88 protein-coding genes (2 of these 88 running past the window's edge) are annotated in these 115,343 nt (G+C 72.6%); 44 read left to right on the forward strand and 44 right to left on the reverse strand.

Annotated features, from left to right (window positions below; all coding sequences use genetic code 11):
* Positions 1-1,121 carry the 5' end (the start) of a hypothetical protein gene (locus WMF43_RS31220; RefSeq protein ID WP_437670284.1) on the reverse strand. 3,745 nt of this gene lie to the left of the window's left edge, so the window shows 1,121 of its 4,866 coding nt (coding positions 1-1,121); its start codon is at positions 1,119-1,121; its stop codon lies beyond the left edge, outside the window.
* Between the two features lie 669 nt (positions 1,122-1,790).
* Between WMF43_RS31220 and WMF43_RS31225 the strand changes: the two genes are divergently transcribed.
* Entirely contained in the window at positions 1,791-2,312 is a 522-nt protein-coding gene (locus tag WMF43_RS31225) for a hypothetical protein (RefSeq protein ID WP_437670286.1), read from the forward strand.
* Positions 2,313-2,339: 27 nt separating this feature from the next.
* On the opposite strand, the gene WMF43_RS31230 is transcribed toward WMF43_RS31225, so the two are convergent.
* The 3 genes from WMF43_RS31230 to WMF43_RS31240 all read right to left on the reverse strand — a co-directional run bounded on the left by WMF43_RS31230 (position 2,340) and on the right by WMF43_RS31240 (position 7,854).
* A complete protein-coding gene (locus tag WMF43_RS31230) occupies positions 2,340-3,911 on the reverse strand; it encodes a hypothetical protein (protein WP_437670288.1) in 1,572 nt (523 codons plus the stop codon).
* Between the two features lie 670 nt (positions 3,912-4,581).
* Positions 4,582-6,090, reverse strand: a complete 1,509-nt coding sequence (locus tag WMF43_RS31235) for a hypothetical protein (protein WP_437670290.1) — start codon at positions 6,088-6,090, stop codon at positions 4,582-4,584.
* Positions 6,091-6,456: 366 nt separating this feature from the next.
* Positions 6,457-7,854, reverse strand: a complete 1,398-nt coding sequence (locus tag WMF43_RS31240; protein WP_437670292.1) for a B12-binding domain-containing radical SAM protein — start codon at positions 7,852-7,854, stop codon at positions 6,457-6,459.
* A gap of 196 nt (positions 7,855-8,050) precedes the next feature.
* Between WMF43_RS31240 and WMF43_RS31245 the strand changes: the two genes are divergently transcribed.
* Positions 8,051-9,868, forward strand: a complete 1,818-nt coding sequence (locus WMF43_RS31245; protein WP_437670293.1) for a monovalent cation:proton antiporter-2 (CPA2) family protein — start codon at positions 8,051-8,053, stop codon at positions 9,866-9,868.
* 45 nt (positions 9,869-9,913) lie between these two features.
* Here the strand turns inward: WMF43_RS31245 and WMF43_RS31250 are convergent, their stop codons facing one another.
* Both WMF43_RS31250 and WMF43_RS31255 read right to left on the reverse strand, forming a co-directional pair.
* Positions 9,914-11,302, reverse strand: coding sequence for a sigma 54-interacting transcriptional regulator (locus WMF43_RS31250; protein WP_437670295.1), 1,389 nt, complete (start codon positions 11,300-11,302; stop codon positions 9,914-9,916).
* A gap of 1 nt (position 11,303) precedes the next feature.
* Complete coding sequence (locus WMF43_RS31255) at positions 11,304-12,752, reverse strand: serine/threonine-protein kinase (protein WP_437670297.1); 1,449 nt, start codon at positions 12,750-12,752, stop codon at positions 11,304-11,306.
* 247 nt (positions 12,753-12,999) lie between these two features.
* Between WMF43_RS31255 and WMF43_RS31260 the strand changes: the two genes are divergently transcribed.
* The 7 genes from WMF43_RS31260 to WMF43_RS31290 all read left to right on the forward strand — a co-directional run bounded on the left by WMF43_RS31260 (position 13,000) and on the right by WMF43_RS31290 (position 22,533).
* Positions 13,000-13,389 carry a CesT family type III secretion system chaperone gene (locus tag WMF43_RS31260; RefSeq protein ID WP_437670299.1) on the forward strand — a complete coding sequence of 130 codons (390 nt, stop codon included), beginning with the start codon at positions 13,000-13,002 and terminating at the stop codon, positions 13,387-13,389.
* Positions 13,390-13,443: 54 nt separating this feature from the next.
* Positions 13,444-14,280, forward strand: coding sequence for a PspA/IM30 family protein (locus WMF43_RS31265; protein ID WP_437670300.1), 837 nt, complete (start codon positions 13,444-13,446; stop codon positions 14,278-14,280).
* Positions 14,281-14,293: 13 nt separating this feature from the next.
* Positions 14,294-17,116: a cation-translocating P-type ATPase gene (locus tag WMF43_RS31270; RefSeq protein WP_437670302.1), complete on the forward strand. Its 2,823-nt coding sequence runs from the start codon at positions 14,294-14,296 to the stop codon at positions 17,114-17,116.
* Positions 17,117-17,316: 200 nt separating this feature from the next.
* Positions 17,317-19,263 carry a hypothetical protein gene (locus tag WMF43_RS31275; protein ID WP_437670304.1) on the forward strand — a complete coding sequence of 649 codons (1,947 nt, stop codon included), beginning with the start codon at positions 17,317-17,319 and terminating at the stop codon, positions 19,261-19,263.
* A 372-nt stretch (positions 19,264-19,635) separates the two neighbouring features.
* Complete coding sequence (locus WMF43_RS31280) at positions 19,636-20,538, forward strand: helix-turn-helix domain-containing protein (RefSeq protein ID WP_437670306.1); 903 nt, start codon at positions 19,636-19,638, stop codon at positions 20,536-20,538.
* 48 nt (positions 20,539-20,586) lie between these two features.
* Positions 20,587-21,477, forward strand: a complete 891-nt coding sequence (locus WMF43_RS31285) for an SDR family oxidoreductase (RefSeq protein WP_437670308.1) — start codon at positions 20,587-20,589, stop codon at positions 21,475-21,477.
* Between the two features lie 84 nt (positions 21,478-21,561).
* The gene (locus WMF43_RS31290) at positions 21,562-22,533 is read left to right on the forward strand and encodes a hypothetical protein (RefSeq protein ID WP_437670310.1); all 972 of its coding nucleotides are present in this window, start codon (positions 21,562-21,564) and stop codon (positions 22,531-22,533) included.
* Between the two features lie 19 nt (positions 22,534-22,552).
* On the opposite strand, the gene WMF43_RS31295 is transcribed toward WMF43_RS31290, so the two are convergent.
* The 4 genes from WMF43_RS31295 to WMF43_RS31310 all read right to left on the reverse strand — a co-directional run bounded on the left by WMF43_RS31295 (position 22,553) and on the right by WMF43_RS31310 (position 26,518).
* Complete coding sequence (locus tag WMF43_RS31295) at positions 22,553-22,810, reverse strand: hypothetical protein (protein ID WP_437670312.1); 258 nt, start codon at positions 22,808-22,810, stop codon at positions 22,553-22,555.
* Positions 22,811-23,092: 282 nt separating this feature from the next.
* Positions 23,093-24,205, reverse strand: coding sequence for a hypothetical protein (locus WMF43_RS31300; protein ID WP_437670314.1), 1,113 nt, complete (start codon positions 24,203-24,205; stop codon positions 23,093-23,095).
* 115 nt (positions 24,206-24,320) lie between these two features.
* On the reverse strand, positions 24,321-25,391 hold the full coding sequence (locus WMF43_RS31305; RefSeq protein WP_437670316.1) for a hypothetical protein: 1,071 nt from the start codon (positions 25,389-25,391) through the stop codon (positions 24,321-24,323).
* A gap of 77 nt (positions 25,392-25,468) precedes the next feature.
* Entirely contained in the window at positions 25,469-26,518 is a 1,050-nt protein-coding gene (locus WMF43_RS31310; protein WP_437670318.1) for a hypothetical protein, read from the reverse strand.
* 231 nt (positions 26,519-26,749) lie between these two features.
* Here WMF43_RS31310 and WMF43_RS31315 point away from each other — a divergent pair, with 231 nt between their 5' ends.
* Both WMF43_RS31315 and WMF43_RS31320 read left to right on the forward strand, forming a co-directional pair.
* Positions 26,750-27,964, forward strand: a complete 1,215-nt coding sequence (locus WMF43_RS31315; protein ID WP_437670320.1) for an RNA polymerase sigma factor — start codon at positions 26,750-26,752, stop codon at positions 27,962-27,964.
* A 148-nt stretch (positions 27,965-28,112) separates the two neighbouring features.
* Positions 28,113-28,856, forward strand: a complete 744-nt coding sequence (locus WMF43_RS31320) for a hypothetical protein (protein WP_437670322.1) — start codon at positions 28,113-28,115, stop codon at positions 28,854-28,856.
* A gap of 393 nt (positions 28,857-29,249) precedes the next feature.
* On the opposite strand, the gene WMF43_RS31325 is transcribed toward WMF43_RS31320, so the two are convergent.
* The 4 genes from WMF43_RS31325 to WMF43_RS31340 form a co-directional block, all read right to left on the reverse strand.
* Entirely contained in the window at positions 29,250-30,977 is a 1,728-nt protein-coding gene (locus tag WMF43_RS31325) for an ATP-binding protein (RefSeq protein WP_437670324.1), read from the reverse strand.
* Complete coding sequence (locus WMF43_RS31330; protein ID WP_437670326.1) at positions 30,974-32,242, reverse strand: ATP-binding protein; 1,269 nt, start codon at positions 32,240-32,242, stop codon at positions 30,974-30,976. Before WMF43_RS31330 ends, WMF43_RS31325 begins: the two co-directional genes overlap by 4 nt.
* A gap of 83 nt (positions 32,243-32,325) precedes the next feature.
* On the reverse strand, positions 32,326-33,321 hold the full coding sequence (locus tag WMF43_RS31335; RefSeq protein WP_437670328.1) for a D-2-hydroxyacid dehydrogenase: 996 nt from the start codon (positions 33,319-33,321) through the stop codon (positions 32,326-32,328).
* An 8-nt stretch (positions 33,322-33,329) separates the two neighbouring features.
* Positions 33,330-34,115 carry an aldo/keto reductase gene (locus WMF43_RS31340; RefSeq protein ID WP_437670330.1) on the reverse strand — a complete coding sequence of 262 codons (786 nt, stop codon included), beginning with the start codon at positions 34,113-34,115 and terminating at the stop codon, positions 33,330-33,332.
* A gap of 118 nt (positions 34,116-34,233) precedes the next feature.
* On the opposite strand from WMF43_RS31340, the gene WMF43_RS31345 reads away from it, so the two are divergent.
* The 5 genes from WMF43_RS31345 (at position 34,234) to abc-f (ending at position 43,178) form a co-directional block, all read left to right on the forward strand.
* Positions 34,234-36,015 (forward strand): SUMF1/EgtB/PvdO family nonheme iron enzyme, encoded by a 1,782-nt coding sequence (locus tag WMF43_RS31345; RefSeq protein ID WP_437670331.1) that lies wholly within the window; start codon positions 34,234-34,236, stop codon positions 36,013-36,015.
* Positions 36,016-36,161: 146 nt separating this feature from the next.
* Positions 36,162-37,022: an ABC transporter ATP-binding protein gene (locus WMF43_RS31350; RefSeq protein ID WP_437684131.1), complete on the forward strand. Its 861-nt coding sequence runs from the start codon at positions 36,162-36,164 to the stop codon at positions 37,020-37,022.
* A gap of 166 nt (positions 37,023-37,188) precedes the next feature.
* A complete protein-coding gene (locus WMF43_RS31355) occupies positions 37,189-37,389 on the forward strand; it encodes a hypothetical protein (protein WP_437670333.1) in 201 nt (66 codons plus the stop codon).
* Positions 37,390-37,832: 443 nt separating this feature from the next.
* A complete protein-coding gene (locus WMF43_RS31360) occupies positions 37,833-41,060 on the forward strand; it encodes an FG-GAP-like repeat-containing protein (RefSeq protein ID WP_437670335.1) in 3,228 nt (1,075 codons plus the stop codon).
* Between the two features lie 186 nt (positions 41,061-41,246).
* Positions 41,247-43,178 carry a ribosomal protection-like ABC-F family protein gene (gene abc-f, locus WMF43_RS31365; protein ID WP_437670337.1) on the forward strand — a complete coding sequence of 644 codons (1,932 nt, stop codon included), beginning with the start codon at positions 41,247-41,249 and terminating at the stop codon, positions 43,176-43,178.
* 145 nt (positions 43,179-43,323) lie between these two features.
* Here the strand turns inward: abc-f and WMF43_RS31370 are convergent, their stop codons facing one another.
* The 4 genes from WMF43_RS31370 to WMF43_RS31385 all read right to left on the reverse strand — a co-directional run bounded on the left by WMF43_RS31370 (position 43,324) and on the right by WMF43_RS31385 (position 47,933).
* Positions 43,324-44,424 carry a sugar ABC transporter permease gene (locus WMF43_RS31370; RefSeq protein WP_437670338.1) on the reverse strand — a complete coding sequence of 367 codons (1,101 nt, stop codon included), beginning with the start codon at positions 44,422-44,424 and terminating at the stop codon, positions 43,324-43,326.
* On the reverse strand, positions 44,421-45,944 hold the full coding sequence (locus WMF43_RS31375) for a sugar ABC transporter ATP-binding protein (RefSeq protein ID WP_437670340.1): 1,524 nt from the start codon (positions 45,942-45,944) through the stop codon (positions 44,421-44,423). The genes WMF43_RS31370 and WMF43_RS31375 overlap by 4 nt, the downstream gene beginning before the upstream one ends.
* Before the next feature lie 154 nt (positions 45,945-46,098).
* Positions 46,099-46,902 carry a hypothetical protein gene (locus WMF43_RS31380; protein WP_437670342.1) on the reverse strand — a complete coding sequence of 268 codons (804 nt, stop codon included), beginning with the start codon at positions 46,900-46,902 and terminating at the stop codon, positions 46,099-46,101.
* Between the two features lie 158 nt (positions 46,903-47,060).
* Positions 47,061-47,933, reverse strand: coding sequence for a hypothetical protein (locus tag WMF43_RS31385; RefSeq protein WP_437670344.1), 873 nt, complete (start codon positions 47,931-47,933; stop codon positions 47,061-47,063).
* Between the two features lie 463 nt (positions 47,934-48,396).
* On the opposite strand from WMF43_RS31385, the gene WMF43_RS31390 reads away from it, so the two are divergent.
* Positions 48,397-49,017, forward strand: coding sequence for a hypothetical protein (locus tag WMF43_RS31390; RefSeq protein WP_437670346.1), 621 nt, complete (start codon positions 48,397-48,399; stop codon positions 49,015-49,017).
* 2 nt (positions 49,018-49,019) lie between these two features.
* Positions 49,020-50,189 (forward strand): zinc-dependent alcohol dehydrogenase, encoded by a 1,170-nt coding sequence (locus WMF43_RS31395; protein WP_437670348.1) that lies wholly within the window; start codon positions 49,020-49,022, stop codon positions 50,187-50,189.
* Between the two features lie 125 nt (positions 50,190-50,314).
* On the opposite strand, the gene WMF43_RS31400 is transcribed toward WMF43_RS31395, so the two are convergent.
* Positions 50,315-50,986, reverse strand: coding sequence for a DUF4142 domain-containing protein (locus tag WMF43_RS31400; RefSeq protein ID WP_437670350.1), 672 nt, complete (start codon positions 50,984-50,986; stop codon positions 50,315-50,317).
* 344 nt (positions 50,987-51,330) lie between these two features.
* On the opposite strand from WMF43_RS31400, the gene WMF43_RS31405 reads away from it, so the two are divergent.
* A complete protein-coding gene (locus WMF43_RS31405; protein WP_437670352.1) occupies positions 51,331-53,667 on the forward strand; it encodes a DNA polymerase II in 2,337 nt (778 codons plus the stop codon).
* 153 nt (positions 53,668-53,820) lie between these two features.
* Here the strand turns inward: WMF43_RS31405 and WMF43_RS31410 are convergent, their stop codons facing one another.
* Both WMF43_RS31410 and WMF43_RS31415 read right to left on the reverse strand, forming a co-directional pair.
* Complete coding sequence (locus tag WMF43_RS31410) at positions 53,821-54,513, reverse strand: hypothetical protein (RefSeq protein ID WP_437670353.1); 693 nt, start codon at positions 54,511-54,513, stop codon at positions 53,821-53,823.
* 180 nt (positions 54,514-54,693) lie between these two features.
* Positions 54,694-55,146 (reverse strand): hypothetical protein, encoded by a 453-nt coding sequence (locus WMF43_RS31415; RefSeq protein ID WP_437670355.1) that lies wholly within the window; start codon positions 55,144-55,146, stop codon positions 54,694-54,696.
* A 577-nt stretch (positions 55,147-55,723) separates the two neighbouring features.
* On the opposite strand from WMF43_RS31415, the gene WMF43_RS31420 reads away from it, so the two are divergent.
* The 4 genes from WMF43_RS31420 to WMF43_RS31435 all read left to right on the forward strand — a co-directional run bounded on the left by WMF43_RS31420 (position 55,724) and on the right by WMF43_RS31435 (position 59,352).
* Positions 55,724-56,158, forward strand: a complete 435-nt coding sequence (locus WMF43_RS31420; protein WP_437670357.1) for a GFA family protein — start codon at positions 55,724-55,726, stop codon at positions 56,156-56,158.
* 212 nt (positions 56,159-56,370) lie between these two features.
* Positions 56,371-57,675, forward strand: coding sequence for a monooxygenase (locus tag WMF43_RS31425; protein ID WP_437670359.1), 1,305 nt, complete (start codon positions 56,371-56,373; stop codon positions 57,673-57,675).
* A gap of 346 nt (positions 57,676-58,021) precedes the next feature.
* Positions 58,022-58,456 carry an STAS/SEC14 domain-containing protein gene (locus WMF43_RS31430; RefSeq protein WP_437670361.1) on the forward strand — a complete coding sequence of 145 codons (435 nt, stop codon included), beginning with the start codon at positions 58,022-58,024 and terminating at the stop codon, positions 58,454-58,456.
* Positions 58,457-58,599: 143 nt separating this feature from the next.
* Positions 58,600-59,352: an alpha/beta fold hydrolase gene (locus tag WMF43_RS31435; protein ID WP_437670362.1), complete on the forward strand. Its 753-nt coding sequence runs from the start codon at positions 58,600-58,602 to the stop codon at positions 59,350-59,352.
* A gap of 89 nt (positions 59,353-59,441) precedes the next feature.
* Here the strand turns inward: WMF43_RS31435 and WMF43_RS31440 are convergent, their stop codons facing one another.
* From WMF43_RS31440 to WMF43_RS31475, 8 genes are all read right to left on the reverse strand, one after another.
* Positions 59,442-60,074 carry a PqiC family protein gene (locus WMF43_RS31440; protein ID WP_437670364.1) on the reverse strand — a complete coding sequence of 211 codons (633 nt, stop codon included), beginning with the start codon at positions 60,072-60,074 and terminating at the stop codon, positions 59,442-59,444.
* Positions 60,071-61,045 (reverse strand): MlaD family protein, encoded by a 975-nt coding sequence (locus tag WMF43_RS31445; RefSeq protein ID WP_437670366.1) that lies wholly within the window; start codon positions 61,043-61,045, stop codon positions 60,071-60,073. The genes WMF43_RS31440 and WMF43_RS31445 overlap by 4 nt, the downstream gene beginning before the upstream one ends.
* Positions 61,045-61,782 (reverse strand): ABC transporter ATP-binding protein, encoded by a 738-nt coding sequence (locus WMF43_RS31450; protein WP_437670368.1) that lies wholly within the window; start codon positions 61,780-61,782, stop codon positions 61,045-61,047. Before WMF43_RS31450 ends, WMF43_RS31445 begins: the two co-directional genes overlap by 1 nt.
* A complete protein-coding gene (locus tag WMF43_RS31455) occupies positions 61,779-62,888 on the reverse strand; it encodes an ABC transporter permease (protein WP_437670370.1) in 1,110 nt (369 codons plus the stop codon). Before WMF43_RS31455 ends, WMF43_RS31450 begins: the two co-directional genes overlap by 4 nt.
* A 230-nt stretch (positions 62,889-63,118) precedes the next feature.
* Positions 63,119-64,021, reverse strand: a complete 903-nt coding sequence (locus WMF43_RS31460; RefSeq protein ID WP_437670372.1) for a hypothetical protein — start codon at positions 64,019-64,021, stop codon at positions 63,119-63,121.
* A 197-nt stretch (positions 64,022-64,218) separates the two neighbouring features.
* A complete protein-coding gene (locus WMF43_RS31465) occupies positions 64,219-65,385 on the reverse strand; it encodes an oxygenase MpaB family protein (RefSeq protein WP_437670374.1) in 1,167 nt (388 codons plus the stop codon).
* A 106-nt stretch (positions 65,386-65,491) separates the two neighbouring features.
* Positions 65,492-66,172, reverse strand: a complete 681-nt coding sequence (locus WMF43_RS31470) for an STAS domain-containing protein (RefSeq protein WP_437670375.1) — start codon at positions 66,170-66,172, stop codon at positions 65,492-65,494.
* A gap of 231 nt (positions 66,173-66,403) precedes the next feature.
* Positions 66,404-67,681 carry a patatin-like phospholipase family protein gene (locus tag WMF43_RS31475; RefSeq protein ID WP_437670377.1) on the reverse strand — a complete coding sequence of 426 codons (1,278 nt, stop codon included), beginning with the start codon at positions 67,679-67,681 and terminating at the stop codon, positions 66,404-66,406.
* A 117-nt stretch (positions 67,682-67,798) separates the two neighbouring features.
* Between WMF43_RS31475 and plsY the strand changes: the two genes are divergently transcribed.
* The gene (plsY, locus tag WMF43_RS31480; protein WP_437670379.1) at positions 67,799-68,455 is read left to right on the forward strand and encodes a glycerol-3-phosphate 1-O-acyltransferase PlsY; all 657 of its coding nucleotides are present in this window, start codon (positions 67,799-67,801) and stop codon (positions 68,453-68,455) included.
* A 37-nt stretch (positions 68,456-68,492) separates the two neighbouring features.
* Here plsY and WMF43_RS31485 read toward each other — a convergent pair whose 3' ends face one another.
* A complete protein-coding gene (locus WMF43_RS31485; RefSeq protein WP_437670381.1) occupies positions 68,493-69,737 on the reverse strand; it encodes a metallophosphoesterase in 1,245 nt (414 codons plus the stop codon).
* Between the two features lie 663 nt (positions 69,738-70,400).
* Between WMF43_RS31485 and WMF43_RS31490 the strand changes: the two genes are divergently transcribed.
* The 3 genes from WMF43_RS31490 (at position 70,401) to WMF43_RS31500 (ending at position 72,426) form a co-directional block, all read left to right on the forward strand.
* Positions 70,401-70,865, forward strand: coding sequence for a hypothetical protein (locus tag WMF43_RS31490; RefSeq protein ID WP_437670383.1), 465 nt, complete (start codon positions 70,401-70,403; stop codon positions 70,863-70,865).
* A gap of 76 nt (positions 70,866-70,941) precedes the next feature.
* Positions 70,942-71,733, forward strand: a complete 792-nt coding sequence (locus WMF43_RS31495; protein ID WP_437670384.1) for a class I SAM-dependent methyltransferase — start codon at positions 70,942-70,944, stop codon at positions 71,731-71,733.
* A 213-nt stretch (positions 71,734-71,946) separates the two neighbouring features.
* Positions 71,947-72,426 carry a hypothetical protein gene (locus tag WMF43_RS31500; RefSeq protein WP_437670386.1) on the forward strand — a complete coding sequence of 160 codons (480 nt, stop codon included), beginning with the start codon at positions 71,947-71,949 and terminating at the stop codon, positions 72,424-72,426.
* 58 nt (positions 72,427-72,484) lie between these two features.
* Here the strand turns inward: WMF43_RS31500 and WMF43_RS31505 are convergent, their stop codons facing one another.
* The 4 genes from WMF43_RS31505 to WMF43_RS31520 all read right to left on the reverse strand — a co-directional run bounded on the left by WMF43_RS31505 (position 72,485) and on the right by WMF43_RS31520 (position 76,308).
* On the reverse strand, positions 72,485-73,654 hold the full coding sequence (locus tag WMF43_RS31505; RefSeq protein WP_437670388.1) for a glycosyl hydrolase family 8: 1,170 nt from the start codon (positions 73,652-73,654) through the stop codon (positions 72,485-72,487).
* 103 nt (positions 73,655-73,757) lie between these two features.
* Positions 73,758-74,519 carry a hypothetical protein gene (locus tag WMF43_RS31510; RefSeq protein ID WP_437670390.1) on the reverse strand — a complete coding sequence of 254 codons (762 nt, stop codon included), beginning with the start codon at positions 74,517-74,519 and terminating at the stop codon, positions 73,758-73,760.
* A complete protein-coding gene (locus WMF43_RS31515; RefSeq protein WP_437670391.1) occupies positions 74,519-75,148 on the reverse strand; it encodes an RNA polymerase sigma factor in 630 nt (209 codons plus the stop codon). Before WMF43_RS31515 ends, WMF43_RS31510 begins: the two co-directional genes overlap by 1 nt.
* A 164-nt stretch (positions 75,149-75,312) precedes the next feature.
* A complete protein-coding gene (locus WMF43_RS31520; protein ID WP_437670393.1) occupies positions 75,313-76,308 on the reverse strand; it encodes a hypothetical protein in 996 nt (331 codons plus the stop codon).
* A gap of 733 nt (positions 76,309-77,041) precedes the next feature.
* On the opposite strand from WMF43_RS31520, the gene WMF43_RS31525 reads away from it, so the two are divergent.
* The 5 genes from WMF43_RS31525 (at position 77,042) to WMF43_RS31545 (ending at position 83,499) form a co-directional block, all read left to right on the forward strand.
* Positions 77,042-77,824 (forward strand): ABC transporter permease, encoded by a 783-nt coding sequence (locus WMF43_RS31525; RefSeq protein WP_437670395.1) that lies wholly within the window; start codon positions 77,042-77,044, stop codon positions 77,822-77,824.
* A gap of 119 nt (positions 77,825-77,943) precedes the next feature.
* Positions 77,944-79,518 (forward strand): hypothetical protein, encoded by a 1,575-nt coding sequence (locus tag WMF43_RS31530; RefSeq protein ID WP_437670397.1) that lies wholly within the window; start codon positions 77,944-77,946, stop codon positions 79,516-79,518.
* 103 nt (positions 79,519-79,621) lie between these two features.
* The gene (locus WMF43_RS31535; protein WP_437670398.1) at positions 79,622-80,944 is read left to right on the forward strand and encodes an NAD(P)/FAD-dependent oxidoreductase; all 1,323 of its coding nucleotides are present in this window, start codon (positions 79,622-79,624) and stop codon (positions 80,942-80,944) included.
* Entirely contained in the window at positions 80,941-81,924 is a 984-nt protein-coding gene (gene sigJ / locus WMF43_RS31540; RefSeq protein ID WP_437670400.1) for an RNA polymerase sigma factor SigJ, read from the forward strand. The genes WMF43_RS31535 and sigJ overlap by 4 nt, the downstream gene beginning before the upstream one ends.
* Before the next feature lie 441 nt (positions 81,925-82,365).
* Positions 82,366-83,499 carry an SMP-30/gluconolactonase/LRE family protein gene (locus WMF43_RS31545; protein WP_437670402.1) on the forward strand — a complete coding sequence of 378 codons (1,134 nt, stop codon included), beginning with the start codon at positions 82,366-82,368 and terminating at the stop codon, positions 83,497-83,499.
* 91 nt (positions 83,500-83,590) lie between these two features.
* On the opposite strand, the gene WMF43_RS31550 is transcribed toward WMF43_RS31545, so the two are convergent.
* The 4 genes from WMF43_RS31550 to WMF43_RS31565 form a co-directional block, all read right to left on the reverse strand.
* On the reverse strand, positions 83,591-86,005 hold the full coding sequence (locus tag WMF43_RS31550) for a glutamine amidotransferase (RefSeq protein ID WP_437670404.1): 2,415 nt from the start codon (positions 86,003-86,005) through the stop codon (positions 83,591-83,593).
* 172 nt (positions 86,006-86,177) lie between these two features.
* Positions 86,178-86,600: a hypothetical protein gene (locus tag WMF43_RS31555; protein ID WP_437670406.1), complete on the reverse strand. Its 423-nt coding sequence runs from the start codon at positions 86,598-86,600 to the stop codon at positions 86,178-86,180.
* Positions 86,597-87,373, reverse strand: a complete 777-nt coding sequence (locus tag WMF43_RS31560) for a DUF4159 domain-containing protein (protein WP_437670408.1) — start codon at positions 87,371-87,373, stop codon at positions 86,597-86,599. Before WMF43_RS31560 ends, WMF43_RS31555 begins: the two co-directional genes overlap by 4 nt.
* 89 nt (positions 87,374-87,462) lie before the next feature.
* Positions 87,463-88,104 (reverse strand): hypothetical protein, encoded by a 642-nt coding sequence (locus tag WMF43_RS31565; RefSeq protein WP_437670410.1) that lies wholly within the window; start codon positions 88,102-88,104, stop codon positions 87,463-87,465.
* Positions 88,105-88,250: 146 nt separating this feature from the next.
* Between WMF43_RS31565 and WMF43_RS31570 the strand changes: the two genes are divergently transcribed.
* Positions 88,251-89,726 carry a type I restriction-modification system subunit M gene (locus WMF43_RS31570; protein WP_437670412.1) on the forward strand — a complete coding sequence of 492 codons (1,476 nt, stop codon included), beginning with the start codon at positions 88,251-88,253 and terminating at the stop codon, positions 89,724-89,726.
* Complete coding sequence (locus WMF43_RS31575; RefSeq protein ID WP_437670413.1) at positions 89,723-91,078, forward strand: restriction endonuclease subunit S; 1,356 nt, start codon at positions 89,723-89,725, stop codon at positions 91,076-91,078. The genes WMF43_RS31570 and WMF43_RS31575 overlap by 4 nt, the downstream gene beginning before the upstream one ends.
* A 5-nt stretch (positions 91,079-91,083) precedes the next feature.
* On the opposite strand, the gene WMF43_RS31580 is transcribed toward WMF43_RS31575, so the two are convergent.
* Positions 91,084-93,351 (reverse strand): substrate-binding domain-containing protein, encoded by a 2,268-nt coding sequence (locus WMF43_RS31580; RefSeq protein WP_437684133.1) that lies wholly within the window; start codon positions 93,349-93,351, stop codon positions 91,084-91,086.
* A gap of 131 nt (positions 93,352-93,482) precedes the next feature.
* On the opposite strand from WMF43_RS31580, the gene WMF43_RS31585 reads away from it, so the two are divergent.
* Positions 93,483-96,458: a TonB-dependent receptor domain-containing protein gene (locus WMF43_RS31585; RefSeq protein WP_437670415.1), complete on the forward strand. Its 2,976-nt coding sequence runs from the start codon at positions 93,483-93,485 to the stop codon at positions 96,456-96,458.
* Positions 96,459-96,574: 116 nt separating this feature from the next.
* On the opposite strand, the gene WMF43_RS31590 is transcribed toward WMF43_RS31585, so the two are convergent.
* Positions 96,575-97,261 carry a hypothetical protein gene (locus WMF43_RS31590; RefSeq protein ID WP_437670417.1) on the reverse strand — a complete coding sequence of 229 codons (687 nt, stop codon included), beginning with the start codon at positions 97,259-97,261 and terminating at the stop codon, positions 96,575-96,577.
* A 125-nt stretch (positions 97,262-97,386) separates the two neighbouring features.
* Positions 97,387-99,330, reverse strand: a complete 1,944-nt coding sequence (locus WMF43_RS31595) for a S9 family peptidase (protein WP_437670419.1) — start codon at positions 99,328-99,330, stop codon at positions 97,387-97,389.
* A 336-nt stretch (positions 99,331-99,666) separates the two neighbouring features.
* Here WMF43_RS31595 and WMF43_RS31600 point away from each other — a divergent pair, with 336 nt between their 5' ends.
* The 6 genes from WMF43_RS31600 to WMF43_RS31625 all read left to right on the forward strand — a co-directional run bounded on the left by WMF43_RS31600 (position 99,667) and on the right by WMF43_RS31625 (position 106,963).
* Complete coding sequence (locus WMF43_RS31600; RefSeq protein WP_437670421.1) at positions 99,667-100,572, forward strand: hypothetical protein; 906 nt, start codon at positions 99,667-99,669, stop codon at positions 100,570-100,572.
* A 33-nt stretch (positions 100,573-100,605) separates the two neighbouring features.
* On the forward strand, positions 100,606-100,827 hold the full coding sequence (locus tag WMF43_RS31605) for a hypothetical protein (RefSeq protein WP_437670423.1): 222 nt from the start codon (positions 100,606-100,608) through the stop codon (positions 100,825-100,827).
* Between the two features lie 280 nt (positions 100,828-101,107).
* On the forward strand, positions 101,108-102,655 hold the full coding sequence (locus tag WMF43_RS31610; protein ID WP_437670425.1) for a phospholipase D-like domain-containing protein: 1,548 nt from the start codon (positions 101,108-101,110) through the stop codon (positions 102,653-102,655).
* Positions 102,656-102,833: 178 nt separating this feature from the next.
* Positions 102,834-104,114, forward strand: coding sequence for a diaminopimelate decarboxylase (gene lysA, locus WMF43_RS31615; protein ID WP_437670426.1), 1,281 nt, complete (start codon positions 102,834-102,836; stop codon positions 104,112-104,114).
* 230 nt (positions 104,115-104,344) lie between these two features.
* A complete protein-coding gene (locus WMF43_RS31620) occupies positions 104,345-106,465 on the forward strand; it encodes a substrate-binding domain-containing protein (RefSeq protein WP_437670428.1) in 2,121 nt (706 codons plus the stop codon).
* A gap of 123 nt (positions 106,466-106,588) precedes the next feature.
* Positions 106,589-106,963 carry a VOC family protein gene (locus WMF43_RS31625; RefSeq protein WP_437670429.1) on the forward strand — a complete coding sequence of 125 codons (375 nt, stop codon included), beginning with the start codon at positions 106,589-106,591 and terminating at the stop codon, positions 106,961-106,963.
* A 63-nt stretch (positions 106,964-107,026) separates the two neighbouring features.
* Here WMF43_RS31625 and WMF43_RS31630 read toward each other — a convergent pair whose 3' ends face one another.
* The 3 genes from WMF43_RS31630 to WMF43_RS31640 form a co-directional block, all read right to left on the reverse strand.
* Positions 107,027-108,382: an LLM class flavin-dependent oxidoreductase gene (locus tag WMF43_RS31630; protein WP_437670431.1), complete on the reverse strand. Its 1,356-nt coding sequence runs from the start codon at positions 108,380-108,382 to the stop codon at positions 107,027-107,029.
* A 253-nt stretch (positions 108,383-108,635) separates the two neighbouring features.
* Positions 108,636-109,691 (reverse strand): ABC transporter permease, encoded by a 1,056-nt coding sequence (locus tag WMF43_RS31635; protein ID WP_437670432.1) that lies wholly within the window; start codon positions 109,689-109,691, stop codon positions 108,636-108,638.
* Entirely contained in the window at positions 109,688-110,629 is a 942-nt protein-coding gene (locus tag WMF43_RS31640; RefSeq protein WP_437670434.1) for an ATP-binding cassette domain-containing protein, read from the reverse strand. Before WMF43_RS31640 ends, WMF43_RS31635 begins: the two co-directional genes overlap by 4 nt.
* 316 nt (positions 110,630-110,945) lie before the next feature.
* On the opposite strand from WMF43_RS31640, the gene WMF43_RS31645 reads away from it, so the two are divergent.
* The 3 genes in view from WMF43_RS31645 to WMF43_RS31655 are tightly spaced (at most 5 nt apart) and all read left to right on the forward strand, a layout consistent with a single transcriptional unit that may run on beyond the window.
* Positions 110,946-112,793 carry a serine/threonine-protein kinase gene (locus WMF43_RS31645; protein ID WP_437670436.1) on the forward strand — a complete coding sequence of 616 codons (1,848 nt, stop codon included), beginning with the start codon at positions 110,946-110,948 and terminating at the stop codon, positions 112,791-112,793.
* A gap of 5 nt (positions 112,794-112,798) precedes the next feature.
* A complete protein-coding gene (locus WMF43_RS31650) occupies positions 112,799-113,920 on the forward strand; it encodes a tetratricopeptide repeat protein (protein WP_437670438.1) in 1,122 nt (373 codons plus the stop codon).
* A 1-nt stretch (position 113,921) separates the two neighbouring features.
* On the forward strand, positions 113,922-115,343 hold the 5' portion of the coding sequence (locus WMF43_RS31655) for a hypothetical protein (protein WP_437670440.1). The gene runs 387 nt beyond the window's last position; the window shows 1,422 of its 1,809 coding nt (coding positions 1-1,422); it begins with the start codon at positions 113,922-113,924; the stop codon falls past the right edge of the window.

The following is a 115,343-nucleotide window of genomic DNA, read 5'->3' on the forward strand; positions in this document are numbered from 1 at the left end:
AGGGTCGCCCCGGTGACGGCCTCGCATTCGTCCTCGGTCCCGTTGCCGTCCACATCGCGGTGCGGATCCGCGCCGCTCGGGGTGGTCTCGGGGGTGAAGCACGGGATCTCGCCCGTCATGCCCTCAGGATCCGAGTAATAGTGGCTGCGCTCCCAGAGGTTGTAGCGGCTGATCATGCGGTGCCATTTGGTGTCGCTCATGCCGTAGTTGCGGGCGTACCCGTAGCGCTCCCGGACGAACGCGCCGTAGGCCTGGAAGCGGTAGCCGTCCCACTCGGCCGGCTCGTAATCGCGCTCGACGACGCGGCGGAACGATTGCCGGAGGGTGATCTCGACCGGGTTGCACGAGCCGACCGGCGCGGCGCCGCCCGTGAAGTCGGCGTCGAGCATGCAGGCCGGGAGGCTGTCGATCCCCCAGCCGAGGCGGCTCAGGTCGACGAGCTGGGGCATGGCGAAGGCCTTGTTGGTGACGTCGAGGTAGCCCTGCTCGACGTCGAGGTGGGGCGCGTCGGGGTGGCTCGGGTCGCTCACGTAATAGGCGAGCGGCTCGTAGCGCACGCCGCCGTGGACGCCGAGGAGCGACAGCGTGTCGAAATCATAGGAGTCGACGTTCAGGTTCTTCGACCAGTCGACCCGCATGTACTCGCGCTCGTACCAGGGACGGTCCGTCGTGTTCTCGACGATGACGTTGCTCTCCTCCCCTGTCGTCCGGTTGTACTCGGGCTGGACGTCGAAATGGGAGAGGATCTTGTAGGCGACGGCGACGACGCCATCGTCCGTGGCGGCGCCGGCGCCCTTGCCGTCGGTGTCGTTCACGCGCTCGTAGGTGATGCGGCCGACGAGCAGATCTTCCTGGATCACCCATTTGATCCGCGCGACGTCCGCCTGCGCGTACGACGAGGAGAAGAGCCCGTCCTGCGATGCGCCATAGCCCACGTCGATCACCGTGGTGCGCGCCCAGAACTCCGGATCATCCGCCTTGCTCTGCAGGTCCGCGCCGACGAAGAACGATTTCTTCAGCGCGTTCGCCTGGACTTGATCGATCGCGGGTCGCTCCTCGGCGCAGCCGGCCGTCCACACGACGACGGCCGACAGCAATGCTCGTCTCGCACTCCAACCCATCGCAGAGCCCTCCTCTGGCGCGCTCGACTCCGAGCGTGCATGCCCGCACGAGAACCTCGGCGTCCACGCGCGATTTGCCGCGATCGGCGGCGTGTGCGCGCGACTGACGTGGTGGCTCGTTCAGGGGGACAGCGGCATACGGCGTGCCACGGGGGCGGGGGGCGGGGCGCCGCGGGGGATTTTCCTGCGGCGAGGGCCATTTGCGGGGGGGCGGCGGGCGGGGGGATCGACGGGGCGGCGGGGGGATCGTTAGGCGACTGACGGAGGGGATGACCGGCCGAACGCGCCGTCGGGTGGGGTCGCGCGGCGGGGGCGGGCGGGCGCTGGCCAATCGGCAAGACTGGGACGGGAGAGCTTGCGCAGGGGACACCACCCGGCATGTCTCCCTTCGGGCCTCGCCGGCTGGGACGTTTCGTTGCGCGCCACACGAGGCGCGCCTGCAGCCTCGAGCCACCTGAAGCCTTATGGCGCCTCGGTCGGTGCTCGGCGCGCCCGCCCGCCCCCGCCGCGCGACCCCACCCGACGGCGCTCACGTTGGAGATCTGGGAGAAGGGGGGGATCCGATCGAGGGGGCGGGCGGATCTGCGGGGCGGGGAGATGAAGAGCAGCGGCCGGGGGGGCAGGAATGCGGTATCGAAACCGGCCGCCTGCTCGATCGGGAGGAACACAGTGCCGGAGGGGGACGTCCTGCTCTCGAACGCCGACGGGGCGATCCTGGCCCACGGGGCGGACGTGCTCGTCTGCGACTGCCAGGGGGACGGGCTCGACCTGGCCGTACGACGCGTCGCCACGTTCGCGCTGGTCGCCTCGATCATCATCGCCGGCATCGTCACGGCCCGGGCAGCACCCCTGCCCATCCTCCTCATCGCCGTGACATGGGGCGCCGGCGCCACCGCAGCGCTGCTGGCCGCCCGACGACGACGCCGGCTCCACGGCGTGTTCCGACTCGACTTCGAACGGGCCGAGATCGTCCAGGAAGGCCGCGGGTTCCGGCGGATTTTTCCGATGGGGGCGGTCGTGGGCGTGTCGACGCCGCCGGCCGCGGACGCGGAGGTCGATGAGCCCGGGCTCGCGCCGCGATGGCTGCTCCTTCATCTGGCGAACGGAGAGACGCTGCGCCTGGGGAGGGCGCCGGCCTACGCGCTCGGGCCGGCGCTCGCGTTCCTCAAGCGGGCCGGCGTCGAGGCGTGACGAGGCGCCCCTCGGCGGAGCGCGCGGTCAGGGCGAGGTGAGGCTGGGGTACGGCGGACCGAAGTTCCCCATGATCTCCCGCCGCGACGCGAGGTACGGCGTCTTCGTCGTCGGATCGGCGTAGATGGGGCGGACGATGCAGGTGTTGGTGCCGCACTCCCCCGGGTCGGGGAAGACCACGTCGGCGACCAGCCAGAACATGTCGCCCGAGTCATCCGGGAGGAACGCGACCGGCTGCTCGGGGTCGTAGAAGCCGGCGGGACCGAGGTCGGCGCCGAGCTCGCCGTTGCAGAAGATCTTCACGCGCGGGTGCACGTCCATGCGCGAGCCGCCGCCGAAGTAGTCCACGGCGACCCGCATCCAGCCGGCCTTGGGCGGGAAATCGACGTTGATGTTCTCCGGCGCGCAGAAGCTCGGGTTGTCCGGATCCGTCACGTTGTAATCGCAGTAGATGTTGTCCAGGTCGAGCCGCGGGTTGTGGCAGCCTCTGCCGTAGTCCCGCCACTCCTCCCCGACGCTGCGGGGCGCGTAGAAGCAGGTGTTGTTGGTCTCCTCCGGATCCAGGTACCAGTTCACGGGGTCGGGCGGCGTCGCCGTGTCGCTGAACCAGGTGATGGTCGAGTCGCCCGTGAGGCTGTCGATCGTGCAGTTGGCGTAGCCGCACGCGACGTTCGAGCCGCCGATCGTCCAGGGCTGGGTGTTGTTCGGCTTGTGGAGATAGAGATCGAGGTCGACGCTGGTCGGCTCGTGCTCCCACTCGAGCTCGACGCGGAGGCCGCGCGCCCCGACGAAGAGCGGGTACGCGCACGTCTCGGTCTCGCCGTTCGCGAGGCCCTTCGTGTACGTCACCTTGTACTCGCCCGACTGCAGCGGCTTGAAGTCGTCCTCGTCCGCCCCGCCGACCGAGGGGCACGGGTCCACGCCCGCCGGGCACTCCACCGTCCACACCTCGGAGCCCGCGACCGCATCCCCGCCGAACGTGCCGAGGCCCGTCCTCAGGTCGACGTTCGCGAACGGCGCCGCCTGGATCGCATGGCAACCCCTGAGATCGGTCTCGTAGCAGATCTCGTCCGCGTGCACGCCGCCGACGCACGGGCCCCAGGTGCCCGTCTCGTCGCAGAGCTGCGTGCCGGGGAAGCACCCCTCGTGGCGCAGGTACGACGGGTCGCCGCGGAAGCAGGCGTGCGCCTGGCCCGCGATGCACGCGCACGTCTCGTCGATCACCCCGTTGCAGTTGTCGTCGAGGCCGTCGTGGTCCACGCCGTTCTCGTCGACGCCGCAGAGCTCCACGGGGCCGCACTCGCTCCCGCACGGGTTCACCGTCACGTCCCCCGGATCTTCACCGCCCCCGTCGACGTCGATGTCGCCGCCCAGCCCGCCGATGTCGTCGGGCGCGCCGCCCGTCCCGCCCGTCCCGGCAGCGCCCGAGCCGGCGGCGCCGCCGGCGGCGCCGGCGCCGCCCACGTTCGACGTGCCCGTCGTCGCCTCGCCGAAGTCATGGCGAATGCCTTCGGCGCTGCAGCCGGCCGCAATGCCGGCACCCGCAGCGGCGGCTGTCATCACGACGGGGAGCACGGAGGAGATACGAAAACGAAACATGATGCCTCCACTCGAGGGACACGGCGCGGCGTCGCGGCAGGGCTGGCGCCCGTAAGCGCCGCGACAGGAGGACCGTAGCTTAGCAAAGTGAAGACGCCACGGCGCGTTCACAGGCACGATCGCGCCCAGGTGGACGGGGGATCGTGCGCCACGACCTTCAGCCGGGTGACAAACGGAATGATTTTGCAGGTTCAGGAAGGCACGAGCACGAGCCCACCATGACCCGTCGGCCGGCGCCGGCGCCGGCGACGACGAGCCGCCGCGCGCCGGGTCGCCGATGGACGCGATCAGGAAGATCACTACGCCGCCATTACGCCGCGCCGAGTTCCCCAGGACGACCCGGGGTCCACCTCGCCCCGGCTGCGCCGAGGCGGTCACCGCGCAACGGCAGGACCGGGGCGCGGCGCCCGCCGCCGGCCGGGCGGCGGCTCGCCGATCGCTGTGGGGAGAGTGCTGGGCGTCGGTGCTCCGGGGGGAGCTCTGGCCGCACGCGCTCCGGGGGGAGCTCTGAGCGCCGACGCTCCGGGGGAGCTCTGACCGCACGCGCTCCGGGGGGAGCTCTGAGCGCCGGCGCTCCGGGGGAGCTCTGACCGCACGCGCTCGGGAACTTCGGACGCCGGCGGGGGGAGCTCGGAACGCCGGCGCTCCGGGCGAGTCGGCGCGCCGCCGCTCAGGGGACCGGCGGGTAGTCGGGACCGAAGTTCGACTCCACGTACGCCTCCGTGGTGAGCAGCGGCGTCTTCTGGAGCGCATCCTCGTAGAGCGGCTGGACGACGCAGGTCTCCTGCCCGCACTCGTCGGGCGTCTTGAAGAGCACGTCGGCGACGAGCCAGAAGAGCTCGCTCGAGCCCGCGCGGGCGAACGCGACGGGACGCTCGGGGGAGTAGAACCCCGTGGGCCCGAGATCGGCCCCGAGCGCGCTGTTGCAGAAGATCTTGATCCGCGGGTGGACGTCGCCCTGCACGCCGCTCTGACCGTAGTAATGAACGCCGATACGCATCCATTGGTCCCGCGGCGGAAAATCGATGTTGATGTTCTCGGGCGCGCAGAACTCGTCGTCGTTCGGATCGGTGATCGCGGGATTGCACTTCACGTTGTCGAGATCGAGCCGCGGGTTGTGGCAGCCCCTGCGGTGGTCCCGCCACGCCTCCCCCACCCCGCGGGGGGCGTAGAAGCAGGTGTTGTTGCTCTCCACCGAGTCGAAGAACCAGTTCACCGGGGCAGGGGGCGTCGCGCTGTCGCTGAACCAGCGGATCTGCCTGTTAGACGACAGCTTTTCGATGGTACAGTTGCCCCAGCCGCAGTCGAACGGCGAGCCGGACGTCAACCAGGGCTGCGTGTTGCCCGGCTGGTGCAGGTGCAGATCGAGATCCGCGCTCCCTTGGTCGTGCTCCCACTCGAGCTCGACGCGCAGGCCGCGGGCGCCGACGAAGAGCGGGTACTCGCAGCTCTCGGTCCCGCCGCCCCGGAGGCCCTTCGTGTACGTCACCGTGTACTCGCCCGACTGGAGCGGCTTGAAATCATCCGCCGGATCCGCCCCGCTCACGGCAGGGCACGGGTCGATGCCCGCGGGACAGGTCACCGTCCACACCTCGGTGCCCGGGACGGCATCGTCGCTGAACGGGCCGGTGCCCTCCTTGAGGTCCACGTCGGCGAAGGGCGGCGCCTGGAGCGGGCGGCAGACGGAGACGCTGCCCCCGAAGCAGCCCTCGTCCGCGTGCACGCCGCCGACGCACGCGCCCCACGTGCCCGTCTCGTCGCAGAGCTGGGTGCCGGGGAAGCAGCCCTCGTCGTCCCGGAACGACGGATCGCCGCGGAAACACGAGCTCGCCTGGCCCGGCGTGCAGTGGCACGTCTCGTCGATCTCGCCGTCGCAGTCGTCGTCGAGGCCGATGTTGGCCGCGTTGCACAGCTCGGTCGGGCCACACGCGCTCCCGCACGGGTTCATCGCCACGTCCTCCCCGCCGTTCCCGCCGTCGAGGTCGAGGTTGCCGCCGAGGCCGTCGGGGGCCGTGCCCGCGCCGCCGTCGCCGCCCGTCCCAGCCGTGCTGTCGTCGCCCCCCCCTCCCGCGTTCGCGCCGTGCGTGCCCGTCGCGCTGCAGCTGCCCGCGACGCCGGCGCTGGACGCCACGGCGCCCAGCAAGAAGACGAGTGAGGAGGAGAGACGAAAACGACGCATGAGACCTCCGTTCAAGGAACCCTCGACGTGATGACAAGCGGGTTCACACCCGCCCGCGCCCCCGGCGCTCCAGGAGTTCCATCGAGTGTAGCAAATTGCCATGCAACAGTATCACTGTAGCGTTTCGTCAAAAAGACGTTTCACGCGTGCGCGGGCTCTCAGGGCTCCATGGTCGAGTCGTCTCGACGCGCGCTTGCAGGCGAGTTGACGCGCTTCCGCCGCGGGCGCGCGGCGTCCGTCGCGACGAGGAGCGCCGCGGCAAAGCGCCGCGTCATCGCGGCCGAGCGGCGATGACGGGCGCCGCGCCGGAGGTGGCAGTCCGGCGCCGACGGGGGGAGACGTGGAGTGTGAGGGGGAGTGTTCCCGTCAGCCGATGACCGGCAGCTGCCTGCCGTTCTTCGTCTTGGCCGGCTGCGGCTCCGGCTGCGCCACGGGCGGAGGGGCCGTGTCCTCGATGTGCACGCCGGACCGGAAGCGCTGCTCGCCGCCCGCGATCTTGCGGTGAGCCAGGGAGTTTTGCATGAAGTTGAGCGGCCAGAAGCCGGCCAGCTGGATCCAGCTCGACTGCCGCGTCAGCGTGAACCGGCGCAGCATCGACGAGTAGGAGTAGAACTTCTTCCACGCGGACATCCACCCCTCCCGGAGCCGCTCCCGCGACATCTGCTTGGGGACGAAGTAAGGTGATCCGGCGTCGTGATCGCGGCGCAGCCACCAGCGCTCGTCGGTGAGGCGCCCCTCCGACTTCAGACGACGGTAGAGCTGCGTCGCCGGATAGGGTGTCAGGATCGCGTACAGGGCCATCGTCAGCTTCATGTCGATGCCGAACTCGACGGTGCGATCGAACACCTCGGGGTCGTCCGTGTCGAACCCGAAGACGAAGCTCCCCCAGACCGAGATGCCGTGATCGTGGAGCATCGCCATCGTGTCCTTGTACTGCGAGGGCCGGTTCTGCCGCTTGCCGGTGAACTTGACCGTCTCCTCATCGATGCTCTCGAAGCCGATGAAGAGCGCCTTGCACCCGCTCTCGGCCATGAGCTTCACGTTCTCGAGGCGCTTGACCGCGGCGAGCGAGCACTGGCCGATCCAGTGCTTCTTGAGGGGGATCATCCGGGTGAACAGCTCCTTCGAGTAGGCCCGGTGGATCATCACGTTGTCGTCGGCGAACATGATGAGCTTGCCGAGCGACCGGAGCTCGCTCAGCACCTCGTCGGTGGGGCGGAAGCGCATCGTGGTGCCGTTCGCCGTGGAGACGCTGCAGAACTCGCACGGGTAGGGGCAGCCGCGCATCGTCTGCACGACCTGGAACGGGATGTACTTCTTCGAGGTGAACAGGTCGCGCCGCGGCGGGGGCCTGCCCGCGAGGCTCGGCAGCTCGGGGCGGTAGATCGGCTTGAGCTCGCCGCGCTTCGCGTCCGCGAGCAGGATCGGCCAGGCGTCCTCCGCCTCGCCCACCACGACGGCGTCCGCGTGCTGCATCGCCTCGTCCGGGCAGGCCGTAGGGTGGATGCCGCCGAGCACCACCTTGATGCCCCGCCGGCGGTAGGCGGCGGCGATATCGTAGCTCCGGCGCGCGGTCTTGCTGTCGACGCTGATGCCGACGAGGTCGACGTCCTTGACGTCGCGCTGGAGGTCGAAGGGCGTCACGACGTCATCGGTGTAGATGACCTCGTCCTCCCGCGGCGTGAGCGCCGCGAGGGTGCCGAGGCCCACCCTGGGCAGGTAGGCGGAATCTTCGCTCGCCGTGGCGATGAGCTCGATCTGCATGGCAGATCGTGTGTATCACGGCGCCCCCTGGGCCGGACAGCCGGCGCGCGCGGTCCCGGGGCCCGCCGCCGGCAGGCGACGCCGCGCGCCGCGGCGCGTCGAGGGACTCCCGTTCTGCGCTATCATCGCGCCGTCCCCGGAACCCCTGCTCGTCTCGCGCTCCGTACGTGGAGCTCGAAGGAGAGATCCACGACGCATGAGCCTGCTCTCTGTTGCCGCTGTCTTCCTCGGCGCGGCCGTGATCGCGGTGCCGCTCTTCAAGCGGATCGGCCTCGGCGCGGTGCTCGGCTACCTGGTCGCGGGCGCCCTGCTGGGGCCCTGGGGTTTCAAGATCTTCACCGACGTCGAGAACATCCTCCACTTCTCGGAGCTCGGCGTGGTGCTGCTGCTCTTCCTGATCGGCCTCGAGCTCCAGCCGTCCCGGCTCTGGGTGCTGCGCCGCGCCGTGTTCGGCCTGGGCGGCGCGCAGGTCGCCGTCACGGGGGGGCTGATCGCGCTGCTCGGCGTCGCGCTCGGCCTGCGCGCCGACACGGCGGCCATCGTGGGCGTCGGGCTCTCGCTCTCGTCCACCGCGTTCGTGCTGCAGATCCTGGCCGAGAAGGGCCAGATGCAGTCGCAGCACGGGCGCTCGGCGTTTGCCATCCTGCTGTTCCAGGACCTCGCCGTCATCCCGCTGCTCGCGGTGCTGCCCCTGCTCGGGCCGGGCAGCGGCGAGGCGGCCGAGGGGAGCGCGCTCCTCTCCTCGCTCAAGGCCGTGGCCGTGGTGCTCGGCGTGATCGCCGGCGGGCGCTACCTCGTGCGCCCCGTGTTCCGTGCGATCGCCGCGGCCCACGCCCACGAGATCTTCACCGCGGCGGCGCTCCTGGTCGTGCTCGGCACCGCGCTCCTCATGGTCTTCGTGGGCTTATCCATGTCGCTCGGGGCCTTCATGGCGGGCGTGCTGCTCGCCGACTCGGAGTACCGGCACGAGCTCGAGGCCGACATCGAGCCGTTCAAGGGCCTGCTCATGGGGCTCTTCTTCATCGCCGTCGGCATGTCGGCGAACATCGGGCTCCTCGTCGAGCGGCCGGCGCTCGTGCTCGGGCTCGTCGTCGGCATGATGGCGCTGAAGGCCGCCGTCCTGTTCGGGCTCGGCAAGGCGAGCGGGCACGCCCCGGGCTCGGCGCGCGATCTGGCGCTCGCGCTGCCTCAGGGGGGCGAGTTCGCGTTCGTCCTCTTCGGGCTCGCCGCGGGGCAGGGCCTCATGGACAGGCTCCTGTCCGACCTGCTCGTCGTGGTGGTCACTCTCTCCATGGCGCTCACGCCGCTCGTCATCGCGCTCGGCGACGCGATCCTCAAGCGGCTGCGGAAGTCCGGGCCCGAGCGGGAGTTCGACGCGATCGAGGACGACGACCCCAAGGTCATCATCGCGGGGTTCGGGCGGTTCGGGCAGATCGTGTCCCGCGTCCTCCGCACGAGGAAGATCCCCTTCACGGCGCTCGAGGCGAGCGCGACGCAGGTCGACTTCGTGCGCAAGTTCGGGAACAAGATCTACTACGGGGACGCCTCCCGGCTCGACCTGCTCCGCGCGGCGCGGGCGGACAAGGCCGCGGTGTTCGTGCTGGCGATCGACGACGTCGAGGCCTCGGTGAAGACGGCGGAGGTCGTGAAGCGGCACTTCCCGGGCCTCGAGATCTACGCGCGCGCGAGGAACCGGCAGCACGCGTACCAGCTCATGGATGTCGGCGTGAAGGTGCTCGAGCGGGAGACGTTCCTGTCGTCGCTCGAGGTGGCGGCGCGCGTGCTCGAGGGGCTCGGCATGCGGGAGGTCGACGCGCGGGCGACGATCGACAAGTTCAGGGCGCACGACGAGCGGGCGCTCGTCCGAGGGCACGCGGTGCACAACGACGAGGCCAAGCTCGTCGAGGCGGTGAAGCAGACGGCCCGGGAGCTGGAGAGCCTGTTCGAGGCCGACGAGAGCGCGCCCTCCTCCGCGGGCGGGGCCGGGGAGGAGGCGAAGGCGGCGGCGGTGTGACGCGGGGGGAGCTGGCACCGGCCGCCGCCGCGCGCCGCGGCGGGCTCACTCCTGCTCTTGCTTCGACCCGATGCCGTGCCGGCGCAGGTACGCGCGCACGTGCGCCCGCTCCATGCCCGCGCGCCGGGCCATCTCGCTCACGTTGCCCTTCGCGTCCTCGGACAGCGCGGCGAAATAGTCGCGCTCGAAGCGCGCCAGCACGTCGCGCTTCGCCTCCTGGAACTGGCGGCCCTTCAGGGACGCGAACGACGCGTTGAACCCGCCGCTCGGGTGGATCGACGGCGACGAGTTGTTGCCCGTCACCGGCGCCTCGGTGAGCGCGCCGAGGTGCGCGGCGATGTCGATCTCCTCGCCCTCGGCCGCGAGCGCGAACGCCACGGCGACCGCGTTCCGGAGCTCGCGGACGTTGCCCGGCCAGTCGTGCCGCATCAGCCGCTCCAGCGTGGTGTTCGAGACGCGCTCGTACGCGCTCTCGTCGCCGAGATCCTTCAGCATCCTCCGGACGAGCACCGGGATGTCCTCGACGCGCTGCCGGAGCGCCGGCAGCTCGATCCTGATCTGCGCGACGCGGAAATAGAGGTCGCTCCGGAAGTTGCCGGCGTTGACCGCCCGCACGAGATCGCGGCGCGTGGCCGCGAGCACCCGCACGTCGACCTCGCGGTAGCTCGAGCCGCCGACGCTCTTGATGCGGCGCTCGGCGAGCGCGCGCAGGAGCTTCGGCTGCACCTCGAGCGGCAGCTCGCCGAGCTCGTCGAGGAAGATCGTCCCGCCGTCCGCCTCGATGAAGGGCGAGAGGCGCTTGTCGACCGCGCCCGTGAACGCGCCGCGCTCGTGGCCGAACAGCGTCGCCTCGGCCAAGGTCGGCGGGATCGAGCCGCAGTCCACGACCACGAACGGCTTCTTCGAGCGGGCGCTCGCCATGTGCAGCGCCTGCGCCACGAGCTCCTTGCCCGTGCCCGTCTCGCCCGTGATGAGCACGGTGAGATCCGTCGGCGCCATCTTCGACAGGCGCTCGAAGATCGCCCGCATCCCGGCGCTGCTCGCCACGAGCGGGCCGAACGAGGGGATCGCCGAGACCGTGATGCGCTCGGGGCGCAGCGGCTCGAACTGGATCTCCGTCTCGCCCAGCCGGAGCTTCGTGCTCGTCAGCAGGTAGATGTCGCCGACCCGCACGCCGCCGACGAACGTCCCGTTGCGGCTGTCGAGATCGCGCACGCGGACGCCCTGCTCGGTGGCGACGAACTCCGCGTGCACCGCGCTCACCTTCGCGTCGTCGAGGACCAGCTGGCATGCCGCGTTGCGGCCCACGATGAGCGGGTCGGTGCCGATCTCGACCCAGCCCCCGCCGCCGCGCGCGGCGGCCGACTTCGTCGGGCGGATGCGCCCACCGCGCACCTCGACCCTGTTCTTCGTGCCTACCGTGGCGTCGAGCAAATCAGTCCCTCTCTGTCTTGCGGCGCGAAGGTGGGCCCTCCGGCCGAGGAATCTCGCCGCCGCCCGCCCGGCTCGGCGGCGCGGGCGGCACACCTCCGGTCCTGCTCGGCGGCGGCGGCGGCGCGGCCCCCGCCCGGCTCGGCGGCGGCGGCGGCGCGGCCCCCGCCCGGCTCGGCGGCGGCGGCGGCGCGGCCCCCGCCCGGCTCGGCGGCGGCGGCGGCGCGGCCCCCGCCCGGCTCGGCGGCGGCGGCGGCGCGGCCCCCGCCCGGCTCGGCGGCGGCGGCGGCGCCCCCCGCCGGCTCGGCGGCGGCGGCGGCGCCCCCCGCCGGCTCGGCGGCGGCGGCGCCCCCCGCCGGCTCGACGGCATCGGCGTCGCGCCGCCCGTCCCGCTCGACGGCATCGGCGTCGCGCCGCCCGTCCCGCTCGGCGGCGGCGGCGGCGCGCTCAGGCCGGTGTCGGCGAAGCCGCCGTTCTCGGTCATCGTCGGCGGGCCGTCGACCACCGTGGGGTTGTCCTCGAAGAGCGCCTCCGGGATCTCGGAGGGCAACGGCGCCCTGCCCCGCTGCGAGCGCCGCGCGCGCGTGATGTTCGCCGGCTGGATGGCGCGCCAGCTCGTGAGCGCCTCCTCGGCGGAGGCGAAGCGCCGCTCCCGCCGGCGGTCGAGCGCCCGCTCCAGGAAGCGCTCGATGCCGACCGGCCACTTCTCCCCCGTCGCCTCGGCGAGCGAGGGCGCCGGGCGGTCGAGCTTCATCGCGACGAGCACCGCGGCCGTCGCGCCCTCGAACGGGAGCCGCCCGGAGAGCGCGCGGAAGGCCACCGCGCCCACGGCGTAGATGTCCGCCCGCTCGTCGGCCCGCGCGGCGCCGCGCACCTGCTCGGGCGCCATGTACGCGAACGAGCCGAGCGTCGCGTCGAAGGCGGTGAGCGTCGGCTCCTCCTCCTCGCGCCGGGTGATCTTCGAGATGCCGAAGTCGAGGATCTTCGCGCGCTCGCGGCGATCCGGGAGGCCGAGGTGCTCCAGGTAGATGTTGCCCGGCTTGAGGTCGCGGTGGATGACGCCGGCCGCGTGCGCCGCCACGAGGCCCTGGAGCACGTCGTCGATGATCGGGCCGACCTCGCTGAACGGCAGGTACTGCTCGCGCTTCAGCCGGTCCGCCAGCGACTCGCCGTCGAGCTGCTCGAACACGAGCAGGTGCGCGCCGTCGTCCGTCTCGCCGACCTCGAGCAGCTGGCAGACATAAGGGCTCTTGATGGCCGACGCGATCTTCGCCTCGCGGTCGAAGCGCCGCACGAGGTCGGGCTTCATCGCGGCCCGCGCGAGCAGGACCTTGATGGCGACCGGCTGCATGTCCGACTCGCGCGTCGCAGCCCAGACTTCGCCCATCCCGCCCCGCCCGAGCAGACGGGTTACGCGGTAGCCTGCAACAATGTCGCCCGGGTGGATCGCCACGTAACCTGGATCGGGACCGTACCACCGTCACCTTGCCAGGGGGAGAAAAAAGCGAGAGCGGCGGTAAAAGCCGATAGCTTCCGCGCAACGCGGGCGCACGGACAACACGCCGCACGTGCGCCTGGAAAAACGGGGAAACCGACGCCAACCGAAGCGCCGCGCGGATGCAGCGCGCGCGTGTCGCGCGCCGCCGTCCCTGCGTCCGGAGCTAGCCCGAGGCGCCGCGATTCTGTAGGCTCGCGGCGCCATGCCGCGTACAGCCGAGGACGTCGAAACCTACCTCCTGCAGCTCGATCGCCGGTTCGAGAACGATGCCGGCACCTACCTCGTCTCGGGGGGCCCAGGCGCGCCACCGATCGCGATCCGCGTGGATCCGCCGATCGTGGCGGTGCGCGTCTCGATCGGGCCCACGCCCGCGGACGACGCCCACCAGACCAAGCTCTACCGCCGCTTGCTGGAGTACAACGCGACGGATCTCATGCACGCTTCGTACGGGATCGAGGCGGGCACCGTCGTCCTGTCGGCCGCGCTGGAGCTCGAGAACCTCGACATGAACGAGCTCGAGGCGATCCTGAGCGACATCGATCTCGCGCTCGCCCGCCACGTCCCCGTGCTGCACGATCTCGCCCAGAGCTGAGCAGGACCCGCCACGCCTTTCGACCCGGCGAACCCCGAGAGTTGGAGCTGATCTATGGGAATTTTCGCGCGCCTTGCCACCCTCATCAAGTCGAACCTGAACGACCTCATCAGCCGCTCGGAGGACCCCGAGAAGATGCTGAACCAGGTCGTCATCGACATGGCAAACCAGCTGATCGAGGCGAAGAAGCAGGTCGCCGTCTCGATCGCGGACGAGAAGCGGCTGGCGAAGCAGGCCGAGCAGGAAGCGGCCAACGCCGCCGAGTGGGAGCGCAGGGCGATGCTCGCGATCAAGGCGGGCGACGACGTGCTGGCCAAGGAGGCGCTGAACCGCAAGAAGGAGCACGACCAGCTCGCCGCCACCTACAAGGACCAGTGGCAGAAGCAGAAGCAGGCGGTCGACCAGCTGAAGACGGCGCTGCGCCTCCTGAACAACAAGATCGAGGAGGCGAAGCGCAAGAAGAACGTGCTCATCGCCCGGAAGAAGCGGGCGGAGGCGCAGAAGGCGATCCAGGAGACCATGAGCGGTCTCAACAACGCCTCCGCCTTCGAGACGTTCGACCGGATGTCGAACAAGATCGACCAGATCGAGGCCGAGGCCGAGGCCGCGGGGGAGATCGCCGAGCAGTACACCGGCGACACGCTGGCGCACCGGTTCGGGCAGCTCGAGGCTACCGCGGGCGCGGACGAGGAGCTGCTCGCGCTCAAGCGGAAGATGGGCGTGCTGCCGCCCGAGCCGCCTGCGGCGGCGGCGCCCCCGCCGCAGGTGCGCGTGGCCGGGACCGGCGGCGCGCCGACCGGGATGCCCCAGGCCGAGCAGGACGAGCTCGCGGCGGCCATCGCGGAGCTCGAGGCCGAAGAACAACGTGAACAGGCACGGATGAAGCGCTAGAGCACGCCCGCCCATGAGCCAAGTCGCCACGGCACTCCGCCGGCCAGAACCGAGCGTCTCTCCCACCGAGTCCGTCCCCGTCCACGCCGAAGAGGTCGGCGCCTTCCTCGCGCGCGTCGGCGTGAGCTCCTCCGGCGGGCTCTCCGAGGCCGAGGCGGAGAAGCGCCTCGCCGAGCACGGGAAGAACCGCCTCCCCGAGACGAAGAAGAAGAGCGCGCTCGTCAGGATCCTCGAGCAGTTCGCGAACCCGCTCGTGCTCACGCTGCTCGCCGCGGCGGCCATCGCCGTGGTCGTGGGCGTGACCGCCGACCAGACGGAGAGCTTCCTCCACCGGTTCGGCGACGCGATCGCGATCCTCCTCATCGTCGTCCTGAACGCGTTCCTCGGCTACTACCAGGAGCGGCGCGCGGAGGCCGCGCTCGACGCCCTCCAGAAGCTCAGCGCCCCGAACGCGCGCGTGCGCCGCGGCGGCAAGACCGTGGTCATCCCGGCCGAGGACGTCGTCCCCGGCGACATCCTCGAGATCGAGGCGGGCGACGCGATCCCGGCCGACGCGCGGCTCGTGCAGACGATCAGCTTCGCGACCGAGGAGGCGGCGCTGACGGGCGAGAGCGCGGCCGCGGTCAAGGACGCGCTCTCGCCGGTCGCGCGCGACGCGCCGCTCGGGGACCGCGTCACGATGATCTTCACGGGCACGAGCGTGGTGCGCGGCAAGGGGCGCGCGGTGGTGACCGCGACCGGCGTGCACACCGAGCTCGGCCGCATCGGCGAGATGATCCGCTCGGTCGGCGACCAGAAGACGCCGCTCGAGGAGCGCCTCGACCGCTTCGGCTCGGTGATCCTGAAGGTGTGCCTCGCGCTCTCCGCGGTGCTGCTCGGCTGGGGGTTCATCCGGGGCGGACGGCCGTGGCACGAGCTCCTGCTCGAGGGCGTGAGCCTCGCCGTGGCGGCGATCCCCGAGGGCCTGCCCGCGATCACGACGATCACGCTCGCGCTCGGGATGCAGCGCATGGCGCGGCGCGGGGCGATCGTGCGCAAGCTGCCCGCGGTCGAGACGCTGGGCGCCGCGACGATCATCGCGTCGGACAAGACCGGCACGCTCACGCAGAACGAGATGACCGTCCGGAACGTCTACGCGGGCGGGCGCCACTTCACGGTGAGCGGCGAGGGGTACAACCCGGCCGGCGCGCTGCTCGACGAGCGCGGCGCGGAGGTCGTCGAGCTCTCCGCGCCGCTCACCTACCTGCTCGCGACGGCGGCGCTCTGCAACAACGCCTCGCTCAACGAGGACCAGGCCACGGGCCGCTGGAACATCGTCGGCGATCCGACCGAGGCCGCGCTGCTCACGCTGGCCGCGAAGGGCAACCACTCGCGCGAGTCGGTGGCGCCGTCGCACGCGTTCGTGCACGAGCTGCCCTTCGACAGCGATCGCAAGCGGATGACGGTGATCACGCGGGACGAGCGCGGCCGGGAGATCGCGCACGTGAAGGGGAGCGTCGACGTGCTCCTGCCGCTCTGCGTGAAGTTCGCCGACGACAAGGGCGTGCGGGCGCTGACCGAGGACGACCGGCGGGCGATCCTCGAGGAGGCCGACCGCATGAGCGGGGCCGCGCTGCGCGTGCTCGCGATCTGCCGCCGCGTGCGCGTCAGCCGCGACGAGGACGACGTCGAGCGCGAGCTCACGTTCCTCGGCCTGGTCGGGATGATGGACCCGCCGCGGGCCGGCGTGAAGGAGGCGGTCGCCGAGTGCCGGCGCGCGGGCATCCGCGCGGTCATGATCACCGGCGACCACCGGCTCACCGCGACGGCGATCGCGAAGGAGATCGGGCTCTGGGACGAGGGCGACGAGGCGCTCAGCGGGTCGGAGCTCGCGGCGATGAGCGACGAGGAGCTCGCGCGGCGGATCATGCACCTGCGCGTCTTCGCCCGGACGACGGCGGAGCAGAAGCTCCGGCTCGTGCGCGCGTTCAAGGCCCACGGCCACATCGTGGCGATGACGGGCGACGGCGTGAACGACGCGCCGGCGCTCCGCGAGGCGCACATCGGCGTGGCGATGGGGCGCGGCGGCACCGACGTCGCGCGGCAGGCGGCGGACCTCGTGCTGGCGGACGACAACTTCGCGACCATCGTCGAGGCGGTGCGCGAGGGGCGCGCCATCTACCGCAACATCCAGAAGTTCATCTTCTTCCTCCTGTCGTCGAACATGGGCCTGCTCGTGGCCGTGTTCGTCGTGTCGTTCTTCGGCAAGTGGCCCCCGCTGACGCCGCTCATGATCCTCTGGATCAACCTCGTGACGAACGGCCTGCCGGCGCTCGCGCTCGGCATCGATCCGCCGGATCCGAAGCTCATGTCGGAGGCGCCGCGGGCGCGCGACGAGGGCCTGCTCGTGCGGCGCGACTACCTCGGGATCCTCTACGTGGGCGCGATCATGGGGCTCGCGGCCGTGGCGCTCTACGCGACGTCGCCGCAGGACGAGGAGTCGCTCCTCAGGACGCGCGCGCTCGCGTTCTCGCTGCTCGCGCTCTCGCCGCTCTTCCACGCCTGGAGCTGCCGGAGCCCGGTGACCTCGATCTTCGCGTCGAAGCCGCTCGTCAGCCTGCCGCTGCTCCTGGCCATCGCGGCGAGCGCGGCGATCCACCTGGTCGCGCTGCTCGTGCCCGCGCTGCGCCCCGTGTTCCGCACGTACGCGATGTCGGCGAACGAGTGGCTGCTGCTGCTCGGCCTGGCCGCCCTCATCGTGCCGGCGGTCGAGATCGCGAAGCTCGTGTACCGCCGGATCCGCCCGGAGGTCGCCGCGCCCGGCGCCCTCGCCGTCCGCGCCGACCCGCGCGGCTGACCGGCGCGGGCCGCGCTCTCTTCGGCAAGGCACGCGGCGCGCGGCGGCGGAGGCCCGTCCCGAGGCCGGCGCCGCGCGCCTTCCCCCCCCACCCGCGACCTCCCCCCACCCACCCCGCGGCGGCGCGAGCCGGGCGATCCGGAAAGAAAGCGCTCGTGGTAAGAACAAGCGGGCGCGCCACGGCGTCCAAGCCTGAGCTCATGCGACGTCGAACCTCTCCCCTCCGCGCGCCCGGGGCTCCGGCCCTGGGTCCTGGCCTGGCCGCCCTCGCCTCCGCCGCCCTGGCGGTCGCCGCCCCCTCCCCTGCCCTCGCCGCCGGCGCGCCGCTCGCGGCGCCGCTGGTCGACGCGAAGACGATCAAGCTCGACGGGGTCCCGAAGGAGTGGCCGGTCTCGTTCTCCTCCCTCGGCTTCAAGCTGAAGGGCAAGCCGGCCAAGGCCGATCTCGCCGCGCAGGCGGCCATCGCCTACGACGACGCGCGGGTCTACGTGGTGGCGGACGTGACCGACGACGCGCTGCGCGGCGGCGCCGATCACGTGGCGCTGGTGCTCGGCTTCCCGGGCGGGAAGGTCCACGAGGTCGCGCTCTACCCCGGCGAGCCGGGCAAGACGGCGGGCAGCGTCAAGCTCGCGGGCGGCAAGGCGGCGGCGGGGGCGAAGGTGGTCGAGGCGCCCCGGGGCGGCGGCTACACGCTCGAGGCGAGCATCCCGTGGTCGGCGTTCCCCGAGGCGGCGACGACGCGGGTCGGGCTGCGGGCGGGGCTCTTCGTGCACGACGCGGACGGCGGGGCGGTCGACGCGATCGTCGGCAGCGCGGCGTCGGAGGCGTACGCGTCGCTGTCGCCGCTCGCGACCGAGCCGGAGCTGGCGCTCTCCGAGGGGCTCCTGAAGAGCAAGGGGATCCACGGCGCGCCGAGCTACGACCTCGTCGTCGACGTGGCCGGGGACGCGATGCGCGAGCGGGTGATCGTGTACGAGCGGTACCTGGTCGTCCTCGGCCCCGGCTTCCGGAAGGGCGCGCAGTACTATTTCGAGGACCTCGGGGTCGACGCCAAGGAGGGGATGTTGCCCTCGCTCACGGCGCGCGACCTGACCGGCGACGGCCAGGCCGAGCTGATCCTGCGGAAGCGCTCCGGCAGCAGCGCGAAGTACCGCGAGGTGATGCACGTGATGCAGTTCGGCGCCGGCGACACGCCGCGGCCGATCTTCCAGCACGAGATCGCGATCGCGACCGACAAGGGCTCGGTGGTCAACGAGGTCGATTTCGTCCCCGACGGCGCCAAGACGGCGATCCGCGTGCGGCCGGGCAAGGCGACCCGCTACGACGCGAGCAACTACGCGGAGGGGGTGGAGCAGTCGTACGACCCGCTGCTCTTGCCGTGGGGTCCGATCAAGTCGCAGCTGTACAAGCTGACCGGGGGCGCGTTCACGAAGGCCAGCGAGGAGCGCCAGGCGGCCGCTCCCCGCCCGGCGCCGGCCCAGGCGGCCGAGGAGGCGCGGCCGGCGGCGAAGCCGGCGCTCGCGCCGGGGGAGCTGCTCGACAAGGTCTACGCCCTCTACCGGCGCGACCGCGGGGCGTCGTCGAGCAAGCCGCGGTTCGATCTGGGGGCCGACGTGGCCGGCGGCCGCGAGCCCGAGCGGGTGCTGCTCCACGACCGCGACATCGTCGTGTTCGGGAAGGGCTTCCGCGGGGGGACGGGGTACGCGTTCATGACGCTCGCCCAGTTCGCCTCGCCGGGGGACATCCGGTCGGTGAGCGCGCGGGATCTCACGGGCGACGGCAAGGCGGAGATCATCGTGCACGGCACGGTGCGGGCGCCGGCGCCGAAGGAGGCGGGGAACGGGACCGTGGACCGGGACGTGGTGCTCATCTTCCGGATCGAGGGCGAGGGCATCCAGCGGGTCTTCGCGGCCGAGGTCGCGCGGAGCATCGGGACCAAGAAGATCGCCGGCGAGCTCAGGTTCGTGCGCGTGGGGGACAAGGTGGGAATCGAGCTTGCGCCGGGGCGAGCCATCGAGTGGACGGAGGAGACGTATCCGTTCAATCAGGACAAGGGGCCGGTCGGTGGGTTCGAGCCGCTGCTGCTTCCCTGGGGAGGGGCGCAGGCGGTGAAGTACGTTTGGAACGGGTCGAGTTTTGCCAAGTAGGGGGGACGGCAGGTGATCCGACGGCCCGCGCCGTCGGGGGGCTCTGCGCGGCAGGGCGCGGGTGGGCGCTGGCCATCCGCCGAGGCGGGCGGGGTGGGAGCTTGCGCTGACAACACCGCCCGGCATGTCTCCCTTCGGGCCATGCATACTGGGACGTTATGGTGCGCGCCACACAAGGCGCGCCTGAGGCGATGAGCCGGCTTTAGGCTTATGGCACCTCGGTCGGTGCTCGGCGCGCCCACCCGCGCCCTGCCGCGCAGAGCCCCCCGCCGGCGCTCACCGTGGAGCGGAGGGAGGAAGGGGAGCGGCGGGGATGCTTCGGCGCGGGTGGAGTGAGGGTGAGGGCGAAGGGGAGGATAGGAGAGCTGCGCGGTGGGGGAGTTCCGATTCACGACCTCGTTCACTGGGCCTGATGGGCGAGGTGGGGACATCGCGCTTGTTGTACGGCGCGACGTGGCGGCGTGTGACGGGGTCGTCGGGGCCTTCGATGACCATGTGCTCGGCGTGCACCTCGGGGCGCCAGCGCGGGTGCGGCAGCGCCGGGAAGACCACGTTCACGAGGGGGTGTTCGCGCACGGGGACCTGACGATGATCCCTGCCCGATGGCAGAGCACGTGCTGGACGAAGGACCGGTCCGGGTTCCTCCATGTGCATGTGCCGGACGTGCTGCTGGGGCGGGTCGCAGAGGGTATCGCGCCCTCGGGGGGACGGGAGGCCGCATGCCTGTTCCGCTTCGATGATGCGGTGTGCCGGGAGCTCGCCCTGTCGATGCTCCACGAGGCCGAGACCGGGGGAGACGCGGCGGCGGGATACATCGAGGCGTCGGCCGTGGTGCTCGCGGCGCGCATGCTCCGCGCCGCGGGGCTCGCCGTGCGGCCGGCGGCGCGCTCCGGGTTGTCGCTGCCCGTCCTCCGCCGCGCGAAGGAGCTGCTGTACGAGGGCATGGACCGCAACGTCGGCGTCGTCGAGCTCGCCGACGCCGCGGGCATGAACGTCCACCACTTCTCGCGCATGTTCAAGCGCTCGACCGGGCTGTCGCCGCACCGCTATCTCGGCCAGATCCGCGTCGAGCACGCAAAAACGCTGCTCGCCGACGCGCGGCGCCGGATCGTCGACGTCGCGGCGGCGGTCGGCTTCGCCAACGCGAGCCACTTCGCGGCGTTCTTCCGGAAGGCGACCGGGATGACGCCGGGCGCCTACCGGCGCGCGGTCGGCTGCGCCGGGGCCGACGAACGCGACGTCACGAACGCGTCAGCCGCGCCTCGAACGCGGTAGAGGCGGCGGGCGTCAGGCTGGTACGTCTTCCCCTCGAAGGAGCGGGATATGGCGGATCAACAGGGCGTGCTCATCACCGGGTGTTCGAGCGGCTTCGGCAAGCTGACCGCGCTGGCGCTGGCCGGCCGCGGGCACCACGTGTTCGCGACGGTGCGCGATCTCGAGGGCCAGGGCGCGCGCCTCGCGGCGGAGCTCGGCGCCGGCGGGGCCGGCAGGATCACCACCGTCGAGATGGACGTCGCGAGCGACACGTCCGTGGAGGCGGCGGTCCGCGCCCTCGTCGAGGGCGGCGCCGAGATCGACGCCGTCGTCAACAACGCCGGCCTCTCGGCGATGGGGCTCGGCGAGGGCTTCACGACCGAGCAGGCGCTGCGCCTCTTCGAGGTGAATGTGCTCGGCGCACACCGCGTGAACCGCGCCGTGCTGCCGCTCATGAAGAAGCGGCGGCGCGGCCTGCTCGTGCACGTCTCCACCGGGCTCGCCCGCATCGTCATGCCGTGCTTCGGCCTCTACGCGGCCAGCAAGGCGGCGCTGGAGGTGCTCGCGGAGTCCTACCGCTACGAGCTCGCCCCCCTCGGCATCGAGTCGGCGATCGTGGAGCCCGGGCCGTACCCGACGGCGCTCGGCAAGAACATGCTGGGGCCCGCGGAGCCGGCGCGCCTCGTCGACTACGGCGAGCTCGCGGAGCTGCCCGCGCGCATGAACGCCGGGCTCGCCGCGATGTTCGAGGCGGCGGGCGCGCCCGATCCGCGCGAGGTGGCCGACGCGATCGTGGCGCTCATCGAGGCGCCGGCCGGGAAACGGCCGCTGCGCACGATCGTGGGCGGCGGCGCCGGGCAGGCGCTCGGCGAGCTCAACGCGGTCGCGGAGCGGCTCCAGGCCGAGACGCTGCGCGGGCAGGGGCTGGGGCACCTGCTGGCGGTCGTCGCCGCGGACTGACGCCGGTGCATGTGCGCGGCCCGAGGCTGCGTCGCGCCCCTCCGATCCCTTGCCCCCCGCCAGAGGCTCCGGGTACAGGGGCCCATGGGCTCGACCAGGACTGCCTGGCACGTGCTGCTCGCCGCGCTGCTGCGCCAGCGCCGCCCGGGCAACTTCCAGGTCCAGTGCGAGGTGCCCCTCGCGGCCGAGCCGCCACGGGCCGACTACCTGCTGCTGCGCAACGACGCGCCGGGCGAGGCGAGCGAGCCGGCCGGCACCTTGCGAAGGCTCTGGCCGCTGTTGCCCAGGGAAACGATCGTCGAGTTCAAGAGCGCCCGGCGCACCTACCGCCGCTGCAACCTCGACCGGCTCTGGGGCTACCTGTCGCTGCACTACGCGGACACCGCCAGGCGGCTCGGACCACGCACCAACCTGGCCGGGGTGGTGCTGCTGCCGTCGCGTACCCGAACGATCGACGCCGATGCCGCCGCGCTCGGGCTGGCCTGGCTCGACCTCGCCGGCGGCTACTGGAAGCTCCAGGGGGGAGCGTTCCCGCTGTACGTCGTCGAGCTCACCGCCGTGGCGGAGGACGAGGACGACGATCTGCTACACTTGCTGGGTCACGGCGAGGCGCGCACGGCCGAGGCCCGCCGGTGGCTGGCCGAGCAGGTCGGTGCGGAGGAGAGCGCGATGGCGATGCGCGAGCTGGAAGGCTTCGACGAGGTGATGCGAACACTGCTGGCGCAGCTGCCGATCCAGACGCTGCTGCCAGGGCTCCCGGTGGAGAAGCTGCTGGCGGCGCTGCCGCCCGAGCAGCGGCTCGCCGGGCTGCCGCCCGAGCAGCGGCTCGCCGGGCTGCCGCCCGAGCAGCGGCTCGCCGGGCTGCCGCCCGAGCAGCGGCTCGCCGGGCTGCCGCCCGAGCAGCGGGCCGCAGGGCTGACGCCCGAGCAGCGCCTCCTGCTCGCGCCGGACGAGGTGCTGCGGCTGCTGCCCGAGGACTACCTGCGCTCGCTCCCGGAGGACGTCCAGGCGCAGATCCACGCCCGGATCGGCCGCCCGCGCGAGGACGGAACGTGATGGCCGGCCCGGCGGGAGCCTAGGGCTCCTGCTCGGCGCGGCGCTGGCGGCGCCGGGCCGCGGCGGCCGCGAAGGCGAGGCCGAGCAGCGCAACGGCGACGCCGCTCCAGGCGACGAGGCGCAGGCGCGGGTCGGCGTCGAGCGCGGTGGCCTCGTCGGCGCGGCTCTGGACGACGACCACGAGCTCGGTGTGGCCGACCGGCGCGAGCCCAGCCAGCCAGACGCCGCCGTACTTCGCGGGATCACGCGCGGCGAGCGGATCGCGCCAGTCGTCCACGGCGGCGACCAGATCGGGCGGCGGCAGCCGGAGCAGATCCGGCGCGGGCGCTACCGCGGCGGCGGGCGGAGGGAGCAGCCTGCTCAGCTAGAGCTCACGGAGCGTGGCCAGCGCCTTCCGGCCCTCGGTGGTGAGCTCGACGGCGTCCGCGATCAGGCCCCAGGAGGTCCTGGGGAAGTGGTGCGGAGGGTCGGGTCCGGGCACAAGCGGGCATCGTAACGTGCGTGACCGAAGGCGGGAATGTGCTTGTCGGGGCGCCCCGCGACGATGCGAGGCGCGCGGTCATCCGGTCGGCTCGGGGAGGCAGCAGACGGTGGTTGGGCGCGGCTCGCCGCCGGCTGGGAGACAGAGACCGAACTCGTTGACCTCCCAGTCGGCGCGGATGCTGCCGAGCGCCGCGCCATTCTCGGGATGTAGACAGCGGTCCGTCTCGCCGGCCGTCACTCTCGTCGCTCCGAGAAGCGCGCCCTCGCTGCACACGCGATCCGAGTAGGCGCTCACCCGCGCGACGCACTCCCTAGGTGGACCGGTCGGCACGCAGACGCACGGCTCGCAGCTACGCTCGATGTCCTGCTCATAAAAGATGAGCTTGTCCGAGAACGTGGGCCGCTCCCCTGGACCGGCCGGCGGGTGGCACTCGTGACTCCCTTCATCCCCGACCATGCAGTAGCGCCACCCGGGGGGCACATTGGCCTCTTGCTGGTTGACCATGCAGAGCTCAGCGGGCAATGGACACCAATTGCCGATCACGGCACCACTGCACGCGACCGCGATCTTGGCAGGGCCCTTCGGCGGAGAGGGTCCATCCTGCATGGACGGTGTGCACGATCCGTCACGCGCCGGCGCGATCCAGATCGCGCTGAACTGCTCCGGCGGCACGATCCCCGGAGACGTGCATTCGCCTTGCCAGACCCGCGGCGGATTGAACGGCCTGAGGGTCGCCGCCGGGGTGTTCTCGCACGACGCGTCCGAGTGCGCCGCGACGATCTCCGGCATGTAGCAGGACGGAACGCTGCATATGCACTGAGGGCAGGGATCGTCGCCCGGCAGCATGGACCGCAACCGGAAGGACCGCGTCGGGGCGATCTTCTGCATATCGCCACGCTGAAGGTCGAGTCCGACGAGGTCCTCGCACGCCGGCTCGGGCTCGTCGGGGTCCCCGATCCATAAGAGCAGCGGACCGTAGAAGCTGCTCTTCGGTTGGGCCACGCATTTCCCTGCGCAGACGCCGTTGCTCGTGCCGTCCTCGTTGGTGATGGTGCAGAGATCCCCCGACGACCAGCCGCACGGCCGCTCCGTGCCGCCACAGCCGCCCGCGCCCATCGCGCCGCCCAGGCCTGCCAGCGACAGCGCGCTCAGCACGCGCAGGAGCCACCACCTTCTGTTCCACTTCATCGCGACCTCACCGCCTTCCCCACGCGCTCCCGAGGAGCCCGTGCACGATGAACCTTCCCTTGGCTCCTGCGGCGGGCGGCGCGCCCACCGTCTGCCGGTATTCTCGATCGTGCCCTCACGGCGCCTCCAGTGCCTTCGGCAGACAGCAGACGGTCTTGGCCTTGCCGTCCACCGGCACGTTGGTGGGTTCACCGGGCGTCGGCGTGCATGTCCCAGGCTCGTTCGAGAGCCACGTCGCGCTCACGCTGGCCAGCGTGGATCCCGACACAGGATCCACGCACACCCCTTCCCTCTCATTCACACCGATGCCGACCAGCATGTCGCTGCAGGCGGCGTCCTTCCAGGTGTACAAGAGCGCTTCGCACCGGCTCGTCTCCGGCGCCATGCAGGTGCACGGCGTGCACACGGGCGCGGTCACCAAGCCCTCGTAGAACACCCCCAACCTGTCCGAGAAGATCTTCCGAGGGTCCGCCACTCCCTCGGGCTGCTGGCAGTCGAGCTCCCCCTCCCCGACGATGCAGTGGCGCCAGCCGTCGGGCAGATGGGCAGGCTGCTGGTCGAGCATGCAGAGCTCCGCCCCGCCCGGACACAGACCCAGCGCCAGCGGACCGCTGCACCCGATGGCGATGTCGCCCGTGTCTGCCGAGAGGGGCCGCGGGGGCTCGTCCGCCACGATCGGTACACACGGCTCCCAAATCGCCGGATCGATCGAGAGCCAGCCGAGCTGCTCTGACGGCACCGTGCCGGGCGACAAACACGATCCGTCCCAGCCTGCCGGCAGCAGGAGCGACGTCTGCGTCCCCACGCTGTCTTCTCTACACGCTTCCATCGACATCGCCGTCACGGTCCGCGGGAGCGCACACGCCGGCGCCGTGCACGCGCACGTGGGGCAGCTGTGCGTTGGCTCCGGCACCGTCCGTGCGAAGAACGTCACCGTGGCGCCGCCGAACGGGATCCGCTCGCCCGTCCCGGGGACGACCCGCACGAGATCGGCGCACGACGATGGCGCGAGCACCTCGGGCCCCGTCCAGACGAGCATCGGGAAGCCGAAGGAATCATGCGGTGCGTGGACGCACTGCCCCCAGCAGTGCCCGTTGCTGGTGCCGTCATCGTTCCTGATCTCGCACTTGACCTCTTCCGCGCAGTCGTACTCCCCGGCGCCGCCGCACCCGCTCCCCGCTGTCACCCCTCCAAAGCCCAGGAGGGAAAGCCCTGCCACCACGCTCCGCATCGGCACAGCTCCTTCCGGTCTCCCGCGCCTCCTCACCAGGCGCCGGAGAGGATCACCGCCCCGCCTTGCGCGGCAGCGAACGCCGTCGCGCGCACGGCGCGCTTGCTGGGCTCCGTCGCCCATAGGAACGACGAGAGCGCGACCGCGCCGGCGACGCCGGCACCGATGAAGCTCCCCCATGCGGCGGCCTTCAGGGCGTTGCGCCCCTCGTACGTCTCGCGCAGCGCGCCGCATGGCTCGGCGTACGCGGGGTACAAACACGCCGACTCCCCGTTGCGCAGGCGGATCTGATCCGCCTGCGCCTCCGCCTCACCATCGCGCACCGCGGCGGCGATGGCGAAGCCGGTTCCGAGCGCGACGCCGATCGACGCGAGCGCGATCCCGCCGGTCCGGAACACCGTGCCCGCCGGCGGGCCGCTCTGCGCCGCGGGTGCAGCAGCGGCCGCCACTGGCGCAACCGGCGCGACCGGCGCAACCGGCGGCGGCGGCTTCGGCTCCAGGTGAAGGCCGACCACCGACTCCCGGCCGCGCTGCGCCTCGAACGGATAGGCGTCCTCGACATACCCCTCGAGCCTGCCGCGCGCCTCGTGCCGCCCCGGCTCGAGGTACACGAAGTAGCTGGCCTGTCCGCGGCCGATCCGTCGCCCGTCGACCAGCACCTCGGCCTCGGGCCGGCTCACCGAGATCGTCGCGGACGAGACCTTGCTCTCCGCCCTCTGAAACCCATCCATGAAGCGACGCCGCGCCGGCGGCGCGAGCGTCTCCCGGTCCAGCAGGGACTCGCGCAGGTGCTCCGCCGCGTCCCTGAACCGCCCCAGCGCGAGCTCGGCGAGCCCGAGCTCTCCCGCGAACTCCGGCCGCGGCTCCGCCTCCCACGCGGCCCGGTAGGATGCCTGGGCTTCCTCCCACCGCCCCGCGCGCCGCGCCCTCTCACCCCGCGCGAACGCCTCCTCCGCCTCGGAGCGCGCCGTGGCTGGTGCGGGCGGCGCAGCGGGAGGCGCTTCGCCGGCCGCGAGCGCCGCACGACTGCACACGACGACCGCTGCGGCCACCGCGCGTGGCAACCGGCCTGTAGACCCCATTCCCTCGGAATGTTACGCAGCGAGCTTCTTCTGCGTCAAGCTGCCTTGGGCCACTCAAAACGGTAGAAAAGAAGCACTTGGCAGAGAATTTTTGAGACGTTTCCGGAATGCACCGAGCCAAGGGCGTGGGGTGCATCGAGCCAGGCTCGCGCCGTCGTCGCGGGCTGAACCGACGCCGCCAACCATGACGATTTCCAAATGCCGAGCTGGCTCGCCGCGGAACACGGATGCATGGGGAAAAAATCTCGAAAGAACGACGAGGCCTCCGAGCAACACGCGATCACCCCGGAGGAGATCATCGCCAAGCACCGGGATGTCATCCGCTGGGTTGTGGAGCAGCAGGGCTTCCAGGGCGCGGATCGGGACGACCTGGTCCAGGAGATCTTCTGGAGCGCCGCGCGGTCGCTGCCGCGGTTCGATCCCCGCCGCGGCACCCTGCGCGCCTGGCTCATGAGCATCGCATTCCACGTGATGTCCCACGAGCGCCACCGCGCGTACCGGCGTTATGAAGAGCCGTGGCCCGAGGAAGCGCTGGACGGGCTCGCCAGCCGCATGCCGGACTCCGAGACACGGCTCATCGCGGAGCAACGGTGCGAGGTCCTCGCGGGGTTGCTCCAGGAGGTACCGCAGAACCGACGGGAGATCCTCGTCGCGCACGACCTCAAGGAGGAGGCCATCGAGACGATCGCGGAGGAGCGCGGGATGCCGCCCAACACCGCGTGGAACCACCTCCGGCTCGCGCGGCAGAGCCTGAAGGAGGCACTTCGGCGCTGGCAAGCGCGCCACCGTGGCCGCGGGTTGCTCCTCGCGCCGCTCGCCGCGGTATTCGCCGCGGCCGAGGCGCGCGCGTCCGGAGGGCCGCTCCGCAGAGGGCTGCTCCGGCGCGCCGCCGACCACATCGGCGGCGGGCTCCGGTGCGCGGCGGGGCCCGGCGCTGCGAGGCCGGCGGCGAGCGCGTGGCGCGCCTCGCCTGCGCGCCCGCGGCCTCTCGGAAGAGCGACGGCCAGCACCGCGGCCGGCGCCATGGCGGGCGCGCTCATGCTGCTCGCGCCCGGGCCAGACGGTGTCCTCCCGACGCCCCCCGACCACGCGACCGCGCCGCGCTCTCCGCAGGTGCTCGCGGCCGTTCGGCGCGACCAGGATCTTCCCTCGCTCCCGGAGCTGCCGCTGGATCCGCCGGTCGCCGTCGCTGCGGGCGGCGCTCCGAAGGCAACGGAGCACGACCCGTCGAGCCCGCGGCACGCTCCCGGTCCACTCCAGGGCGGCGGCGCCCGGTCCGGGCTCGAGCTCCAGCTGTGGCGCCAGGTGATGGCGGCGCGCACCTCCGGTCGAGGGGACATGCGCCTGCTGCTCGAACAACACCGGCGCGAGTTCCCTCGGGGCGCCTATGCAGGAGAACGCGACGAGCTCCTGCGACGTACGTCGGTCGCCGCGCGGCCGGAGTGACGCAGCGGCGCGGAGCCCGCTCCCCGCGATCACCTACGCCCGCCGCGCCCGTCGAGATCCTGCCGGCGCGGAGTTCCTGCCAGGGCATTGCGGAGGACAGCCGCGCTCGGCAAGCATCGACCCGTTTTACCAACCCCAGGAGGCGCCCATGGCAGACCCCTATATCGATCCTTTCGAGACGAGAATCTACGGCAAGTTCGCGCGTGAGCAGATGTCCGCGGTCCTGACGGGCAAGGTCCCCGCCCTCGACGACATGCTCGACTTCGCGATCAACAAGCAGCTCATGGCCGATCAGGCGATCGGGGACGTGCTCGACCGCCAGCCCAAGCCGGCGCCGGAGCTCGACAGCAACGCGGTCCTGGAGGAGGCGCGGGACGTCATCGTGCGGTTCGCGTCGTACCTCGACTCGCTGAAAGGGAGGCCGGTCGATCCGAAGCTGTTTTTCCGCGGTGAGGCGCCGAGCGTCCTCGCCCGCCGGCGGATCACGAAGCTGACCGCCGCGGTCGGGCACATCGCCGACGAACTCGAGAAGCACCGCGCCAAGATCCGCGGCGCGGAGATGTGGCAGGCCGAGATCAGGGAGGTGCATGAGAAGCTCGCGATCGTCGAGCGGCAGCAGCGCGCCTCGCGGGTCGAGCGGCTCGAGCTCGGCCCCGAGGTGTCGACCGCGCGCGAGGCGTGGCTCGGCGTCTACAACGCGAACAAGCTCCTCGTGCGCGGGTTGCTCGCCCACCTCGGCAAGCCGGAGCTCATGCCGCTCATCTTCGACGACCTCGCCGAGGTCCACCGCGCGAGCGGCGTGAGCGATGTGCTGCCGCCGGGGCAGCCGGGCGCACCGCCTGCGCCGACAGGGACGCCGGCCGGGCAGCCGGAGCTCTCGCCGGACGCGTGAGCCGGCGGTCCGCTGCAAGGCTTGATGCAAGCGTTGCAGCGGGCGACTCGGGGGCCGAGTGGGCCGTTTCAAGGCTTGAAGCGGCCCGCTCGGCGGCCCAGCGGGGAGGCTCAAGGCTTGAAGCGGCCGACTCGACGGGTGAGGGAGCCGTTTCAAGCCTTGAAATCGCCGGATCGGCGGCTGAGTCGGCCGTTTCAAGCCTTGAGGCGGGCGACGGGGCGCCAGAGGACGCGACCTCAAGTACAACGAAGGGGTTGACGCCGCATAGGCGAGCGCCCCTTCGTCGCCGGGCTCGAGAGGTCGCGAAGCCCCCACAACCGACTCCTGCTGGACGGGTCGGCCAGGATGGAAGGTGACCTGCGCGCTCAAGGCGCCGAACAGACGCCTCGCAGCTCAGTTCTCAGAAGCGGCACGCCCCTTTCGAGCGTGATAGAGCTCGCGCCGGCGCTCGAGCGCTGGCGTGGCCAGACGTTGCAGCAGCTTGAAACCGCGCACAAGATCGGAGGCGACCTCCAGCACCTCCGGAGGGGCGTGGACGGGCTGCCCGGCGATCTGGCGGAGAGCGACGAGGAGCGGCTCGAACGAGCTCTTGGCCGGGGCGTCGTCCTTCGAAGAGAGTACCTGCTCCGTCGCTGTCAGGGCCTCGTCCCAGAGACCGGCAAGGATGAGTAGCAAGGCGCCAACCATCTTCGTGCTTAGGATTGGCGACGTAGCGAGGAGCCGTGCAGCCAAGAGAGGCTGCCCTTCCCGGTCCAAGCGCGCGGATTCCGTCAGCAGGAACGTCTCCTTGAGCGATTCACTCACATCCGGCCAACTCGGGACGCCCATCCGGATCAATGAATCGACAAGGTCGCTCCGCAGCTCCGGATTGCGCATGCGCAGCACGATCCCTTCCATGACATCGATGTGATCCCTCCGCTCCGCCGGCCCGAGCCCGTTCGCCTCCTCGGCAATCCGGCCGAGCAGCCCCACGAGCCCATCCCCCTCGTATAGGTGGACCATGAAATCTACCACTGCGCGCACGCGGGCGGCGCCCGCCCCGCGGCGCCGGAGCAGGTGATAGATGTTGTACAGCCGCTCGCTCAGGCGGTACCTGAGCCTCCGCCCCTGCCCCTCCTCAACCACGGCCCCCCGGCGCACCAGCCGGTGAAGCAGCGCGCTCGCCTGGTTGACCTCCATCCGCGCCGCCTCGGCCACCTCCCGCGCCGTGGACGGGGCCCAGAGGTCCGCCAGCATAACGTAGACCTTGCGCTCCGTCGGCGGCAGGCTCTCCAGGTGGCTCTTGAAATAATCCGTGTTGTCGTCGACGAGCTGCGTCAGGTTCTCCATGAGGTCGCGCAGCGACGTCTTGGCCGAGAATGAGGCCAGGATGCCGAGCAGCCTCGGATTGCCCCCCGTCAGGATCTGCATCGGCCGCACCCGCCGCTCGTCCGCCTCCACGCCGCCCACTGCCTCCCAGAGGGCCCGGCACTCGGTAAGATCGAGCGGCTCGAGCGCGTACGTGGCGAACATCTCGTAGAGCGCCTGCTCCTCGTCGACGATAGCGCCGAACCGGGATGTCGCCGTCGCGAGCAGCAAGATACGCGGCTCGTTCTGCAGCGTGTGCCGCAGCGACCAGGCGTCCTTCTTCGACATCTGCTCGTCGAGCAGCATGTGCAGGTTCTCGACGATGAGCAGGATGCGCTTGCCCTGCTCCTCGGCGAACCCCACCAGCCGCGCGAGCGCCCGCGCGCACAACCGTTCGTCGTCCCGCTCGGCCCGGAGCTCGTCGTGGAGCGCCTGCCAGCGAGCCTCCCCCGTCTGGTCGCCGAGGTGCATGATCGCCTCGAGCCAGAGCTCGCCGATCGTCGACACCGTGTAGCTCTCCTCGCCGAACACCAGCGGGTACCAGCGCGCGCCGAGCTCCGGATCCCGCGTCACCGTGTCGGCCAGCATCCGCACGAGCGTCGTCTTGCCCATGCCGCGCGACCCGAGCACGAGCACGTGCTGGTTCGAGGGCCCCGTGCTGTCGCGGATGTACTGGAGCACGATGTCGAGGTCGCGCTTGCGCACCACGAAGGACGCCCGCAGCTGCTCCGGCGTGAGGAACGCCGGGTTGTGCTTCATGAGCGGCGGGTTCATGGCGCCTCGCGCGCTGCGGCCGGAATGAACTGAGACGCGAACCGGCCCTTCCACCAGTCGCGCAGCAGGCGCGACGCGAACACGAATGCGCCGGCGTCGTTGTCCACGAGGTATCCGTCGTGCTTCAGCACGTCCATCACCCGCCGCAGCACATCCTGAGGCTTCTCCCGGGGCGCCCCCGGCTCCGCGACCGCCGCATTGTCCTTCGCGAGCACGAGCTCCGCGGCCGGCGTCAGGATCCCGACGACGGCCGCCTCGGTGAGCAGGTCCAGCGTGAGCGGCAGGTCCTTCTCGCCGAGCACGAGCTTGAGCCGCTCCTCCATGTGGCTCAGCTCCGCGTGCCCACGCGTGCTGAGCATGCTGTGCTTGTAGACGCGCTCGACGTCGTCGACGGATACCTCCTGCTGGGCGCGGCGCTTCGTGTCGTTGTAGACGTGGTTGAAGAACATCTGCACGTGGTGGGGGATGCAGGAGCCGAGCATCTCCACCATGCGCTGCGCCGCGCCCTCGAGCAGCGCGACGCTGTAGTTGTTCGCCAGCGCCTCCAGGCAGCCCATGGCCGTCTCTCCGTCCCAGGGGCGCAGCTCGAACGGGGTGAACGTGTTGACGGTGGCGCTCAGACCGGCCTGGCGCAGCACCGGCTCCAGCCCGATCGAGCCCGCGACGACCAGCCGGATCTTCGATCGATGCTTGATGGTCTGCGCGCGCAGGAACGACATGAACTCGTCCGTGAGCCTCTTGCGCTCGGGCGTGATCGTGTACTCGTCCGCCTTGAGCAGCCGGTTCACGAGGATCGGCAGCTCATCCATGAAGATGACGACAGGCAACTCGGCGCTGGCGAGCGCGTCGAAGAGGCGCTCGCCCTTGGCCTGCCAGTTCTGCTTCAGGTGCTCGCGAAACGTGAGCTTGAGCTCATCGGTGCCGAGCGACTCGATCTGCTCCGCCTTGTCCCGCACGAGCTCCTTGGCCCTGTCCCAGAGCGTCTGGTGCGGCCGCGTCGCCACCCCAAGCTCGACGATGGCGTCCTCGCCGCTCTGGGATCTCTGCAGATCGAGGAACAGGCACCTGTAGTTCCCCTTCTCGAGCTCCTCGCAGAGCTTGCGCATCAAGCTCGTCTTGCCCACCCGCCGGGGCGCTGCGATGAGGACGTTCGCTCCCTCGTCCAGGAGCTCCTTGAGGTTCCAGACCTCCTGCTCCCGGTCCCAGAACCGGTCGCCGCTCACCCAGTTCCCCACCTCCCGGACGAGCTTCGCCTTGTCCTCCATGAGGTCAACCTACCCCGCCGCCCACCGCTCGCAACAGTTTCGTTGGCAAGCGCAACGCCCGCAGCCCGGGGCACGCAGCAGCCTCAAATCACCCGGTCCACCAGCGCCTCCCCCCGCTCGAACCTCCGCAGGTTCGCGAGGAAATGCTCGACCAGCGCCGCCGGCTCCTCGCGCCGCCCGCCGGCCGCGTGCGGCGTGATGGTACAACCGGGCGCGCGCCACAGCGGGTGATCCGGCGGCAGCGGCTCGGGATCCGTCACGTCGAGGTACGCCCCGGCCAGCCGGCGCGCCTCGAGCGCCTCGAGCAGCGCCTCCTGGTCCACCGTGGCGCCCCGGCCGACGTTGAAGAACCACGCGTCCGGGCGCATCCGCGCGAGGAGCTCCCGCGAGACGAGCCGGCGCGTGCTCTCCGCCTCGGGCAGGCTCGAGACCACGTGGTCCGCCCACGCGAAGGCGTCGCCGAGCGCCTCCGCGGCGACGACGCGGCCGGGCTCGTCGCCGCGGGGACGCGCGCGCAGGAGGCACAGCTCGACCTCGAACGGCGCGAGCAGCGCCGCGAGGCGGCGGCCGATCGCGCCGAAGCCGAGCAGGAGCACCCGCCGGCCGCGCAAGAGGGCGCTCCGCGACCGCACCGGCACGTCGGGCCAGGCGCGCGGGCCGAGCTGGTTCTCCAGGCACTCCGGGAGCCGCCGCGACGCCGCCAGCAAGAACGCGAGCGCGTGCTCCGCGCAGGGGTCGGCGTAGACGCCGCTGCTCGTCGTGAGGACCGCGCCGCGGGCGGCGAGCGCGGCGCGCACGGCCGGCACGTCGTAGCGGGCATACCCCGCGGTGCTCAGGTGCACCCAGCGCAAGCGCGGGGCCGCGCACACGTCGTCGGGGTGCGGCTGGCCGAAGACCACCTCGGCGCCGGCCACGACCGGATCCCGCCCCACGGCGACGAGGTTCTCCGCGGAGCGCGCGGCCGGCAGCGCCAGCGCGTGCGGCGCGACCCCCTCGGCGAGGGCGCGCGCCGCGTCCTCGGGGAACGTCATGGTGCAGGCGATGACCCGCCGCTCCACCGGAACCACGCGCGGGTCCACGGGCGCGCTCATCCGTGCACCGCCCGCCCGAACTCGCGCATCCACGCCTCCTCCTCCGGGGTGAGCGGGCCCTTCGCGAGCGCGTCGAGGTTCTCCTCCACCTCGGCGCGGCTCTTCGGGCCCGTCAGCGCGAGATCCACGTGCGGGCTCGAGAGCTGGAACCGGTAGCAGTCGCCCGCCGTCATCGCCGGGCCGGCCCAGCCCTTCGGCTTCTTCAGGAGGCGCCGCCAGGCCGTCGCCGTGTAGGCGAGCACGCTCGGACGACGGTCGCGCACGTGCGGGAAAATGTCCCGCTCCGCCCCGGGGTGCGCGGCGTTGTAGCGGATCATGAGCAGGTCGAGCGGGGACGAGGCCGCGAGGGCGCCCGCGCGCGGGCGGTCGTGGATGCTCACCCCGATCGCGCGCACCTTGCCGCTCTCGCGCAGGTGCACGATCTCGCGCGCCGTCGCGTCGGTCCACGCGGCGCCGACGCCGAGCCAGCCGAGCAGGTAGACGTCGAGGTGGTCGGTGCCGAGCTCGCGCAGGAGCTTCTCCGCCCCGCGGCGCACGCCCCAGCCGAACCACCCGATCTGCGCGACGCCCACCACCGCCACGTCATCGCGGCGCTGCTTCAGCGCCTCGCGCAGCGGGCTCCGGAGCCCGCCCGCGCGCAAGGTCCAGAAGAACAGGTTGACGCCGCGGTCCATCGCCGCGCGCACGCCGTCCTCGTCGATGCCGTAGTTCGCCGCCAGACCCAGCCGGAACAAGCGCTTGTCGTGGAACGCGGCGGGGGCGCGGTGGAGCCAGTCGTCCATGCGCGGCATCCTACACCACGCGCGCCGCGCTCCTCCGTCGATGTCCCCGCGCTCGCCGCCGCGAGCTCGCTTCGCCGCCCACCGCCGGCCCGACCTGTGCGAGACTTCCGGCCGACCGATGGGCCAGGACACCTCTCTCCGGTGCGCCGGCTGCAGCTCCCTGCTCCCGGAGAACGCCCGCTTCTGCCCCTCGTGCGGCCTGCCCGCCCCCGCTCCCGACATCGGCTACTCCGCGACGGCGCTCCCCGGCACGCAGCGCGGCGCCGGGGCGCCGTCGTCCCCGCCGCCGCTGCCGCTGCCGCCCGTGCGGCTCCTGCCCGGGACCGAGATCAGCGTGTACCGCATCGAGACGACGCTCGGCGAGGGCGGCATGGGCGTCGTCTACCGGGCCCACGACCGGGCGCGCGAGCGCGTCGTCGCCGTCAAGTGCCTGCACTCGAACCTCGCGGGCAACCCCGAGATCCGGCGGCGCTTCGCGCGGGAAGCGCGGGTGCTCCGCGGCTGGAACCACGAGAACGTCGTCGCCGTCTACGACTTCGTCGAGCGCGAGCACGTGCTCGCGATCGTCATGGAGTACATCGAAGGGCACACGCTGGTGCGGCACCTCGAGCGGTGGCGCGGGCGCATCCCCTTCCAGGAGATCCGCGCGCTGTTCGGCGGGGTGCTCGACGCCATGGACGAGGGGCACCGGCTCGGCATCATCCACCGCGATCTCAAGCCCGACAACATCCTCGTCACGGCCGGCAAGGACGGCATGATGCCCAAGATCGTCGACTTCGGGATCGCCAAGATCCTCGAGGGGACGACGTACACGCTGAGCGGGGCGTTCCTCGGCACCTGCTGTTACATGTCGCCGGAGCAGGTGAAGAGCCCCCACGCCGCGGACCCGCGCTCGGACATCTACTCGCTCGGCGTGACGCTCTACAAGCTGTCGACGGGGCAGGTGCCGTTCGACAGCCCCAACCATTTCGCGGTGATGATGGCGCACGTGGCCGACGCCCCGGCGCCGCCGTCGTCGCTCCGCCCCGACATCCCGCCGGCCCTCGACCGGCTCATCCTCGACGCGCTCTCGAAGGATCCGGCCGGCAGGCCGGCGTCCTGCGCCGAGTTCCGGGCGCGCCTCGACCAGGCCCTCGCCGAGTACTCCCCCGCCCCGTCGCGGCCCTCGTCCTCGGCGCGCCCGCTCGCGCCGACCGTCCGCGAGAAGACCGGCGAGCAGATGATCCTCGTGCCCGGCGGGCCGTTCCTCATGGGCCAGCAGCGCCGGAAGGTGCACGTCGACGCGTTCTACATGGATCGCACCCCGGTCACGAACCGCCAGTTCAAGGCGTTCGTCGACGTGACGGGGTACCGGCCCGACGACCCGGACGCGAGCCGGTTCCTCTCCCACTTCCGGCGGGGCGAGATCCCGTCGGGCCAGGAGGAGCACCCCGTGGTGTACGTGTCGTGGGACGACGCGCGGGCTTACGCCAACTGGGCCGGCAAGCGCCTGCCGACCGAGGCCGAGTGGGAGAAGGCCGCGCGCGGCACCGACGGCCGCAAGTACCCCTGGGGGCGCGCCGAGCCAGGGCCCACACGCGCGAACTACGACCACCGCGAGAGCGGGACCGTGCCCGTCGGCTCGCTGCCGGCGGGCGCCTCGCCGTACGGCATTTTGGACCTCGCCGGGAACGTCTGGGAGTGGTGCGAGGACTACGACGATCCGCTCTTCTACACGGACGGCCCCTCGCACAACCCGCGGAACACCCGGCCCGCGGACAAGCCGCTGCTCGTGATGCGCGGCGGCTCGTGGATGTACGGCGCGCAGTCGCTCCGCACCTGGACGCGCACGAGCTTCGAGGCGCACTACCGCTTCGCGAGCGGCGGCTTCCGCTGCGTGCGCACGGCCTCGTCGAGCTAGCGGGGCGCGCCGCGGCCGTTCGGCGCGGGCGCGGCGGCGGCGCACGTGCGCCTGGCCGGCGCGGCGCGCGGGCGCATTGCCGCCGCGGCGCACGAGCGCCTGGCCAACCGGCGGCCGCGCGGATAGAACGCCGGGTACTGATGGGAATGGCGAGCGGCGGCGTCCGCGTGCGGCTGACCGGAGTCCGGCGCGTGTTTTCGGTGATGGACGACGCGGGCCGCGCGCCCGGCGCCAAGGCCTCGGGCGTGGTGGCGCTCGACGGCATCGATCTCGACATCCCCGCCGGCGCGTTCGTCGCGCTGCTCGGGCCCTCCGGGTGCGGGAAATCCACGCTGCTGCGCCTCGTCGCCGGGCTCGACCGCGCCGACGCCGGCGCGGCCGTCATCGAGCCCGACGCGGGGCTCGGGGGCGCGGGGGGCGCCGGCGCGGGCGGCAGCGCCGGCAGCGCCGACGCCGCGGGGGGCGGGCGCGCGCCGATCGCGTACGTGTTCCAGGACGCGCACCTCCTGCCCTGGCGGAGCGTGCTCGACAACGCCGCCCTGCCGCTCGAGCTCTCCGGAGCGCCGCTCGCGGAGCGCCGCGCCGCCGCGCGGGCCGCGCTCGCCCAGGTCGGCCTGGCCGACGCGGGCGCGCGGTACCCGGCGGAGCTCTCCGGCGGCATGCGCATGCGCGTGTCGCTCGCCCGCGCGCTGGTCACGCGCCCGCGGCTGCTCCTGCTCGACGAGCCGTTCGCCGCGCTCGACGAGCTCACCCGCACCCGGCTCGACGATCAGCTGCGCGCCCTCTGGACCGAGCTCGGCATGACCGTGCTCTTCGTGACCCACTCGATCACCGAGGCCGCCTACCTGGCCGAGCGCGCCGTCGTGCTGTCCGCGCGGCCGGCGCGCATCGTCGCCGACCGCACGCTGGACCTGCCGGCGCAGCGGACCGCCGCGCTGCGCACCGAGCCGGCGTTCGCGCGCGAGGTGCGGGCCCTTGAGGAGGCGCTGGAGCGAGGCGGGGCGTGAGGGGCGGGCCGACCGTGCCTGCGAGCTCGGCGCTCCGTCCGTGGGGGGTGGGTGAAGTCGCATGGGCTCAGCGCGCCCGGTTGCCCTCACGGGCAGCCCCGGCTCGTCGCCCCTGACCGCGGGGCGTCGCCGGCTCCCCGCCGCGCTACACTCCGACGTGCCCACCATGGCCAATGCGATCCGCATTCACACCCAGGTCACCTCCGATACCCTCCACATCCCGGAGCTCTCGGCCCTCGTGGGCAAAAACGTCGAGGTGATCATCCTCGAGGAGGAATCGGCCCCGCGTAGCCCCACGCCGCCGGCGCGCAAGCTCGGGGCGCTCCGAGGCCTGTTCGATGTCCCCGAAGACTTTGATGCGCAGTAACCTCCCGTCACGCGATCTCGTCCGCAGCCTTGCCGTACCATCACCGAGATCCGTTCGATCGCCTCTTGGTGGCACAGGCGCTCTGCGAGGGCTCGGCGCTCGTCACGATGGACGAAATGCTCACCCGCTACGGCGCCACGGTGCTCTGGGCCGGCTCATGATGGGGTAGCGACCTCTCAGCGGCGCACGTCCGGCGTGTCCGTGCTCGGAGGCGTCCACCTCGACTCGCGCGCTGCGAGGTCATCGCGCTGCTCAGGCCCTCGTCATGGTGGGCATGACGAACCCCCGAAGCGAGGCCGTCCCGCACGGCCCGCTTCCCCGCTCCCCGTCGCCGCTGCCCCCTGCCGCCGAGCGACGCCCACCGTGGGCGGAGCTCCCACTCGCCTCGCGACGCCGCGCGCGAACGCGCTTCCATGCCGTCGGCGCCCCCGTACAATCGGCCCATGCTCACGTCCTCCCGGCGGCTCCTTCGCTTCGTGATCCCCTGGTCCGCAGTGCTCGCTGCAGCGGCCTGCAGCAAGCCGGAGATCGCCATTCCGCCAGGCGAGGGCGGCGGCGGAGAGGGCGCCGGCACCGGCGGAGACCCGGGGTTCGGCGGGATGCCCGTCGGCGGCGGGGGCATGGGCGGCAGCGGCGCCGGCAACCCCTGCGACGGCGTGGAATGCCGGCCGGATCAGCGGTGCGAGGTGGAGGACGGACAAGGCATCTGCGTCGACAACGCCTGCGACGACCTCGAGTGCGGGCCGACCGAGGAATGCCAGATCACCTCCGACGGGGGCGCGATCTGCGTCGACATCGGCTGCAGCAGCGACCTCGAGTGCCCCATCGACCGGTTCTGCGACGGCGCGCTCTGCAAGCAGGATACGTGCGTCTCCGGCGAGCGGACCTGCGACGGGAACGTCCTCACGCAGTGCGTGTCGAACGGCAGCGGGACCAAAGAGCTGTTCACGTGCGGCGGCAACGCCTACTTCGAGAGCACGTGCACCGACGGCGAAGGCACGGGACAGGCAGAGTGTCCCTGCGAGGACGACTGGGACTGCCCGACCCACGCGTCCTGCGAGGTCGGCTCCTGCACCGGCACCGGCGAGCCGCCCACGTGCCTCCTGCCGCCGGAGCCGTTCGCGAACGTCCTGCCCCAGATCGAGATCCAGTGGGGCGGGGCGAACCGCGCCAGCTCGAGCGCGATCGGCAGCCCGTTCCCGACCTCGGCGCAGAACGTCATGACGCCGCTCGTCGCCAACCTCGACGACGACAACGGCGACGGGCGCATCAACGAGCTCGACTTCCCCGAGATCATCTTCACGACCTTCTGCGGCAGCGACTTCGCCAGGAACGGCGTGCTGCGCGCGATCCACGGCGGCGGGCCCAACAAGGGGCGCGACTACCTCGCCGTGCTCGGCAGCACGATCTGGAAGGAAGGCGACGCGACCGACCTCGCGTACACCTGCGCCAACGCGACGCTCAACTCGACCTCGGCGCTCGCCGTGGGCGACATCGACGACGACGGCGTCCCCGAGATCGTGGCGATCACCGAGTCGTCGGGGCTCCAGATCTTCAGCAACACGGGCAAGACCAGGCTGCTCGCGAACAACCTCTGGAGCGGCTACCCCGAGCCGGCGCCCGCGATCGCCAACATCGACGGAGAAGGGTTCGCCGAGATCGTCGTCGGGCGGCACGTGTTCACGCTGGAGGCCGGGGAAGGAGACGCGCTGTCGATCCGGGACCAGTTCCAGGGGACCCTGATGCACGGGCTGCAGACCGTGGTCGCGCTCGGGCCGATCCCGTGCGTCGCGAACATCACCGGCGACGCCCGCCAGGAGATCGTCGCGGGCAGCACCGCCTACGCCCTCCCCCGCCCGCCGGCCGGGGTGACCCGCATCTCCGAGTGCACGCCGCCCTACGCGAGCCCCGAGGAGACCGCGTTCTGCAACGGGGAGCTGCTCGTGGTGTGGGACGGGCAGGGCGTCAACGGCGCGGCCACGATCCCGAACTCGCAGCGCGACGGGTTCTGCGCCGTGGCCGACGTGCTCGGGACCGACCAGGCCGCCGCGCCCGGGCCGAACAACCCGCTCGACCACGTGCCCGAGGTGATCCTCTTCAACAACGGCTACTTCTTCGTGCTCAACGGGCAGACCGGCGCCGTCGTGCGCCGCACGCAGATGATCAGCGCGACGACCCGCGACGGCGGCGCGCCGAACATCGACGACTTCGACGGCGACGGCTTCCCCGAGGTCGGCACCGCGTTCGGCCTGAACTACGTGATGCTCGACCTCCAGGAGCCGACCGAGGAGTGCCCGGCGTGGCCGAACGCCTTCCGCGACTCCGGCACGGGGCTGCAGGGCAACCCGGAGCGGACGCCGAACGGGGTGCCGTGCGACGAGGACGCGGATTGCGGGAGCTCCGGCGCGGCCACGTGCAACACGCAGCGCGGGACGTGCGTCTGCTACCACAACGGCTGGCAGCGCGTCACCGAGGACAACTCCAGCCGCGCGACCGGCTCGAGCGTGTTCGACTTCAACGGCGACGGCGCCGCCGAGGTCATCTACAACGACGAGTGCTACTTCCGCATCTACGACGGCGTGAACGCCCAGGTGCTGTTCAAGGAGCACTCGCCGAGCCGCACCCGAACCGAGTACCCGGTCGTGGCCGACGTCGACAACGACGGCAACGCGGAGATCGTGTTCGCCACGTCGAACGAGTCGACCTTCTGCTCGGAGGGCACCGACTACAACAACGGCCTCGAGGTCTGGGGCGCGCAGAACGATCTCTGGGTCTCGGCCCGGCGCATCTGGAACCAGCACGGCTACCACGTGACGAACGCGCTGGAGAGCGGCGGCATCCCGAAGCAGGAGCCCGAGAGCTGGAAGGAGTACGGCGGGCGCGGCTACAACACCTACCGCTCGAACCCGCGGTCGTACGGGATCGCGCCGGATCTCCAGCTGAACGGGATCCAGATCTCGTCGCCCGACGCGGTCTGCGGCGAGCTCTCCGACAACATCAACATCACGGTGCGCGTAGAGAACGCCGGCGACCTCCGCGTCGGCCCGGGCGTCATCGTCAGCTTCTACGGCGAGTGGGACGCGCCGCCCGTGTCCGAGGAGCTCACGGAGGCGAGCGGCGAGCCCCTCCAGATCGCGCTCACGACGAGCATCGAGCCGCACAGCTCGATGCTCCTCACGGTGAGCTACAGCGCCCCGAACAGCGCCCAGGGGGCGTTGCCCGACCGCGTGCGCGCGGTCGTCGACAAGGACGCCGTGGAGCGCGAGTGCAAGGAGGACAACAACGAGCTGACCGCCGTCGTGGACGCCGGCGACGCGCTGCCGGACCTCCAGATCGAGGTCGGCCGGGTGAGCACCGCGAGCTGCCCGGGCACGGTCGGCGTCCCGACGACCATCAAGAACGCCGGCTCCGCGCCGGCCAGCGACGTGCTGGTCCGGTACTACGCGGGGGACCCCAGCCAGGGCGGGAGCGCGCTCCACGAGCAGGTCGTCCCGGGGCCGATCGCGCCGGGCGCGAGCGAGAGCTTCACGGCCACGATCAACGGCTTTCCGTCGAACACCATGATCCTGATCTACGGCCTCGTCGATCCGGACGGGACCATCGACGAGTGCAACGACGGCAACAACAAGGACGCCGCGTCCGACAAGGCGCAGTGCGACGTCGCCAACTGACGCGCGGGCGGGCAGCCGCGGAGGCCGCCCGCGCCGGCGCCGGCGGGCCGGGGGCCCGAGGGACCCGGGCCGGCGGCGGCGCACGAACGCCGGCACCCTCCGCGGGGCGCAGTGCTATGCCTGTGCGCCGCGCCCTCCGCCCCGACCGCGCGCCGCGCGCCGCGCGCCAAGAGCCCCCACGCCTCCATGCTCGGAACCTCGAACCTCGCGAAGTCGTACGGTGATCGGACCCTCTTCGAGGGCGTCTCTCTCAAGCTGAACGCGGGGTCCCGCTACGGCCTGGTGGGCGCCAACGGCTCGGGGAAGACCACGTTCCTCAAGATCGTGTCCGGCGACGAGCCCGCGTCCGAGGGGTCCGTCAGCCTGCCGAAGGACGCCCGCGTGGGCGTGCTCCGGCAGGACCGGTTCCTCAGCGACGACGAGATCATCCTGGACCTCGCGATGATGGGCGACCGCGTGGTGTGGGACGCGCTCGTCGCGTCGCGCCGCCTCGCGGAGGACGGCGGCGACCCGGGCAGGATCGCCGATCTCGAGGACCTCATCCGCGCCCACGACGGCTACACGCTGGAGGCGCGCGCGAGCGCCGTGCTCGAGGGCCTCGGCATCCCCGTGCCGGCGCACCGGCGGCCGCTCTCCACGCTGTCGGGCGGCTTCAAGCTGCGCGTGCTGCTCGCGCAGGTGCTGCTCGGCGGCTCGGACGTGCTCCTGCTCGACGAGCCCACGAACCACCTCGACATCCTGTCGATCCGCTGGCTGGAGAAGTTCCTCGCCGGCTACAAGGGCTGCGCCGTCGTCATCTCCCACGACCAGCGCTTCCTCGACAACATCGCCACGCACATCCTCGACGTCGACTACGAGACGATAACGCTCTACACGGGCAACTACGCGGCGTTCGTGGTCGAGAAGCAGGCGATCCGCGAGCGCAAGCAGGCGGAGATCGCGCGCGCCGAGAAGATCATCGCCGACAAGCGCGCGTTCGTGGAGCGGTTCGGCGCGAAGGCGACCAAGGCGCGCCAGGCGCAGAGCCGGCTCAAGCAGATCGAGAAGATCGAGGTCGAGGAGCTCGCCGACACGTCGCGGCGCACGCCGGTGTTCCGGTTCGCAATCCAGCGGCCCAGCGGGCGCGACGTGCTCGAGGCCCGGGGCATCTCCAAGGCGTACGGCGACAAGCAGGTGCTGCGGGACGTGTCGCTGTCGGTCCGGCGCGGCGAGCGGGTCGCGGTGATCGGGCCGAACGGGCTCGGCAAGTCGACGTTGCTCAAGATCCTCGTGGGCCGCCTCGCGCCCGACGCCGGCGGCGCGTCGTGGGGCCACGAGGCGCGCGTCGGCTACTTCGCCCAGGACCACCGGGAGCTGCTCGTGGACGGGTCGATGACGCCCCTCTCGTTCCTGTGGGCCGCGTGCCCCGACGAGTCGCCGAGCTACGTGCGCGGGCAGCTCGGCCGGGCGCTGTTCTCCGGCGACGACGTGGAGAAGAGCGTCGGCTCGCTCTCCGGCGGCGAGGCCGCGCGGCTCATCTTCTGCCGCATCCTCGTCGAGCGCCCCAACGTGCTCGTGCTCGACGAGCCGACGAACCACCTCGATCTGGAGGCGATCCACGCGCTCATCGAGGGCCTCAAGACGTTCGAGGGGACGGTGCTCTTCGTCTCCCACGATCGCTTCTTCGTCTCCGAGCTGGCGACGCGCATCCTCGAGGTCACGCCGAGCGGCCCGCGCGATTTCCCCGGCACCTACGAGGAGTACCTGGCCGGCTGCGGCGACGATCACCTCGACGCCGACACGGTGGTGCTCAAGGCGAAGCGCGAGCACCAGAAGGCCGCCCCCGCCCCCGCGGCCGCCGAGGCCGGCGGCTCCTGGGAGGAGCAGAAGCGCCGGCGCAACCGCCAGAAGGAGCTGCCCGCGCGCCGCGACAAGGTGCTCGCCTCCATCGAGGCCGCCGAGGCCCGCAAGAAGGCGATCCACGACCTCTACTGCAGCGACGGCTTCTTCGAGCGCACCCCCAAGCCCGAGATCGCCGCGCTCCAGGCCGAGGAAGAGGCCCTCGGCCCCCGCATCGACGCCCTCATGGCCGAGTGGGAGCAGCTGGAGCAGGAGCTCGCCGAGCTCGGCGCCCCCTAAACCTCCCCCCACCAAGCAAAGAGCGGCGCGTCGCCCGCACAGGAGACGGGCCCAGATCGGCGTTTTCGGCGCGCAAGCGCACTCCTGTGCGCTGAGCACCGAAAACGTCGAGGTGGGCCCGTATCCGAAGCGGGCGACGCGTCGCTCAATGCCCTCGATTTTTGCGGCTGGCCATGTCGATGCCGACGGCGAGGACGAGGATCACGCCCTTGATGATCGGCTGCCAGAAGCTCTCGGTGTTCATCAGGCTCATGCCGTTGTCGAGCGACGCCATGACCAGCGCGCCGAGCAGCGCGCCCCAGACCGTGCCCTGCCCGCCGAGGAGCGAGGTGCCGCCGATGACGGCGGCCGCGATGGCGTCGAGCTCCATCATCCGGCCGGCGTCCGACGTCGCCGAGCCGACGCGGGCCGTGAGCACGACGCCCGCGATGCCCGACATCACGCCCATCAGCGTGAACACCGCGACGAGGTGCCGGTTGATGTTGATGCCGGAGTAGAAGGCCGCCTCCCGGTTGCCGCCGATCGCGTAGAGGTGCCGGCCGAACGCGGTGTGCTTCGAGAGCACCGAGAACGCCGTCGCGAGCACGAGGACGAGCAGCACCGGGAACGGCACGCCCTGGTAGTCGTTCATCACGCCGACGAACACGAGCGTGAGCATGGCGAGCCCGATCCACGGCCCGCGCGCCGTGCCGGTCGCGCGCACCGCCCGGTACACCAGGAAGGCGCTGATCGCGCCGGCGATCGCCCAGCCGAAGGCGTGCGGCACATAGGCCTGGCCGACGAACAGGTAAGGGCGCGACGGCGAGATGGACACGCCGCCCGTGGAGCCGAGAATGGAGCCCTGGTAAATGAGCATGCCGCCGAGCGTGACGATGAAGGGCGGAATGCGCAGGCGGGCCACGAGGGTGCCCTGGATGAAGCCGAGGACGGCCCCTAGCAGGAGCGGCACGAGGAACGCCGCCGGCAGCGGCCAGCCGAAGTTCACGAACGTTATCGCCGACGCCGCGCCGAGCAGGCCGGCGAGCGCGCCGACCGAGAGATCGATCTGCCCGGCGACGATCACCATCACCATGCCGATGGCCAGGATCGAGGTCACCGACATCTGCCGCGCGAGGAGCGTCAGGTTGCGCGACGTCACGAACGTCCCATCGGTCGTGATCGAGAAGACGATCCAGATCGCGACGAGCGATCCCACCATCGAGAGCGTGCGCCAGGGAATACGCACGCCAAGCTTCCCCTCGCTCATTCAGTCACCTTCTTCGTGGCCGCGGCCATCACGCGCTCGGCCGTGGCGTCCTTCCGATCGAGGCAGGCGGTCATCCTGCCCTGGGTGAGGATCAGCACGCGGTGGCTCATGCCGAGCAGCTCCGGCAGCTCGGAGGACACGAGCACCACGGCCAGCCCGCCCGCCGCGAGATCGTGGATGAGCCGGTAGATCTCCGCCTTCGCGCCGACGTCGATTCCCCGGGTCGGCTCGTCGAGCAGGAGCACGCGCGGCCCCGCCATCAACCATTTGCCGATCACGATCTTCTGCTGGTTGCCGCCCGAGAGCTGGTTGGCGAGCGCGAGCGGCCCCGGCGCCTTGGTCCGGAGCGCCCTCATCTGCTCGATCGCCTTCACCTCGCGCTCGGCGTGGTCGAGGAAGAGCCCCTTCACGAACCGCCGCAGCGTCGCGAGCGTGAGGTTGTCGAGGAGCGTCGACTCAAGCACGAGGCCGTAGCGCTTCCTGTCCTCGCTGACGAGCGCGATGCCCGCCGCGATCGCCTCCGCAGGCGACCTGAACGGCGGCGTGGCCGGCCTGCCCAGGACCGAGATCGAGCCGGTGACGCGGCTCGTGGCCGCGCCGAAGATCGTCGACACGAGCGCGGTGCGGCCGGCGCCCATCAGGCCGCCGACGCCGAGCACCTCGCCGGCCCGCACCTCGAAGCTGACGTCGCGCAGCACGAACCGCCCGGGGTGCCCCGCGTCCTCGACCGACCAGCGATCGAGCGCGAGCGCGACCGGGCCCTCCGGCGGCGGCGGGCACGGGTACAGGTTCGTCACCTCGCGGCCGACCATGAGCGAGATGACCTTGTCGGGCGTGAGCTCGGCCCGCGGCTGCGTCGTGATCGACCGCCCGTCCCGGAGCACCGTGATGCGATCGGCGATCTCGAAGACCTCCTCGAGGCGGTGGCTGATGTAGATGCAGGAGACGCCGCGGGCGCGCAGGTCGCGCAGCAGGTTGAGCAGCGTCCGCACGCCGGACTCGGTGAGCGCGGCGGTCGGCTCGTCGAGCACGAGGATCTTGGCGTCCTTGAGCAGCGCCTTCGCGATCTCGACCATCTGCTGCTGGCCGATGCCAAGGTCCTTGATCGGGCGCTCCGGGTCGACGTCGAGGCCCACGCGCTCGAGCGCCCGCCGCGCGAGCGCGCGCACCTCGGCCCAGTCGATGAGCCCTCCCCGGACGGGCTCGCGCCCGAGCACGAGGTTCTCTGCCACCGTGAGCTCGGGGACGAGCGCGAGCTCCTGCGCGATCAGCGCGATCCCGTGCTCCTCGGCGCTGCGCATCCCGCTGAACTCGACCCGCTGGCCGGAGAGCCGGATCTCGCCACCGTAGGTGCCCGCCGGGTAATACCCGCAGAGGGTCTTGATGAGCGTGCTCTTGCCCGCGCCGTTCTCGCCGCACAGGGCGTGAATCTCGCCCTCCTGGAGGTCGAACGAGACGCCGTCGAGCGCCTTCACGCCCGGGAACTGCTTGGTGATGGATGCGAGCTCGAGGAGAGGCATTGTCCTGGGGAGCAGGTGCCGCGGTGCGCTAGCGTTTGCCCGGGTAGCGGCGGCGATGCAAGCACTTCTTTGCGTCCCCGGACGAATGCCCGCCGGAGCGTGCGTGTGGGGGGCCTCCGGCGCGGGGCCCCTCGGGAGTCGAGCGTTCAGGCGCTCACTCGTAGAAGCCGATGTCGTCGACGCAGAAGTCGAAGTCGACGTCCTTCGCGACCTGGAACCGGATCGAGTACATCGTCGTCGTGTCGATCGTCTCGGTGAGCGGGGCGAGGCCCCAGCCGCTGACCTTCATGTCCTCGAAGGCGATCACGTGCTGCTCCCACTGCTCCGAGAGGCGGATCGGGCCGGCCCAGTTGTCGTTGCACCCCATCTCCGTCGCCTCGGGGTCGCAGTGCCCGCCTTCCGCCGTCGTGCTCTTGTCCGAGATCAGCACCTTCACGCTGTCCTGGGTGCCTGCGGCGTGCTTGGCCCAGAACGTGATGCCCCGGTACGCCGAGCCGTCGTAGGACATCCTGGTCGCCTCGACGTACAGTAGATCGAGGGCGATCGCGGCGCCCCACTCCGTGAAGCCCGATCCCTTCGTGCAGGCCCCGATCGTGCTCTGACCGCGCGGCGGCGTGAGCTCGGTCATGGCGAAAGGATCGGCGCCGGCTCCGGCCGGCGGCGTCTGCGTCGCGCCCTCCGTGCCGTCGTTGAAGCTGTACCAGTATCCTTTCCTGCCGCCCGCCTCATGGATGGCGTTGTCGCCGTCTTCCATGTCGTCGATCATCTCTGCGACGGCCGGGGGCGCCCCGCCGCCGCCCGTGGCCGACGTCGAGGACAGGGTGCCCGTCGAGCCGGCCGCGCCGCCCTCCCCTTCCTGCAGGTGGTAGCCGTCGTCGAGCCCCGCGACCTTGGTGCACCCACCGGCCGCGAGAACCCACGCAGCCCCTATCCATGCCGCCCGCTTCCTCTTCGCCATGTCTTCTCCTGTCGCCGCCGCGTGGACGTCGTCCACGTCGCGCCGCGCAGCCCACCGCGCGCCGCGGCCCAGGGTACCATGGAGTTGAAGAGGGAGAGGCGGAGGGGGCGTGAGGGCCTCCGACGCGGAGGCCCTCGGGGCGGCGAGCGCTCAGGCGCTCACTGGTAGAAGCCGAGGTCGTCGATGCAGAAGTCGAAATCGACGGCCTGCGCGACCTGGAACTGGATCGAGTACAGCGCCGTCGCGTCGATGTTCTCGGTGAGCGGAGGGAGGCCCCAGCCGCCGACCTTCAGGTCCTCGAAGGCGATCGCGAACTGCTGCCACTGCTCCGTGAGGGTGATCGTGCGGGCCCAGTTGTCGTTGCACCCCATCTCTGCCGCGTCGGGATCGCAGTGGCCGCCTTCCGGCGTCGTGCTCTTGTCCGAGATCATCACCTTCACGGAGTCCTCGGTGCCCGCGGCGATCTTGGCCCAGAACGTGATTCCCTGGTGGGCCGAGCCGTCGTAGGCCGCCTTGACGCCGTCGGTGCTCAGCAGATCGAAGCCGATCCCGGCGCCCCAGGTCGCGAAGCCCGATCCCTTGGTGCAGGCCGCCTTCGTGCTCTGCTCGCGCGCCGGCGTGAGCGCGGTCATGGCGAAAGGATCGGCGTCTTCCCCGGCCGCCGGCGTCTGCGTCGCGTCCGGGGTCTCGTCGTTGAAGCTGTACCAGTACCCTTCCCTGCCCGTCACGACCCGGATGGCGTTGTCGCCGTCTTCCATGTCGTCGATCAGGTCCGAGATCGTCGGGAGCTCCTCGCCGCCGCCCGTGGTGGCGCTGGTGGTGGCGCCGGTGGTCCCCGTGCCCGTTCCCGCCCCCGTGCCCGTCCCCGTGCCGCTCCCCGTGTCCGTCCCCGTCCCCGTGGTGCCGGTCCCGGAGCCGGTGCCGCCCGAGCCGCCCCCGCCGTCGCCGTCGTCGCCGCACGCGACGAACGCCGCCACGGCCAGACCACACACCGCCAAGTTAAAGCTGCGCAAGAAAATTCCAGTCTTCATGCGTTCGTAATCTCCGTAGCAGAAGCCCAAGAATCAGGCCTTACCTTACTGACGCCGGACATTCGATGTGTTGTGAGGTGTCCTGGCGGCGCAGAGTATCGCCCGGAATTTCAGGGCCCGCAACCTTGTTCTTCTCGCGCTGGAATCGGCGCTCGCCGCGCGCCACGAGCCGCGCGTTTCCCCGCAATTTCCTGGATGTGGCCGCTCGCAACGGCGCTGGGGTCGCGCAGCGTCATGGAGACGTGAGCGGCTGGATCATCGTGAGTGGCCATGTCCTTGCAACACGCCGTCGCGGGCTCTCTGGACGAGAGTCGAGGGGGGAAAGATGGCAAAGGGGAAGGCGATCCGGCGCGCGCGGGCGCGCGCCGGCGCGCAGCGGGCGGAGCAGGCCGCGGGCCGGGAGCGGGGCGCGACGGAGGTCGCGGCGCCGGCGAAGCCGGAGAGGGCTTCGCTGATTAGGCTCTTGCGGGCGGCGAGGCAGCGCGGGCGCTGCGCGCCGCTGCCGGCGAGGCGGGGAGTCGCGAGGGCGCTCGCGGGGCGCGCGCAGACGGTGGTTTACCACCTCTACGCGCGGCTCACCGGGCTGTCCGAGGGGCGGCCGGCGCTCTGGGTCTCGGCGGCGGCGGCGCTGCTCGCGGCGCTCCGGGCGCCCGCGCCGCGGGTCGCGAGCAGCGTCACGGTGAGCAGGCCGCGCGCGGCGGTGCTCCGCGCGCTGCTCGACGCCGAGGGCCTGCGGCGCTTCATGCAGGGCGTCGAGCGCCTGGAGCCCGGGACGGGCGCGTGCGAGGGGAAGGCGACGATCCAGGCGAGGGGCGCGGGGCGCGCGCGTGGCGGCGAGAGCGGGCGGACAGGCATCGTGTCGGTCGAGCCGGCGCCGGGAGAGCGGGGGACGGAGATCAAGGTCGTCCTGCCCGGCGCGCGGCCGAGGGGGCTTGTCGCGCGCGCGGCCGCGAAGGTGCTCGCGGAGGCGCCCAGGCGGCGGCTGCGGGGCGATCTGCGGCGGCTCAGGCAATGGATCGAGGTGGGCGAGATCCCGACGACGGCGGGGCAGCCGTCGGGCCGGCGAGGCCAGGAGAGGAGCTGATCATGCGCGCGATCTGCTGGAACGGGGTGAATGACGTCGTGGTCGAGTCGGTGCCCGAGCCGAGGATCGTGAGCCCGCATGACGCGATCGTCCGCGTGTCGCTGTCGTCGGTGTGCGGGTCGGACCTGCACCTCGTGCACGGGTACATCCCGGCCATGAGGCGCGGCGACGTCCTCGGGCACGAGTTCCTCGGCGAGGTGGTGGAGACGGGCGCGGAGGTGAAGCGGCTCCAGCGGGGCGACCGGGTGGTCGTCTCGTCGGTCATCGGGTGCGGCCGGTGCGTGTATTGCGAGGGCGAGCTCTGGTCGCTCTGCGACAACTCGAACCCGAGGCACGTGGTGACCGAGCGGTTGTTCGGGGACACGATGAGCGCGATCTTCGGCTACTCGCACGCCTTCGGGGGCTTCGCGGGCAGCCACGCCGAGTACGTGCGCGTGCCGTTCGCGGACCACGGCGCCTTCAAGGTGCCGGACGGGGTGCGGGACGAGAGCGCCGTGTTCGCCTCCGACGCGCTCCCGACAGGCTACATGGGCGCCGAGCTCTGCGACATCCGCCCGGGCCAGGTCGTCGCGGTCTGGGGTTGCGGAGGCGTCGGGCAGATGGCGATCAAGAGCGCCTATCTCTTCGGCGCCGCGCGGGTCATCGCGATCGACAGCCGCCCCGACCGCCTGGCGATGGCGAAGGTGCACGGCTGCGCCGAGGTCCTGAACTACGCCGAGGTCGACGTCCAGGAGGCGCTCCGGGAGCTGACGGGCGGCCGTGGTCCCGACGCGTGCATCGACGCGGTCGGCATGGAGGCCGAGGGCACGGGGCTGCAGTATACGTACGACCGGGTGAAGCACGCGCTCCGGCTGCAGAACGACCGCCCGCTCGTGGTGCGCGACGCGCTCCTCGCCTGCCGCAAGGGAGGCACGGTGTCGATCGTCGGCGTCTACGCCGGCTTCGCCGACAAGATCCCGCTGGGCGCGCTGATGAACAAGGCGCTGGTCGTCCGGGCCGCGCAGCAGCATGGACAGCGGTACATCCCGAGGCTGCTCGAGCTCATCCAGCGCGGCGACATCGATCCATCGTTCCTCCTGACGCACCGCATGTGCCTGGACGACGGCCCGCGCGGATACCGCCTCTTCGAGGAGCGCGCCGACGGGTGCATGCGCGCGGTGTTCGCGCCCTGAGGCCTGCGGACGTACCGCCGGGCTGCCCGGCCCGAGGCGCCGCCGTTCGTCGCGCGGCGCGACGGACGGCGGCGCCCCGGGCCTACCCTCTCCACGGAGCCAGGGGCGGGCCTGGCGATGTGGAGCTACCGGCCTTGCTCCTGCTGCGCCTTCGCGAGCGACGCCTGGATCGCGCGCGCCCTCTCCAGGTGGCTGACCACGTCGGCGCGGACGCGCTGGAGCTCCTGCTTCAGCGCCTCGTTCTTCGACCTCGGGATGAGGTGCTCGTCCAGCAGCCGCAGCGCGTGGCGGTGCGTCATGACCTGCGTCGTGATGTACGCGAGATCGAACTTCTCGGCCGGCTGCTTCCGAAGGAAGTTCCCGACGACCGACGTGTGGCCGGTGATCATCGAGCTCACCCGCGTCGGCTGCGTCTCGATCCTGAGCCGCTTGAGGAGGGCGCTCAGGCGGCGCTCCGACCGGGTGTGGGCCTCGATCATCTCCCTCGCGAAATCCTTGACCTCCCGGCTCCGCGCCTGCGTGCGGGCGATCGTGGCCTGGAAGATCTCGAAGCGGTTCGTCGCCGAGACGACGCCGGCGATCGCCCCGTCCGAGACCTGCGCGTGGGATCCCTGCGCCCGCGCCGACTGCTGCCGGAACTGCTGAATCACCCGCTGCTGGAACTGCTGCTGCTGGACGTACTGGCCGCCGTGGAGAGCCTCGTCCTCATCCCCGGCCGCGAGGGCGGCGCTGCCGATGACGCTCGCGGCGAGGGCGGCGAGCACCGCGACGTGATGCCTGAAATGATGGCGCATCATGGTTCTGTCCTTTCCTGGGTTCCCGCGGCGCGCTGCAGGGACGATTGAATCCATGGACGCCCGCGGGGTTCACGACCTCTGCGTACGTCTTCAGCGTTAAGCAAGCTGCGGACCTGCTCTCGACGGAACCAGCGAGACCGCGCTGCGCACGCGCCGGCGCGCGGAGGCGTCGAGGAGGGCAGTCGCCGCGCACCGGGCCCTCGCCGCCGCGGCGTCGGGCGCGCTCGCGTCGGGCGACGAGAGGGCTTGCGGGGCGCCGGCCCCGGTGGTCAAGTGCGGGCTCGGTCGAGGTGGTCATGGCCGCCTCGCCCCGCGGCGATGAGCTCGCCCGGAGGTCTTCGCGCATGGCGGACCGTGGTTTCATCCTCACGCCGACAACCCGGATCGTCGCCGGATGCCCAGAAGTCCATCTCCACGCGGTGATGGCGGACGGCGAGCCGGCGCTCGTCATCGAGGACCGGTTCAGGCCCTACTTCTTCGTCCGCGCCCGCGACGAGGACGCCGCGCGGCGGATCGCCGGCGGCCGCGTCGCGGAGGAGGCGCTCACGACGCTCGACGGAGAGCCCGTCCTGCGCGTCGACGTTTCGCTCCCGCGGGACGTCGCCTCGCTGCGCGAGCGGCTGGCAGACGCCGGCGTCGAGTGCCTCGAGGCGGACGTGCGCTTCGCCTACCGGTTCTTGATCGATCGCGGCATCCGCGGCGCGTTCGCGGTCTCCGGGCCGTTCGAGCGCCGCCCCGGCGTCGGGCGCGTGTACCGGAACCCGGAGCTCGCGCCGGCCAGCTTCGTCCCGAGCCTCCGCGTGCTCTCGCTCGATATCGAGACGAGCCTCGACGGCGAGCACCTCTATTCGATCGGCCTCGCGGGCGCGGGCGGGGAAAGGTGCCTCCTCGTGCGGGGCGAGCCCGTGCCCGGCGGGCTGCCCGACTACGTCGAGCGGTTCTCCGACGAGCGGGCGCTGCTCGAGCGCTTCCTCGCGCACGTGGCCGAGGCGGACCCCGACGTGCTCACGGGCTGGAACATCCCGGACTTCGATCTCCCCGCGCTCCAGCGTTACTGCCGCCGGGCCGGGCTGCCGTGCGCGCTCGGGCGCGGCGACGAGGAGATCTCGATCCTCCGCGATCCGGGCTTCTCGCGCGAGGCGCGCGTCGTGCTCACGGGGCGCGTGGTGCTCGACGGGCTCGCGCTCCTGCGCGGCGCCTTCATGCGCCTCGACGACTACCGCCTCGAGACCGCCGCGCGGACGATCCTCGGGCGCGGCAAGCTCTTCGGGCCCGAGGATCGCGGGGCGCAGATCGAGGCGTCGTACCGCGACGATCCGGCGCTCCTCGCGGCGTACAACCTGGAGGACGCCCGCCTCGTCCGGGACCTCCTGGAGAAGACCGGGCTCGTCGAGCTCTCGGTGCGGAGGAGCCTGCTCACGGGCATGCAGCTCGACCGGGTGGGCGCGCAGATCGCCGCCATCGACTCGCTCTACCTGCCCGCGCTGCGCGCCCGCGGCAAGGTCGCCCCGTCGGTCTCGGGCGAGGCGCCGGACGGAGAGGTGGAGATCGCGGGCGGGCTCGTGCTCGACTCGGTGCCGGGGCTCTACCGCAACATCCTGGTGTACGATTACAAGAGCCTTTATCCGAGCCTGATTCGCACGTTCAACATCGACCCGCTCACGTTCGTGGCCTGGGACGCCGAGGAGAGCGCGGCCTTGATCCGGACGCCGGGCGGCGCGGCGTTCCGGCGCGGCGAGCCGGGCATCCTCCCCGAGCTGGTCGCGCGCCTCTGGGACGAGCGGGCGGACGCGCGGCGGGCGGGCGACGAGCGCGGCGCGACGGCGATCAAGATCCTGATGAACTCGCTCTTCGGCGTGCTCGGCTCCCCCGCCTCGCGCCTGTTCTCCCCCGCGGTCGCCAACGCGATCACGAGCGCCGGCCAGCACGTCATCCGGCTCGCGGCCGAGGCGGTGCGGCGGGCCGGGCACCGGGTGCTTTACGGCGACACCGACTCGCTCTTCGTGGAGAGCGGCGAGCCGGACGCCGCGCGCGCCCTCGCCCGCGCCGAGGAGCTGCGCGCCCTCGTCTCGGGGTCCGTCGCGGCCGAGATCGAGCGGACCTTCGGCTGCGAGAGCCGGCTGGAGCTCGAGTTCGAGAAGCTGTACACGCGCTTCCTGCTGCCCGAGCTGCGCGGCGCCGCGCAGGGGAGCAAGAAGCGTTATGCGGGCCTCGTCGCCGAGGAGCGGGGCGACGTGGTCGAGATCGTCGGGCTGGAGGCGGTGCGGCGGGACGCGAGCGCGGTGGCGCGGCGCTTCCAGCGGGAGCTCCTCGATCTCGTGTTCCACGACCGGCCGGTGGCGGAGTTCGTGCGGACCTTCGTGGCGGAGCTCCGCGCGGGCCGGTTCGACGCGGAGCTCGCCTACAAGAAGGCGCTGCGGAAGCCGCTCGACGCGTACACGAAGACGACGCCGCCGCACGTGAAGGCGGCGCGCAAGCTGGGCGGGGACGTGGGGAGGATCGTGACGTACGTCATCACCCGCGCCGGGCCCGAGCCGGTCGGGCAGACGACGGCGCCGCCGGACTACGACCATTACGTGACGCAGCAGCTCAAGCCGATCGCGGACTCGGTGCTGCGGTGGCTCGGGGGCGAGGACTTCGACGCGATGATCGGGGCGCGGCGGCAGCTGTCGCTGTTCTAGAATACCGATCACGTTGATCGAGCGAGAAGTGAGACGCCAAGGACGCCAAGGACGCCAAGGACGCCAAGGACGCCAAGGAGATGATGTCTCGGCGTCTTCGGCATCTTGTTCGAGATTCTGCTCGTTTCAGGTGAGTTCAATCCGTTTGTCGCTCTAGGGTGCCGTGGCGACCCGAGCGACGCGAGGAAGCGCATGACCCTCCCTGGCCAGGAAAACGGTCATCGTGAGGCTGCCATCCTGCGCTTCCCCGGTCTTCGCAGCGAAGCAGTCCCGGCAAATCTCGGAATGGAGTACCTGCTGCATGAACGAGCGGTACCCCTCCACGTCGTCGTGGACCACCTCCAGCCTGCACATCGAGGTTTTGCACGACACCGATCGGATGTCCACGGACGTCGACAAGAAGGGCTCGACGGCCGCCTCTACGTTGTTCCGCGCCTCGTCCGCCCATCGCGAATCCACTGGCTCGGCATCGAACCGGCCCGAGATCTCCTGCACGACGCGCTCGTGCGTCGCCACGCCGCGCACCTCCGCCGCGCTGTGCGTCGGCGCGCGCTCCTCGAGGCGGGAAGGCTCCGTGTTGGGCTCCGGGCCTGTTTCGTCGTCGAGCTCCGCGGGCGCCTCTCTGGTCCCTGGAACGGGGCCCCTCGAAGATTGCTTCTGCGCGGCGATCACGGACCTCCGCAGGCGCTCCACGCTGCTGGACGCGCCCGCGGCGGTTTGTTCTGCCCGCGCCACGGCGCTCGACAGGCTACGCACGCTCGCGTCGGCGTCGCGCTGCCTGGACATGCCCCATAACGCCATTGCGAGGACCACGACAACGGCTGCAGACAAGCCGATCCTGCTCATAGAATTACAACCCTCGTAAAAACGGACAGTCCAACTACCGAGCGACCGCAGGCGCCGGCGCCCCCCGACGTCGCACGAGGCGAACATCGGACGGTCGCGCGCCGGCGCCGTGCGGCCGCTCGATCCCTCGATTGACCGCGCCGCGCCTCTCGACGGGAAGCGGTCAACCGCTCAGGCTGGTCACGGCGACCAGTGGAAGGCCGAGACCCCTCCCGTCTGCGGGATATCGCAGTCGAAATGCAGCGTCCCCGCCTCAGGGACCCAGATCGAAGGCGCCGACTCGTTCAGCCAGCCCCACGAGGTCGACGCGCGATCGGCGTAGACCGACCAGCCCGACAGGCCGTCCGACGTGTTGCTGACCGCCCAGCATTTGACGACGGTGGATCCGGTGCCCCTGCCCGCGACGCTGAAGTCGTGGAACTCGTTCGAGTTGTCGATCGGCGCGTCGACGAGCCACTTGCGGTAGCCGGAGCAACTCGAGTTCGTGAGCTGGTTCCAGCCGCTCGAGAAGCACGTATCCTCGCTGGCGACCCACGGCTTGCCGTTCAGCGGGGTGCTCCCGCGAGCGCTCGCGCCGGCGGCGGGCAGGGCAACGACAGCAACGCTCATGATCGCAAGGACAAATTTCTTCATGGTCATCCTCCATTCACACAGCCAATCAATCACGAGACACGACCAACAACGGTTCATCGATTTCCACGCGCGCGGCAGCTTCCAAGGAGATCCGCCGGAGCTCACGAGGAGAGCTCGCGTCCGCCCCTCCCTGGCACCTCGTCTCCCAAGGTCATCCTTCGATTCGCGAAGACGGGCGTGGTGAGGTGCCGCTCTGCCGCTCTCGGCCTCGCTGGCCTCGGGCTCCTCCCCGTCGTCGATGGAGGTCTATGCAGGGCGCCCATCGCGGCTGACGTCGCAGCCCTGCGTTTCACCGCCGCGCGGGCGTCGGCACCTCTCCCTCCGCCCGAGACAGGTGGGGCGCCTGCCCTGGCGCGCGCGGCCCCGGGGACTTCGCCCACGGCGCAACGTGCGCCGCGCCCGGGCCGGCAGGAGCAAGATCCCGGCGAACGGCCGGCCCGCACGGGCGGCCGGACGGGGCTCTCGGGCTGCGAGCGAGACGAGCGGCGAGATCGCCTTGCTCTCACACACGGTGCCGCCGGCGCGCGATACTGCGCGCGCGGCGCGGTGAGCGCGGCCGCAGAACGGAGCGAGCGCGGTGATCAGCGGAAGGTGCCTGTGCAGCGGCGTGCGGTTCGAAATCACGGGCGAGATCGGCACCGTGGTCCAGTGCCATTGCTCGATGTGCCGGCGCGCGAACGGCACGGCGTTCGCCACGAACGCGCCGGTGCACGCGGACGTGTTCCGCATCGTGCAAGGGCAGGAGCTCATCACCGAGTACGAGTCGTCGCCGGGCCGGCTCAGGGCGTTCTGCTCGCGCTGCGGCTCGCCGGTCTACTCCCGCATGCCCGACCGACCCGAGATCCGGCGCGTGCGGCTCGGCACGCTCGACGAGGACCCGGGCGCGCGGCCGGTGGCCCACATCTGGATCAGCGCGAAGGCGCCCTGGGACACGCTCCCCGAGGACGGGCTGGAGCGGTTCGACGAGGCCCCGCCGCAGCCCTATTACGCCTCACCCCGCCCGGCCCGCTGAGCTCTGCGCGGCGCGCTCTCCCACGCTCGGCGACACGAGGAGCGGAGGTGAGCGCCGGCGCCGCGGGCGGGCGGGCGGGCGGGCGGGCGGGCGGGCGGCAAACGTCGGCCACGCCGGCCCGACGAGCGCGCCGTGGCGCCATGGCATGGTGGTACACTCGACGAGAGACGCACGTCTTGCGACGATGTCGCACGAGGAGAGGAGTGTTCATCATGTCGAGCTGCGGTCTGAAGAACGTCTCGCTGGGAGCGCTCGCGGCGCTCGGCCTCTCGCTCTCGGGCTGCTCCGGCGACCCGGGCGCGGAGGGCGGGACGGCGACGGAGTCCTATTATCGGGACGTCAAGCCGCTCGTGGACGCGAAGTGCACCGGCTGTCACCAGGAGGGCGGTATTGCCCCCTTCTCGCTCGCCACCTACGACGACGTGAACCGCTGGAAGGGCCCCGCCCTCGCCGCGGTGGAGGGCCGCACCATGCCGCCGTGGCCTCCCGCGCAGGGCTGCGCCGACTTCGCCTCCAACCGATCGCTCACGGACGACGAGATCGCCCTGTTCTCGCGGTGGGTGAACGCCGGCGCGCCGGCGGGCGACCCCAAGGACGCGGCGCCCGAGGTCGAGGCGCCGCGCACGGCGCTGCCGCGCGTGGATCACACGCTCACGATGGCGGAGGCGTACACGCCCCAGGTCTCTCCCGACGATTACCGCTGCTTCTTGCTCGACTGGCCAGGAACGACCACCGAGTACGTCACCGGGATGAACCTCGTGCCCGGGAACAAGAGCATCATCCATCACATGATCGCCTTCCTGGCGAAGCCCGATCAGGTGGAGCAATACGAGATGCTCGACGCGGCCGACCCGGAGCCCGGCTACGAGTGCTTCGGCGGCCCCGGCGGAGGTCAGGGGGCGATGAGCTGGCTCGGCGCGTGGGTCCCCGGCTCGGTGGAGAACCGGCTGCCCGAGGGGACGGGCATGGAGGTGCCGGCGGGATCGAAGGTCATCATGCAGCTGCATTACAACACCCTGACGGCCGAGGCGGTCCCCGACCAGACGGGCCTGGAGATCATGGTCGAGGACGCCGTGGAGAAGCCCGCGTTCGTGGTGCCGTTCACGAACCCGGCGTGGATCCTGCGGAAGACGATGGATATCCCCGCCCATTCGAAGGACGTGGCCCATGCCTTCACGCAGGAGCCTTCGGCGTTCCTGAAGCGCGCGTCGGACGACGCCATCTCGGGAGACAAGCCCGTGACGATCTACAGCGCCGGGCTCCACATGCACACGCGCGGGGTGAAGGCGGTCACGGAGCTTATCCGAGCGGACGGGCAGAGGGAGTGCCTCCTCGACATCCCGCGCTGGAATTTTCACTGGCAGGGCACGTACGGGTACACGCAGCCCAAGGTGTGGAACCCCGGCGACGAGATCAGGATCGAGTGCCACTACGACAACATGACGGACACCGATATGAACTGGGGCGAGGGGACGCTCGACGAGATGTGCCTGGGGACCCTCCTCGTCTCGGAATGAGGCCGCAGCCGCCGGCGCCGCCGGCGCGTATCCCAACCTCGGGCTCCTCCTCGAAGAGGATCCCGCAGCGCGGACCGCCTACGGTTCGAGCGAGCAAGACGCCCTGAGCAGGCGCCCGTGGCTCCTGGTCTGTTACACGGACGAGTCGACATCACAGGATCGACCTCCGCGCGCCCCATCGCGGGCGCGCGACGGCGGGCGGCCTCGGCCGCGGGACGGGGCGCCATCCACGGCGTGACTGGCGCCGCTCACCCCCGCGATGGCCTGTAGACAGCCGGGCGCAGTCGAGCAGCAGCCATCCTGAGCGTCAACACGCCTCGCCACTCCATCGCGCAGAGGGGCTACCATGCTCGGCATGAAGGTCCTCGGCCCCGACGGCGCGAGCTTCGAGCTCCGCGAAGACCCCGATGGATTGCTGTGCACGGTGCTCGACGGCGACCTCTCGGAAGACATGGCGCACGCGCTGGCCGCCGCGTGTCTGCACGTGGTGGAGAGCGGCCGCGAGGTGCTTTTGCTCTGCGACGCGCGTCGCGCGGGCGCCCTCCCACCCGCAGTGCGCAAGGTGCTGGCGGACGAGATGCGCAGCGTGCGCCTCGTCGGCGTCGCGGTCGTCGGAGCGAGCTTCGCCATGCGCGTCGTCGCGACGCTCACCGCGAAGAGCATCGAGCTCCTGTCGGGACAGCTGTACCCGGTGAAGTTCCTCGCCACGGAAGCGGAAGGGCGCGCGTGGCTGCTCACGCAGCGCGAGGCGCTCCGGGCCAAGCGCGGGCCGGTCGCGTGACGGCACGCCCCGCCGCCCGTCGCTCCTGATCTGTTCCACGGAAGAGTAGGAGTCACACGCTCGACGCCGGCGCGCGCCCGACCGCGGTCGCGCGGCGGCGCGCAGGGTTGCCGCGCGGCCAGCGCGCTGCGAACGTGGCGCCCGTGACCCCGCCGCTCCGACTGCTGCTCCTCCCGGGCCTCGACGGCACCGGCGCGCTCTTCGAGCCGTTCGTCTCCGCGCTCTCCGCGCTCTCCGCCGACATCGCGCCGGAGGTCGTCCGTTACCCCGCGGACAGGGCGCTCGACTACGACGCGCTCGAGGCGCTCGTCGCGGAGCGCCTCCCCGCGCGCGGGCCGTACGTGCTGCTCGGCGAGTCGTTCTCGGGCCCGCTCGCGCTGCGCCTCGCGTGCCGCCGCCCCGGCGGGCTCGTCGGCGTCGTCCTGGTCGCCACCTTCGTCACGAACCCGGTGTGGCTCGTCCCCTCGCTCGCGCGGCACCTCGTCGGGCCGTGGCTCTTCCGCCGGCGCGCCCCGGAGTTCGTCTCGCGCCACTACCTCGTCGGCGCGGGCGCCTCCGCGGCGTGGATCGAGCGGGTCGCCGCCAACGTGGAGACCGTCGACCCGGCCGTGATGGCCGCGCGCGTGCGCGAGGTGCTCTCCGTGGACGCGCGCGCGCTGCTCCAGCGCTGCGCCGTGCCCCTGCTCTACCTCGGCGCCGCGGGCGACGCGCTGGTGCCCCCGCGCGTGCTCCGCGAGATCTGCCGCCTGCGGCCCGACCTCGAGTGCGCCACGGTGGACGCCCCGCACCTCGTGCTTCAGCTCGCGCCGGAGGCGTCGGCGCAGGCGATCGAGGTCTTCCTGAGGCGCGTGGCCGCGCAACCGACACGCGCCGCGGACGCGGCGGACGGCGCCTGACCGGCGTCTGTTCACGCAGGCCGCGCGGGATCACGCATATTTCGTGATGATGTCAGTATTGTATCCTGGCGGTTTCCTGGCCCGCGGCGTCAGGGGGCGGCGGCGCTCGCCTGCGCCTCCCCCGCCCCGGCGGCGGTGAGCCGCGACGCCACGCGCGACGCGAGCCGCTCGGCGATGTCGCGCAGCGCCGCGCCCATCGCCGCGGCCATGTTCTCGGGATCCGCCGGGTCCCCTCGGACCTCGACGTCCACCGTCATGCTCCGGGCGTCCAGCACGGAGCGGTCGTCCTGCACGGCGTAGTGCAGCGTGATCCGCGCCGCGCGGCCGTCCTTCCGGTGCACCTCGTCGAAGGCGAGGAGCTCGACGTCGAGCGACGGTCCGGCGCCGGACACGGCCTGCACGAGCGGCCGCTCCTCGAAGAGCGCCTGCGCGAGCGCCCGGCGGACGTACTCCTCCGGCTCCTCGGTCCACCGTCGATCCTCGTACATCGCGACCTCGACGTCGGAGGAGCGGTACACGATGCGATTGCGCAGGTGGGAGCTCGACGAGATGCGGCCGAGCCGGAGGCGCGGCCCGTCCGTGCTCCCGCGCTCCGCCGCGCCTGCCGCCTGCTCCCATTTCGGGGCGAAGTAGCGGATCGGCATCGGATCGGCCTTGGAGGTGAGCGCGCAGCCCGGGAACAAGAAGAGCAGCGCGAGCGGTAACGTCTTGACGGGGTTCACGGTGCCTCCTTCACGGTACGGCCCTTGAGCAGCATGTCGGGCTCCCTGTCCAGCGACTCGAGCAGATCGCGCACGGCGCCGATCGCCTCGCGGAAGTCGCGCAGCGTCTCGTCGAGCTCGCGCGTCGTGCCGTGGGCGCTGCGACCGACCTCGCCGAACGCGTCCGTCGCCCGCGTCGCGCTCGCGACGAGCCCGCTGTCCCCGTCGAAGCGCCGGAGCACCGCGTCGAGCCGCGACACCGCGGCATCCATCTTGACGAGGGTGCCCGCCGCCTTCTCGGGGAGCTGCGCCTGATTCATCCGCTTCAAGCTGCTGCTGAGCTCTGCCACCACGCCGTTCACGCCCTCCAGCGTGACGACCGCCTTCTCGGTCACGTTCTCCTCTTGCAGGTGCTGGAGCATCGAGTCGACGCGATCCAGGGCCGACGCGATCCGCGCCGCCATGATGGGGAGGCTGTCCGCGGCCCGCATGAGGCTGTCCTCGAGGCTCTTCATGAGCGACGGCGCGGCAGGGATGTAGTTCGACGGCGGCGGGAAAGGCAGCTCGGGCAGCGGGGTCGTCTCGGGATCGAAGAGGTCGAGCGCGAGGAACTTCAGGCCGGTGATGCCCTGGGACTGGAGCTGCGTCCGGAGCTCGGGCGGCACCGAGAACCGGATGGGCCCCGCCTCGCCGGACGGCGCCTCCGTGAGCCCGAGCCGCCGGATGCTCTCGAAGTCGAGCTCCGCGGCGACCTGCACGTGCCGCCGATCAGGGGCGATTTCAATCGTGGCGACGGTCCCGATGGTCACGCCGCGGTACTTCACCGGGGAGCCGGGATCCAGCCCCTGAACGGACTCGTTGAAGTACGTGTAATAGGCGAGCGTCCGCCGCTCCACCTGGTTGGCCCCGAAGGCGACCGCGGTGGCGAAGGCGGCGGCGAGCCCGAGGAGGACGAAGAGACCGATCTTGAAGTAGTTCGTGGAGGAGAACATCAGGCGGCCTCGGCGGTGCGATTGAAGAAGTGATGGATGCGCGGATCATCGCTGTTCCGCAGCTCGGAGGGGCGGCCGCGCGCGATGATGCTCCTCGTCTCCTTGTCGAGCATGATGCACTGATCGACGATCGCGAAGATGCTCTCTAGCTCGTGGGTCACCACGACCACGGTGAGGCCGACGACGCGCTTCAGCGTGAGGATGAGCTCATCGAGCCCGGCGGACATCACCGGATCGAGCCCGGCGGACGGCTCGTCGAGGAAGAGCAGCTCGGGCTCGAGCGCCATCGCGCGCGCGATGGCGGCGCGCTTCTTCATGCCGCCGGAGAGCTCCGAAGGGAGCTTGTCGGCCGCGCCCTCCAGGCCGACGAGGCGCAGCTTGGCGCGCGCCATGGCGTGCACCACGTCCGGCGGCAGCCTGGTCCACTCGCGCAGGGGCAGCGCCACGTTCTCCACCACCGTCATCGAGCCGAACAGCGCGCCGTGCTGGAACATGACGCCGAACGGCGGGCGGCCCTCGCCGAGGCTCGGCGCCCCGATCCCGTCGATGTGGATGCTCCCCGCGAGCGGCCGCTCCAGCCCGGTGAGGAAGCGCAGCAGCGTCGACTTGCCGCACCCGCTCCCGCCGAGGATCGCGAACACGTCGCCGCGCTCGACGCGGAAGGACGCGTTCTCCAGGAGCCGCCTGTCGCCCCAGCCGACGGTGAGGTCGACGACATCGATCATGGGGGTGCTCATACGTTGAACGTCCTGAAGACGACGGTGAAGAAGGTGTCGATGAGGACGATGCAGAAGAGCGAGGAGACGACGGTCGACGTGGCGCGGCGCCCGACGCCCTCGGCGCCGCCCGAGGTCGCGAACCCTTGCTGGCAGGCGATGAGCGCGATGGTCATCGCGAACGCCGCGCTCTTGATGAGGCCGGTCCCGACGTCGAGCGGCTTGACGGCGATCAGGGTCTCGTTGAGGTAGGCCTGCGGGCTGACGCCGAGCGAGGTCGACGCCACGAGCGTCCCGCCCGCGATGCCCACGATGTCCGCGAGCAGGGTCAGCACCGGGACGACGAGCAAGAGCGCCAGCGCGCGCGGCAGGACGAGGTAGCTGACCGGGCCGAGGCCCATGGTCCGCAGCGCGTCGATCTCCTCGGAGACCTTCATCGTGCCGAGCTCCGCGGCGATGGCGGCGCCGGAGCGGCCGCAGACGATGATCGCGGTCATGAGCGGCGCGAGCTCGCGCGTGACCGAGATGCCGACCAGGTCGGCGACATAGATGTTGGCGCCGTACGCCGCGAGCTGCTTCGCGGCCTGGAACGCCATGACGAAGCCGACGAGGGAGTTGATGAGCAGGGCGATCGGCAGCGCGTCGACGCCGGTCTTCTCGACGAACGGGAGCGTGTCGCGCCAGTTCGCCGTACTCGGCCGGCGCGCGACGTTGACCGTGGCGGCGACCATCTGCCCGAGGAACTCGACGACGAGCCTGGCCTCGTCGAGCACCGCGACGGTCGCCCGCCCCACCTGGGTGACGAGCCCTTCCGCCTTCCTCCGCGCCCTCCGCGCGACCCGCTCGTTCCCGCCGTACAGCTCGATGAGGGCCGCGAGGCGCTCGTTCGCCCCGGTGAGCTCGAGGCGCGCGCCCCGCTCCGCGAGCACGGCGCGGAGGTGCAGCAGCATCGACAGGACGCCGCCGTCCATGACGCTGACGTGCGTGAGGTCGAACGTCACGGCGCCATCGTGGATGTCGGCGACCGCCGCGGACAGCTCGCGCCACAGCGCGTCGGCGTCCCGCATGCGCAGCTCGCCGCGGAGCGGGATCAGCCGCCGCGCCGACGAGCCCTGGCCAGGGATCAAGGCGACTCGGGACGCAACAAGCTCAGCGGACGCCATAGGAGCTCACGGCGGCCAACTCAGCAGCCGCCGTGCCGAGCTCGATCGAGGGGAGAAGCCCTCCTGGCCGGCGCCGGCGCGAGACGTTCTGACGCAGCTGTGGCGTTTGGACACGGGGCGTGTGCAGGGCCGCTGGGGCCTCGGGCACGCTCCCGGCGCGTTGCCGGCTCAGGTTCGGCGGCTCAGGCTCGGGCTCAGAGCGGCCGCGACTTCGCCGCCGCCTCGAGCCACGCCGCGCACGCGGCGTCGTCGGCGGGCGGCTGCTCGCCCTTCAACAGATACCACGCCTCGCGGTGCGACGCGCGGCCCCCGGGCTCGACGCGCTGCAGCGGCCCGAGCGACTCCACCTCGAGCATGTGCTCGTTCGTGAAGGTCTCGAAGTTGCTCCCCATGTCCGGGTAACTGGCGCCCTCGACGAACGGGAACCGCTTCAGGAACACGTTCCCGTGGTTCGCGTACGCGGCGTACCCCTGGCTCACGAGCGTGCCCACCTTCTGCGGGCCCTTCCCGGCGACCTGCCGCAGGCGGATGACGCGCTTGCCCCAGGTCCACCGCGGATCGCTCATGTCGCTGTAGGGCCAGAGCACGAGCGGCCGCGCGGGGAGCACGCGCTCCGGGTGCGGGAAGAACGGCGCTTGCGGGAACAGGCACTCCCCGCCGCCCGCCATCACCGTGAGCGCCCAGGGCGCGAACTCGACCGCATAGGCGCCGTGGTTCTCGATCGCATGATCGAGGACGAACCTGCCCGCCGCCGCGTCCGGCGTGACGCGGACCTCCTTCTGCATCCCGTACTTGTCCGGCGCGGACCGGAACACGTGCGCGCCGTTCTCCTCCCGGTGCTCCACCGGGTCGTTGTCGGGCTGCAAGGTCCTCTTCTCGTCCTCCGGGCCGATCCAGAGCCGGTGGCCGCCATAGAACCGGTACTTGGTCCCGCCGGTCGCGCCCAGGTCTTCGGAGATCTCGGAGAGCTCGTTCGGCCCACCGATGACGCCGTACCGGATGATCCGCGGGCCGATATCGAGCGTGACGACGAGCTCCGTCTCGCCGCAGACGAGGCGCGCGGCGCGCTTCCAACCACCGTAGGGGATGATCTCCATGAGGAACGCCTCGTACCCAGAACCGGCGCGGGGTTCAACCCCGACCGCCGGGCCCCCAGGGTCCCCTGACAATCGGGTCTGGGCCTACTCGCCGTCGAGCGCCGGCCTCGAGTGCATCTGCTCCGCTCCGCTCTGCACGGACTGCCCGCCTGCGCGCCTCGCGCCGCGACCACGCGCGCCGTGGCCGCGCCGCGCGCTCACGGCCGGCTGCCGGCGAAGCGCTCCGGAGGGGCGAAGTCGGCCGGGAGGCCGCCGAGCCCGAACGCGACGGCGCGTTGCCAGTAGCGGTCGCCGAGATCGAGCGCGAAGTCCTGCAGCGACGGCAGCACGTGCGCGCGGCTCGATGCGGCGGCGAGCGCGCGGACCAGCGGGACGGCGAGGCGCGCGCTGGTCCGCGGCAGGCCGAGCTGCTCGGCGAGCTCTTCGCCCAGCACGGTGCGGGCGACGCCCGCGAACAGCGCCGCGCGCTGCTCGGCGCGCCGGCGCTCGCGCGCATTGGGGGCGCTCCTGGCCGCGTGGGTCAAGAGCGCGTCCACGAGCGCGCGCGAGTCCGCGTCGGGCGCGCCCTGGGTGGCGAAGATCATCTCGGCGAGGCGCCTCGCCTCGGCGTAGGACCCGGGGATGAGCTCCCCCTCGACGCCGATGACATGGGCGACGTAACGCCAGAGATGGATCAGATCCTCGCGTTGCTCCGGCGAGACGTGGTACCCGAGCTTGTCCAGGCCGTCGAGCAGCGCGACCGAGAAGAGCAGCGCGGTCGCGATCATGTCGTGCTGGTTGACCGGCTCGCCCCAGAGGGCCGTCTGCCAGCGGCCGCTCGCGTGGGCCAGGCGCCGCACCTGGGCGTGCATGACGCGCACCTTCACGGTGATCGCGAAGCCCTCGCCGGAGCGGCGCATGCCGCCCGCCTGGCTGACCGCGTGGACGAACCGCCCCGTCTCGGCGAGGCGGCGCCCGGCCTGCTCGCGGAGCCGCCCCGAGAGGGCGAGCGGCTTGTTCCCGGCGGGCGAGGCGTACCCGAGGATGAGCGACTGCATGGCGAGGAGCATCCCGCCGATCACGCCCGTGCGGAGGAACGTCGTCCCGCCGCGGTTCACCGCCTCCCAGTCCACCCAGACGGGCACGTGATCGACCGCCGCGAAGAGCGCGCGCAGCTCGGGCAGCGCGTCGGGCACGGCCTCGATCCCGCGGGCGAGCGCGGCCTCGAGCAGGCGAAAGCCCTGGCCCGAGGGCATGGTCGCGAACGACGCGACGACGGCGTCGGCGAGCGGATCGACGCGGAGGAGGAAGGGCGCGAGGCGATCGAGCTGGTCGCCGAAGCGACGGCGGGCTCCCGGGCCATCCTGGAAGCGAGACGGGGTCATCGCGTTCTTCATGCGGTGGTCGGCTTGGCTTGGCACAGCGCCGCCATTCCGCAAAGCCGGGCCGCTCGTTCGTGGCCGGCAGACCCAGCCGCGGGCGCCCGAGGCGTTAAGGGAGCTTACCGGCGGGGCCGCCGTGCGTGGCGGCGCACCGCGCGAGGCAGACCTTGAGCCCCTCGCGGAGGCTGCGCATCGGGGTCAGCTCCTCGAACGAGATGCCCAGCGCGACGAGCGTCTCCGCGACGTGGCCGCCCAGCCCCGTGATGATGCAGCGCGCGCCGAGCAGCCGCACCGCCTGGCCCAGCTTGACGAGGTGCTGGGCGGTCATCGTGTCGACGACCCGCACGCCGGTGAGGTCGAGGATCACCCACGCGACGTCGCTGTCCTCCGCCACGCGCGCGAGGAGCCGCTCGGTCACCTCGACGGCCCGCATCGAGTCGAGCAGGCCGACGAGCGGGAGCGTGAGGATGCCTTGCCAGATGTCGATGATCGGCACCGAGAGCTCCCGGATCGCGAGCTCCTGGCGCTGGATCGTCCGGAGCTGGCCCTCGAGCTCCCCCTTGGAGGCGGCGAGCGCGTCGAGCGCCCGCGCGTTCTGGTGCAAGGTCGCGGACAGCTGGGAGAGGAACACGCGCAGCGCCACCTCGAGCTTGCCAAAGGCGTCCTGTTCGGCGGTCTCGAGCTGCCGCAGGGCGAGATCGATGTCTCCCGTGGACGCGAGCGCGACGGCGCTGATCACGCGCTGCATCCGGAGCTCGTCGACAGAGACCATGTCCTCGGGTGTGTGCATGGAGTCCTGTGCGCGGAGCGGCGCGTGTGCGCCGCGATTCCCCCGGTTTTCGCGCTGCGGGCTGGCGAGATGCACACCTGCCGTCGCGTCGGATCGATCAATAACCCATTTCTCAGCCCGGCTGGAAGGAAACCGGTCCGGCTGCCGGCAAGGTGTAAGCCGGCCTGCCGTGCCTCCGGGTCGACTGCTGAGCTCGTGGCAACCGACGTCGCGCCCGCTCGGCAGCGCCGCTCAGCGCGGGCGCTCTTCCATCATGGCGCACTCCTTCGACGCCCTGTCGAAGAACGCGCACAGCTCGTCGTGCCGCGCGCGCGCGTCGGCGCGGCCGATCTCGATGAGCCGCCCCGCGAACTCCCCGTCGAACAGCAGGTACGAGAGGAAATCGGCCTCGCGCTGCTCGTCCCCCTCGGCGAGGCGCCGCATCACCCGGCCGAGCACGCTCGACGTCCGCGCGCGGAACGCCGGGGACCGCACGAACTCCGCCGCCAGCCCGCCGATGTCCTTGGAAGCGCGGATGAGCAGCGATCGGAGCGGCCGGAGCGCGCGCCCGGGCGGCAGCCCCAGCGCGTCGTTCAGCTCGGTGATGAAGCCCTCGCCGTAGCGGCGCGTCCCCGCCTCGAGGATGCCGTTGATGCTCTCGAGGCGCGCGAGGTCGTTGTCGATCCGGTCGAGCATCAGCGCGTTCAGCGTCTTCCCGAGCAGGAAGAGCGGCCCCGGGAAGCCCGGCGCCTCCCGCTCGGCCGCGGCCGAGGCGGGCTCGATGTACCGCGGGTTGACGACGATCACGCCGTCGGCCCCGAGGCGCCGCGCCGGGGACAGCGGGACGTTCTGGCGCAGCCCGCCGTCGCAGTAGAGCTCGCCGTCGATGTTCACCGGGCGGAACAGGATCGGCACGGCGGACGACGCGAGCGCGTGCTGGGCGCGCAGCGCGGTGGCGCGCGGGGTGATCGTCGGGTCGTGGCTCCAGGGCGGCAGGCCGGGCTCGCCGCGGTGGACGAAGACGACGGTGCGGCCGCTCTTCACGAGGGTGGTCGACACCGTCACCGCCGAGAGGAGCCCGCGGGCGAGGTGGCCGTCGATGCGGTCGAACGGCACGGCGTCCGCGATCTGCCGCTCGAGGCCCGCCGTGTCGAGCAGCGCGGTGTGCCGGCCGCTCGACGGCTGGCTCGAGGCGCCGCGCAAGAGGTCCTGCCCGACCGCGAGCACGCCGCGCACGTCGAGCCGCACGAGGTCGTCGATGCGCAGGCGCGTCCACACCGCGGCGAGCCGGCGGGCGCGGATCCGCGACTCGTCCGCGAACGCGGCGAGCCCGCAGACGTTGATGGCCCCGACCGAGGTGCCGCACAGGATGTCGAACGGGACGTCGCGGCCGAGGTCGCGGGAGACCTCCTCGAGGATGTGCTGCACGACGCCGACCTCGTAGGCGCCGCGCGCCGCGCCGCCGGCGAGCACCAGCGCGATCTTGGGGGCGCGTCCGTTCCGGGCCGAAGCGGGCGAAGGGTTGGCCATGGTTGCAAAGTACCATGGTCCGCGTGGTCACAGCGGGGTGAAGCGCTCGGTCCGGGCCTCCGCGCCTGCGCGCGGGCCTCGTGCTACATCCGCCGTGCGCAGGCGCGGAGGCGCCCGATGACGGCAATCTACCTGGTCCTCGCCTACCTCCTCGGAGCGATCCCGACAGGCTACCTCTTTGCGCGGTTCGTCAGGGGGGTCGATATTCGCACGATCGGCTCCGGGAACATCGGCGCGACGAACGTCCTGCGCGCCTTCGGCTGGAGGCCGGGCCTCGCGGTGATGGCGGTGGACATGGCGAAGGGCGCGCTCGTGGCCGGGCCGCTCGCGGCGTGGCTCGGCGTCGCGCCGGGCGGGTGGCTCGCGGCGGCGGGCGGCCTCGCCGCCGTGCTGGGCCACGACTACACGGTGTTCCTGGCGATGCGGGGCGGCAAGGGCGTCGCGACGTCCGCGGGTGTGCTGCTGGTCCTGGCGCCGCGGTCGACGCTGGCCACGCTGGCCCTCTTCGCGGTCGTCGTGCGGGCGACGCGCATGGTCTCCGCGGGCTCGCTCGCCGGCGCGCTCGGCTTGCCGCTCTTCCTCTGGCTGCTCGGCGAGCGGCAGGCGCCGGTCCTCTGCCTCGCGCTCCTGCTCGCCGCGTTCGTCTGGCTGAAGCACATCCCGAACATCCGGCGGATACTCGCGGGGACCGAGGGCAAGATCTCGTTCGGAAGGCGCCCCGACGAGGCCGCGGGCGCCGCCGGGCGAGAGGAGGACACCGGCGAGCGGCGCTGACGCCCTCGGCCCACCTCGGCCGCCTCGGGCGCAGCGCTCACTTGGTGAGCGTCTTCGTGTAAAGCACGACGCCGCGCTTGTCGATGAACTCGAAGAGCAGCGTCCTGCGCTCGAACTGCAGGTAGGCGAAGCCCTCGGTGTCGTCGTTGAAGAAGAGCTGCCGCGGGTCGTTCGGGACCAGGGCGGACGACGCGCGCGTCTTCGATCCGGCGCCGCTGATCGCGAAATAGGTGCGGGGGCAGCGCTCGTCGCGCCCCCTGTCGATGAGCTCGAGGTTGTGGTCGTGGCCGGCCATGTACATGTCGGCCCCGCAGTAGATCTCCCGCTGCATCTCGAACATCCCGGCCATCCCGAGCAGCTGGTTGTCGAAGAAGTGATCTCCCGACGTGAAGCGGGGGTGATGGCCGAAGACGATCTTCCACGTGGCGTTCGAGGCGGCGACGCGCGCGCTCATGTCGTCCTCCTGGTCGTCGGACGTGAAGTCGACGGTGTCGATCCCGAAGAGGTGGACGTCGCCGATGCGCACGTCGTAATACGAAGCGGGCATGTGCCATTTATCGCTCGCCCGCATGCCCGGCCGGTCGCCCACGGGCAGCCGCGAGTAGTCGATCTGCGCCTGCCGCACGCCGCTGCTGGTGGGCCCGTGGTCGTGGTTGCCGAGCACGGCATAGAACGGCAGGCCGTTCAGGCCCGCCCTGTCGTACGGCTGCTCGAACTTCGGACCCCACTGCGCGTCGGTGGTGCCGTCCACGCCGTGGTCGTAGAAGTTGTCGCCGTTCATCATCACGGCGTGACAGCCCCCGACCTCGAGGCACTTCTCGCTCATCCGATCGGCGACCTGGTTCTGCGCGAGGTTGCCCTCGCCGGTGTCGCCCACGGCGATGATCCTGACCACGCGGAGATCCGCGCCGGCGATGCCGCCCGCACCGGGGACGCCGAGCGCGCCCGCGCCGGCGCTCCCCATCCAAGCGCCGCCCACCCCCGCGCCCGCCGCCCCTGACCCGGCGCTGCCGGCGACCTCCGCCAGCGCTGCGCCCCCCTCGCCGTCGCCCACGGCGCTCCCGCTGCCCGTCGCCCCGCTCGGCGCGACGCCGCTGCCGCCGCCCGCGTTGCTCGCGTCGGTCACGCCGCCGCCGGCTCCGGCGTGGGGCCCGTCGCCGGGGCTCGTCGCGCTGTCCGCTCCGCCGCAACCCAGGAAGGAGGCGACGGGCGCCCCCGCGAGGAGAAGGAGCGCAGCAAAGGACTTCGGGGCGCGGGAGAGGAGGTGTTCTGCATGCTTCATCGGGCGCGCATCCTATCGGAGGTTCGCCTCTGATCATCCACCTTGTCGTTCACCGCTCCTCGTGCCCGAGCGAACGTCCACATCAGAAGAGCGGCACCCGAGCGAACGCGAGCATCGACGCTCGGACGTGCCGCGCGACGGCTCCGTGAGCGCCTCCGCGCCGCGCGCGCTCGCCGCGCGGCCGGGCATGAACGTGGATAGCCGGCGCAAGACGTGGCCAGTTGAACCAACTTCCTGTCTCATCATGTAGACCTCTGCGCGCCTCGGCCACTGCCACTCTCCACACGAGCGCCGCGCGACGCAACCGAGGCTTCCCGTCGAGGCGACGTCCGTCCAGGGGCCCTGTCCCCCGACCCGACGCGGCACACCGGACGCCCTCCGCGCTGCTGGCCAGCCTGCGCGCCTCGCCTCTCCGCGGTTCCCCGCGGTGCGGGATCCGCCCCGGCGGCTCGCCGTGGCGGGACCTCTGTCGCTTCTCGCTTGACAGGCGCGCCGGCTTCGCATATCGAAATTGAACATCACTTTCAATATCAACAGCGGCGCCTCGTTCGCGCCGGAGAAAGCCGAGGAGAGCCGACCCATGTCCCCTGCCCCCCGCCCATCCCGATGCGCCGCGGCCGCCGCTTTGCCCTGGACCGACGCGCCCATGCAGGAGGGAACGCCGTGAGCCTGCGCCCCCCTGTCTCGCTGGATCACCCCCTGCGGCCGGAGCTCGAGCGCCGCGAGCGCGCGCGGCTCGCGTGCGACGAGCGCGCCGAGGAAGAGCGCTGGCCGCCGCCGCCGCACGATCCTCGCGAGCGCGACCTCGCGCTCTCGGTCGCCGGCTGGGAGGTGCGCCTCTTCGGCGGGCGCAAGTTCGAGTACTTCGTCGCGCGCGGCTTCTGGCACCTGCAGCTCTGGCACCCGGCGGCGCGCGCCTCCGTGCTGACGCCCTCGCGGCTCACGCGCGGGCTCTACGAGGCCTACCCGATCGCGAACTGGAAGGCGCAAGCGCCCGACTACGACCAGCTCGCCGCGCTCGTCGCCGGCCTGTTCGCGGCGGAGCTCCCGGAGAAGTCCGCGGTGCTCCGCCTGGAGCGCGCGCTCGTCACCGAGGTCGTCCGGGGCAGCGGCGGGGTGCTGTCGTGAGGCGCCGGCCTGAGGGCGCTCCCGCGCTCGCGCGGCCTGCCGCGCCGGCGCGCGCCCCGGCGCGCGAGGAGGCGCGATGACGCCCGCGGCCGTCCCCGGGGACGTCGTGCTCTCGCTGGTCGGGCGCGCCGCGGCGCGGTCGCGGTTCCCGGAGCTCGGGCTCTCGGATCCGTGGGCCGAGGCGATGGCGGCCACGCTCGACCTCGACCCGGCGGGCTTCGACGAGCGCGCGCTCCGGACCGAGGCCGTGCGCACCATGGCCGTCGATCGGCTCGTGCGGCGTTTCTTCGCGCGGAACCCGCGCGGCCTCGCCGTCGCGCTGAACGCCGGGCTCTGCACGCGCTTCTCGCGCGTCGACAACGGGACGCTCCGCTGGGTCGACCTCGATCCGCCGCCCGTGGCCGACTTCAAGTGCGCGCATCGCCTCAGCCAGGCGTCGGACCGCCACGCCATCGCGCGGCGCTGCTCCATCGCCTGCACCGGCTGGATGGATTGCCTCCGCGGCGCGGGCGACGTCCCCATGCTCGTCATCGCCGAGGGCGCGCTGGAGCGGCAGCCCCACGCGCTCGTCGACGCGTTCTTCACGCAGGCCTCCGCGCGCCTGCCGCGAGGCGCGGAGCTCATCGTCGATTGCGAGCCGTCACCCCCGCTGCGGACGCCGCCGGGGCAGCGCGCGTGCCTCGAGATCCCCACCCCGGACGGCTCGGTGGCGCGTTACCCGCGGCTCCGCGCAATCGACGTCGACGACGCCGACGACGCCGACGACGCCGCGGCGGCGCCCCCGCGCAGGCCGCGCGAGGTGAGCCGGGAGCCCCGCCTCCCCCGAGGCGCGGAGTCGCCGTCGGTCCTCCACCTCCGCTTCGAGTGAGCCCATGTTCCGGCGGAGACGCGACTGGCACGCACGCGCGACGGCACCCCACCACGCGACCCCACCTTCACCCATCCACCTTTTCCCAGCTCCAGCGAGATCGGCTTTCTCCACGTGCAACTCCGCGTCGTCTCCGGTTGCCTGCTCCCCGCATTTCTGCTGCCCTGATCCTGGACCGGCGGCAGTTCCCCCCCGGCGTTCAGGCGAGCGAGCATGCTGTATTGGGAGACGCGTTTTCTTCGGATCGACTGGGACGAGGAGCTCCGGTGTGTGTGCACCGCGTGGAAGGACGCCTATGCCGACGGCAACGAGTACAGGACCGCGCTGGACAAGGTGCTGGACCTGGTCACGCTGAAGAGGGCCAGCCGGCTCCTCGGCGACGGGCGCCGGATGAAGGTCATTTCCGAATCGGATCAGGAGTGGGTCGAGTCGAGCTGGATGCCCCGCTCGGCGCAGGCGGGCCTCCGTCGCTCGGCCCTGCTCCTGCCGAGGAGCGCCCTGGCGCAGCTCTCGGTCCACAGCATCCTGGCGCGGTACACGCTGTACGAGGGGCGCAGCGTCGAGGTGATCAACGCCTATTTCGACGACATGTCGAAGGCCAAGGAGTGGCTCTGCAAGCAGCCCGGCGGCGCCCCCGCGGGAGACCCTGGCGCCGCCGGCGCGCGGCGCGGGGCGCGCGAGCCAGGGCGATGACTGGACGGCAACACGAGCCGCCGACCGGCGCGCCGCGCAGGCGCGCAGAGCGGAGCGCTCAGTACACGCGGAACTGCCCGCTCAGGACCAGGAGCGAGAGGAGGTTGAGGATCCCCGGGTAATAACGAGGCTGGCCGACCGACAGCGCCTGCGCCCAGGCAGCCTCGATGTACGCCGCGCGATCCGCGTTCGTCGCCATGAGGCCGGTGACGCCGTTCATGACGATGAGCGCGCCGTCGCGAGCGTAGTCGAGGGTCCCGCCCTCGAGCAGGTACGACGTGCCGTAGGTGTAGATGCCCTTCGCCGAGAAGAACGAGAGCAGCCGGTTGGCCTCCTCCACCTGCCACGGATCGACCCCGAACCAGATGTGATCGAGCGCCATGTTCAGCGACGTGCGGTAGGCCTCGGAGTCGAACGTGTGCGAGCCGAACACCGGCTCTCCCTCGAAGGTGGCGCGCTCCGGCATGAGGCCGGTGGTCGGGTGCGCGGCGCGCTGCCAGTGCGCGCGCGCGCTGGCCGCGGCCTCGGACCAGAAGGTGTCCCCGGTGGCCTGAGCCCAGAGCTCGTAGTACGCGGGCATCTCGATCGACGGCCGGGTGACCCCCGCCGAAGCGGTGTGCGGGAAGTCGAACACGAGCTTCGTCTCGGCGTCGAAGACGTTCGTCACCTCCTCGATCACGCCCCCGTTCTGCGCTTCCTTGTACCGCATCACCTCGAGCAGCTCGAGGGCGTTCGCCTCGTAGTCGATGTCCCCGGAGTCGCTCCCCCAGCGGTTGTGGGCGAAGATCAACGCCATCGCGAGCTGCTGCTGGCCGAACGGGTCGAAGCACGGCAGAGGGCCCACCGGCGTGTCGCACGAGGACTCGAAATAGCCCGCGCCAGGCCCGGAGGTGCGCTTGAGCTCGGCCTCGGCGTACCTCCAGAGCCGGTCGTACTCCTCGCGCTTGTTGAGCTGGAGCGCGATGATCATCCCGAGCCCGATGCCCTCGCTGCGCACGTCCCAGTGGTAGATATCCAGGATGTACGCCTGGTCCTCGCCGTGCTCGTAGTAGATGGCCTCGCTGCTCGGGTCGCCGTAGAAGAGCTGCTGGAAGCGCGCGTCGATCATCGCCGCGATCTCCTCGTCGGTCTTGCCGAGGACGTCGCGGAGCGCGTTGGGGTACTCCTCGGGGCCGGCGATGGGCTGGAGCTCGTCGTAGCCAGGGCTGTCGTAGCCCAGGGAATCCACCGTGGTTCCGCACGCAGGCAATAGGAGCGCGACGCACAAACAGCCGGTGCGACGAGCTCCGTCGAGCAAGCGGAGGAGGGCGGGGCGATGCATGAACCGAAGCTTAGTCGTTTACATAACGTCGAACCCGGGTGGCAAGCACACTGTTCGGATGCCGCCGTAGGAATGTCGTAGCGCGCTGCCTGGCTGCGTCGAGCCGCCCGCTCCTCGCGAGCGCGTCGATCCGCAGGACCTCGGCCTCCAGCGCCAGCCGGCCGCGCGGGTGGGCCCGCGCATAGGCGTCCAGGCGAGACAGCGCCCCCTGGGCGTCGCCGCCCGCGAGCGCCTTGCGCGCGGCGTCAAGCGCGGCCAGCTCCGCCTTGAGCGCCGCGGCCGATCCGGCCGGCCTCGAGGCCGCCTTCGGCGCCGCGCCCCCGCTGCCGTCGTCCACCGGCGCCGCGGCCTCGGCGGGCTGCTCCTCGGCGCGCGCCTCGGGCGGCGGCGGCAGCGAGGCCCGCGCGACGGGGCCCGCCAGCACGTCGGAGAACCGGTCGAGGGCGGCCGGCGGCGGCGCGGTGTACGCGCGCCAGGCGTAGTAGCCGGCCGGGACGCCGGCGACCGCGCCCACCACCGAGAGGGCGGCGAGGAGCTTCGTCCAGCCGACCTTCGCCGCGAGCGACGTGGACGCGCTGGCCGCGGGCGCCGCGGCGACGGCCGAGGCCCCCGCCGCGGCGGCGCTGGCCGAGATGGACGCCGCTCCGGCGAGCCCCAGCGCGGCCAGCGTCTTGGCGCGCGTCTCCGGCGAAGCCGAGTAGGACGTGCCCGCGTTCAGCAGCGCACGTTCGAACTCGCTGTCGCTCTCTTCAAGCAATCGTCGCGGTTCCATTATCGCTCCACCTCGCTCGCCGACGCGCGCTCCAGCGCGCGCACACGCTCGCGAAAGTCGGCCCTGGCCCGCCGCAACCGGGAGGCAACGGTGCCTTGCGGGATCCCGAGCACAGAGGCTATCTCCACCATGCTCATCTCTTCGAACTCGTACAGCACGAACACGGTCCGCAGATCGAGCTCCATCTCGTCGAGGACCTGATCAAGCATCTGCCGCGCGCGCTTCTGGGACGTGAGCTGCTCGGGCGTCGCCGAGTCCACGACCTCCGGCGGCTCGGCCGCCGGCACCTCGCGCCGGCGCGCGGCGCTCCGCCGCGCGTGGGCGGCCACGTGGAGCGCGATCTGGAGCAGGAAGCTCTTCTCGGCGCCCGGCCGCACGTCGTCGAGCCGCCTCGCGGCGGCGATGAAGGTGCGCTGCACCGCGTCGTCGATCTCGGCGGCCGGCGTCCCCGCGTTGCGCAGCACCCGCCCGACGAAGTCGAGGTACGCGTCGACGAGCCGCCGGAGGCGCGCGTCCCGCTGCTTCGCCTTCGCGGCCGGCGTCTCGCTGTCGACCAGTCCCATGTCAGGCAACGCAGCGGGCGCCACGATCTCGAGGCCCACGCCTCCGCTCACCACGAGCGGGCGCATGACAATACCAGAGAATCATGGCTCCAATCGAACATCGTCCGGCCGAAGGCGGGACGGAGCAGGCGCCGCGGCGCCGGGTTGACGGCGCGCCCGGGGCGCGGGGTGAAGCGTCGATGCATGGTCCAATAATTCCCGATCCACCCCGGAGCGATCATGGAGTTCAACTAAAATCGGTAGACGAGCCCGAGGCCGGCGAGCGGCGATACGGTCGGCGTCTCGCCGACGGTTTCCTCTGGAGATGTGATGATGAAGCGGCGGCGGACGAGCGGCACGCTGACGCCCGCTTCCAGCTCGAGCGACGTGTCGGTGGCGAGCGCCCAGTCGGCGCGCGCGAGGGCGCCGGCGCTCCACCACGACCGCGAGGCGGACTGCGGGTCCGTGATCCCTCGCCCGCTGGCGGTGAGCCATCCGCCCGCGGCGAACACGCACGGCTGCACGTCGACCGGCCCGGCGACGTGCCAGCGCAGCGGGCACCCGGTGAGCGCCGCGGCCGTCCACTGAACGGAAGCGCGGCCCGCGCCCACCAGGTCGTTCCGCGCGTGGACCAGCGCGATCCCGAAGGAGGGGCTCAGCGCGCTGTTCGAGCGCTGTGTCATCCGGGCGACGACCGCGCCGCCGAGGCTCACGTAGGGTGAGACGACCTGCGCGACGAGGGCCTGGGCCCCGAGCTCGAACCGGAACGGCGGCGCCTCGGGCGCGGGGGCCGCGGGGGCCTGGTCGCGCGGCGGCGGTGGGGGTACGGGCGGCGGCGCAGGCGGCGTCGTGGGCGGGGGCGGGGGCGCGGGGGCGGCCTCCTCGGCGACCTGGTCGAGCGAGAGCGCCGCGGTGAGCGAGAGCGCCTGGAGGACGATGCCGCACGAGGCGCCCTCGACGGTGCGCGTGTCGGTGGAGCCGCGGTCGTGGATCACGCGCAGCTCGCCGTGGACCTTCCGTGGGGTGCGCGTGAGCCGCACCTGGACGTTCATGCTGGGCTCATCGGCGTTCGCCAGCCGCACGCGCTCATTCCGGGCGCTGATGGCGGCGTAGAGCTGGTCGGCCGTCGCGCAGTCCGCCGGCGCGTCGAGATCGATACGCACGGGGATCGGGTCCGGCGCCGCGGCGACCGAAGCCCCCCCGAGGACGACCAGCCCGATGGAAGCAATGCCGCCACCAGAAGACACGGGACGGAAGGTGCCACGAACCGTTCGCGGAGCGCCAGGCGCTCGTGCACACATCCCCCCGGGATCCCGTGGAATTCTGGCGCGACACCGCAAGGTCGCTCCGGCAGGAGCGCTGGCGCAACACAGGCGGAGCCAGGGTCTGTACGGAACGCCATCAGCACTCTAGCGGTGCGGATCCAGCTTGACAGGCGACACGCGCTCTGCACGAGGCGGGTTGTCGGGGCGCTCACCGTCCTGCGTGAGACCTTCGCTCTCGCGAGAGACGAGGATTCACGACGAAGACGCGGAGCCGCAAAGACGCAAGGAGGACAGGCGGGTGGGCATTCACTCGTGCTGGCGTCGACGCCTTCATGGTCCCCGCTCGCCCGTCCTCCACGACGCTGGCTATCTCACGCTCGCCGGTTCGGCGCTCCCTGGCTCCGTGTCTCCGCGTCTCTGCGTCTCCGCGTCTTTGCGTAGAAATCTGCGGTTCGAGACCACCTCCGCGGTGGGGCGATGGGGGAGCGGAGACGCGCGCTTGTGCGACGCGACGCGACGCGGACGCGGACGCGCTGGCGGCCATGCAGACGAGCGCGGGCCGCGCCGGCGACGGCTGGGCCTCTTCATCCCACCTCGCCGCCCTCGCGCGCTCGGCGGCGGGCGCGCCGCGGCCTTGCCCCGCCTTCCCTTCGCCCGCGCTCCGCGCGGCTCCCCCTTCCTGGCGCGGCGGCCTCGCGCTAAGGGGATCGCAGCCGTGCGACCCACCCCGCTCCAGGCCGTCGCGCCGCCGCTCATCGCGCTCGTGCTGCTGCTCGCGCTCTGGGAGGCGCTCGCGCGCGCGCTCGACGTCCCGGCCTACCTCCTGCCGCCCCCGTCCGAGGTCGCCCGCGCGGGCGTCAGCGACGCCGCCGCCCTGCTCGCCGGCGCCGTCACCACCGCGAAGGCCGCGCTCGCCGGGTTCTGCCTCAGCGCCGCGACCGGCGTGCTCGCCGCCGTCGTGCTCGCCTCGTCGCGCCCGCTCGAGCGGGCGCTCTACCCGTACACCGTCTTCCTGCAGACCGTCCCGATCGTCGCCATCGCGCCGCTGCTCGTGCTCTGGTGCGGCCCCGGCCTGCGCGCGGTCGCGGTCTCGGCGTTCATCGTCTCGGTCTTCCCCGTCATCGCGAACACCCTCGCCGGCCTGCGCTCCGTCGAGCCCGCGCTGCGCGACCTGTTCCGGCTCTACGGCGCCCGCCGGCTCGCCACGCTCGGCAAGCTCGAGCTGCCCTCGGCGCTCCCCCACATCGTGACCGGGCTGCGGATCGCGGCGGGCCTCGCCGTCATCGGCGCCATCGTGGGGGAGTTCGTCGCCGGCTTCTCGGAGGGCGCCGCCGGCCTCGGCATCCTGGTCCTCTCCGCCTACCGCCAGCTGCGCACCGATCTGCTCTTCGCCGCCGTGCTGCTCGCATCGGGCCTCGGCCTCGCGCTGTTCGGCGCCGTCGATCTCGCCGGCCGGCGGCTCCTGCGGCGCTGGCACCCGTCGGAGAGCGGCCGGTGAACGCGCGATCGCCGGGCTGGCCGGCCGCGTCTCCGCGCGGGAGCTCGTCTAGGATGCGACCCGAGCCGACGCGCCCGCGCGGCGCGAGCGCGCCACAACGCAAGGGGAAAACGCAGTCCATGGCTTTCACGCATCGACCTCGGGAGAGCCGGCTCCCGTTCGCCTCGCCGCCCATCGCGGCCTCCAGCGCGCTGCTCGCCCTCGCCAGCGCCGTCGCCCTCGGCGCGTGCGGCGAGGAGTTCACCGCGCGCCCGCCGGACCCGTCGACGAGCTCGAGCGGCGGCAGCGGCAGCGGCAGCGGCAGCGGCGGGGACGGCGGGGACGGCGGGGACGGCGGCGGGTGCCCGGGCGGCGGCGCGTTGTGCGGCGGCGCGTGTGTCGATACGAGCACGGACACGCAGCACTGCGGCGCCTGCGACAACGTCTGCTCCCGGAGCGGCGGCACGCCGAGCTGCCTCGACGGCGCGTGCCAGCCGCCGGTGTGCGACGAGCGCCGCGGCGACTGCGACCAGGATCCGTCGGACGGCTGCGAGGAGGACCTCCTGACGAGCGTCGCCCACTGCGGCGCGTGCGGTCAGCCGTGCAGCGGCCAGTGCGTCCAGGGAACGTGCGTCGTGCCCGAGCAGATCTCGGCCGGCGCCGACTACACGTGCGCGGTGCTCTCGGACAAGACGGTCTGGTGCTGGGGCAGGAACACCTGGGGCAACCTCGGCGACGGCTCGCTCCAGCAGGATCGCCCGATCCCGCGGCAGGTCGTCGGCCTCGACGGCCCGGTCGCGCGCGTGGCGGCGGGCCTCTCGTCGGCGCGCACGCACACCTGCGCGGTGATGGCGGACGGCGGCGTTTCGTGCTGGGGCGCCGGCAACAGCGGGCAGCTCGGCGACGGGACCGCCGTGAGCTCCCTCTCCCCGGTGCGCGCCAAGGACCTCACGGGCGTGCGGTGGGTCGCCGTCGGCGCCGCCCACACGTGCGCGGTGACGCGCTCGCACGACCTCTACTGCTGGGGTGAAGGAGGCTCCGGCCAGCTCGGGTACGGCGACCACGACGATCAGATCGAGCCGTTCGTGATGGCGGACGGCGTGGAGATGGTGACCGCCGGCGTGGCGCACACCTGCGCGGCCCTGCGGGAGCAGATGGGCGAGCGCCGGATGAGCTGCTGGGGGAACAACGACAACGGCCAGCTCGGGATCAGCTCGTTCGTGGCGCAGAGCACGCCGACGCCCCTCATGGGCCTCACCGACGTGGCGACGGTGGCCGCGGGCTCGCTGCACACGTGCGCCGCCCCGCGGACCGGGGTGGCGTCCTGCTGGGGCAAGGGGGACCACTACCGGCTCGGGACGGGCACCCTGATGACCGAGCCGATGCCGAGGGCGATCCCCGAGCTCATGGACGTGGCCCAGCTGGCGCTCGGCGCGAGGCACTCCGGCGCGGTGCTGGCCGGCGGCGCGGTGCTGCTCTGGGGCGACAACACGAAGGGGCAGCTCGGCAACGGCACCCAGGATCTCGGGGTCACCCCGCAGCCGATCGCGCTGACCGACGTCAAGGACCTGGCCCTCGGCGACGACCACAGCTGCGCGCTCACCGTCGCCGGCGAGATGTACTGCTGGGGCGACAACACGAACGGCCAGCTCGGCGACGGGACCACCGACCCGCGGCTCCTGCCGACGCGGGTGCGCTGGCCGGCGCGGCCGTAGGGGCCCCTGACGCGCGCGGCGGGAAGATCGTCCGGTCATGTCACAACCGGGATCACGTCCTCGTCCTGTCGCCGAGCCCTGCAGAGCGGGGCGGGAGGCATCCATGGACGAGAGGACAGGAAGCAAGCAGGACGCCCGCAGGCGCGCCCGGGTGGTGGTGATCGGCGGCGGGTACGCCGGCGTGCTGGCGGCGCTGCGGATCGTCGGCCACGCGGCGCGCCGGGGGGTGCCCGTCGCGGTCGCGCTGGTGAACCCGTCGCCGCTCTTCGTCGAGCGGATCCGGCTGCACGAGCTCGCGGCCGGCAGGCGGCAGCGCCGGATCGAGCTCTTCCGGCTCCTCGGGGCGCAGGTCGAGCTCGTGGTCGGCCGGGTCCGCAGGATCGACGCGGAGGCGCGGGCCGTCGAGGTCGAGCTCGCGGACGGGGGAGACGCCGCCGCGGCAGGGGTGACGCGGCGGCTCGGCTACGACGCGCTCGTGTACGCGCCCGGCAGCGCGGCCGACCCGGAGGTCGTGCCCGGCGGCCGCGCGCACGCCTTCGCGCTGGCGGACGCCGCGAGCTCGCGCGCCCTGCACGCGCGCCTGCGCGCGGCGCGGGACGGCGACCGCGTGGTCGTGGTCGGCGGCGGGCTCACGGCGATCGAGGCCGCGGCGGAGATCGCCGAGGCGTTCCCCGCGCTGCGCGTCGCGCTCGCGGCGCGCGGGGGCGTCGGCGAGGGCCTGTCGGAGCGCGGGCGCGCCTACCTCGCCCGGGCGCTCGGCGAGCTCGGCGTCGCGGTCCGCACGGGGGTGCGCGCGGTCCAGGTGGACGCGGGCGGCCTCCTCGTCGCCCGCGAGGGAGGCGGAGACGGCGCGGCCGCGGACGGCCCGGCCGAGCGCGTCGCCGCGGACATCGTCGTCCTCGCCGCGGGCTTCCGGCCGGCGGCGCTCGCCGCGAGCTCCGGGCTCGACACCGTCGCCGGCGGGCGGCTCGCGGTCGACCGGTGGCTGCGCGCGCCCGCGCACCCGGAGATCTGGGGCGTCGGCGACGCCGCGGCCGCGCTCGACGCCGAGGGCGCGCCGCTGCGCATGGGCTGCGCCACGGCGCTGCCGCAGGCGGCGTACGCGGCGGACGGCATCGTCGCGGCGCTCGCAGGCGACCCGCAGCCGCCGCCGTTCCGCTTCGCGTTCCTCATCCAGTGCATCAGCCTCGGCCGGCGGCGCGGCCTGATCCAGCGGGTCGACCCCCGCGACAGGCCGCTCGAGCGCGTGCTCACCGGGCGGCTCGGCGCGTGGGCGAAGGAGCTCGTCTGCCGCTTCACCGTCGCGTCGCTCCGCGTCGAGCGGCTCCTCGCCGGCACCTTCGGCTGGCCCGGGAAGGAGCCGCGGCGGCAGGGCGTGAGCGGCGCGGCGGATCGCGGGCGGCTCCCGTCCGGTGCGGCGACATGAGCGCCGCGGCGGGGGTGAGCGCCGCGAGCTTCACGGCGCACCGGCGCTCGCTGTTCGGCCTCGCCTACCGCATGCTCGGCAGCGCGGCCGAGGCCGAGGACGTGGTCCAGGAGGCGTACCTGCGCGCGCAGGCCGCCCGGGAGGCGCCCGAGTCGCCGGGGGCGTACCTCGCCACGATCGTGACGCGCCTCTGCCTCGACGTGATGAAGTCGGCGCGCGCGCGGCGCGAGGCGTACGTGGGGCCGTGGCTGCCCGAGCCCGTGCCGACCGGCGAGCTGCTTGGCGGCGACGGCGACGCCGCGGAGCCCCTCGACGCGCGCGGCGTCGCCGAGAGCCCGGCGGCGCGCATGGACCGGGTCGAGTCGATCTCCATGGCGTTCCTCGTGGTGCTCGAGAGCCTCTCGCCGCTCGAGCGCGCGGCGCTGATCCTGCGCGACGTGTTCGACTGGGAGTTCGACGCGGTCGCCGCGGCGCTCGGCCGCTCGCCCGCCGCCTGCAGGCAGCTCGTGCACCGGGCCCGCGAGCACGTGGCCGCGCGGCAGCCGCGCTTCCGCGCGACCGAGGCCGAGCGGACGCGCCTGTTCGGGGCGTTCCTCGAGGCGGCGGCGCGCGGCGACGCGGGCGCCCTCGCCGCGATGCTCGCCGAGGGCGCGAGCGCGACGCCCGACTCCGGCGGCAAGGCCAGCTCGGCGCGGCGGACGCTGCGCGGCAAGGGCCCGATCGCCCGGTACTTCATCGGCCTCTGGCAGAAGGCCGCGCGCGCGGGCGCGCTCGCGAGCGCCCGGATCGGATCGGTCAACGGCGGGCCTGCCCTGCTGATCTACGAGGGGGCGCGGCTCACGACCGTCATGGGACTGGACCTCTCGCCCGCGGGGATCGACACGGTCTGGATCGTGCGCAATCCCGACAAGCTGGCGCGGCTCGAGTCCAGGCTCGGGTCGTCGCGCCCGCTCCACGGATTGCCCAGCGCGCGCGCGTGATCGCCAGCGGCGGGCGCCGCGATCGCGATCGCCGCCGGGAAAAGCGAGCTTCGCGCGCGGGGCGGAGCCGCCGCGCCGCCGCGCCGCCGCGCGAGGCGGCAACAGCCGATGACAAAGCGACAAACGCTCGATCATAAGCGGGGTGGACGTGAATGCGTGGACGCAATCACAGACCATGAACACCTGGTCATGGACACCTGGTCATGAACGAGAGGAAGAGGTGGTTGTTTATGCCCGCAGCGGGGGGCGCCGCGACGGCACGCGCAACAATTCAAGTTCCAAGCGGATTTGACTCGACAGACAAGTGGCCGATCGGCTTATACTGGCCCCATCGTGGAAGCCTCTGCGGGCTGACAAAACGGGGAGGTTCAAGCCTCGTCCCGGCCGTGTCGGCTATTCGAGAAAACCCCGGTCCGTGAGCCACGGGCACAGGAGGGATCCATGTCGCATCACAAGCTGTCGGGTTCATCGTATTTCAGCGGGAAATTGCTTGTCTTCGGCGCCCTGGCGGTCCTCTCGGCCGTGTCGACGTTCATCGCAGGTCCGGCCCGGGCGCACGGGTGGTGGCACGGCGAGGTCAAGACGTTCGCGAGGACACCGGCCGATCCCGGGTTCCCCGAGGGCATCGCCGTCCATGGCAATCGGGTCTACGTGTCCGGTCCGGCCACGTTCGGCACGGCGGGCCGCGGCCCGTCGAAGATCTTCGTTTACGACAGGAATAGCAAGGTTCTGACGAGCACGATCGCGGTGGCGGGCGAGGCGCTCGCCCAGGAGCACGCGCTGAGCTGCGTCGCCGTCGACGACCACGGCCGGGTCTACGCGCTCAGCACGCAGCTCGGGCTGCTGCGCTTTACCAAGGTCGGCCACAGGTACGTCCAGGAGAGCTACGGAGCGCCGTTGCCGGACCTGCCGACGTGCGCGGCGGCCGCGCCGGGAGAGGCGTGCGCGCCGGCGCCCATCGAGCTTCCGCCCATCCCGAACGATATCGCCTTTGACGAGGACGGCTACGCGTACGTGACCGACTCGTTCCAGGCGACGATCTTCCGCTATTCGCCCGGGGGCGGCGCGCCGGAGATCTGGTTCCAGAGCCCCGCGCTCGCCGGAGGCGGGCCGAGCCCGTTCGGGGCGAACGGGATCCGGCTCGACCCGCGGCGGGAGCATGTGTACGTCTCGGTGACGTTCTCCGCCGCCGATCCGAGCGTCGGATACATCTACCGGATTCCCCTCGTCGAGTGGCCCGAGGAGGCCGACCTGGAGCTCGTGCACGAGTACGCCGCCGGCGAGGCGCCCGACGGGTTCGCGTTCGGCCGATCAGGGAAGCTCTATGTCACGCTCGCCGCGGCGAACGCGATCTCGGTGCTCGACGCGCACGGGCATGAACGGGCGCGCATCGAGAGCTCGCCGGGGGACGAGATCCCCCTCGACTCGCCCGCCAACGTCGCCTTCAACGACGCCGAGAAGACGCTGCTCATCGTGAACCACGCGCTCTTCAGCGGGAATCCAGATCACTTCGGGGTGCTCCGGGTCTGGATCGGCGACACGGCCGATCCGCTGGAGAAGCCGCGGCTCCCTTGAAGCGCGGCGGCCCGCGGGCCGAGGGGCCGCGCGGGCAGCTCGATCCTCTCCCTCACGATGTGAATCGCCGCCCCGGAGGCCCCGGGGCGCCTCAGGCCAGACCGCCGCGCCGGCGCACGATCCAGTGCGCGCCGAGCGCCACGGCCGCCGCCAGCGTCCAGGCCCACGGGGGCAGGAGCGGCGCGACGTGGCGCTCGGACGCCACCTGCGTCGCCGCGGGCAGCGGCAGCGAGCCGGCGGCCGGCGGCAGCACCGACGCGCCGCCCGTCGCCCGGGCGATCGCCTCGAGGCGGGCGACGTCGGGGCGAGGGTCGGCCCACTCGTCGCCGCCGCGCTCGCACGCGAAATCGCGCCGGGTGGTCGCGCCCTTGTGGCCGTCGCCGTCGCCCGCGGGGCCCTGCGCGGGGACGATCTCCACCGTGGCCGCGTAGCCGCCGGGCTCGAGGCGGCCGGCCGCGAGCTCGACCGGCTCGCCGCCCTCGCCGATCCGGGCCTCCAGCGTGCGCACCACGGCGCCGCTGCCGAGGCGCGCGATCGTCACCTTCGCCGCGCCCCGCTGGCCCGCGAGCGGGCGGAGCACGAGCGACGTCTCCTCGCCTGCGAGGCAGCCGCCGCGCGGCTCGATCGAGGCCGGCTCGAAGCGCGGGTCGCGCATGAGCCAGCCGAGCAGGGCGTCCCAGAACGCGCCGTGCGCGCGGCCCGCGGAGCTGGAGGCGAACGCGCTGAAGAGCAGGCGATGGCTGCCGTCGATGGTCAGCGCGATCGTCCGGCCGCTCTCGTGCTCGCCGAGCGAGAGCACCGGCATCGGCGCGCCCGAGGCGGTCGTGCGGGTCGGGTGCGCCATCAGCACCGTCGCCCCGGGCAGCGGGTCGCCGACCACGTTGGTCCCCGGCATCTCCGGCATCTGGTCGCCGATCAGCGCGAGCAGCGGCGCGAGCACCGGCGCCGCGCGGCCCGCCGCGGTGACGCGCGGCGCGAAGGCGCCGAGGTCCACCGGCTGGGTCCGGCCGATGTCGAGATCCACCGGCAGCACGCGGGCGAGCCGGGTGCGCGCGTAGTTGCCCTGCACGAAGGCGTTGGGGCCGCCGACCATGATCAGGCCGCCGCCCTTGTCGACGTACTGGGCCAGCGCCGGGAGGTGCTTGGTCAGGCCGTACGGCTCGGCGTCGAAGTCCTGCAGGACCACGGCGTCGAAGCTCGAGAGGTGCACGCTGAAGAGCTCGTCCACCGGGAACGGGATCAGCGCGAGCTCGTCGGACGTCGCGTTCACGGCGTCGCCCGGGGTGCGCAGGATGAAGAACGCCACGACGTCGACCGAGGCGTCGGCCTTGAGCCACATCCGGAGCGCGCGCACGTCGTAGGTCGGTCGGCCCGCGACGTGGAGCACCCGGATGCGGTCGCGCGCGACGTCGAGGGTGACGTAGCGGACGTCGTTCTCGGGCAGCTCGTCGCCGTCCGGCGCCTGGATCGCCACCTCGAGGATGCGCGTGCCCGCCCGGTCGAGCGTCACGCCGAGATCGACCGTGCCGACGCCGTCCACGACGCGCGCGGTGCCGGTCGCGAGCGTCGTGGGGGCGCCCTGCTCGCGCAGCTCGCGGGCGACGACCGGGACCGCGTCGCACGGCAGGCCGCCGCTGCAGCCGATGTCGATGCGCAGCGAGAGCGGCTGGTGGGCGACGGCGGCGCCCGAGGTCCGGACCGCGCGCACGCTGGCGTCGCGCGCGGACTCGGTCGCCACGGCGACCGTGTGCACCGGGACGCCGAGCCCCTCCAGCGCGGCGCGCGTCGCCGCCGCGGTGTCGTCGGGGCCCGGGCGGTCGAGGCGGCCATCCGAGACGACGACGAACGCGGCAGGGCGCTCGTCGGCGGCCCGGGCGAGCGCCTCGAGCGCGGCGCTGAGGTCGGAGCGCCGCTGCGGCCGGCCGGGGGCGGGCGCCGGCGCGACGGCGGCCGCGGGAGCGGCGCTGCCGCCCGGCGCCGGCTCGGCGCTGCCGCCCGGCGCGGGAGCGGCGCTGCCGCCCGGCGCCGGCCCGGCGCTGCCGCCCGGCGCCGGCACAGGGGCCGCGCCCGCGTCGGCCGGGATCGGCGCCCCCTCGCCGAACAGGTACCGGGAGAGCCGGACGTCGGCGCGCTTGCCGAGCTCGGCGAGCGCCTGCGCGGCGCTGTCACGGCGGGTCCCCGCGAGGCCCGGCAGGTCCATCGACCGGGAGCCGTCGACCAGCACCACGACCTTCGGCCCGACGAGGCTCCCGCGCGAGGTGATCGCGACCGGGCGCAGGATGGCCGCGAGCAGGGCGACCACGGCGAGCGCGCCCGTGAGCGCGGTGCCGAGCGCGCCGAAGGGCGCCCCGCCGCCGGCCGTCCCGCCGGCCGGCCCGCCGCCGGCGCGGCCGCGCGCGCGGACGAGCTCGAGCACGAGCAGCCCGAAGCTCAGGGCGGCGACGACGCAGGCGACGGCGACGATCGGCGAGGTGAGATCGCCCGAGGGCGCGAGGCTCCGCGTCACGGCGACTCCGACAGGGCGCGCGCGGGGCGGCGCGAGGAGGGTCCGCCGCCGGCGCCGGAGAGCAGGGGGAGCGACAGCGCGAGCGGCGAGTCGAAGGCGCGCGGCACGGGCGGCAGCCTAATACATCGGGGCGGGGTGTCCCAGCCCGGCGCCGCCGCCGCGCCCTCCAGGCTCAGCCGCCTTGCGTGAGGTACTCGATGAGCTCCGCCTCGTTCGACGTGACCAGCCGCCGGAGGCCGTCTTCCCTGGCGAAGCGCTGGATCTGCATCGCGCCGACGACGCTCTGCACGAGCACGCCGATCCGGCGGAAGCCGGACATCCAGCGCGGCCGGAGCCGGCGCATGGTGGCCTCGAAGGTGGGGTCGTTCCGGCCGATGGCCGCCCGGGTGTCGACGAGGAGCGCGTACCGCGATCGACCCAGCCCGTCGAGGACACGGCTGAGCTCTTCCATCACGGCCTCGACCTGCTCGAGCGAGTCGTACGACTTCGCGGTGCGCACGTTCCAGACGAGGCGCCGCGGCTCGTCGACCAGGACGACGAAATAGTCGTTCCCCCAGACCTGCTTCGGGGCGGCGGGAGGGAAACTCGACGTCACGGCAGCCCAGGCAGCGCGGGTCCGGAGCGGGGGCGCCCGTCGTCGATCGCGCGGCGGCGCATCAGGAAGGGCGCGTGCACCTGGTCGTCCTTGTAGTTCGAGCAGAGCACGTACATCGCGATGTTCACGGCGAGGCGGAACGCGCGCTCGCGCTGGGCGTCGCCGCCGGGGGTGACCTCGACGCTCGGGCCGCCGGTCTCGGAACGGGCGAGCGCGCCCGAGAGGTCGTGGTCCGAGAAGATCACCTGCGGCATGCCGCCGCGCACGATCGCCGAGAGCTTCTGCGGCCCCTCGACCCGGCCCACGGCGCGCTGGAGCAGGTAGAACGAGCGGAAGACGACGTTCTCCGTGCCGATCGGGATCGGGGAGCCCTCCGGCAGGACGCGCGCGAGCTCGCGGCGCGCGGCGCGGCCGAACGCGCCGCGCTCGGGGGCGAAGTCGTCGACGAGGAGGACGCCGCCGAGCGCGAGGAAGCGGCGCAGGCCGAGCACCTCGCGGGCGGTGAGCGGCGGGATGTCGCCGTCGCCGCCCCAGAGCGCGAACGGCTCGGCGAGCAGCGACGGGTCGTCGGCCCGGACCGTGGTCGGGCTGCGGCGCGCGGGCGCGCTCGTCCGGCGCTCCAGCTCGAACGACCAGCGCGCCGGCGCGGTGGCGCGCACCCCCTCCCAGCGCGCGTTGCCCGTGAGCAGCGGCCGCGGGTTCCACGCCCCGTCCTCGCCGAAGGCGCGCACGGGGCGCGGGATCGCCGAGAGCAGCAGCGCCGAGAGTAGCACCAGCGCCGCCGCGGCGAGGCGGCGCGGCCGTCGCCGGGAGAGAGCCGGCCCCGTCTGTCGCCGGGAGAGAGCCGGCCCCGTCCGTCGCGTCAATCGAAGTCCTCGACCCGCCACACGCCCGCCTCGCGCCGGAGCTTCACCTCGTGGCCTCCGGGCACCTGCACTGTAGCGGAGTCGCCCGCGGTTTTCACCTCGAGGCCCTCGGGCTGGGCGAGCCCCTCGACGAGCGACCGGAGATCGCTCTCGATGGCGCTGCGCGTCGCCGGCGTCAGGACGCGGAGCAGGCCGGCGTAGCTGCGGCGCGCGAGGACGCGGCGGAGCTGCTCGAGCGCCTGCTCGGGGGTGCGGCCGCCCGCGGGCAAGGCGTCGGCGGCCGAGATCCGGAAGGCGCGCTCGCGCTCGTCGAGCTCGAGGGTCGCGACCTCGCCGTCCGGGTACCGGACGCGGGCGCGGGTCTTGATCACGACGCCGGGCGCCGTGACGCTCTTCGCCTGCTCGGCCAGCTCGGCGCGCGCCTCGGCCACGCGCCGCCGCACCTCCTCGCGCGACATCGCGGTGCGGCTCTTCTCGCTCAGCATGCCGTGGATGGCGTCGGCGTCGCCGCGCGCCGCGGCGTCGGCGTACGCCCTCACCGCCTCCTTCGGGTCGGGCAGCGAGGACGACGTGCAGGCGCCGGCCGCGCCGGAGAGCGGCAGGAGGAGCGCGAGCAGCGGGGCGGGGGCGCGCGGCACGGGCGGAGCCTAGTACATCGGCGGCGGCGTGTTCCAGCGCCGCGGCGAGCGCGGCCATCTATCACCGTAAGCGCCTCGCCGTGGTAAGGCGGCGCTCCCCGCGCCAGGGCGCGGCGCCTCCACCCCATGAACGCAGCCGTGACCGCATGACCGACGTCGCTGGAAAGCTCTGGGGGTTCTGTCACACGCTCCGCCACGACGGCATCGATTACGGGGACTACATCGAGCAGATCACGTACCTGCTCTTCCTGAAGATGGCCGACGAGCGGGGCATCGATCTCTCGCGCGTCGAGCGCGGCGCGCCGGGCGGCGGCGGCGAGGCCACGGACTGCTCCTGGCCGGCGCTGCGCGCCTGGGCCGGGCGGGAGCTCCTGGACCGGTACGCCGAGGTCCTCCGGGCGCTCGGCGAGGCCCCGGGCCTGCTCGGGGAGATCTACGCGGGCTCGCAGCCGCGCTTCAACAGCCCGGCGAACCTGAAGAGGCTCATCGAGCTCATCGACGAGATCGCGTGGACGCGCCTCGGGGTGGACGTGAAGGCCGCGGCGTACGAGGGCCTCCTGGAGAAGGCCGCGGCCGAGGGCAAGAAGGGCGCGGGGCAGTACTTCACGCCGCGGGTCGTGATCGAGGCGATCGTGCGGTGCATGAGGCCCGATCCGCGCGGGGATCCGGGCTTTGTGCTCTGCGATCCGGCGTGCGGCACGGGGGGGTTCCTCGTCGCCGCCCACGAGTGGCTCATGGCCGAGGCGGAGGGGGCGCTCGACCCGGAGACCGCGGAGCGGGTGAGGCGCGGCGTGTTCTTCGGCTGCGAGCTCGTCGCCCGGCCGCGCCGGCTCGCGCTCATGAACCTGGTCCTCCACGGGCTCGCGCCGACGATCACCCTCGGCGACGCGCTCGCGGCGCCCGCGCCGGACGCGCGGTTCGACGTGGTCCTGACGAACCCGCCGTTCGGCACGAAGGGGGCGAGCCAGGCGCCGCGGCGCGCCGACTTCGCGGTCACGACCTCGAACAAGCAGCTCAACTTCCTCCAGCACGTGGTGACGATCCTCAAGCCGGGCGGGCGGGCGGCGGTGGTCCTGCCGGACAACTGCCTGTTCGCGGACCAGGCGGGCGAGGTGTTCAAGGTCCTCACCGAGCGCTGCGATCTGCACACGGTGCTGCGCCTGCCGCGGGGGACGTTCACGCCGTACTGCCCCGGCGTGAAGGCGAACGTCGTGTTCTTCACGAAGGGCCGCGCGACGGAGGAGGTCTGGATCTACGACGCGCGGACCGGTGTCCCGTCGATCACCAAGAAGGACCGGCCGCTCTCGCCGGCGCACCTCGCCGGGTTCGAGCGGTGTTACGGCGACGACCCGAGCGGGCGCTCGGGGCGCCGGGCGGAGGGCGCCGGGGACGACCGGTTCCGGCGCTTCGGCATCCGCGAGGTCGAGGAGCGGGAGTTCAAGCTCGACGGGTTCAAGTGGCTCAAGGAGGCGCCGCTCGACGAGGGGGGTGAGCTGCCGGAGCCGGAGGAGCTGGCGACCGAGGCGATCCAGGAGCTGGAGGAGGCGGTCGCCGGGCTGAACCGCGTGCTCGCGCTGCTGGAGCGCGGGGTGAACGGGGCGCCGGAGGCGGCGGGAGGATGAGCGAGGAGCTGCCGGAGGGGTGGGCGCGGACGACGCTCGCGCGCGTGTGCTCGCACCGGAGCGGGAGCTCGAAGCGCATCAAGGGGAAGCTCCACGCCGGGGCGGGACCCGGGCGTTACCAGGGGTTCAGCGCGTCCGGGCCGGACGTGTGGTGCGACACCTGGGATCACGAGGGCCAGGCGATCGTCGTGTCGGCGGTCGGGGCGCGGTGCGGGAGGGCGTTCAAGGCGCGCGGGCGGTGGTCGGCGACCACGAACACCTATGTCGTCTGGCCGCGCCTCGAGGTCATCGACCTCGACTACCTGTTTCTCCACGTCGACAACGAGGGCTTCTGGGCGAAGGGCGGCTCCGCGCAGCCGTTCGTGAAGGTGCGCGAGACCTTCGAGCGCCCCATCGCGCTGCCCCCGCTCGCCGAGCAGCGCCGCATCGTCGCGAAGGTCGAGGCGCTGCTCGCGGAGGTGAACGCGTCGAAGGCCCGGCTGGCCCGGGCGTCGCTGCTCCTGAGGCGGCTCCGGCGCGCCGTGCTCGCCGCGGCGTGCTCGGGGCGGCTCACGGACGACCTGCGTGCGTCGGGCGGCGGCGCGCCGGGCGGCGGCGTGCCGGGCGGCGGCGCGCCGGGCGATGAGCTCACGCAGGCCCCGCCGGGCTCCCCTCGAGGGGCGGTGCACGAGGGCGACGGCGCGGCCTGCGACGACGCGGCGCCCCGGCTGCCCGCGTCGTGGGCTGTCCGCCCGTTCGGCGCGCTGGCGGAGAACCACGACGGCCGCCGCGTCCCGGTGAGAGCCGCCGACCGGGAGCGGCGCCGGGGACCTTACCCGTACTACGGGGCTTCGGGGATCATCGACACGATCGACGGTTACCTGTTCGACGGCGACTACCTGCTCGTCGCCGAGGACGGGGCGAACCTGCTGTCGAGGAGCACGGCGGTGGCGTTCCCCGCGAGCGGCCGGTTCTGGGTGAACAACCACGCTCACGTCGTCCAGCCGAAGGCCGGCGTCGTGCTCGGGTACCTGGAGGCCTTCCTCAACGGGCTCGACCTGCAGCACCACGTGACCGGCTCCGCGCAGCCGAAGCTCACGCAAGCGGCGCTCAACAGCATCCCTGTGCCGCTGCCGCCCCCCGAGGAGCAGGCCGAGATCGTCCGCCGGGCGCAAGCGCTCTTCGCGCTGGCCGGACCGATCGAGGAGCGCGTCGCCGCCGCCGCGGCGCGCGCCGAGAAGCTCCCGCAGGTGATCCTCGCCAGGGCGCTCTCGGGCCAGCTGGTGCCCACCGAGGCCGAGCTGGCCCGGGCAGAGGGCCGGGACTACGAGCCCGCGGAGGCGCTCCTGCGCCGCGTCTCCACCAGATCTTGAAGCGTCTACCGCGCCTCCGCCGGCGCGAGCCTGGCGAGGGCCGCCGCCAGGGTGCCGTAGGTGGACAGGTTGCCGAGGTCCACGTCGATCAGGCGCATGGCCAGCTCCGGGCGCACGCCGACCAGGGCGACCCGCGCGCCGAGCAGGGCCGCCGCGCGGCTGACCTGGCCCAGCGCGTGGGCGACCTGGGCGTCCACCGCGGGGACCGCCGTGATGTCGAGCAGCACCACGGTCGCGGCGTGCCGGCTCACCCCCTCGACCACCTTCTCGAGCACCTGCTGCGCGCGCCCCCCGTCGAGCGACCCGATCAGCGGCACGAGGAGCACGCCCGCGAGCAGCGGGATCACCGGGCAGCCCAGCTCGCGCACCGTCGCCGAGAGCGCGCGCTCGCTCTCGTAGGCCTGCTGCAGATCCGCGTGCCGCGCCGAGAGCGAGTCCATCAGCGCGCCGCGCTCGAGGGCCACGCCGAGCAGCGTCGCCCACATCGCGGCCGTGCCCTCGTCGCCCGCCACCTCGAGGAACCTCGAGCCCACGATCGCCAGGACACCCCAGTCGCGCTGGAACGAGCGCACCGGCAGCAGGGTCACGAGCAGCGGATCGTCCGGCGACGACGCCGGCAGCAGATCCGCGGGCGGGAACACCTCCTGCGGGCAGCGCCCGCCCGGCGCCGGCGAAGGGCCGCCCCCGCGGCGGTAGACGCCCGAGATCACGAGGCGCGCGCGCGACTCCGGATCCTCCCAGAGCCCGAGGCAGCTCCAGACGACGGGGGTCACCTCGAGCCACGTGAGCGAGCGCGCCGCGCGGTGGTCGCCGCCGAGCAAGGTGAGGCTCACGTCATGGTTGGTCTCCACGAGCAGCCCGAGCTGCCTCGTGGACTCCCGCTCGGCCTCCAGCCGAGCCCGGGAGATCGCGAGCCGCGCCCGCTCCAGGAACACGTCGACCCGCGCCTCGACCACGTCCGCGCTCTCCTGGCGCACGCGCCGCGCGCCGTCCCGGTCGCGCAGCCGGCCGAGGAGGCGCAGGGTGGCCTGCAAGGTCGCGAGATCGGAGTTCAGGCCCACCGCCTGCCGGTAGGCGCGATCGATCTCGGCGCTCGGCACACGCACGCCGCCCTCGAGCGCAGCGACATACCCCTCGATGACCCGCGTGACCCCCGGCCACACCGCCGCGGGCGGCTCGCCCGGCGGCAGCGGCCGGGGGACGAGGAGCAGCTCGACCATCCGCCGGGCCACGGCGGCGCCGAGCTCCTCCCCCGGCGCGATGTCCTCCCCGCCGACGACGCCCGCGACCGCGTCGCACCCGCACGAGCTCCGCACGCTCAGCGTGTTCGACGTGAGCACGACGTCGGGCGGCACGGCCTCGCCCGCGAGCTGCGCCGCCGCGAGATCACACGCCATCCTCCCCAGCTGCTCGAACGACTGGCGCACGGTGGTCAGCGGCGGCTCGAACGACTGCGCCTCCACGATGTCGTCGAACCCGACCACCGCCACGTCCTCGGGGATCCTGACGCCCGCCGCCTGCAGGGACATCATCGCCCCGAGCGCGTTCTTGTCCGTCGCGAAGACCGCGGCCGTCAGCTCGCCCCGCCGCGCGAGCATGCCCTCCGCGATGGCGTGCCCCCCGGAGTACCAGTTGTTGTCGCACCCGAAGACCAGCCCGGGGTCGAGCGGGATGCCCACCTCCGCGAGCGTCGCCTGGTACGACGCGAAGCGCTCGCGGACGTCGTACTCCCCGAAGTGCCCGCCGAACGCGATGCGCCGGTGCCCGTGCTCGACGAGGTGGAGCACCGCGCTCCGGATGCCGCCGCGGTTGTCCGGGAGCACGGACGGGCAGCCGGCCTCGGGGACATGGACGCTGACCGTGACGAGCGGGACCCCGACGCGCGCGAGCCGCTCGATGCCTTCGGTCCCGAGCACGACGATCCACGCGTCCACCTGGTCCGCGGCGAGCGAGGGCGCCCGCAGCTCGGCAGGCGTGCTGCGCACCACGATCGTGCGATGGCCGCGCCGCCGCGCCGCCGCGTGGATGCCGTTCAGGACCGTGCTGAAATAGAAGCCGTCGAGGAAGGGCGAGAGGACGCCGATGGTGCGCTGCCGCGCCGCCCGACCCGCCGCGGCGTCGCCCGCGGAGGTGAGGCCGAGTCTGCCCGCCGCGAGGCCCGGCAGTCGCCCACGGATCAGCCCATCGCTCCTCAGCCCCTGCCCCGCGGCGCCGGCCGCTTCGCTCCACTGCTCGGGCGATCTCGCGCCGCCGCTCGGGCCTCCGTTCTCCATCGGGCTCACGGTATCTCGCCCCGCCGGCTGCTGCACCACCGTCTCCCGGGCAGCAAGCTCGCGGCGCCGCGCCCTCGCCGCGCCGCCGGTTCACGGCGCTGCGGCCGGCGCCGGGTGATATCCTCCGCGCGATGCCCACCGCGCGAGAGCCGCTGGTGCCCAGCGCGGAGCCTCCGCGCCCGCGCCGCGCCCCCGGGTCGACTCCCCCCCGCGCGCGCCCGCGGGCCCGCGCCGCGCGGCGCGCCCTCGCGGCGCTGCTCGCGGCCTCGATCGCCGCGTCGGGCGCGCGCCCGGCGCGCGCCGACGGCCTCGCCGACGAGGCGGAGCTGCACTTCGAGATCGGCCGCGAGCGCTTCAAGCGCGGCGACTACCGCGGCGCGATCGAGCACTTCCTCGCGTCGAACCGGCTCGTCCCCAACCGCAACGTCGTGTTCAACATCGCGCTCGGGTACGAGGAGCTGAACCGCTTCGCCGACGCGCACAGGTACTACATCGACGCGCGGCTCGGCGAGACGAACCCCCAGATGCTCGCCGACATCGACGCCGCGATCGCGCGCATCGCGCCGCAGGTGGCGGTGCTCCGGATCGAGACGAGCCCGCCCGGGGCCACGATCTACCTCGACCGGATCGATCTCGGCTCGCGCGGCTCGACCCCGCGGCCGCTCGCCGTGCCCGAGGGCCGCTACCGCATCCTCCTCGCGCTCGACGGCCACGAGCTCGCGGTCGTGGAGGGGGTCGACGCCCGGCTCGGGCAGGAGGCGCTCGTCGCCGTGCCCCTCACGCGGATCGTCGGCACCGTGCGCGCCCTCGCGCGGGGCGCGGACGGGGCCGACGTGCGCGTCGACCGGGCGGACGCGCGCGTGGCCTGTCAGGCGCCCTGCTCGCTCGATCTCCCGCCCGGGCGACACACGCTCTACTTCTCGAGAGACGGCTTCCAGACCGCGCGCCAGGAGGTCACGGTCGCGCCGCGCGAGGTCGTCGAGGTGACCGCCGCGCTCAGCCCGCTCACGGGCTCGGTGCTCGTCCGCACGAACGAGCGCGAGGCGCTCATCGAGATCGACGGCCGCTCGGTCGGGTTCACGCCCGCCGTGATCCAGGGCGTCCCGGTGGGGTGGCGCCACGTCCGGCTCAGCCTCCACGGCTTCAACCCGATCGAGCGGGACATCGAGGTGAACGCGGGCCAGCAGGCAAAGCTCATCGATCTCCGCATGATCCCGAGCCGCCAGGTCGAGGCGGCGTCCCGGTATCGAGAGGACATCGACGACGCGCCCGCGTCGGTCAGCGTCGTCGAGCAAAGGGAGCTGCGCGCGTTCGGGTATCCCACGCTCGCGGAGGCCCTCCGGGGCGTGCGCGGCGTGTACCTGTCGAACGATCACGACCTCTTCACGTTCGGGATCCGGGGCCTGGGCGAGCCGGGGGACTACAACAGCCGGGTGCTCCTCCTCTCGGACGGGCACCCGCTCAACGACAACGTGATGAACGGCGCGCTGTTCACCGCGTCCGAGGGGCGCGCCGGGCTCAACGACGTCTACCATATCGAGGTCATCCGCGGCCCCGGCTCGCTGCTCTACGGGACGGGCGCGTTCTCGGGGGTCATCAACATCGTCCCGCTCCCGCGCGACACGAAGACCGGCGTGTACGCCGGGGCGGGCGCGTACGACGACACGACCCTCCACGCGCACGCCGGCTTCCACTATCGGATCGCGCGCGACGCCGGCGTGCGGGCGAGCGTCTCGGGCGCGCGCTCGGAGGGGCGCGACCTCGAGGTCGCGCTCCGCAAGGCGGAGGGCGGCGACGGGACGCGGACCGTCAACGGGGCGAACCGCTTCCACAGCGCGGGGGTCGTGGGGCGCGCCTGGTACGGCCCGCTGACGGCGCAGTGGTTCTGGGGCATGCGGAAGAAGCAGGTGCCGGCCGGCATGGTCAGCACGATCTTCAACGATCCGAGGACGGCCTACGACGACCACCGGATGATGGCCGAGCTCCGCTTCGAGCCGCGCGTGAGCGACGAGGTGCACATCCTGGCGCGCGCCCACGCGAACCACGCGACGTTCCACGGCGAGTTCGCGCCCGCCGCGGTGGAGGATTACACGAGCACGTGGCTCGGCGGGGAGCTGCGGGCGGTCTGGGCGCCGCGGCCGTCCTGGCGGCTGACCATCGGCGGCGAGCTCCAGGCGCACCCGCAGGCGACGATGCTGGGCAGGGAGGAGGACGTGACCTACGTCGACGTCCACAAGCCCCACCGCTCCGGCGCCGGGTACGTCGTCGCCGAGGGCTCGCTGCTCGCGTGGCTCCGGCTCTCCGCCGGCGCGCGCGTCGACGTCAACAGCCTGTACGACCCCATCCAGACGTCGCGGCTCGCGGTGATCACGAAGCCCTGGCCCGGCGGCCTCGTGAAGGTGATGGGCGGGAGCGCGTTCCGCGCGCCCGGCATCTTCGAGCGGTACTACACCACGGTCGGCCAGCGGCCCGCCGTCGATCCCGCGCGCAAGCTCGATCTGGAGCGCGAGTTTGCGCTGACCGGGGAGGTCGAGCTCTCCCAGCGCTTCGACGAGGACTGGGTCGGGCTCGTCGCGGGCCACGTGAGCCGGATCTCGGAGTTCATCACCGCGGTCCCGGACCTCCCCGGCGAGGCCGGCGAGGACACGGTGCGCAACGTCAACGTCGACTCGCCCGCGTTCCTGGCGGGCGCCGAGCTGGAGCTCCGCAGGGAGTGGCGCGAAGGGTGGATGCTGGGCGCGAGCTACGGTTACGAGCGGGCGAAATACGCGGACACCGGCAATACGATGTTCAACATCCCGGAGCACCTCTGCTCGGTGCGCGCGGTCGTCCCCCTCCTCGGCGACGCGGTCACCGCGGCGCTCCGCGTCTCCCTCGAGGCGCCGCGGCAGATCTCCGTCAAGGAAGACGCGCGCACGCGCGGCGGCGTCGTCGCGGATCTCGCGTTCTCGGGCGAGCTGCCGCAGTTCCACGCGCGGTACGTGCTCGGGATGTACAACCTCACGAACACGCGTTACGAGTACCCGGTCAAGGAGACGTTCCATATCCGGGCGAGCCCGCAGAGCGGGCGGACCATCCTGCTGGATCTCAGGGTCAGTTATCCGTAGCTCAGCGCCTCGTCGCGACCACGATCTCGAAGGGCCCGGGCAGGACCTCTACCTCTTCAAAGCCCATCTCCCGCAGCGCGCCTGTGTAAAATTCCACCTCGCGGAGCATCGGCGTTCTAGCTCGTGGCTCGACGCCCGCGCCCGAGCGCCAGCATCACATCCCAGAACATCTTCTCGTAGGCCTGGAAGAGCCTCGTCGTGCGGCGGACCGCCCGCGGGGTCACGCCGCGGTCGAGACCGTCCTGCAAGATCGCGATCGCCGTGTCCTCGAACGAGGGCAGCGCCGCGAACGCGTCCAGGAACGCGGTGTGCTCCGCGCCGAAGCCGTGCCGGGCGCGGAGCGCCTCGCTCATCCTGCCGCAGCTGTAACCCCAGGCGGGGAAGTTGATGAGCAGCGCACACGCGATCTCGGCCGCCGAGGCGTTCGCCGCCGCCCAGGCCATCTGCGTGGCGTACGCGAAGCCCTCCGGGGTGACCTCGTAACGATCCAGGTCGTCCGCCGTCATGCCGAGCTTCTGGCCCATGGCCGCGATCGCCGCGGGCGCGACGAGCTCGCCCTGGAGGACGCCGCTCCAGAAGCCGCGCCACGGCGTGTCCGCGAAGCGCTGGAGCATCATCGCCATCGAGCGCAGGTCGCTGAGCACCACGTGGTGCTGGTGGCCGGGGAAGGCCCTCAGCCCCTCGGCCGTCACCTCGCCCCGCGCGATGGCGTCGGGATAAGGGTGGTTCTTCAGCCCCTCGTCGATGTCACGGAGCTCGTCGCGCAGATCCTTCACCAGCTCGACCGCGGCCTTGGCGTTCATCGGCACCTCCGCCGGATCGGATACCATGATCGCGGCGCGGGGTGCTGGCGACGCGCGCGCCGCCGCGGCGCTCGGGCGATGACGCCCCCGCGACACCCGGGGGATACCCAGGATCACGGAGGGCGTCACTTCGCGCAGTAGCGCTCGACCCACTCGACGAGGCGGCGGTTGTAAAAGACCCGGTGGCTCGGCTTGCCGTGCTCCACGAGGTGGTGGTCGCCGCCCGGGAACCGCACGAATTCGACCGGCGCCTTCCCCGCCCGCACGAGCGCCGCGAAGAGCTCCTCCGACTGCCCGATCGGGCAGCGGTGATCCTCCTCGCCGCACAGGATCAAGGTCGGCGTCTCTGCCTTGGCGGCGTCGCGCACCGGCGAGAGCCAGTGGTACACGTCGCGCTTCTCCGACAGCTCTCCTCGCATGTCGTGCGGGTCGACGTAATAGCCGGTGTCGGACGTGCCGAAATGGGACTCGAGGTTCGCGACCGGCGCGCTCGAGACGGCCGCGCGAAAGCGCTTCGTCTTGCCGATGGCCCAGGCCGCCATGAAGCCGCCGTACGACTTGCCAGCGATGGCGACGCGATCGGTGTCGACGGTGCCCTCCTCGACCAGCTCGTCGATGGCGGCGAGCTGCTCCGGCAGGTCGCGCTCGCCCCAGCGCCCCCGCAGGCGGTCGGCGAACTCCTTGCCATACCCGCCCGAGCCCACCGGGTTCAGCGAGAGCACGGCCCAGCCGCGGGAGACCAGCACGTACCAGTAGGGCCGGTAAGGGAAGCCGAACTCGACATACGCGTGCGGACCGCCGTGCACGTTGACGAGCAGCGGCACCGGCCCCCCCTCGTGCCCCGGCGGCAGCATCAGGATGCCCGCGTTCGTCGCGCCCGAGGCGCCGCGGAACTCCCGCAGCGTCACCTCGGGCCAGGCGCGCCCCTCGGCCCACGCCTCGTTGGCGTTGATCAGCTGCCGCGCCTCCGAGCCGTCCCAGCGGGCGCTCCCGATCATCCCGCAGAGGCGCATCGTGCTCCACGCGAACGCGATCGCGCCCGCCGCGGGCGCCGCGCTGAGCTGCGTGATCTGCCGGTCGTCCGAGACCGCCTCGCGGATCGCGCGCGTCTCGACGGAGACGAGCGCCACCTCGGAGGTGCTCTCGGTCGCGAGCACCACGGCGACCTCGCGGCCGTCGCTGGACCACGCCGGGGGCATGCGCTTGCCGAGCGGGAAGGACGCGACCTCCGTGTCCTCCGAGGTGATCCGGCGCGGCTCGGCGTCGCCGGCGGCGCCCGCGACCCAGACGTGCGGCCGCGACCCGCCGTCCTCGCTCGGGCTGTAGAACGCGATCGTCCGGCCGTCGGGCGACCAGGAAGGCGAGCTGGCCATCGGGCAGCGGCCCGTCACCTGCCGGAGCCCGTCGCCGGACGGGGTCGCCACCCAGATGTCGCTGCGGTGGGCGTCGCGGGGGCCGGTCCGCGTCCGGCTGAACGCGATCAGGCGCCCGTCGGGCGACCAGGCCGGGCTGCTCTCGTTCGCGTCGCCGCCCGTGATCTGCCGCGCCTCGCCGCCGTCGGAGGGCACGAGGAAGAGGTGTGTCGGGCGGTCCAGCACGAACCCCTCCCCGTCGCTCTTGTAGAGGGCCCGCGTGACCACCCGGGGAGCGTCCGGCGGCGCATCGGGCGCGACCGGCGCCGAGAAGGCGATGGCGCTGCCGTCCGGCGACCAGGCGGGCACGCCGGCGCCGGACTTGAGGTCTGTCACCCGCTTCGCCTCGCCGCCGTCGATCCGGAGGACGTAGAGCTGCGCCGGCCCGCCGCCGCGATCCGAGACGAACGCGATCCGGGCGCCGTCCGGGGAGAAGCGGGGGCTCTCGTTCGTGTCGGAGCCGAACGTGATCTGCCGCGGCTCACCGCCGCTCGCGGGGATCAGCCAGAGGTTGGAGACATAGGTGTCCGCCTCCGGGTCGATCTCCTCGAGGACGTACACCACCCAGCGGCCGTCAGGCGAGATCTGGACCTCGGAGACCATCTTGAAGGACAGCAGATCTTCCGGCTCGAACCCGCGCGTGCTCGTCTGTCGCATGGGGTTAACAGGCGCAGACGCGCGCGGGATGTCAAGCGCCCGGGAGCAGCCGCCGCGATGCGCCCGCGCGGCCCCGTCCATGGCCGGCGCTCCGGCGAGCGCGCGGAGGCCGGCTCGCCCCAGGCTCTGCCGTAAACCGGCGAGAACGGCTCCCGGCGAGGGGCCAGTTCTGCTAAGAGCTGCCTGCTGCCCCGGAGCGGATCGCGCTCCGGCGCGGGCAACGGTTTCACTCAGGACTGCCGGCCAACGTGCTGCGTTGCGGCAGCGCGCATCCTCGGTGGACGGGTCCCTTCACCTTCGAGCATCCACATGACTTTTCATCACAAGACTGCACGCTTGACTTCGGGTTGGCTCTCCTGTGTTGCCCTCGTCGGGGCGGTGTCCGTCGCGGCGGGCTGCGATGGCTCGGGCGGCGGAGGGGACGGCGGCGCCGGCGGCGCCGGCGGCTCCGAGAGCACGAGCTCGGGCTCGGGCACCCCCGTCACGGGCAGCGGCAGCGCCACCAGCGGCAGCGCCACCAGCGCCAGCGCCAGCGCCAGCAGCGGCTCGGGGAGCGCCGCCAACACGTCGAGCACCGGCAGCGGCACGCCGACCGGCGCGTGCCCGCCGAGCGCGACGTTCTGCTCCGGGTTCGAGGGAGCGGGGCTCCCCGAGGGCGCGACGTACCGCCCCTCGTACCAGGCGGATCAGGCGGCGAACAACATGGTGATCGACACGGCCATCTTCCACGCCGGCGCGAGCTCGCTGCACGTGAAGCCCGGCGACCCCGGCTACGACTGGAGGATGCTCTCCGTCGAGGCGCCCGGACCGACGTTCTGGGTCCGGCTCTACGTGCGCAGCAGCGTGGACATCGGCCAGACCGATCACAACGCCTTCTTCCAGGCCATGACCGGCAACGGCGATCCCAACGCGGGAGACAACGTGGAGGTCGCCGAGCAGTTCTGCCAGATCCTCCTGAACCTGCACGACGCCCTCGTCCTCCAGGAGGGCGCCACCGCGACGTGCGGCAGCGGCACGAAGCTCCCCAAGGACACCTGGCACTGCATGGAGGCCTACTTCGACGGCACCAAGGGCGACGTCCAGGTCTACGCGAACGGCGACAAGATCATCGACAAGACCAACTGGGAAAAGCTCGATTTCAAGACGTTCAGCTTCGGCTACCTCGGGTTCCACGGCCCCGCGCGCTCGATGTGGTACGACGACGTGGCGGTCGCCCCGGAGCGCATCGGCTGCGCCCCCTGACCGGGCCGAGGCGGCGCGCGCGCTGTAGATGGAATGACGTACTTTTCTTTCCGGGATTTCCCCGACAACACGCCGATCCCCGACGACTGCCATGCTCATGACGGCACGCCGGACTGGGCAGCGCTGCTGGAATGGATCTGCCCCGATCTCACGCCCGACGAGGCGGAGCGGCTCGCGGCCATCGCCGAGGCGAGCGGGAGCCGCCCCGACGTCGCGAGCCTGAAGCGGCTCATCGAGGAGCACGCGAGGCCGTAGCGGGCCGAGCCGTAGCGCCAATGCAGGGTGCGCCCGATACGAGCGCACCAGACGCAGAACTAAAGAACTGGCCGGAAGAACGAACCGAGCGACCTCGACCTGGCCGCGGCGCCCCTCGGCGCCGCGGCCGGCGACCCGACGGCAAGCCGCGGAGCGAACCGTGACGACTTCGTGTCAGACCTCTGACGTGCACTCCTCATCCTTTGAGACGCGCGGCGAACCGCGCCCTCCGTCGGCCGAGCGCTGGCCGAGCGCGTCGCCCGCGGCTAAGGAGGGGGCGATGGCGAAGATCATCGATCCCCGGCGTCACACGTGGTGCGACACCCCGGTGGACGACGTCGGCGTCTTGATCGACGCCGACGAGTACTATCCCGAGTTCTACCGGGTGGCGTGCAAGGCGCGCCGGTACCTGCTCCTCGCCGGGTGGCAGTTCGACAGCGACGTCGCGCTGCTCCGGGGCGGCAGGGAGGCGCAGGTCGAGGGCCCGATCACGCTGCTGAAGTTCCTGAACCACCTGTGCGAGGTCAACCCCGAGCTCCAGATCTACATCCTGGCCTGGGATTTCCACCTCGTGTTCGCGCTCGAGCGCGAGTGGCTGCAGCAGCTCGTCTTCGAGTGGACGAACCATCGCCTCCATTTCCTCTTCGACTCGAGCCACGTCGAGCGCGCCTCGCACCACCAGAAGTTCGTGGTCGTGGACGGCGAGCTCTCGTTCCTCGGCGGGCTGGATCTCTGCGATCACCGCTGGGACGATCGCAGCCACACGAACAAGAACCCGCACCGCATGAGCCGCGGGGAGCCGCACAAGCCGTTCCACGACGTGCAGGCGTACGTGCGCGGCCGCGAGGTCGCCCGGGCGCTGACCGACATCTTCACCGATCGGTGGCGCCGCGCCGGCGGCGCGCCCATGACGCTGCCGGACCTCGAGGGGCTCGAGCCGACGTTCGCCAGCTACCGCCCCGAAGGCGGCATCCCCCTCGCGACGAAGCGCGTCGCGCTGAGCCGCACCGACCCGCACGGCGCGCCGAACGGCGCCCTGCACTGCACGGAGATCCGCGATCTCTTCGTCGACGCCATCGACGCCGCGGACCGCTTCATCTACATCGAGACCCAGTACTTCAGCTCCCATGTGATCGCGGACGCGATCGAGCGGCGGATGCGCGCCGAGGGCCGGCCGGTCCTCGACGTGGTGCTCATGCTGAACATGGAGGCCGAGACGATGAAGGAGCAGATCGCCGTCGGCCTCTCGCAGGCCAAGGTGCTCGGCCAGCTGCGGAAGGCGGCGGCCGAGACGGGCCATTACCTGGGCGTCTACTACACGCTGCCGGCGTGTGGTGAGGACGAGAAGGCCGAGCGCGCCACGTACATCCACTCGAAGATGATGATCGTGGACGACCGTTTCCTCACGGTGGGCTCGGCCAACCTGACGAACCGCAGCCTCTCGATCGACACGGAGATCAACGTCTCGGTCGAGGCCGCGAACCCGGACGACCCGCTGGGTCGCTCGATCCGCAGCGTGCGCGCCTCGCTCATCGGCGAGCACCTCGGCGGGCCCGACTTCGAGCACGCGGGCGACCTGGTCGCGCACCTCGACGCGCAGGCGAGCCCGCCGAGCGGCCCGCGCACGCCGGGGAGCTCGTGCCGGCTCAGGCTCCACCCCTCGCCCACGGACGACGAGCGCGCCTTGCTCGAGGTGATCGATCCCCAGGCGCTGCCGTTCGACCCAGCCGCGGTCGAGGACATCGACAAGCGCCACGGCTCGCTCTTCGTGGGCGGCCTCGGCGCGCTCTGGCGCCACCTGTTCAGCAGCCGCACGGCCGAGAAGTAGCCGCCGGCGCGCGCTCCCCCGCGCGAGCGCTCCGCCCGCACGAACGCCGGCGCGAGCGCGCCGCGCCCCGCCGCGTCCCCGCCGCGCGACAGCCCAGCTTGCCGGCCGTCAGTGGTACATGGTAAGCTGGTGTACTGCGGACAGACGAACCGTCTCGCGGAGGCAAGCGACGAGGAGTATGCAAGAGGCAGAGATCACGATTGGGGGCATTTCGGTCCGCGAGCTCGCGGAGCAGTACGGGACGCCGCTCTATGCCTACGATGCCGAGCGCATCCGGGAGAACTTCCGTCGCCTGAACCGCGCCTTGCGCAGCTGTTACCCGGACGTCGCCGTCTACTATGCCATCAAGGCGTGCAACAACCTGGAGATCGCGAAGCTCCTGGTCGAGCAGGGCTCCGGGGTGGACGCGGCGAGCCCGAACGAGATCCGGCTTGCGCAGGCGCTGGGGCTCTCCGGCGAGCGGATCATCTACACGGGCAACAGCCTCTCGGACGAGGATCTCGCCGCCGGGCTGCGCGCGGGCGTCGTCTTCAACGTCGACGATCACGGGGTCCTGAGGCGCCTGTTCGCGCTCGGGCGCCCGCGCTGCATGTCGTTCCGGATCAACCCGAGCGGCGAGGACATCGAGACGCCGGATCTGAAGCCGTTCGCGGGCCCGTCCGCGAAGTTCGGGATTCACCCGCGGTATGTGGAGGAGGCCTATCGCACGGCGCTCGCGAACGGGGTGGAGCGGCTCGGGGTGCACATGATGCCGCACTCGCAGGCGAACAAGCCACAAGCCTTCGCCCATGTGACGGGCAAGCTGCTCGACCTGATCGGCCCCGTGGCCCGGAAGCTCGGCTTCGACATCGCGTTCCTGGACATCGGCGGCGGGCTCGGGATCCCGTATCGCCGGGAGCAGCCGCCGCTCGACGTCGACGCCGTGGCCCGCGAGATCGCCGCGGTCGTCCACCGGAAGTGCGAGGAGTACGGCCTCAAGCCGCCGCGGCTCGTCATGGAGCCGGGCCGTTATTTCGTCGGCGACTCTGGCTACGTGCTCGGCCGGGTGATCTCGATCAAGCAGGGGTATCGGACGATCATCGGGACGGACATCTCGATGAACACGATGGCGCGTCCGGTGATGTACGGGGCTTACCACGAGGTGAAGATCAACGGGCGCGGCGGCAAGGCCGCCCCGATGGCGATGACCGGGCAGGTCTGTGAGAACACGGATCTCTGGATCAGCGAGCGCGAGTTCCCGGCGGACGTCGCGGAGGGCGATGTGGTCGTCCTGATGGACGCCGGCGCGTACGGGCACGTGATGAGCTACGATTACAACGGTCGGCTGCGTCCGGCCGAGGTGCTGATCGACGGCGGCAAGAGCCGGCTGATCCGGCGGCGCGACACGTTCGAGGACATGGTGTCGAGGATGTGTCTGTCGGAGGATATCCAGAAGAGGCTGCGCGACGCCGCCGGCTAGACCACGCACGGCTCCGCTCCTCCTGCCGGACAACCTCATCCAGGTATCTCTTTCATCCCGCGACGATCACACGCGCGCACCCGACCACCACCACGCCCGCAGCCCGAGGTGACGGCCAGACCACACGTCCGCCCCGGCTTGCTCGTCAGCTCGAACCGAAGTTCTCCGGGTCGCTCCGTCGAGGTCGGTGATAGGCTCACCAGCGTGGACCGGGGGAGGACACCGCAGGAATGAAGACAGGACGTGTTGAGCACCTCACACCGAAGGTGATCGGGGTCACATCGGTCTTCATCGACAACTCCTTCAATGCGATGGCGTTCACGGGCATGCACCGCGCGGCCCGAGAGCGCGGTTACCAGCTCCTCCTCTGCTACGGGCCGCCCCGGTCCGTCCTCGCGCGCGGGGTGGCGCTCCGCCACGTGGCGGGCTGGATCGCGATGTACACCACCGACGGTCTGGAAGAGCTCCTGGCGGACGGCAAGCCGGGCGTGATCTTCTGCGCTCCCTCGCTCGGCCAGCGCTGCCCGGTCGTGCGCGCAGAAAACCACGACTCGATCCACCGGATGATCGAGCACCTCACCAGCATCGGCCACCGCCGGATCGCCTACATCGGCAAGTCGACGTCCGACGACTTCATCGAGCGGGGCGAGGCGTTCGCTCACGCGATGGCCGCGCGCGGGCTCGCGACCGATCTCAACCTCCTCTCCAGCTTCGACGAGTGCACGATCAGGTACACCGAGCGGCGCTTCGGGGAGCTGCTCGAGCGCGACGGGAAGTTCTGCACCGCGGTCGTGGCGGGCAACGACGAGATGGCGATAGGCACCATCAACGCGATCCGGGAGCGCGGCTACCGCGTGCCCGAGGACATCGCGGTGGTGGGCTTCGACGACATCAGCGCCGCCCAGCACTGCGATCCTCCGCTCACCACGATGCGGCAGAACCCCGAGCTGCTCGGGAGGACGGCCGTCGAGCGGCTCGCCGATCTGCTCGACGGCGTCCCCCCTCCCGAGCCCGTGACGCGTGTCCCCGCCGAGCTCGTGCGGCGGCGCTCGTGCGGCGGCGGCGCGTGGCAGGCCTGGGCTCCCCCGCCGGCGCTCGACGCGCTGGGCGGCGACTGGCAGCGCGACCTGCGCCGGCAGCTGAACGCGCTGCTCGGGGGGCCGGCGCCCTCGCCGCTCGGCGATCCGGCCCTCGTGTGGCCCGAGGCCGAGGTGGTCGTGCGAGGCCTCGGCGCGGCGCTCACCGGGGTGGACGCGCCGGACGTGGTGACGCTCGAGCGCGCCTTCGACGCCGCGGTCATGCACAGCGACAGGGTCGAGGTCCTCCTCGCGGTGCTGGAGCAGCTCGAGGAGACCGCGGCGCGGCAGCTCGCCAGCGCGCCCGCGCAGGACGCCGCGCTCCGGGTCAAGGCGTTCATCGGGCGGGTGCGCCTCGCGCAGCAGCGGTCCCTGCTCCGGTGGGAGCGGCGCAACGTGAGGGGCCTCGAGAAGCTGGTCCACGCCAACATGGACATGAGCGCGCTCCTCACCTCGAAGCAGGTATGGACCGACGAGCCCCTCGAGTGGCTGCGGAACACCACCGTGCGCCTCGGGTGCATCGCGCTCTGGGCCGACGAGCCGGGCCCGGGCGGGCCGGAGCTCGTCATCCGCAACGTGCACTCCCGCGCCCGGGACCTGACCGCGCTCGTGGGGCGCCGGGTCCCGGTCGGCCTGTTTCCCCCGAGCGAGCTGCTCGCGGCCGTGTCGCCGGAGGAGCCGAGCGGCTACCTCCTCCTGGTCTCGCTCGCGAACGAGCGGTACGACTGGGGGACGCTGGCGCTCGGAGGGCTGCACACGGAGAGCTTCGCGGACAACCTCCAGCCGCTCGCCATGTGGTCGTCGCTCCTGATCGCGGCGTTCGAGCGCCACGAGATGGAGAACGCGCTGCAAGCCGAGCGCGACATGCTGGCCGCCGCCTACGAGCGCGAGCGCGCGCTCGCGAGCACGGTGCGGGAGCTCGGCTGCCCCGTCATCCCGCTGCTCCCGGGGGTGCTGCTCATCTCGCTGATCGGCGCGATCGACGCCGCGCGGGCGCAGCAGATCCTGGAGGCCGTGCTCTCGGGCGTCGCGCGCGAGGGGGCCCGCTGGGTGCTGCTCGACGTGACCGGCGTGCCGCACGTCGACGCCGACACCGCCGCGTCGCTGGTCCAGACGGCGCAGGCGACGCGGCTGCTCGGAGCGCGCGTGAGCCTCGTGGGCGTGGGGTCCAGGATGGCGCAGCGCATGGTCGATCTCGGGATCGAGCTGCACGGCATATCCATCTTCCAGTCGCTGGAGGCGGCGGTCCGTCAGCTGACGCAGGCGCGCCGCTGACGGGCCGCTCGTCCCGCGCCGCTCGTCCCGCGCCGCCGTGCCGCGCCGCCGTGCCGCCGCCAAGCTGCCGGAGGCCCTCCCCCTCGGGGTGGCGAGCCCTCGCCCGCGTAGTAGAGCTCTGTCATGCCCTTCTCGCTCGTCTGCATCGATCACGTGCAGCTCGCCATGCCCCCGGGCCAGGAGCCGCGCGCCGTGGCGTTCTACAGGGACGTGCTCGGCATGGAGCACGTCCCCAAGCCCGAGCCGCTCGCGTCGCGCGGCGGCGCCTGGTTCCGCGCCGGCGCCGTGACGGTCCACCTCGGCGTGGAGGCCGATTTCCGGCCGGCGCGCAAGGCCCACCCCGGCATCACGGTCGCGGGCATCGACGACCTCGCGGCCGCGCTCGTGGCCGCAGGGCACGCCGTGCGCTGGAGCGACGAGCTGCCCGACGTGCGCCGGTTCCACACGGACGATCCGTTCGGAAACCGCCTGGAGCTCATCGACGCCGGCGCGCCCTGAAGCGCCGCGGCCGCCGAGGAGCCCCGCCTGGAGCGGCGCCTTGGCCGACCGGAGCGACGGCGCTCAGGCGGCCGAGGCCTGCGACTTCTTGCCCTCGTGGCGGTTCGCCGGCCGGGCCAGCCCGAGGTTCTCGCGGAGCGTCCGGCCCTCGTACTCGGTCCGGAAGAGCCCCCGCCGCTGCAGCTCCGGGATCACCAGCGCGACGAAGTCCTCGAGCCCGCCCGGGAGCCACGGGGGCATGATGTTGAACCCGTCGGCCCCGCCCTGCGTGAACCAGGCCTCCAGCTGGTCGACGATCTGCTCCACCGAGCCCACGATCGTCCAGTGCCCGCGCGCCCCGGCCACCCAGAGGTAGAGCTCGCGGATGGAGAGGTTGCGCTTGCGGGCGATGTCGAACATGAGCGCCTGCCGGCTCTTGTTGTTGTTGGTCTCCGGCAGCTCGGGCAGCGGACCGTCCACCGGGTACCCCGACAGATCCACGCCGCCCGAGAGCGCCGAGAGCAGCCCCAGCCCGACCTCCGGCAAGATGAGGTCCTGCAGCTCCTGGTACTTCGCCCTGGCCTCGGCCTCCGTCCTGGCGACCACGGGGAACACCCCCGGCATGATCTTGAGCTGGTCCGGGCTGCGGCCGTACTTGGCCATCCGGCCCTTCACGTCCGCGTAGAAGGCCTGAGCGTCCTCCAGCGTCTGCTGGGCCGTGAAGATCACCTCGGCGGTCTCCGCCGCGAGCTCCTTGCCCGCCTCCGACGATCCCGCCTGGACGATGACCGGGTGGCCTTGCGGCGGACGGGGGACGTTGAGCGGCCCCCGCACCGAGAAGAACTTCCCCGTGTGGTTGAGGGTGTGCAGCTTCTCGGGGTCGTAGTAGCGCCCGGTCTCCTTGTCGCGGAGGAAGGCGTCGTCTTCCCAGCTGTCCCACAGGCCGGTGACCACGTCGACGAACTCGCGGGCGCGGACGTAGCGCTGCGCGTGGTCGGGGTGGGCCTCGAGCCCGAAGTTCCCCGCGGCCTCGCCCCCGCCGGTGGTGACCACGTTCCACCCCGCGCGCCCGTGGCTGATGTGGTCCAGCGAGGCGAACTTGCGGGCGAGGAGGTACGGGTCCTCGTACGTGGTGGAGGCCGTGGCGATGAACCCGATGCGCTCGGTGACGGCCGACAGCGCGGAGAACAGCGTGACCGGCTCGAAGCCGCCGCCGTACGCCGTCCGGCCCTGCGCCCCGGGCCGGCTCTGCACGGCCAGCCCGTCGGCGAGGAACACCGCGTCGAACTTGGCCCGCTCCGCCGTCTGGGTGATGCGCTTGTAATGGTCGAAGTTGATCCCGCCGTCGGCCTGCGCCTTCGGGTGCCGCCAGGCGGCCACGTGGTGGCCGGCGCCGGGCAGAAAGGCGCCCAGGCGGATCTTCCGCTGATCGTCGCTCATGGTGTCCTCGGTGCTTGCGCTCGCGCGCGGGCGCGCCATCGGCGCCCGCGCTCGCCGTGTGCCGTGCGCAAGCCTCGTGCCTCCGGGAGGAAGCCTCGGCGCGGCGGCGGAAGCGGCGGAAGGCGCGGCGGCTCGCCCAGCGCCGCGGCCGCGGGTGCTCGCCCAGCAGCAACGCCCGCCCGCGCTGCTGGCGCGCTGCTGGCAGGGAAACACCGCCCGCAGGCCGCCCCGCGCGCGCGTCACCGCGGGCGCGTCACTGCCAGCGGAACCACCGCAGCGCGAGCGCGAAGGAGACGCCGCCCCAGGCGGCGAGCACCGCGAGCTCGGGCGCGAGCGCGGCGAGCGGCGCCGCGTCGAGCATCACGCCGCGCAGCGCGTCGTTCAGCGCGGTGAGCGGCAGGGCCTGGATGAGCGGCTGGATCGCGTCGGGGAAGCGCTCGGTCGAGAAGAAGACGCCCGAGAGGATCCACATCGGCAACATCGCGAGGTTGCCCAGGCCCGAGACGCCCTCGATCGTGCGGGGCCGCGCGGCGATGAGCAGGCCGACGCCCACGAACGACATCGCGCCCGCCAGGACCACCAGCGCGAGCGACCCGAGCGAGCCGGCGATCGGGACGCCGAGCGCGTACACCGCGAACAGGAGCAGGGCGCCGACCTCGAGCGCCAGGAAGACGAGCCGCGCCCCGACGTGCGCCGCGAGCAGCTGCCAGCGCCGCATCGGCGCCGCGATGAACAGCTTCAGGAGCTTGCCCATGCGCTGCTGCACGAACGTGAACGCGAGCGACCAGATCCCGGTCGACATGAGGTTCAGGCCGAGCAGCCCGGGGATCAGGAAGTCGATGTACCGCGAGCCCTTCTCGGTCATCTCGAGCTCGGCGGGGCGGAAGGTGTCCTCGCGCCCGGCGGCGCGCTGCAGCGCCTCGTCGACCTCGAGCCGCGCGATCCGGCTCTCCGGCCGCGTGGGATCGAACCAGTACGTCGGCGGATCGGTGGCGAGCACGACGAGCGCGACCTTCCCGGTCCTGAGCGCCTGCCGCGCCTGCTCCCGCGGCGCCACGCGGGGCACGACCCGCCCCGAGGCCTCGAGCGCCGCGCGCCGCGGCTCGGCCAGCGCGCCCGCCTCGACGCTCACCGGCACCGGCTCGGCGGGCTGCTCCCGGAACGCGACCGCGAGCGCCGACGAGAGCAGGATCGGGAACAGGAACACCCAGAAGAGCGACTCGGGCTCCCGCAGGAACTCCATCACCCGCGCCCGGATGAGGAGCGCGAGCGGCGAGGCGCGGAGCGACCGGAGCCACCGCGCCGTCACGCCGCCTCCTCCCCTGCCCCCTCGAGCCGCCGCCCGGCCAGCGCCATGAACACGTCCTCCAGGCTCGCGTGGTGCGTGGCGAGCCGCCGCGGCGCCGCGCCGCGCGCCGCGCACAGCGAGAGCAGCGGCGGCAGCGCCCGCGCGACGTCGCGCACCGTCAGCCGGATCGCCCCGCCCGAGACGCGCACGCCCTCCACCGCGGGCAGCGCCCTGAGCTCCTCCTCGGCGAGCTCCCCGTCCACCTCGACCTCCACCACGTGCTCCGCGCCGAGCGACGCGACGAGCGCCGCGGGCGTGCCGAGCGACAGGACCCGCCCGCGGTCGACGATCGCGACGCGGTCGCAGAGGCGCGCGGCTTCCTCCATGTAGTGCGTGGTCAGGAGGATCGTGCGGCCGCGCGCCTTCAGGTCCTCGACGATCTCCCAGATCTCGCGGCGCGACGCCGGGTCGAGGCCGGTGCTCGGCTCGTCCAGGAACAGCACCTCCGGGTCGCCCACGATCGCGCACGCGAGCGAGAGGCGCTGCTTCTGCCCGCCCGACAGCGCGCGCACGTGCGCCCTCGCCTTCTCCTGCAAGGACACGCGGCGCAGCGCCTCCTCCGGCTCGAGCCCGCGCGGGTAGAAGCTGCGGAAGAGCGCGATCACCTCCGCGACCCGAAGCTTCTCCGGGAAGCGGGTCTCCTGGAGCTGGATCCCGAGCCGGGCGCGCAGCGCGAGCCCGTCGCCGACCCAGCGCTCCCCCAGCACCTCGACGTCCCCCGCGTCGGGGCTCGACAGCCCCTCGAGGATCTCCACCGTGGTCGTCTTGCCCGCGCCGTTCGGGCCGAGCAGGCCGAAGCACTCGCCGCGCTGCACCTCGAGGTCGAGCCCGTTCACGGCCACGACGTCGCCGTACCGTTTGACCAGGCCGCGACAGACGAGGGCGGGCGGGGCGGACACGGCGCCGCTCTACCGCGAAGCACGATGGAAAGGAACCGAGGTGCTGGAAGCGGACGCGGTCGCGCGCGGGCGGAGGTCCTCTCCAGTGCGACCTCGACGCACCGAGCGGGCCTCCACGCGCCCACAGGAGCACCGGAAAATTCGACAGGCGACGCGACGCATTGCCTCTCCGGAGAATCGAATCTCGCCAGACACCTGCGGCGAGCGCTCGAGCGCGCCCTGCAAGGAACCATCCGGCCCAAGAGCGCGGCTGGCCGGTCTGCAATCCCAGATCGACGGAGTTGGGGGGCGCGTGGTGAGCGATGAAGAGGGAGTGGTGCCCGTGCACTGCGGCGAGATCGTCGCGGAGCGCTACCGGGTGGAGCGGCTGCTCGGGGTCGGCGGGATGGGGACCGTGGTTGCCGCGCGGCACCTCTCGCTGGGCGAGCTCGTCGCGATCAAGTTCATGCGGGCCGAGTACTGCGGCAACCCGGCGCTGCTGCGGCGGTTCCAGCGCGAGGCGCGCGGCATGTTCCGGCTGAAGGGCGAGCACGTGCCGCGGATCCTCGATCTGGGCTCGCTCGCGCCGAGGCCGGGCCTGACGCTGCCGGTGCCGTTCATCGTGATGGAGCACCTCTCGGGCAACGACCTCCGCTCGATCATGGAGCGCCGCGGGCGGCTCCCGGTCGAGGAGGCGGCCGAGTACGTGCGTCAGGCCTGCGTCGCGCTGACCGAGGCGCACGCGCTCGGCATGGTGCACCGGGATCTCAAGCCCGCGAACCTGTTCCTGACGTACCGGACCGACGGCACGCCGCTCATCAAGATCCTCGACTTCGGCGTCGCGAAGTTCACGTGCACGAAGCCCGAGGACGACGGGCTCGAGATGACGACGGCGCGGTCGGTCATGGGCTCGCGCCGCTACATGGCGCCCGAGCAGATGCTCACGCCGCGGGACGTCGATCTGCGCGCGGACGTGTGGGCGCTCGGGGTGGTGCTCTACCAGCTCGTGAGCGGCGCGCTGCCGTTCGCCGCGGAGACGCTGGAGCAGCTCGTGATCGTCGTGACGGAGCAGCCGCCCCGGCCGCTCGGGAGCGTGTGCGCCGGCCTGCCCGAGGGCTTCGAGCAGATCGTGATGCGCTGCCTCGAGAAGAACCGCAGCCGCCGCCCCGCCTCGGTCGGCGAGCTCGCCGCCGCGCTCGCGCCGTTCGCGCTGCGCGGGCCGCCGGACGCGACGTTGCCCACGGGGTTTCACCGGAGCGATCCGACGTTCACGTGGCGGGAGCAGAGCCCGCCCCCGACCGCCGTGCGGCCGGCCGAGACCCCGCGGCGCGAGGGCCGCCGCGGCCCGAAGAGCCGGGCCTGGCTGGCCGCGGCGGCGGTCGGCGCGCTGTCCGCGAGCGCCGCGCTCGGGGCGGCCGTGCTGCCGTCCGGGTGGCCGCGCCCGCCGGCGTCGACCTGGGCCGAGGGCGCGAGCGCGCAGCGCCTCGCCGGCGTGTCGCCGGGGCTCGCCGCGGAGCTGCCGGCGGCCGCCCTGGAAGGCCCGCTGCCGGAGCCCCGCGAGGAGCCCCGCGACGCGGCGGGCATCGCGGCGCGCGCCGGCGCGGCCGGCGCGGGCCACGCGCCGCCGGGGGAAGTCGGCGACGCCTCGCTGGTCGCGTGCGACACGGCCGGGCTCGTCCTGCCGGCCAAGGTCGAGCCGCTCTCGCGCGCGAGCGCCGCGCGGACGCAGCGCGCGCCGGCGCGGCCGGCGCGGCCGGCGCGGGTGTCCGGGATCTCGGAGAGCAAACCCGCGGCGCCCGCGGTCCCGGCCTCTCCGGCCGCGCTGTCGCCGCCGGCCGCGCCGGCGAGCCCGGCCGCGCTCGCCGCCCTGGCCGCGCCGGCCTCGGTGGCGGCGCTGGCCGCGCCGGCGGCGCCCTCACCGAAGGCTACGCCGCTCGCTCCGGCGCCGATCCCGGGCAGCGCGGTTGCGGGCGGCTCCGCCGGGGGCGGCGTGGCTCAAGGCGGCGCGGCTCCTGGCGGCGCTGCTGGCGGCGCCCCAGGCGGCGCGGCTCCTGGCGGCGCCCCAGGCGGCGCGGCTCCTGGCGGCGCTGCTGGCGGCGCCCCAGGCGGCGCGGCTCCTGGCGGCGCGGCGGCGCCTGGCCGCGGCGCGGAGGCCCCCACGCCCGCGCCGGAGAGCCCCTGGTGATCGCCGTGCGCCGAGGCGCCGCTCGTCCGGACGTCCGCGCCGCGGGCGCGCGCCGGCGGCTCGCCTGCGCGCTCGCGGCGGCCTCGCTGTCGCTCGCCTCGGCGCGCGCCGAGGCCGGCGATCCCACCGTCGCGCGCAAGGAGCAGGTGCTCGCGCTTTACCAGGCCGCGCGGCAGCTGCTCTCGACGGGGCGCACCGCCGAGGCGTGCGCGCTGCTCGAGCAGGGCCGGCGGCTCGACCCGACCGCGATCAACCTCCTCCTGCGGCTCGGCGAGTGCCTCGCGGCCGCGGGCAGGACCGCTGGCGCCTGGAACGTCTACGCCGAGGCCGCGGCCGTCGCGAAGAGCGCCGGCGATCCGCGCGCGGCCCGCGCCGCCGCGCTCGCGGAGGCGCTCGCGCCGCGGCTCTCGCGGCTCGAGATCGCGGTCCCCGAAGGGGGCGCCGCGCCCGGGCTCGAGATCCGGCGCAACGGCGTGGTGGTCCTCCCCGCGCTGTGGGGGCAGGCGATCCCGGTCGACCCCGGGCCTCACGCGATCGAGGCGTGGGCGCCCGGCAGGAAGCGCTGGTCGGCCGTGCGCGCGGTCCCGCCGGACGGCGCGCGCGTGGTCATCAACGTGCCCCCGCTGGAGCCGGAGCAGCCCGCGCGCGCCCTCCCCGCCGCGCTCCCCGCGGCGTCGCCCGCCGCCCTCCCCGCACCGCCGCCCGGCGCCGCGCGGCGGCCGCCTCCCGCCCCGGCGCCCGCGCTCGCCGGCGACCGCGACCTCGACGGCGGCGGGCGCGCGCAGCGGGCGATCGCGCTCGCGACCGGCGGCGCCGGCCTGGTCGGCCTCGGCCTGGGCGCCGCCTTCGGCGCGGAGGCGCTCGCCGACCGGAACGCCTCGAACCGGGGCCACTGCGACGCGCAGAACCGCTGCGACGCCGCCGGGGTCGCGCTGCGCGAGGGCGCGCAGTCGGCGGCCACCGCCTCGACGGTCGCGTTCTCGGCGGGCGCGGCGGCGCTGCTCGCGGCCGGCCTGCTCTTCTGGACCGCATCGCCCCGCCCCGCCGGCGCGCCCTCCCCCCGCGTCGCCGCGTCGGCCACGGCCGGCCCCGGCGCCTTTTCTCTCGTCGTGGGAGGGAGCTACTGACATGGGCGCGCGCGTCTCGATCGGGATCGTCGGGCGGCTCGCGCTCGCGGCGCTCGGCGCCGCCGGCTGCGACGTGCTGCTCGGGCTCGAGGACGGCCTCCTCGTGGCGGAGCCCTGCGCGCCGCTCTCCGCCGTGGCCTGCTACAGCGGCCCGCTCTCGACCGCGGGCGTCGGCGCGTGCCGGCCCGGCCTGAAGCGGTGCAACGCCGCGGGCGACGGCTATGGCCCGTGCGAGGGCGAGGTGACGCCCGCGCCCGAGCGCTGCGGCAACGCCGCCGACGACGACTGCGACGGCGCGGTCGACGAGCCCGCGGCCGACGGGGGCGGCGGCGGGCATGGCCCGGCGGCCGAGGAGGCCTGCGCCTGCGCGCCGGGCGCGGTCGAGGTGTGCCCGTACGGCGGGCCGCCGGCGACCGAGGGCGTCGGCGTGTGCCGCGCGGGGCGGCGGACGTGCGGGGGCGACGGCCGCTGGGGCCCGTGCGCCGGCGAGGTCGCGCCCCGGGTCGAGGACTGCGCGACGCCGGCCGACGAGGGCTGCGACGGCGCGGTCGACTGCGGCGCGGTGCTCTCCGGCGGCCTGTACGGCGGCCCCGGCCCGCAGAGCGCGCTCGCGGTCGCGGCGGGCGGCGGCTTCGCGATCGTGGGCGGCGAGCTCGAGGGCTCCCTCGATCTCGGCCCCAGGCCGATCGCGAGCGTCGCCGAGCACGACGTCTTCGTGGCGCGGATCGAGGCGGACGGCGCGGTCGCGTGGGCGCGCCGGCTCGTGGACGAGGGCCAGGGCAGGCTGCGCGCGCTCGCGGTCGATCCCGCGGGCGAGGTCGCGGTCTTGGGCGATCTCGAGGGCGTGATCGTCAGCGCCGGGCTCATCGCCCCCGTGCGGCGGGGGTTCGTGGTCAAGCTGGACGAGCACGGCGAGGTGCGCTGGGGGGAGCTGCTCCCCCCCGAGCGCGAGGAAGAGCCGCGCGACGTCGCGATCTCGTCGTCCGGCGCGGTCGTGGTTGCGTCGGCGCGCCTGGGCGCCGCGGGCGGCAGCGACGTCGTGGTGGTGAGGTTCGGGGCCGGGGGCGGGCCGCCGCTCTGGACCCGCATGTTCGGCGGCGCTGGCCACCAGGAGCCGACGGGGGTCGCGGTGAGCGCGCGCGACGAGGTGATCCTCACCGGCAGCTTCGAGGGCGAGCTCCAGCTCGGCGAGGGCGCGCCCCGGCTCGCGTCGGCGGGGATGAGCGATGTGTTCCTCGCGTGGCTCGACCGCCACGGTGACCCCATCACGTCGCTTGCCTTCGGCGACGGCCGCGCGCAGCAGGGCGGCGACATCGAGGTCGGCCCGGGCGGCGAGCTCGCCCTGAGCGGCACGTTCGAGGGCCTGCTCGATCTGGGCGGCGGCCCCCTGCTCGCGAACGGCGTCTCGGCGTTCGTGGCCGGG

The organism is Sorangium sp. So ce131, from assembly GCF_051519095.1.
GTDB lineage: Bacteria > Myxococcota_A > Polyangia > Polyangiales > Polyangiaceae > Sorangium.

What these genes read in the sequence shown, in the direction of transcription:
- WMF43_RS31355 (WP_437670333.1), top strand. Translation starts at nt 37,189, where the DNA reads ATGGCCAATGCGATCCGCATTCACACCCAGGTCACCTCCGATACCCTC.
- WMF43_RS31610 (WP_437670425.1), top strand. Translation starts at nt 101,108, where the DNA reads ATGGCGAAGATCATCGATCCCCGGCGTCACACGTGGTGCGACACCCCG.
- WMF43_RS31360 (WP_437670335.1), top strand. Translation starts at nt 37,833, where the DNA reads ATGCTCACGTCCTCCCGGCGGCTCCTTCGCTTCGTGATCCCCTGGTCC.
- WMF43_RS31345 (WP_437670331.1), top strand. Translation starts at nt 34,234, where the DNA reads ATGGGCCAGGACACCTCTCTCCGGTGCGCCGGCTGCAGCTCCCTGCTC.
- WMF43_RS31265 (WP_437670300.1), top strand. Translation starts at nt 13,444, where the DNA reads ATGGGAATTTTCGCGCGCCTTGCCACCCTCATCAAGTCGAACCTGAAC.
- WMF43_RS31465 (WP_437670374.1), bottom strand. Translation starts at nt 65,385, where the DNA reads ATGACCCCGTCTCGCTTCCAGGATGGCCCGGGAGCCCGCCGTCGCTTC.
- WMF43_RS31585 (WP_437670415.1), top strand. Translation starts at nt 93,483, where the DNA reads ATGCCCACCGCGCGAGAGCCGCTGGTGCCCAGCGCGGAGCCTCCGCGC.
- WMF43_RS31495 (WP_437670384.1), top strand. Translation starts at nt 70,942, where the DNA reads ATGACGCCCGCGGCCGTCCCCGGGGACGTCGTGCTCTCGCTGGTCGGG.
- WMF43_RS31235 (WP_437670290.1), bottom strand. Translation starts at nt 6,090, where the DNA reads ATGCGTCGTTTTCGTCTCTCCTCCTCACTCGTCTTCTTGCTGGGCGCC.
- WMF43_RS31310 (WP_437670318.1), bottom strand. Translation starts at nt 26,518, where the DNA reads ATGGGGTCTACAGGCCGGTTGCCACGCGCGGTGGCCGCAGCGGTCGTC.
- WMF43_RS31240 (WP_437670292.1), bottom strand. Translation starts at nt 7,854, where the DNA reads ATGCAGATCGAGCTCATCGCCACGGCGAGCGAAGATTCCGCCTACCTG.
- WMF43_RS31405 (WP_437670352.1), top strand. Translation starts at nt 51,331, where the DNA reads ATGGCGGACCGTGGTTTCATCCTCACGCCGACAACCCGGATCGTCGCC.
- WMF43_RS31285 (WP_437670308.1), top strand. Translation starts at nt 20,587, where the DNA reads ATGGCGGATCAACAGGGCGTGCTCATCACCGGGTGTTCGAGCGGCTTC.
- WMF43_RS31375 (WP_437670340.1), bottom strand. Translation starts at nt 45,944, where the DNA reads ATGCCTCTCCTCGAGCTCGCATCCATCACCAAGCAGTTCCCGGGCGTG.
- WMF43_RS31475 (WP_437670377.1), bottom strand. Translation starts at nt 67,681, where the DNA reads ATGGCCAACCCTTCGCCCGCTTCGGCCCGGAACGGACGCGCCCCCAAG.
- WMF43_RS31270 (WP_437670302.1), top strand. Translation starts at nt 14,294, where the DNA reads ATGAGCCAAGTCGCCACGGCACTCCGCCGGCCAGAACCGAGCGTCTCT.
- WMF43_RS31445 (WP_437670366.1), bottom strand. Translation starts at nt 61,045, where the DNA reads ATGTTCTCCTCCACGAACTACTTCAAGATCGGTCTCTTCGTCCTCCTC.
- WMF43_RS31515 (WP_437670391.1), bottom strand. Translation starts at nt 75,148, where the DNA reads ATGCGCCCGCTCGTGGTGAGCGGAGGCGTGGGCCTCGAGATCGTGGCG.
- WMF43_RS31590 (WP_437670417.1), bottom strand. Translation starts at nt 97,261, where the DNA reads ATGAACGCCAAGGCCGCGGTCGAGCTGGTGAAGGATCTGCGCGACGAG.
- WMF43_RS31410 (WP_437670353.1), bottom strand. Translation starts at nt 54,513, where the DNA reads ATGAGCAGGATCGGCTTGTCTGCAGCCGTTGTCGTGGTCCTCGCAATG.
- WMF43_RS31395 (WP_437670348.1), top strand. Translation starts at nt 49,020, where the DNA reads ATGCGCGCGATCTGCTGGAACGGGGTGAATGACGTCGTGGTCGAGTCG.
- WMF43_RS31460 (WP_437670372.1), bottom strand. Translation starts at nt 64,021, where the DNA reads ATGGAGATCATCCCCTACGGTGGTTGGAAGCGCGCCGCGCGCCTCGTC.
- WMF43_RS31230 (WP_437670288.1), bottom strand. Translation starts at nt 3,911, where the DNA reads ATGTTTCGTTTTCGTATCTCCTCCGTGCTCCCCGTCGTGATGACAGCC.
- WMF43_RS31340 (WP_437670330.1), bottom strand. Translation starts at nt 34,115, where the DNA reads ATGGACGACTGGCTCCACCGCGCCCCCGCCGCGTTCCACGACAAGCGC.
- WMF43_RS31580 (WP_437684133.1), bottom strand. Translation starts at nt 93,351, where the DNA reads ATGGAGAACGGAGGCCCGAGCGGCGGCGCGAGATCGCCCGAGCAGTGG.
- WMF43_RS31595 (WP_437670419.1), bottom strand. Translation starts at nt 99,330, where the DNA reads ATGCGACAGACGAGCACGCGCGGGTTCGAGCCGGAAGATCTGCTGTCC.
- WMF43_RS31425 (WP_437670359.1), top strand. Translation starts at nt 56,371, where the DNA reads ATGTCGAGCTGCGGTCTGAAGAACGTCTCGCTGGGAGCGCTCGCGGCG.
- WMF43_RS31320 (WP_437670322.1), top strand. Translation starts at nt 28,113, where the DNA reads ATGGCAGACCCCTATATCGATCCTTTCGAGACGAGAATCTACGGCAAG.
- WMF43_RS31330 (WP_437670326.1), bottom strand. Translation starts at nt 32,242, where the DNA reads ATGGAGGACAAGGCGAAGCTCGTCCGGGAGGTGGGGAACTGGGTGAGC.
- WMF43_RS31415 (WP_437670355.1), bottom strand. Translation starts at nt 55,146, where the DNA reads ATGAAGAAATTTGTCCTTGCGATCATGAGCGTTGCTGTCGTTGCCCTG.
- WMF43_RS31575 (WP_437670413.1), top strand. Translation starts at nt 89,723, where the DNA reads ATGAGCGAGGAGCTGCCGGAGGGGTGGGCGCGGACGACGCTCGCGCGC.
- WMF43_RS31385 (WP_437670344.1), bottom strand. Translation starts at nt 47,933, where the DNA reads ATGAAGACTGGAATTTTCTTGCGCAGCTTTAACTTGGCGGTGTGTGGT.
- lysA (WP_437670426.1), top strand. Translation starts at nt 102,834, where the DNA reads ATGCAAGAGGCAGAGATCACGATTGGGGGCATTTCGGTCCGCGAGCTC.
- WMF43_RS31625 (WP_437670429.1), top strand. Translation starts at nt 106,589, where the DNA reads ATGCCCTTCTCGCTCGTCTGCATCGATCACGTGCAGCTCGCCATGCCC.
- WMF43_RS31530 (WP_437670397.1), top strand. Translation starts at nt 77,944, where the DNA reads ATGGCTTTCACGCATCGACCTCGGGAGAGCCGGCTCCCGTTCGCCTCG.
- WMF43_RS31315 (WP_437670320.1), top strand. Translation starts at nt 26,750, where the DNA reads ATGGGGAAAAAATCTCGAAAGAACGACGAGGCCTCCGAGCAACACGCG.
- WMF43_RS31470 (WP_437670375.1), bottom strand. Translation starts at nt 66,172, where the DNA reads ATGCACACACCCGAGGACATGGTCTCTGTCGACGAGCTCCGGATGCAG.
- WMF43_RS31450 (WP_437670368.1), bottom strand. Translation starts at nt 61,782, where the DNA reads ATGAGCACCCCCATGATCGATGTCGTCGACCTCACCGTCGGCTGGGGC.
- WMF43_RS31500 (WP_437670386.1), top strand. Translation starts at nt 71,947, where the DNA reads ATGCTGTATTGGGAGACGCGTTTTCTTCGGATCGACTGGGACGAGGAG.
- plsY (WP_437670379.1), top strand. Translation starts at nt 67,799, where the DNA reads ATGACGGCAATCTACCTGGTCCTCGCCTACCTCCTCGGAGCGATCCCG.
- WMF43_RS31260 (WP_437670299.1), top strand. Translation starts at nt 13,000, where the DNA reads ATGCCGCGTACAGCCGAGGACGTCGAAACCTACCTCCTGCAGCTCGAT.
- WMF43_RS31380 (WP_437670342.1), bottom strand. Translation starts at nt 46,902, where the DNA reads ATGGCGAAGAGGAAGCGGGCGGCATGGATAGGGGCTGCGTGGGTTCTC.
- WMF43_RS31290 (WP_437670310.1), top strand. Translation starts at nt 21,562, where the DNA reads ATGGGCTCGACCAGGACTGCCTGGCACGTGCTGCTCGCCGCGCTGCTG.
- WMF43_RS31630 (WP_437670431.1), bottom strand. Translation starts at nt 108,382, where the DNA reads ATGAGCGACGATCAGCGGAAGATCCGCCTGGGCGCCTTTCTGCCCGGC.
- WMF43_RS31430 (WP_437670361.1), top strand. Translation starts at nt 58,022, where the DNA reads ATGCTCGGCATGAAGGTCCTCGGCCCCGACGGCGCGAGCTTCGAGCTC.
- WMF43_RS31350 (WP_437684131.1), top strand. Translation starts at nt 36,162, where the DNA reads ATGGCGAGCGGCGGCGTCCGCGTGCGGCTGACCGGAGTCCGGCGCGTG.
- WMF43_RS31605 (WP_437670423.1), top strand. Translation starts at nt 100,606, where the DNA reads ATGACGTACTTTTCTTTCCGGGATTTCCCCGACAACACGCCGATCCCC.
- WMF43_RS31620 (WP_437670428.1), top strand. Translation starts at nt 104,345, where the DNA reads ATGAAGACAGGACGTGTTGAGCACCTCACACCGAAGGTGATCGGGGTC.
- WMF43_RS31275 (WP_437670304.1), top strand. Translation starts at nt 17,317, where the DNA reads ATGCGACGTCGAACCTCTCCCCTCCGCGCGCCCGGGGCTCCGGCCCTG.
- WMF43_RS31300 (WP_437670314.1), bottom strand. Translation starts at nt 24,205, where the DNA reads ATGAAGTGGAACAGAAGGTGGTGGCTCCTGCGCGTGCTGAGCGCGCTG.
- WMF43_RS31400 (WP_437670350.1), bottom strand. Translation starts at nt 50,986, where the DNA reads ATGATGCGCCATCATTTCAGGCATCACGTCGCGGTGCTCGCCGCCCTC.
- WMF43_RS31510 (WP_437670390.1), bottom strand. Translation starts at nt 74,519, where the DNA reads ATGGAACCGCGACGATTGCTTGAAGAGAGCGACAGCGAGTTCGAACGT.
- WMF43_RS31370 (WP_437670338.1), bottom strand. Translation starts at nt 44,424, where the DNA reads ATGAGCGAGGGGAAGCTTGGCGTGCGTATTCCCTGGCGCACGCTCTCG.
- WMF43_RS31245 (WP_437670293.1), top strand. Translation starts at nt 8,051, where the DNA reads ATGAGCCTGCTCTCTGTTGCCGCTGTCTTCCTCGGCGCGGCCGTGATC.
- WMF43_RS31535 (WP_437670398.1), top strand. Translation starts at nt 79,622, where the DNA reads ATGGACGAGAGGACAGGAAGCAAGCAGGACGCCCGCAGGCGCGCCCGG.
- WMF43_RS31485 (WP_437670381.1), bottom strand. Translation starts at nt 69,737, where the DNA reads ATGAAGCATGCAGAACACCTCCTCTCCCGCGCCCCGAAGTCCTTTGCT.
- WMF43_RS31325 (WP_437670324.1), bottom strand. Translation starts at nt 30,977, where the DNA reads ATGAACCCGCCGCTCATGAAGCACAACCCGGCGTTCCTCACGCCGGAG.
- abc-f (WP_437670337.1), top strand. Translation starts at nt 41,247, where the DNA reads ATGCTCGGAACCTCGAACCTCGCGAAGTCGTACGGTGATCGGACCCTC.
- WMF43_RS31545 (WP_437670402.1), top strand. Translation starts at nt 82,366, where the DNA reads ATGTCGCATCACAAGCTGTCGGGTTCATCGTATTTCAGCGGGAAATTG.
- sigJ (WP_437670400.1), top strand. Translation starts at nt 80,941, where the DNA reads ATGAGCGCCGCGGCGGGGGTGAGCGCCGCGAGCTTCACGGCGCACCGG.
- WMF43_RS31570 (WP_437670412.1), top strand. Translation starts at nt 88,251, where the DNA reads ATGACCGACGTCGCTGGAAAGCTCTGGGGGTTCTGTCACACGCTCCGC.